This is a genomic window from Pseudoalteromonas ostreae (genome assembly GCF_018069805.1).
In the GTDB taxonomy this organism is placed as follows: Bacteria; Pseudomonadota; Gammaproteobacteria; order Enterobacterales; family Alteromonadaceae; genus Pseudoalteromonas; species Pseudoalteromonas ostreae.
This window is the reverse complement of the sequence record NZ_JAGPYN010000007.1, coordinates 1-115,343: the sequence shown is the minus strand read 5'-3', so window position 1 is coordinate 115,343 and position 115,343 is coordinate 1. Positions and strand designations below refer to the sequence as shown.

At 40.4% G+C, this 115,343-nt stretch carries 77 protein-coding genes, 1 pseudogene and 2 riboswitches (1 of these 80 running past the window's edge); of the genes and pseudogenes, 40 read left to right on the top strand and 38 right to left on the bottom strand.

Going from position 1 to position 115,343, the window contains the following annotated elements; translation table 11 throughout:
- Positions 1 to 1,201: the 3' portion of an ATP-binding protein gene (locus tag J7338_RS07450; protein ID WP_210796462.1), read on the top strand. It extends 140 nt beyond the left edge of the window; 1,201 of the gene's 1,341 nt are visible here — the last part of the coding sequence; the start codon falls outside the window, past its left edge; its stop codon occupies positions 1,199 to 1,201.
- Positions 1,188 to 1,625: a hypothetical protein gene (locus J7338_RS07445; RefSeq protein WP_210796461.1), complete on the top strand. Its 438-nt coding sequence runs from the start codon at positions 1,188 to 1,190 to the stop codon at positions 1,623 to 1,625. The genes J7338_RS07450 and J7338_RS07445 overlap by 14 nt, the downstream gene beginning before the upstream one ends.
- On the opposite strand, the gene J7338_RS07440 is transcribed toward J7338_RS07445, so the two are convergent.
- Positions 1,618 to 2,658, bottom strand: coding sequence for an AI-2E family transporter (locus J7338_RS07440; RefSeq protein ID WP_210796460.1), 1,041 nt, complete (start codon positions 2,656 to 2,658; stop codon positions 1,618 to 1,620). The two genes, J7338_RS07445 and J7338_RS07440, sit on opposite strands and share 8 nt — an antisense overlap.
- A gap of 134 nt (positions 2,659 to 2,792) precedes the next feature.
- On the opposite strand from J7338_RS07440, the gene J7338_RS07435 reads away from it, so the two are divergent.
- Positions 2,793 to 3,686 carry a TIGR01777 family oxidoreductase gene (locus tag J7338_RS07435; protein ID WP_210796459.1) on the top strand — a complete coding sequence of 298 codons (894 nt, stop codon included), beginning with the start codon at positions 2,793 to 2,795 and terminating at the stop codon, positions 3,684 to 3,686.
- Between the two features lie 98 nt (positions 3,687 to 3,784).
- Positions 3,785 to 4,957: a GGDEF domain-containing protein gene (locus J7338_RS07430; protein WP_210796458.1), complete on the top strand. Its 1,173-nt coding sequence runs from the start codon at positions 3,785 to 3,787 to the stop codon at positions 4,955 to 4,957.
- A gap of 52 nt (positions 4,958 to 5,009) precedes the next feature.
- On the opposite strand, the gene J7338_RS07425 is transcribed toward J7338_RS07430, so the two are convergent.
- On the bottom strand, positions 5,010 to 5,954 hold the full coding sequence (locus J7338_RS07425; RefSeq protein WP_210796457.1) for a LysR family transcriptional regulator: 945 nt from the start codon (positions 5,952 to 5,954) through the stop codon (positions 5,010 to 5,012).
- A gap of 130 nt (positions 5,955 to 6,084) precedes the next feature.
- Here J7338_RS07425 and J7338_RS07420 point away from each other — a divergent pair, with 130 nt between their 5' ends.
- A complete protein-coding gene (locus tag J7338_RS07420; RefSeq protein ID WP_210796456.1) occupies positions 6,085 to 7,032 on the top strand; it encodes a sodium-dependent bicarbonate transport family permease in 948 nt (315 codons plus the stop codon).
- Between the two features lie 45 nt (positions 7,033 to 7,077).
- Here the strand turns inward: J7338_RS07420 and J7338_RS07415 are convergent, their stop codons facing one another.
- On the bottom strand, positions 7,078 to 9,999 hold the full coding sequence (locus J7338_RS07415; protein ID WP_210796455.1) for a UvrD-helicase domain-containing protein: 2,922 nt from the start codon (positions 9,997 to 9,999) through the stop codon (positions 7,078 to 7,080).
- Between the two features lie 284 nt (positions 10,000 to 10,283).
- On the opposite strand from J7338_RS07415, the gene J7338_RS07410 reads away from it, so the two are divergent.
- From J7338_RS07410 to J7338_RS07385, 6 genes are all read left to right on the top strand, one after another.
- The gene (locus J7338_RS07410) at positions 10,284 to 10,445 is read left to right on the top strand and encodes a hypothetical protein (protein WP_210796454.1); all 162 of its coding nucleotides are present in this window, start codon (positions 10,284 to 10,286) and stop codon (positions 10,443 to 10,445) included.
- Between the two features lie 177 nt (positions 10,446 to 10,622).
- Entirely contained in the window at positions 10,623 to 11,600 is a 978-nt protein-coding gene (locus J7338_RS07405) for an MvdC/MvdD family ATP grasp protein (protein ID WP_210796453.1), read from the top strand.
- A complete protein-coding gene (locus J7338_RS07400) occupies positions 11,597 to 12,484 on the top strand; it encodes an SDH family Clp fold serine proteinase (protein WP_210796452.1) in 888 nt (295 codons plus the stop codon). Before J7338_RS07405 ends, J7338_RS07400 begins: the two co-directional genes overlap by 4 nt.
- 10 nt (positions 12,485 to 12,494) lie before the next feature.
- Positions 12,495 to 12,995 carry a MauE/DoxX family redox-associated membrane protein gene (locus J7338_RS07395; protein WP_210796451.1) on the top strand — a complete coding sequence of 167 codons (501 nt, stop codon included), beginning with the start codon at positions 12,495 to 12,497 and terminating at the stop codon, positions 12,993 to 12,995.
- 4 nt (positions 12,996 to 12,999) lie between these two features.
- A complete protein-coding gene (locus tag J7338_RS07390) occupies positions 13,000 to 13,542 on the top strand; it encodes a redoxin domain-containing protein (protein ID WP_210796450.1) in 543 nt (180 codons plus the stop codon).
- On the top strand, positions 13,539 to 15,176 hold the full coding sequence (locus J7338_RS07385; protein ID WP_210796449.1) for an ABC transporter ATP-binding protein: 1,638 nt from the start codon (positions 13,539 to 13,541) through the stop codon (positions 15,174 to 15,176). The genes J7338_RS07390 and J7338_RS07385 overlap by 4 nt, the downstream gene beginning before the upstream one ends.
- Before the next feature lie 77 nt (positions 15,177 to 15,253).
- On the opposite strand, the gene J7338_RS07380 is transcribed toward J7338_RS07385, so the two are convergent.
- The gene (locus tag J7338_RS07380; RefSeq protein ID WP_210796448.1) at positions 15,254 to 15,763 is read right to left on the bottom strand and encodes a M23 family metallopeptidase; all 510 of its coding nucleotides are present in this window, start codon (positions 15,761 to 15,763) and stop codon (positions 15,254 to 15,256) included.
- A 323-nt stretch (positions 15,764 to 16,086) separates the two neighbouring features.
- Between J7338_RS07380 and J7338_RS07375 the strand changes: the two genes are divergently transcribed.
- Complete coding sequence (locus J7338_RS07375) at positions 16,087 to 17,256, top strand: MFS transporter (protein WP_149980981.1); 1,170 nt, start codon at positions 16,087 to 16,089, stop codon at positions 17,254 to 17,256.
- A gap of 132 nt (positions 17,257 to 17,388) precedes the next feature.
- Here the strand turns inward: J7338_RS07375 and J7338_RS07370 are convergent, their stop codons facing one another.
- From J7338_RS07370 to J7338_RS07320, 11 genes are all read right to left on the bottom strand, one after another.
- Entirely contained in the window at positions 17,389 to 18,501 is a 1,113-nt protein-coding gene (locus tag J7338_RS07370; protein WP_210796447.1) for a prohibitin family protein, read from the bottom strand.
- On the bottom strand, positions 18,498 to 20,156 hold the full coding sequence (locus J7338_RS07365) for a cyclic peptide export ABC transporter (protein WP_210796446.1): 1,659 nt from the start codon (positions 20,154 to 20,156) through the stop codon (positions 18,498 to 18,500). The genes J7338_RS07370 and J7338_RS07365 overlap by 4 nt, the downstream gene beginning before the upstream one ends.
- Positions 20,157 to 20,307: 151 nt before the next feature.
- The gene (locus tag J7338_RS07360) at positions 20,308 to 20,481 is read right to left on the bottom strand and encodes a hypothetical protein (RefSeq protein WP_210796445.1); all 174 of its coding nucleotides are present in this window, start codon (positions 20,479 to 20,481) and stop codon (positions 20,308 to 20,310) included.
- A gap of 87 nt (positions 20,482 to 20,568) precedes the next feature.
- Positions 20,569 to 21,126, bottom strand: coding sequence for a YcjF family protein (locus J7338_RS07355; protein ID WP_210796444.1), 558 nt, complete (start codon positions 21,124 to 21,126; stop codon positions 20,569 to 20,571).
- Positions 21,127 to 21,396: 270 nt separating this feature from the next.
- Positions 21,397 to 22,764, bottom strand: coding sequence for a serine hydrolase domain-containing protein (locus tag J7338_RS07350; RefSeq protein ID WP_210796443.1), 1,368 nt, complete (start codon positions 22,762 to 22,764; stop codon positions 21,397 to 21,399).
- Between the two features lie 96 nt (positions 22,765 to 22,860).
- Positions 22,861 to 23,814 carry a TauD/TfdA family dioxygenase gene (locus tag J7338_RS07345; protein ID WP_210796442.1) on the bottom strand — a complete coding sequence of 318 codons (954 nt, stop codon included), beginning with the start codon at positions 23,812 to 23,814 and terminating at the stop codon, positions 22,861 to 22,863.
- Between the two features lie 58 nt (positions 23,815 to 23,872).
- Positions 23,873 to 36,031 (bottom strand): non-ribosomal peptide synthetase, encoded by a 12,159-nt coding sequence (locus J7338_RS07340; RefSeq protein ID WP_228732941.1) that lies wholly within the window; start codon positions 36,029 to 36,031, stop codon positions 23,873 to 23,875.
- Positions 36,031 to 46,008 (bottom strand): non-ribosomal peptide synthetase, encoded by a 9,978-nt coding sequence (locus tag J7338_RS07335; RefSeq protein WP_210796440.1) that lies wholly within the window; start codon positions 46,006 to 46,008, stop codon positions 36,031 to 36,033. The genes J7338_RS07340 and J7338_RS07335 overlap by 1 nt, the downstream gene beginning before the upstream one ends.
- Before the next feature lies 1 nt (position 46,009).
- On the bottom strand, positions 46,010 to 56,083 hold the full coding sequence (locus J7338_RS07330) for a non-ribosomal peptide synthetase/type I polyketide synthase (protein ID WP_210796439.1): 10,074 nt from the start codon (positions 56,081 to 56,083) through the stop codon (positions 46,010 to 46,012).
- A 679-nt stretch (positions 56,084 to 56,762) separates the two neighbouring features.
- The gene (locus tag J7338_RS07325) at positions 56,763 to 57,590 is read right to left on the bottom strand and encodes a phytanoyl-CoA dioxygenase family protein (RefSeq protein WP_210796438.1); all 828 of its coding nucleotides are present in this window, start codon (positions 57,588 to 57,590) and stop codon (positions 56,763 to 56,765) included.
- Positions 57,591 to 57,637: 47 nt separating this feature from the next.
- Positions 57,638 to 58,531 (bottom strand): LysR family transcriptional regulator, encoded by an 894-nt coding sequence (locus tag J7338_RS07320; RefSeq protein ID WP_210796437.1) that lies wholly within the window; start codon positions 58,529 to 58,531, stop codon positions 57,638 to 57,640.
- Between the two features lie 93 nt (positions 58,532 to 58,624).
- Here J7338_RS07320 and J7338_RS07315 point away from each other — a divergent pair, with 93 nt between their 5' ends.
- Together J7338_RS07315 and J7338_RS07310 are read left to right on the top strand one after the other, a co-directional pair.
- Complete coding sequence (locus J7338_RS07315) at positions 58,625 to 59,548, top strand: DMT family transporter (protein ID WP_210796436.1); 924 nt, start codon at positions 58,625 to 58,627, stop codon at positions 59,546 to 59,548.
- Between the two features lie 602 nt (positions 59,549 to 60,150).
- The gene (locus tag J7338_RS07310; protein WP_210796435.1) at positions 60,151 to 62,286 is read left to right on the top strand and encodes a pre-peptidase C-terminal domain-containing protein; all 2,136 of its coding nucleotides are present in this window, start codon (positions 60,151 to 60,153) and stop codon (positions 62,284 to 62,286) included.
- 82 nt (positions 62,287 to 62,368) lie between these two features.
- Here the strand turns inward: J7338_RS07310 and J7338_RS07305 are convergent, their stop codons facing one another.
- Together J7338_RS07305 and J7338_RS07300 are read right to left on the bottom strand one after the other, a co-directional pair.
- Positions 62,369 to 62,797, bottom strand: a complete 429-nt coding sequence (locus tag J7338_RS07305; RefSeq protein ID WP_210796434.1) for a hypothetical protein — start codon at positions 62,795 to 62,797, stop codon at positions 62,369 to 62,371.
- Positions 62,798 to 63,337: 540 nt separating this feature from the next.
- Positions 63,338 to 63,511, bottom strand: a complete 174-nt coding sequence (locus J7338_RS07300) for a hypothetical protein (RefSeq protein WP_210796433.1) — start codon at positions 63,509 to 63,511, stop codon at positions 63,338 to 63,340.
- Between the two features lie 699 nt (positions 63,512 to 64,210).
- Between J7338_RS07300 and sbcB the strand changes: the two genes are divergently transcribed.
- Positions 64,211 to 65,656 carry an exodeoxyribonuclease I gene (gene sbcB, locus J7338_RS07295; protein WP_210796432.1) on the top strand — a complete coding sequence of 482 codons (1,446 nt, stop codon included), beginning with the start codon at positions 64,211 to 64,213 and terminating at the stop codon, positions 65,654 to 65,656.
- A gap of 78 nt (positions 65,657 to 65,734) precedes the next feature.
- Here sbcB and J7338_RS07290 read toward each other — a convergent pair whose 3' ends face one another.
- Positions 65,735 to 66,616 carry an NAD(P)-dependent oxidoreductase gene (locus J7338_RS07290; RefSeq protein ID WP_210796431.1) on the bottom strand — a complete coding sequence of 294 codons (882 nt, stop codon included), beginning with the start codon at positions 66,614 to 66,616 and terminating at the stop codon, positions 65,735 to 65,737.
- A gap of 122 nt (positions 66,617 to 66,738) precedes the next feature.
- On the opposite strand from J7338_RS07290, the gene J7338_RS07285 reads away from it, so the two are divergent.
- The 3 genes from J7338_RS07285 (at position 66,739) to J7338_RS07275 (ending at position 69,349) form a co-directional block, all read left to right on the top strand.
- The gene (locus J7338_RS07285; RefSeq protein WP_210796430.1) at positions 66,739 to 67,260 is read left to right on the top strand and encodes a glutathione peroxidase; all 522 of its coding nucleotides are present in this window, start codon (positions 66,739 to 66,741) and stop codon (positions 67,258 to 67,260) included.
- On the top strand, positions 67,220 to 68,206 hold the full coding sequence (locus J7338_RS07280) for a 2-hydroxyacid dehydrogenase (protein ID WP_210796527.1): 987 nt from the start codon (positions 67,220 to 67,222) through the stop codon (positions 68,204 to 68,206). Before J7338_RS07285 ends, J7338_RS07280 begins: the two co-directional genes overlap by 41 nt.
- A 606-nt stretch (positions 68,207 to 68,812) precedes the next feature.
- Entirely contained in the window at positions 68,813 to 69,349 is a 537-nt protein-coding gene (locus J7338_RS07275) for an AAA family ATPase (RefSeq protein WP_210796429.1), read from the top strand.
- Between the two features lie 283 nt (positions 69,350 to 69,632).
- On the opposite strand, the gene J7338_RS07270 is transcribed toward J7338_RS07275, so the two are convergent.
- The 4 genes from J7338_RS07270 to J7338_RS07255 form a co-directional block, all read right to left on the bottom strand.
- Positions 69,633 to 70,607 (bottom strand): transposase, encoded by a 975-nt coding sequence (locus J7338_RS07270; protein ID WP_210796428.1) that lies wholly within the window; start codon positions 70,605 to 70,607, stop codon positions 69,633 to 69,635.
- A gap of 397 nt (positions 70,608 to 71,004) precedes the next feature.
- Positions 71,005 to 71,484, bottom strand: coding sequence for a zinc-ribbon domain containing protein (locus tag J7338_RS07265; RefSeq protein WP_210796427.1), 480 nt, complete (start codon positions 71,482 to 71,484; stop codon positions 71,005 to 71,007).
- Positions 71,485 to 71,489: 5 nt separating this feature from the next.
- On the bottom strand, positions 71,490 to 71,906 hold the full coding sequence (locus J7338_RS07260; RefSeq protein ID WP_210796426.1) for a biotin/lipoyl-containing protein: 417 nt from the start codon (positions 71,904 to 71,906) through the stop codon (positions 71,490 to 71,492).
- Positions 71,907 to 72,044: 138 nt separating this feature from the next.
- Positions 72,045 to 73,367: a sodium-dependent transporter gene (locus tag J7338_RS07255; RefSeq protein ID WP_210796425.1), complete on the bottom strand. Its 1,323-nt coding sequence runs from the start codon at positions 73,365 to 73,367 to the stop codon at positions 72,045 to 72,047.
- A gap of 215 nt (positions 73,368 to 73,582) precedes the next feature.
- Here J7338_RS07255 and J7338_RS07250 point away from each other — a divergent pair.
- A pseudogene (locus J7338_RS07250) lies at positions 73,583 to 73,846 on the top strand (4'-phosphopantetheinyl transferase family protein); the annotation flags it as partial.
- On the opposite strand, the gene lysC reads toward J7338_RS07250, so the two are convergent.
- Positions 73,831 to 75,234: a lysine-sensitive aspartokinase 3 gene (gene lysC, locus J7338_RS07245; protein ID WP_210796423.1), complete on the bottom strand. Its 1,404-nt coding sequence runs from the start codon at positions 75,232 to 75,234 to the stop codon at positions 73,831 to 73,833. The pseudogene J7338_RS07250 and the gene lysC overlap by 16 nt on opposite strands.
- Positions 75,235 to 75,311: 77 nt before the next feature.
- A riboswitch (Lysine riboswitch) is annotated at positions 75,312 to 75,483 on the bottom strand.
- A gap of 114 nt (positions 75,484 to 75,597) precedes the next feature.
- Positions 75,598 to 76,845 carry a sodium:proton antiporter NhaD gene (gene nhaD / locus J7338_RS07240; protein ID WP_210796422.1) on the bottom strand — a complete coding sequence of 416 codons (1,248 nt, stop codon included), beginning with the start codon at positions 76,843 to 76,845 and terminating at the stop codon, positions 75,598 to 75,600.
- Between the two features lie 178 nt (positions 76,846 to 77,023).
- On the opposite strand from nhaD, the gene J7338_RS07235 reads away from it, so the two are divergent.
- The 8 genes from J7338_RS07235 to J7338_RS07200 all read left to right on the top strand — a co-directional run bounded on the left by J7338_RS07235 (position 77,024) and on the right by J7338_RS07200 (position 84,752).
- The gene (locus tag J7338_RS07235) at positions 77,024 to 78,304 is read left to right on the top strand and encodes a hypothetical protein (protein WP_210796421.1); all 1,281 of its coding nucleotides are present in this window, start codon (positions 77,024 to 77,026) and stop codon (positions 78,302 to 78,304) included.
- 5 nt (positions 78,305 to 78,309) lie between these two features.
- On the top strand, positions 78,310 to 78,855 hold the full coding sequence (locus tag J7338_RS07230; protein ID WP_210796420.1) for a condensin complex protein MksE: 546 nt from the start codon (positions 78,310 to 78,312) through the stop codon (positions 78,853 to 78,855).
- Complete coding sequence (locus tag J7338_RS07225; protein ID WP_210796419.1) at positions 78,855 to 81,632, top strand: coiled-coil domain-containing protein; 2,778 nt, start codon at positions 78,855 to 78,857, stop codon at positions 81,630 to 81,632. The genes J7338_RS07230 and J7338_RS07225 overlap by 1 nt, the downstream gene beginning before the upstream one ends.
- A 169-nt stretch (positions 81,633 to 81,801) precedes the next feature.
- A complete protein-coding gene (locus J7338_RS07220; RefSeq protein WP_210796418.1) occupies positions 81,802 to 82,350 on the top strand; it encodes a DUF4136 domain-containing protein in 549 nt (182 codons plus the stop codon).
- A 178-nt stretch (positions 82,351 to 82,528) separates the two neighbouring features.
- Entirely contained in the window at positions 82,529 to 82,669 is a 141-nt protein-coding gene (locus J7338_RS07215) for a hypothetical protein (RefSeq protein WP_210796417.1), read from the top strand.
- Between the two features lie 249 nt (positions 82,670 to 82,918).
- Positions 82,919 to 83,560, top strand: a complete 642-nt coding sequence (locus J7338_RS07210; RefSeq protein WP_210796416.1) for a hypothetical protein — start codon at positions 82,919 to 82,921, stop codon at positions 83,558 to 83,560.
- Positions 83,561 to 83,579: 19 nt separating this feature from the next.
- Positions 83,580 to 84,446: a formylglycine-generating enzyme family protein gene (locus J7338_RS07205; protein WP_210796415.1), complete on the top strand. Its 867-nt coding sequence runs from the start codon at positions 83,580 to 83,582 to the stop codon at positions 84,444 to 84,446.
- A 9-nt stretch (positions 84,447 to 84,455) separates the two neighbouring features.
- Positions 84,456 to 84,752, top strand: coding sequence for a hypothetical protein (locus tag J7338_RS07200; protein WP_210796414.1), 297 nt, complete (start codon positions 84,456 to 84,458; stop codon positions 84,750 to 84,752).
- A 397-nt stretch (positions 84,753 to 85,149) separates the two neighbouring features.
- Here the strand turns inward: J7338_RS07200 and J7338_RS07195 are convergent, their stop codons facing one another.
- A complete protein-coding gene (locus J7338_RS07195; RefSeq protein WP_210796413.1) occupies positions 85,150 to 85,659 on the bottom strand; it encodes a peptide-methionine (S)-S-oxide reductase in 510 nt (169 codons plus the stop codon).
- Between the two features lie 142 nt (positions 85,660 to 85,801).
- On the opposite strand from J7338_RS07195, the gene J7338_RS07190 reads away from it, so the two are divergent.
- Positions 85,802 to 87,658: a TonB-dependent receptor plug domain-containing protein gene (locus J7338_RS07190; RefSeq protein ID WP_210796412.1), complete on the top strand. Its 1,857-nt coding sequence runs from the start codon at positions 85,802 to 85,804 to the stop codon at positions 87,656 to 87,658.
- Positions 87,659 to 87,703: 45 nt separating this feature from the next.
- On the opposite strand, the gene J7338_RS07185 is transcribed toward J7338_RS07190, so the two are convergent.
- The gene (locus tag J7338_RS07185) at positions 87,704 to 87,967 is read right to left on the bottom strand and encodes a YkgJ family cysteine cluster protein (RefSeq protein ID WP_210796411.1); all 264 of its coding nucleotides are present in this window, start codon (positions 87,965 to 87,967) and stop codon (positions 87,704 to 87,706) included.
- A gap of 126 nt (positions 87,968 to 88,093) precedes the next feature.
- Here J7338_RS07185 and J7338_RS07180 point away from each other — a divergent pair, with 126 nt between their 5' ends.
- The 3 genes from J7338_RS07180 to J7338_RS07170 all read left to right on the top strand — a co-directional run bounded on the left by J7338_RS07180 (position 88,094) and on the right by J7338_RS07170 (position 94,068).
- A complete protein-coding gene (locus J7338_RS07180; protein ID WP_210796410.1) occupies positions 88,094 to 89,266 on the top strand; it encodes an efflux RND transporter periplasmic adaptor subunit in 1,173 nt (390 codons plus the stop codon).
- A gap of 3 nt (positions 89,267 to 89,269) precedes the next feature.
- Complete coding sequence (locus J7338_RS07175; RefSeq protein WP_210796409.1) at positions 89,270 to 92,449, top strand: efflux RND transporter permease subunit; 3,180 nt, start codon at positions 89,270 to 89,272, stop codon at positions 92,447 to 92,449.
- Positions 92,450 to 92,622: 173 nt separating this feature from the next.
- Positions 92,623 to 94,068, top strand: a complete 1,446-nt coding sequence (locus J7338_RS07170) for a serine hydrolase domain-containing protein (RefSeq protein ID WP_210796408.1) — start codon at positions 92,623 to 92,625, stop codon at positions 94,066 to 94,068.
- A gap of 44 nt (positions 94,069 to 94,112) precedes the next feature.
- Here J7338_RS07170 and ribB read toward each other — a convergent pair whose 3' ends face one another.
- Positions 94,113 to 94,766 (bottom strand): 3,4-dihydroxy-2-butanone-4-phosphate synthase, encoded by a 654-nt coding sequence (ribB, locus tag J7338_RS07165; RefSeq protein WP_210796526.1) that lies wholly within the window; start codon positions 94,764 to 94,766, stop codon positions 94,113 to 94,115.
- Positions 94,767 to 94,864: 98 nt separating this feature from the next.
- Positions 94,865 to 95,009, bottom strand: a riboswitch (FMN riboswitch).
- 63 nt (positions 95,010 to 95,072) lie between these two features.
- Positions 95,073 to 96,011 carry a LysR family transcriptional regulator gene (locus J7338_RS07160; RefSeq protein ID WP_210796525.1) on the bottom strand — a complete coding sequence of 313 codons (939 nt, stop codon included), beginning with the start codon at positions 96,009 to 96,011 and terminating at the stop codon, positions 95,073 to 95,075.
- Between the two features lie 114 nt (positions 96,012 to 96,125).
- On the opposite strand from J7338_RS07160, the gene J7338_RS07155 reads away from it, so the two are divergent.
- Positions 96,126 to 96,782: an NAD(P)H-dependent oxidoreductase gene (locus tag J7338_RS07155; RefSeq protein WP_210796407.1), complete on the top strand. Its 657-nt coding sequence runs from the start codon at positions 96,126 to 96,128 to the stop codon at positions 96,780 to 96,782.
- 304 nt (positions 96,783 to 97,086) lie between these two features.
- Positions 97,087 to 98,286 (top strand): Nramp family divalent metal transporter, encoded by a 1,200-nt coding sequence (locus tag J7338_RS07150; protein ID WP_210796406.1) that lies wholly within the window; start codon positions 97,087 to 97,089, stop codon positions 98,284 to 98,286.
- A gap of 91 nt (positions 98,287 to 98,377) precedes the next feature.
- Here J7338_RS07150 and serS read toward each other — a convergent pair whose 3' ends face one another.
- The 6 genes from serS to lrp all read right to left on the bottom strand — a co-directional run bounded on the left by serS (position 98,378) and on the right by lrp (position 105,183).
- Entirely contained in the window at positions 98,378 to 99,676 is a 1,299-nt protein-coding gene (gene serS, locus J7338_RS07145; RefSeq protein WP_210796405.1) for a serine--tRNA ligase, read from the bottom strand.
- Between the two features lie 8 nt (positions 99,677 to 99,684).
- Positions 99,685 to 100,047, bottom strand: a complete 363-nt coding sequence (gene crcB / locus J7338_RS07140; protein WP_415837810.1) for a fluoride efflux transporter CrcB — start codon at positions 100,045 to 100,047, stop codon at positions 99,685 to 99,687.
- 10 nt (positions 100,048 to 100,057) lie between these two features.
- Positions 100,058 to 101,401 (bottom strand): replication-associated recombination protein A, encoded by a 1,344-nt coding sequence (locus tag J7338_RS07135; protein ID WP_210796403.1) that lies wholly within the window; start codon positions 101,399 to 101,401, stop codon positions 100,058 to 100,060.
- A gap of 5 nt (positions 101,402 to 101,406) precedes the next feature.
- The gene (gene lolA / locus J7338_RS07130; RefSeq protein WP_210796402.1) at positions 101,407 to 102,048 is read right to left on the bottom strand and encodes an outer membrane lipoprotein periplasmic chaperone LolA; all 642 of its coding nucleotides are present in this window, start codon (positions 102,046 to 102,048) and stop codon (positions 101,407 to 101,409) included.
- Positions 102,049 to 104,517: a DNA translocase FtsK gene (locus J7338_RS07125; RefSeq protein ID WP_210796401.1), complete on the bottom strand. Its 2,469-nt coding sequence runs from the start codon at positions 104,515 to 104,517 to the stop codon at positions 102,049 to 102,051.
- 186 nt (positions 104,518 to 104,703) lie between these two features.
- Positions 104,704 to 105,183, bottom strand: a complete 480-nt coding sequence (gene lrp, locus J7338_RS07120) for a leucine-responsive transcriptional regulator Lrp (RefSeq protein ID WP_210796400.1) — start codon at positions 105,181 to 105,183, stop codon at positions 104,704 to 104,706.
- A gap of 140 nt (positions 105,184 to 105,323) precedes the next feature.
- Between lrp and ald the strand changes: the two genes are divergently transcribed.
- A complete protein-coding gene (ald, locus tag J7338_RS07115; RefSeq protein WP_210796399.1) occupies positions 105,324 to 106,445 on the top strand; it encodes an alanine dehydrogenase in 1,122 nt (373 codons plus the stop codon).
- Positions 106,446 to 106,517: 72 nt separating this feature from the next.
- Here the strand turns inward: ald and J7338_RS07110 are convergent, their stop codons facing one another.
- Positions 106,518 to 107,315 (bottom strand): M48 family metallopeptidase, encoded by a 798-nt coding sequence (locus tag J7338_RS07110; protein WP_210796398.1) that lies wholly within the window; start codon positions 107,313 to 107,315, stop codon positions 106,518 to 106,520.
- A gap of 192 nt (positions 107,316 to 107,507) precedes the next feature.
- On the opposite strand from J7338_RS07110, the gene J7338_RS07105 reads away from it, so the two are divergent.
- Positions 107,508 to 108,707 (top strand): Bcr/CflA family efflux MFS transporter, encoded by a 1,200-nt coding sequence (locus J7338_RS07105; RefSeq protein WP_210796397.1) that lies wholly within the window; start codon positions 107,508 to 107,510, stop codon positions 108,705 to 108,707.
- A gap of 27 nt (positions 108,708 to 108,734) precedes the next feature.
- On the opposite strand, the gene grpE is transcribed toward J7338_RS07105, so the two are convergent.
- Positions 108,735 to 109,343, bottom strand: coding sequence for a nucleotide exchange factor GrpE (gene grpE, locus J7338_RS07100; RefSeq protein ID WP_210796396.1), 609 nt, complete (start codon positions 109,341 to 109,343; stop codon positions 108,735 to 108,737).
- Between the two features lie 58 nt (positions 109,344 to 109,401).
- Entirely contained in the window at positions 109,402 to 110,367 is a 966-nt protein-coding gene (locus J7338_RS07095; protein WP_145242204.1) for an HrcA family transcriptional regulator, read from the bottom strand.
- 100 nt (positions 110,368 to 110,467) lie between these two features.
- Between J7338_RS07095 and nadK the strand changes: the two genes are divergently transcribed.
- The 5 genes from nadK (at position 110,468) to J7338_RS07070 (ending at position 114,694) form a co-directional block, all read left to right on the top strand.
- Positions 110,468 to 111,352, top strand: coding sequence for an NAD(+) kinase (gene nadK / locus J7338_RS07090; protein ID WP_210796395.1), 885 nt, complete (start codon positions 110,468 to 110,470; stop codon positions 111,350 to 111,352).
- Between the two features lie 78 nt (positions 111,353 to 111,430).
- Positions 111,431 to 111,982, top strand: a complete 552-nt coding sequence (locus J7338_RS07085; protein ID WP_210796394.1) for a hypothetical protein — start codon at positions 111,431 to 111,433, stop codon at positions 111,980 to 111,982.
- Between the two features lie 80 nt (positions 111,983 to 112,062).
- Complete coding sequence (recN, locus tag J7338_RS07080; protein WP_210796393.1) at positions 112,063 to 113,736, top strand: DNA repair protein RecN; 1,674 nt, start codon at positions 112,063 to 112,065, stop codon at positions 113,734 to 113,736.
- Between the two features lie 109 nt (positions 113,737 to 113,845).
- Positions 113,846 to 114,271 (top strand): hypothetical protein, encoded by a 426-nt coding sequence (locus tag J7338_RS07075; protein WP_145242198.1) that lies wholly within the window; start codon positions 113,846 to 113,848, stop codon positions 114,269 to 114,271.
- Between the two features lie 102 nt (positions 114,272 to 114,373).
- Positions 114,374 to 114,694 carry a GRAM domain-containing protein gene (locus J7338_RS07070; protein ID WP_210796392.1) on the top strand — a complete coding sequence of 107 codons (321 nt, stop codon included), beginning with the start codon at positions 114,374 to 114,376 and terminating at the stop codon, positions 114,692 to 114,694.
- A gap of 17 nt (positions 114,695 to 114,711) precedes the next feature.
- Here the strand turns inward: J7338_RS07070 and J7338_RS07065 are convergent, their stop codons facing one another.
- Positions 114,712 to 114,930 carry a hypothetical protein gene (locus J7338_RS07065; protein ID WP_210796391.1) on the bottom strand — a complete coding sequence of 73 codons (219 nt, stop codon included), beginning with the start codon at positions 114,928 to 114,930 and terminating at the stop codon, positions 114,712 to 114,714.
- Positions 114,931 to 115,343 lie beyond the last annotated feature (413 nt).

Here is a 115,343-nt window from a genome sequence, read left to right as displayed (position 1 = left end):
CGAAGCCCATTTATATTCATTAATTTCAGAAGTCGATTTTACTGAACGCGGTATTATTATGCCAAGCACAATTTTAGCGCCAGAGCTAAACCGCTTAAATTCTGATACCTATGCAATGATTTATCGTGATGAGCAGCCTGTTTGGCATTCAGAGTCAGCGGTAAACGTTAACTTTGTGCCTGACGAACTAGAAACCAAAGCCGGCGCTGCCGATTTTCGTCGTGTGGAATATAAAAATACCGTGTACTGGCAATTAAGCCTCACTGTTATTTTAAATAACATTGACCAGTCAGAGCATGCCCGCTTTATTTTATTAAAACGCAACGATGCGCTGCTGCGCTTAATGGCTGGCTTTAAACAAACCCTTGTAAACTGGATGTATGTAATGGGTGTAGCCATTGCAGCTTTAATGGCAGTGGGTTTTGTGTGGAGCGCGCGGCCATTGCAGCGTCTGGATAAAGAAATAAAAGCCATTGAATCCGGTGATATTCAAGAAATTAAAGGACTTTACCCTGTTGAGCTACAAACCATAAAAGCCGATTTGAATTTATTGCTCGAAACTCAGCAACGCCAAAAAGAGCGCTACCGCGCCTCTTTAAGCGACTTAGCTCACGCACTTAAAACGCCACTTGCAGTACTAAAATCGAGCCCGCTTGCCAACGACACCGATGCCCAAGAGCAACTTGACCGTATAAATGTGATGATCGAACACCAATTAAAACGTGCCGCAACGGGCGCATCTGATACCTGGAAAAAACAAACAGCCATTAAACCGGTGCTCGATTCAATCCTCAATGCAATGAGTAAAGTTTACCGTGATAAAGATATTATTTTTACCCATGCGGTTAAAGACAAAGATTACTTTTTAGGTGACAAAACTGATTTACTCGAACTACTTGGTAACTTAATTGATAACGCCTGTAAAGCTTGTCGCTCACAGGTCGATATTCAAGTAATTCAGAAGAACCGTAACCTCACTATCGCCATCAGTGATGATGGACCCGGTGTCCCTATAGATAAACGCGAATCCTTACTTGCTCGAGGTACACGCTTAGACACCTACGAAAGTGGCCATGGCGTAGGAATGGCAATTGTGTCTGATTTAGTAAAGTCGTATCACGGTACTCTAACTATTTTAGATGCTAACATCTTGGGCGGCGCAAAATTTATTTTAGAGTTTAATTATAATGATAAAAAATAATCAGCTATCAATAAGTTGCACACTATTTTTACTATTTAGTGTGGCAACGCAAGCAACTGAACAATGTAGTTTAGTTGCTCAAGCAACTGAACAATGTAGTTTAGTTGCTCAAGCAACCCCTGATGAAGCAAAAAGCTATATTCAATGTTTAGATAAACAAATAGAGACCCTAACCCGTATTCAACAAACCTGGGTGAATAAAATCACCTTAGATTTAAACAATATTGAAGAAGAAACCGGCAACACACAGTTATTACCGATTTTTAAACGCAGCATGGCAAGTCAAAATAAATATTTAGAAGATAGCTGTAAGTGGCGTTATTTACAAAAGGTTCCCAACGGCACCCAAGCTGCAATTGTTTACAAACGTTGTGAAATACGTATTTTAGAACAACATATCACTGTATTGAAGCAGCCTATTTAGGCTGCTCCTCTAACTGCTCACCATTACCTAAAAGAGTCGCTAACCAACGCCCTTCATCACTGGTTTCTAGGGCTATTTTAACAATCATCGTCAGTGGCACCGATAACAACATACCTACCGTGCCAATCAGCCAGCCCCAAAAGATCAGTGATAAAAATACCACTAAGGTCGACAACCCTAATCCTTTGCCCATATATTTTGGCTCAACTATATTACCCATCACGGTATTAATAGTTAAATAACCTGCACCTACGATCCCTGCTACCAAGGGTCCTTGCGTGATCAACGCTAATAAAACAGCTGGGACAGCAGCAATAATAGAGCCAATATTAGGGATGTAATTAAACATAAATGCCATTACTCCCCATAACACAAAGTAATCTACGTTTAAGATCCACAGTAATAGCCCAGCTAATACACCTGTACCAACACTCACCACTGTTTTGATCGCTAAATAAGAGTTAATAGAATTTAAAAAACGGTCTATTTGCTGCATTTTCATATCAGGATCGTCTAATGCCATATGAATTTTATGACTGAGCATCGGCCCTTCAAAAAGCATAAATACCACTGTTAAAATAATTAAGAACAAATTTGCCATCACCCCACCTAAACCGGTCAGCATTCCGGTGGCAACATCAATCATTTTTCCTGGGTCGAACATTGATATGACTTGCTCTTTATTGAGCAAAATATTGTACTTGGCAGCAACATCAACCAACCAAATAAACTCATCCTGTAACTTACTTTTATATTCAGGTAAATGCTGTGAAAAGTCAGTTAATGATTGCCCGACTAAGCTGGCAAGGCTAATTCCTAAGCCAACTACCATCAGCATCACTAACATAATAGCGATGCCTTTAGGGATTTTGTAACGACCAAAAAAACTTAATAAAGGACTACAAATAATGGCAATAAATGCTGCAAGTACAAACGGAATGACAATTACACTTGCCGCTTTAATACCGGCTAAAGCAACCACCAACGCTGCAAAGATAACTAAACTTTTGTTTACCCCAGTTAAACTAGCCAAACTACAATCCTTTAAAATATAAACTGCAGCTAGTGTATGTGAAAAGTCTGTAAAATGAAATATTTGCAAAGTGATCAAAGCAGCCTACCCTACGTATAACCAATAAATAATTATTAAAAGAGTTTTATACTACTATGCATATCTTAATAACCGGCGCAACAGGCCTGATCGGTCGTCATTTGTGCCCTGAGCTGACCAAAGAACATCAATTGACGGTGCTCACCCGCAATCCTGCAAATGCGACAAAGCAGTTAGGTGAGAACATTCATGCTATCGACTCACTTACAGAAGTTGATTTTAACAATCTAGATTGCATTATCAATTTAGCTGGTGAACCCATCGTAAATAAACGCTGGAGTGACGAACAAAAACAGAGACTGCGAGACAGCCGTATTATGCTCACTCAACAAATTAGCGCTGCAATTTACCAATGCGATACACCGCCGCATACATTTATATCAGGCAGTGCGGTCGGATTTTACGGTCGCCAATCCACCAGCGTAATTGACGAAAGCTTTGTTGATGTGACCCCTGAATTTAGTCATCAACTATGCCATGATTGGGAACAAGCCGCCCTGCAAGCAGAATCTGTCAATACGCGAGTATGTTTATTACGTACTGGTATCGTTTTAGCTAACAATGGTGGTGTATTAGCCAAAATGTTACCGCCATTTAAATTAGCACTAGGAGGCCCTATTGCTGAAGGTCAACAAGGCATGTCATGGATACATATCGAGGATATGATTAACTTAATTGTGCATATCATCAATAATATGCACCTTCGTGGCGCAATTAATATGACAGCTCCAACACCTGTATCAAATAGCGAATTTAGTCAACGTTTAGGTAAAGTATTAAATCGACCAGCAAAAATAACTATGCCTGCATGGGTACTAAAATTAGTAATGGGTGAAATGGCAGATTTGCTGCTTTACGGACAATATGTACAACCAACTAAAGCACTTGATAGCAATTATTGCTTTCGTTATAAAAAATTAGACAGTGCACTTACAAACCTATTACAATAAACACAGTAATTTAATACTACCTTGCTATTTAAATACTAATACATAATAATTACAACAATAGTAACTAAAGCAGCTCGAGCAAATAAGGCAGATCCATAATGCTACATTTACCTACTGTGATGAGCATATCGTTACTTTTGAATGTCCTGATCGGTGGCTTTTTTTTTACCGTTTATAAGCATAAAAAACAACCTAGCTATTTATACTTAGGCGGGTCGTGTATGGTATTTGTGGCCGCGCAAATTTTAGCATGCCTGCGGATAGTCCTTGATAGCCCGTTTATTACGCACTATCTGGCTGATATGTGCATCATAATTAGTCCTATACTCGCTCTTATTGGTTTACAGAAAATAACAAGTCTTACTAAAAATACTAATCGGCACTTTTTAAGCTTAGTGATTGCCAGTGCAATTGTGTTACTACCAATCTATGCGATTACAGCAGGCCAATTAGTGACAAGCCTCGTTATTGCTACTCTCTTTATTTACGGCGCATACTTAGTTCATAAGATGAAATGCGTAGCACCAATGCAACAAAAAATCTTATTCGGTTGTTTTATTTGCCATTGTCTCATCATGTACATACAAGTATTTATGTTAGCGGCTCCTTTGGTTAGTAATTCTGTAACTGATTATAGTCTTTGGTTACAAGTAATTTTAGTAAGCCATATTATTCTAGCGACTGCTACAGCATTGGTATTGCCGTTTTTATTATTTGTAAATATTGAAGAAAATCTTCAGCGACTAGTCAATCACGATGTGCTCACCCGTCTCTTAAATCGGCGCGGTTTTTTTATGCAAGGTGAAAAACTCCTCAAACAAGGCGTTGCATACCAGCAATCATTTTCGGTAGTTATGATCGATATTGACTACTTCAAAAATGTTAATGATAAATATGGTCACAGCACAGGCGATACCGCTATTAAATGGATCGCGCAACATATCATGGCACAACTAAATGATAACGATATTGCTGCGCGAATTGGTGGTGAAGAGTTTGCTTTACTACTCCCAGATCAATCACTTAATCAAGCTCAAGTAACTGCACAAACCCTCTGTGATGCAATTAGAGGGCATAGCTTGCGGTTTAAAGGAAACACTATTGATTTATCAGTAAGCGTAGGAATTAGCAGTAGTTATGATGCCAATGTATCAATTAAAACATTGTTAGATCAAGCAGATAAACGCTTATATATTGCTAAAGCAAAAGGCCGTGATCAAGTGGTTATTTGTGATCAGCAAAACGACACTATTGCGAACAGTGTTATATAACCGAACTGTCGACTCAACGTCACGGTTAAATAACTTGTAGGTAATAACAATACTAACTTAGGTTAAGTACGTAGAGCTCATTGCGCACCCAATGAGCATCTAAATAGCGCTCTAAGTTGTACTCTGCAAATTGTAAAAAACTACGCGCAGCATGAGCAATATGCCGATCAGTGCGGATCACAAAGTACCAATGACTTGCTAAGCTTGCATCACTTACAGTTAATACTTTGAAGCCATGATCTCCAATTGGCAACACATGGCGAGACAGCACACCAATTCCCATTCCTGATGATACTGCAACGCGAATAGCCTCGTTACTTGCCATTTGCACGCTGTTACTCAGTACTAAACCGCGTCTTTGCAGTTCGCTCTCAAATAACATCCGGGTTGCAGAGCCAGGCTCCCTTAATAAGAAGCGGTATTTCACTAGCTCAGAAAGTTCTACGTGTTGTTGATTAGCTAATGGATGATCAGTAGGCACAATAAACTCAAGCGGGTTTTGTAAAAAACGCGCAGCTTTTGCGTGCTCTAGAGATGGTGGGTGACTAAATACATAAATATCATCTTCACCGCGTTCAAAGCGCGCTAACACCTCTGCTCTATTGCCAATCTCAAGAGGCAACTCAACATGCGGGTGCAAATTACTATAGGGCCCGAGTAATTTTGGCAAAATATATTGTGCGGTATTCACCATGGCGATTTTACATCGCCCGCGCTCGCCCCCTTTGAGTTCAGCTAAAAAATCGTTGTAATCATCAAAGTGGCCAAACACTCGTTGGCAAGTCCTAAATAACTCATGCCCGGCTTCTGTGACATGCAGTTTTTGTTGCTGCATAATCACCAGCGGCTCATCTACAGCCTCTTGTAAACGTTTAATTTGCAGCGACACCGTTGGCTGAGTTAAGTGTAAACGCCGTGCGGTTTCACTGATCGAGCCGGTTTTTACTACACTCATAAACACTTCAAGCAGCCGAAAAGAAATATGTCTTAAATCCATCGCTATCACATCCCCTCAGGTATTAATCAGCCCATAGATAATAACCTATAACTAACTATCAATCATTTTATTATTTACAATGCATGATTTTATCTACAATAGCGCGACTTTAAATTAATAGGAGAAAGGTGTGCCAGATATTGTTGTAATGTTTTTTGTTTTGGGTTTAGTCGCGGGGATTTTACGCTCTGATCTCGTTATTCCAAAGGCAACTTACGAGACCTTAAGTTTGCTGCTGATGCTGACCATAGGCTTAAAAGGCGGCATGGTATTACACGGCAATCTTAGTTGGCAATTATTGCCAGAAATGGGCTCGGTGATGCTGCTTGGCGCATTTATACCTTTAATGCTCTACCCTATTTTAAAATATGTCATAAAACTTTCGGTAGCGAACAGCGCAAGTATCGCCGCCCATTATGGCTCCGTAAGCGCGGGGACATTTGCAGTCGCCCTCGCTTATGCTGAATCGGCGCAGCTAGCAGTAGGTGCTGAAGTAACCCTGTATTTAGTGATGCTAGAGCTTCCCGCGATTATCGTCGGGCTGTTACTTTATCGACGACTTGATAAACAACATAGTGCCGGTAATACCTTATCGCTTAAAGCACTCTGGCATGAAACCTTAACGAATAAGAGTGTTATTCTCCTCGTAGGCGGTGTTGTTATTGGTATGATGTATGGCACACAGCAAGGCAGCCAAGTAACTGGATTATTAACCAATAGTTTTAAAGTCGTGCTTGCATTATTTTTACTCGAAATGGGTTTAACGGCAGCGCAAACATTACGCCCTATACCTTGGCATCACTGGAAACTGACACTATTTGCTATAATCAGTCCATTAATATTAGGCGCGATTGGGGTCAGTGTCGGCACCTTATTAGCGCTTGAGTTAGGCTCAATCGTTATCTTGGGGAGTTTAGTGGCCAGTGCATCTTATATTGCAGCACCTGCCGCTATAAAAGCCGCGATCCCCAAAGCCGATATAGGTTTGGCTATGCTCAGTTCACTAGGCATCACCTTCCCATTTAACGTACTTATCGGTATCGGTTTGTATCATCAACTTGCTGTTGCGATGCAATAAATTAAACAACAGATAAGGGCTATTTAGCCCTTATCTATCTATAGGTTAAGCAAGCTCGGGCCATTGAATTGACTTACTGTCTTTGCCATTTTTACAGCTAAGTGGATCATTACCTTTATAATTTTTGCATCCCCAAAACTGCCCTTTTGCGCTATTGCGTAATACCATTTCAGCACCGCATTTATCACACGTTGGCACTAGATGGTTACAGGCTGTATTTATACATAATTTAAACCCTGTATAGCGACTGCGAGTCATTGGGCTTTGGCACTGCTCGCACGATTTTTCTTTATGCTCACAACGCGGAAATAACGAACAGCCGTAGAATGGCCCAAAACGACCACTGTGTTTTTTTAATACCCCGCTATCACAGCGCATACAGTTTATATCTGCGATATGTAATTGATCAACATCACTAGTAAATTCATCCAGTTCTATGTCATGTTCAGCAATTAACTCCGAGACAAAACAACTGCTATTGGTCATATCAGCAATGATGTAGGCGCGGTGTTTTGCGCGCGTTAGTGCAACGTAAAATAACCGTCGCTCTTGTGCGTAAGCGAAGTTTTCTGGCGCTGGTAATAAAGCTTCGATAATTGCGGGCGCAACTTTTTCAGATGGAAAACCATGTTTACCCTTTTGTAATCCGATAATAATAACATGATCGGCTTCTTTACCTTTTGAGGCGTGAAAAGACTGCGACTGAATTTTTAACAACGGGTATTTAACACTCATGGTTTTAATATCCGTATTTGTTGGTAGCTGAAACCAAAATCGCGCTAAAAAATACACGGTTGTGGGTTTACATGCCTTGCTGTGTATTGTGCAGAGTATGTCATCAATCGCACCATTTAATAGTTCAGGAATGTCACTGTAATAACTATTTTTATAACCAATAGATGCATTACTACTGCGCCTTAATAACGACACACTTGGATGTGAAACCTGAGTTAAAGAAGTAATCGTTTTATCAAGCTGCGCGGGGTTTTTACTAATAAATGCTGAGGCAACTTCACCAATTTTATTATTGAAACGAAACGTAAGATCCAGCGCCGTTTGCGTAGTAAAGCCAAAATACGTTGCAAACTCAGTGGTCAACTTAATATCAGCGCCGCTGAATCGGTAAATTGCTTGCCAATCGTCACCCACTGCAAATACTGAACTACCTTTGTTGCTATCGCGAAGTGCTTTAACCAATCGTGCTCTTGGCTGTGATATATCTTGAAATTCATCAACCATAATATAACGCCAAGGCGATTTAAACTTGCCCGACTCAACATACTCGATTGCCTTGATAATCATATCATCAAAGTCTATTTCACCGCGCTGCTGCAAGTGAGCGTTGTAGTTAGATAAAATTGGTTTTAATAGCGCCAACGCTTGGGTTGTTTGTTTGGCGTCAAGGGAGCGTTTAATGACATCAACTTCATCAGCATCAGTTAAATAAGCCGCCTTATATAAACTCAGCAATTGACTAAATAACGCAGCTAATACGGTGATCCTGCCAGTTTCTTTTAAGCTTTCGAGCAGTGATTCTAAGGGCAATATCTGTGTTTTCACGCTCGCACTTAAAAGCGCTTGTTCAAGTTCGTTTAACAGCTTACCTTGTTTATGTTGCCCATAAGTCAAAGCTATACAGTGAGTGTTATTACTGGCATGAGTGGTATTTTTCCAATCAATTTCGCTATGGTATTGCGCTTTATCAATGTAAGGCGCAGTATTGCCAGCGTCATCGATGCCGTAATACTCAATGTAAATATCGTACTCAGGTAAATAAAAATCAGGCTTGTACTGTCTGCGTTCAATGGTTTTTACGTCAACTTTATAAGGCGCTTCGTATTGATAATCTATGCCATGATAAAACAGCCAATTAGCTATATATAACTCACCAAAGCTTTTTACCTTGTCGCCTTTTAGGCTACGGATATCGTTATCATTTAAGTAGCTGTAATAATCACCCAATGTTTTAAAATCAAATTCATTTTTTTCAACATAATAGTATTTACTAAAATAATCTAAAACCAGATGACGATACTCGGCACTGTTTTCAATCAATGATTCAAAGCACTGCTGCACCCATTTTGCTTTCGCTTTTTCGTCTTCTGCAAATACACTCATAGTCGGTTTAGCACGTTCAACTTGTGAGATAATCGCCAGTCCAACACTATGAAAAGTAGCGGCTTTTATTTTATCGGTGGCGAGCTTATTTTCGATCCGTTGATCCATTTCATCAGCAGCTTTGCGACCATAGGCCAGCAATAAAATATCACTGTAACTTGCCTGCTGGCTTTGCACTAAAAACCCAGCCCTGCCAATCATAACACTGGTTTTACCTGTGCCTGCGCCAGCCAATAACAAGTTATTATCGTCATCAATCACACAAGCACGTCTTTGACTTAGTGTTAATGGATTTGCTTCAACACGGTCAAAAAAAGCGTGGTGTAGGTTAAGTTGCTTAGTAACGTATTTTTGTTGTAGATACTGGGTAAGTGCAGCATCCCAGTTTGCATATTGCTCTAATACGTTTATTTTTTTATCCACTAAAACAAATGCGGGGCTGTTTTTTATCCACGGCAACCAACGTTCATGCTCTTGCTGTGCCAACCGCTGAATATGACTAACATAAGACTGGCGTAAATATCGCTGCTTGACCAGTTTTGTTATTTTATTAAGAAAAGTGTCAAGCTTAGCTTCATTAGCGTTCACCCAATAGCGTTCAAATTCAGCTTGAAATTTACGGTGAGCACCATATGCCAGCAGCGAAAATGTATGATTTTGTTGTGCCGTAACAAAAGAAATCGCTTGACCAAACAAGCCGAAAGCAAACGACGGCGGTGCCTCTAAATCACTCCAACTTATTTGTCTCGTTGAGTTACCTTGGAGAATAGTCAACATATGGTGATCAAACGCCAACATGGCTTTATTAGAAAACATCCTGCCAAACAGGCTAACTGCAATAGAATTCATTACTGCTGAATTCCTAAATCAAAAGAGTGAATTACCGGTATTTTAAGGGAATCAAGCCAATAAGTCCGATAAATTAAATTCACTTAAGTAATACGACATATTTATGAAACTATTCATTCGTAAAAGGGTAATTAGCACTGTTTACCGTAATATAGTAACAGCTCTAAAAACCCAATTAAATTCACAAAAAAAAACACTTAAATTACATATTGACCCATAACAGAAACACATGTAGTGTAGTATTTGACCACAAGGTCATAACATACAAACAAAAGGAAATTATTATGAAAAAGACTAAACCTTTCGCTTTTGCAGCTGCAAATAAAAATACAGTGAAACAAGATAAGAAATGGAAAGCGACAGACAAAGCAGCTACTGCAGGTTGTTCAGGTCCTTGGGCTCGAGCTGATACTCGCTGGGCTCGTGATAATGGTATTTGGTGTTAATATATTAGTACCAAAAGGCTGACAATTAGATATTTGTAGTTAATTGTCTCTTTATAATTAATCTCTGTAAAAGCTAAATACTATTCACTATTTACGACCTAGTAATGGAAAGTATGCACTTGTAATTATTAATAATTTTGAATGCATTGGGTATATAATCATTCACATGGAGAGAAAATGAAAACTGTACTTATCATAAGCCATTGTGAGGATTACCATGTAGAGAAAGCCTTACATCTTCTTAAACAAAAAAAAGCCAATTATTTTTTTTTAACATTAGATGAATTTCCCAAAAATTACAGCCTTAGTCAATCAATCAACAATAACTCTGCATCCGCAACCTTAGAAAATACGCTAACAAAACAAACAATAAAATTAAGTGAAATTGGCGCTGTTTGGTTAAGAAAATCAGCAAATTTTTCATATTTATCAAATGATATGGAAGAATCCACTAATACATTTGCAAATAATGAAACTGAACATGCTTTGTTTAGTGCTTTATACACTCTTGATTGCTTTTGGATGAGTCATCCTAAATTTTTGCGCGCAGCAATGTGGAAAGGCGAACAATTAAAAAGAGCAACAGAGTTCGGTTTTAATATACCTGATACATTAATTAGTAATAATCCTTGTGAAATAAGGGCTTTCTATATGAGACATTCAAAAATAGTTTTTAAAGTTATGTCTGATCCCATAATTTACAACGATGCAGATCAAAGTTTAGGAGTAGCTACCACATTAGTTGACAGCGACATGTTAGAAAATGCTGAATCATTACGTTTAATCCCAAATCAATTTCAAGCTTATATTGAGAAAGCGTACGAACTACGAGTTACGATTATTGGTAATGAAGTATTCACTGCAAAAATCGACTCTCAAGCTCATCCAGAAACAAAAATTGACTGTAGAAATTTAAATGTTCGCGTTCCAATGTCTATTTATGAATTACCAAAAAAAATAGAGGCTGCATGCTTAAAGTTAATAAAAAGTTATAGCTTGAACTATTCTGCACTCGATTTTATTGTGACCCCAAAAGGCGAATATGTTTTTTTAGAGAACAACCCATGTGGTCAATTCCACTATATTGAAGAGAACGTGCCTGAATTAAAAATAATCGAGTCATTAACTAATACTTTATTGAGAGCATGCATATGAATAAGTCTATATTTAATGAAAACATTAATAAAATATCGACTCCTACTATAAATAAACTACAAAAAGAACTAGACGATCACCCAATCATAGTTATTGCAGCTTCACACATTGATATGGCCATGCTAAGCGAGCTTTATAATCATTTAAATAACATTGGTTATCAAAACACTATTAATATTGTAATTTATACTCGAGGTGGTGATATAAATGCAGCAAGAAGAGTAGCACTACTAATAAGTGATTACTGTGATCATTTCAATATTATTGCACCTTATTATTGTCAGTCATCAGGAACATTGCTTGCTTTAGCTGCGAATACAATTTATTACTCTCCATTATCTATTTTTTCAGCGATTGATCCACATTTGCATGGTGGTCAAGAAGATAACTGCGCTGCTCTATCCGGTGCAGATATAAAATTATTCAGCAAAATGTCAAAGGAGTGGTTTGAAACAGAGATATCTCCTCAGAGTAACATGCTCGGCATGCTCTGCGAGCATATTTTCCCACCGACTTTAACCGCATTTTATCGGACAGTGCTTGAAGTTAAAGAAATAGCTCACGAACTGTTACAGCGCGCAGGTAAGCATAAAAAAAACTCACAAAATAATATCATAGAAGCATTAATGTTTAGCTTTCATAGTCACGATTATGCTGTAACTGGCCAACAACTTGAAGAATTAACACTGCCATGTATCAATAACAATCAAATCAACGCTATTACGTGGCCAATAATAGAGGCCTTTATAGATTTTATTGGTGGTGGAAACCGAGCAGACTTAGACTCCCCATGGTGTGACACGATAATAGTAAGTTCACATCGTCTTGCTAGTCGTTGGAAAGATACTTCCGGGTTAAACCCCAAATGGCAAATTAATAACTAAGGGAGTCTCTATGTTTTTGGTCAGTACATTCTGTGCAATGCTATTAATAGTAACTTTTATCTATGCAGGAATAAAAAAGCTAACTGTTTTTAAGGAGTTTACAGCTTCATTAGAACTGACTTTCAAAGTTTCTAGTAAGTTATCTAAAATAGTTTCTTTAATAATTATTCTTACTGAATTAACTATTTTACCAATACTACTTGCAGCAGAGAAATCACCTTTTATTTATATTATTTTAAACCTAGTAATGTTTATATTTGTTTACATTCCGGCTCATGCATTATTTTCAGGAAAAAAAATTCAGTGTTTATGTTTTGGAGAACAAAAAAATATAGGTTGGCAAGATTTAATAAGAAATATTATTTTACTGATTTCGAGTTTGGTTTTATCTATATGGAATACAGAATTTAAATTCGAACTATATACTGCTAGCTTAACGTTCCTTGCAATAGCCACATTAGCGATACTTATAAACATTAAACCTATTCACTCATTTATTTTGGCGAAATAATTAGATGTATATTAACACGATTTGGCAAGTAATTATTACTGCCTTAGCTTTTTTCACTTTATTAAGCCTCATTTTAAACATCATTATCATAAAAAAATTAATGGATGCAAAAAACCAACTCAGTGCGCCTACGTTTAATCTCAGTACTTTTCCAGCTATTTCCGCCATTTCACTTTTAGATCATTCATCAATTGAAACTAAAATACATACCCCAAGTGCGCTCATATTCCTAGCTACAAACTGCCCTAAATGTAAAAGTAAGATTGAAAAAATTGAAAAAATGACTTCTAGTGCACATAAACAAGGTGTTGCAGTAAAAATAATCATTCACAATCAAATGAGCGATATCGAGAGATTTTTTAATAGGTCCTCACTCATTAAAGATATTTGGCAACTAAGTTTCGATGATTATAGAACCATTAACCCGCTGGAAATCTCACCTGCATATCTATTTGTAAACGAAAAAAGTGAAATTGAAGGTCAAGGAATGGTTGATGATGAAAGTTGGCATTATTTTGAACAACAAATACTAGGAAATGAAAGTTGAAATATTCAGAACACAAGCAACGATTAGGCTTACTTTTTCCTTTCAAATATGATGTATGTATTGCATTAACTTTTATGTTGATCACAGCTGCAGCCCAGCTAATGTTACCGAAAATAGTAAATTATTATGTAGATGGCAACGCCCCGCCGTCATTATTTGATATATTTCACATCTTAGTGTTAATAGCGATAATTATATTTTCTATAATCAGTGCTGTTCGTTTTTATTTATTTGAAAAGTTAGGTATTAAAGTAATAACCAGACTTAGGCTGAAATTACATAAAACACTGTTGATAAAAACAGCTAGTTATTATGATAAAAATAATATCGCTGAACTCGCAGGCAGGATTCAATCTGATACTCAAACACTTAAAGATGTGCTAACAACAAGCGCGGCTTTAGCTCTACGTTCTGCAGTAGTTGCCATAGGTTGCATTATCATGATGTTTACCTTGTCAACAATGTTGTCTCTTATTTTATTATTTTGTATTCCTATTTTTATTTTGGCAACTAAAATGCTTAGCAAAAAAGTAGAGGCTCTATCAGAGTCTGAACAAAATGCATTAGCCAAAACAAATAAGATTGCATTTGATAACTTAAATTGTCATACACTGATTAAGCTTTATAATTGGTTTGGATCTAGCCAAAAAAGATATAGTAAAACTAATTCACATTATGCATTGTGTGCAAAAAAAACAGCATCAGCGATTGCTATATTTCAAGGATTTTTTAACTTTTTAATCTTTAGTATCCTCATTTTAATGCTCATCATTGGCAGCCATTTAATCCAACAAAAAAATTTAACTATTGGCGAATTAGCCTCTTATGTTTTATATTTAGGTATGACATTCACTAGCTTAAATATGCTCGCAGGCTTTTGGGCCGAATGGATGCATTCTCTGGGAGCAACCCGTTATTTGTTTGATCTTCTCAAAAGTGAAAGTGATATCGAGCCTCAACTTCCCCTAAAAAAAGTAGCGTTTGGCGATATTTACTTTGAAAATATCAGTTTTCATTACCCTGGCCATGCAACTCAACTCATTTTTGATAAACTCAATCTACATATTAAACATGGGCAAACAACTATAATTTCTGGTCCATCCGGAAACGGAAAATCAACGCTTGCAAAACTATTATTAGGCTATTATTTACCAACTGAGGGAAAGATCCGCATCGGCAATCTATACCTAACTAGCCAGAATATAAAGAGTTATAGAAACTCTATTGCTTATGTTGAACAAGATCCTATTTTATTTTCGTCTTCTGTCCTAGAAAACCTCATTCCTGAAGTTGGTTTAACTCCCACCAAGTTACAGATGGAAAAAGTAATAGCGGCTTGTAAAAAAGCAAATGCACATAGTTTTATTTCACAGTTACCGCAAGGTTATAATACTAAGATAGGCGATCGAGGAGGCCTACTATCAGGAGGTCAAAAACAGCGTATTGCTATCGCGAGGGCATTTTTGCAAGAACCAGAGCTAGTAATTTTAGATGAATTTACTAGTGCCCTAGATAAAGAGAACCAATACAGTATAGAACAAGCAATAAAAAACCTACTTATCGGAAAAACTGTAATCATTATTTCGCATAAACACTCACAAATAAATGGAGCTGAAAATTTAATACAGCTCTGATAATTTGCTCATAGAGTCAATTGTTTTTTCGTTAAAATCCACTTAGAAAAACTAGTTAGAAAATAACGGCAATTATTTTAGCGTAGTTTTTCATCTGGATTTAAAAAGAACATTTTCTTCCAGCCTTGGCTTTGCGCGGTCATTAACCATGGGTACGGCAGTAACGATAAAATAGAGTAATGTACGTGAGGTTGTTTACCTGCCGCATTCCCCGTGTCTCCTAAGCTACCAATCAGCTCACTGACTGCAACATAGTCTCCTGCACTTACCGAATAACTTTCTAAGTGGGCAAAATAATGCAGTCGCCACTTAGGCCCAAGTAATGCCACCACTTTACCACCGCGCTTTAGCTCACCTGAATACAGCACCACACCACTTACCGAAGCAACCACTGCCGTGTGTTTTTTGCCAAAAATATCTATCCCTTTGTGTACACCTGATTTACCCCAAGGGCCGCACCAAAAGGTATTATGATGCCAATCATTTGCTGTTGCACCTTTGACTGGGATCACTATTTTTTCAGGTATGAGCAGCCCAATAACAAGGACTGTCAAGAACGTTAGTCCCATGTACTTCATCACTTTCATTACAGCTTCCTTCAAACCCTTAACAGCGAAAAATAACGCTTTACTTTGTTTGGGTGCAGCATAACAAGTTATCACTTGGATAAGTAAAAAAACTACAAATTTTAAACAATTTCGCTAAAAAAATGATACCAAAATGACGTAAATAACCGGTTAATTTACCTAACTTAGCGTTCTAAATAAAATGTTGAGTAAATATTCAAATATAACTTTACTTGTGTTCAAAATCGGATTAAATTCGCCGCAAAATTAACCAACCAAAAATAATTGCCAGCTATTAAAACATTCCAACGCAATTATTTATGCCCTTTAAATCGGATTCTTTAATGGTTGAGCTCGCTGCCGGTCATAAACCAAATAACCCACTTGCGCCTGTTATTGGTTTGTCTTTTTTTGCTATTGCCTCAGGCTTTTTAATGAGCCTAATTCCTTTATCATTGAGCGCCTTTGGGCTTGATAATGAACTTGCCTCTTGGTTAGCTAGTGTCTTTTATCTTGGCTTATTAATTGGTGCTTTTTTTATTGAGCGTATTGTTGCAAGAGTAGGCCACCGTCATGCTTTTCTGGCATTTCTGGGGTTATTAATTTTCAGTGTTGCAGCACAGCTTATTTTACCTAATGCCAACGTGTGGCTTTTAGCCCGCTTTGTAGCTGGTATCGCCGTAGCTGGGGTATTTGTGGTGGTTGAATCTTGGTTACTAATGACTGACACTGCCAAAGCACGAGCTAAACGATTAGGCCTGTATATGACATCCCTGTACGGTGGCAGCGCCGTTGGCCAACTAGCTATCGATCCGCTTGGCACCAGTGGCCCACTCCCCTATTTGTTTGTTATTGCTCTATTATTTTTAGCGATGTTAGCACCGCTGCTGATTAAATCAGGGCAACCGCAAAGTCAGCACTCGCAAAAGCTACAATTAACTGAGTTAAAAAAGCTCAGTCGCCCAGCAATTTTAGGCTGTTTGGTATCAGGATTAGTACTTGGCCCAATATACGGTTTAATGCCAGTATATATCGCTGCCCAAAGTGAGCAGGCCGCTTTTACTGGCACCTTGATGGCGGTGATTATTTTAGGCGGTATGTTAGTACAGCCGTTGGTGAGCTATTTATCAACACGAATGGCAAAAAGCTTATTAATGGCATTATTTTGTTTATTTGGCGCGATGGGTGTAGTTGGTATTATGCAAGCTGTACACTTCAACGTATTGATGGCCAGTTACTTTATTTTAGGGGCTGCAAGTTTTGCACTCTACCCCATTGCCATCACCTTAGCCTGTGACGCATTGCCAATCGAAAAAATAGTCTCAGCAACGGAAATTATGTTATTGAGTTACAGCTTTGGCTCGGTCTTTGGGCCTTTGCTTGCTGCCAACCTATTTGCTTCAGCTAACGGCATTATGTTGTATTTAGGCGGTTGTTTATTCACCACCTGTATTTATATGCTGATCAAAAGCCTTAAAGGCATCTCCACTGACAATACCCCTGTGGCAGGATAAGCCATAGCCTAATAACGCAAAACCCCATACTTAGTTAACAGTATGGGGCTTTAATTCAAGTAATAAGGCCTAATTTATAAAGATAGGTATTCTTTAGTACGAGTAAGGTTATGCGATACCATTACGCTGTTATTACTGATAAAATGTTTTTTCTGGGCTGGAAGGCGTTTGCACGAATGGTAAAGCAGGATCGTTCGTTAGCGTTTTTTCAGCTGTGGTACTAGGTATTTCAGGGGTTGTCGCGACTGAGCCTTGCGTGGCCTCCGTGTTCAAAATCAATGGTAAACCATCTTTACCACCACCTATCACTACAACTTTACTATTGTTAGATTTAGACAACTCTACGGTAGCTTCAATCCCTCGCCAGCGTAAATAGGTTTCAGAAATGCCGCCACTGACTGTTTGCTGAAAATCTCGGATCCCTTCTGCTTCGGTCTTCTTACGCTGTGCTTCTTTTCTAGCAACAACTAAACGCATGTCGTATTCTTCGTTCAAATAATTTTGATTCACTTTCGCGATAATCGCATTATGTACCTTTTCTGGTATATTAACGCGCTTGATCAGCATATCATCCAAATTAACTAGCACTTGCCCTGTATTCGTGCTCTTTTCTTGCTGTAAAATTGTCTGCTCTTGCAATTGCAGTTCCTTTAAAACTTCATCTAGAAGCTCATTTTGCACTTGTAAACGCATATTACCGTACACTTGCTCTGCCGTATAACGCGATACAATCATGATCACCGCAGAGTTAACCTCAGGTAGTACGGTTTCTTTTAGGTAATCCGTGCCAACTAACTTATGTAGATAAGGTATTTGTGAAACCACTGGCCGATAACGCACAGTCACATCTAACGAAATTTGTAAGCCTTGGGAAGTAATAGCATGAATTGTTTCATCAGCAGTTTGAAACCGACTTGAATAAAGCGTGAGCGTATCCCAAGGCAGAACTAACACTGTTCCTTCATCAAACGGTTTTTCCAAATAGGTACCACCGCCTAAACGTTTCCACAAAACTCCGACTTGGCCTGAATCAATTTTAATAAACATCACTGGCACCAGTACCATAGCAAGAAACATAAAAACCAGTAATGTGATCCCAGCTCTAAAACGCCATGACAAAATACGTTTATGAAATTTAGGCTTATAACGTTTAATAAAACGCATACTGATATTAGTGATTATTAATGCAAGTAGTAAACCCGCAAGCACCAACAGAGTTAAATCGGGAGTAATGACAATATTCATGATGAGACCCCATTGCTTACAATATCGTTATTATCGGTTAACTGCCCTTCCACCATTTTTAAATGGGCATCAGCTAAATGAAAGTATGTATCATCATGGGTAATTGCAATCACTGTATTTCCTCTTGCTTTGAGTCGTGGTAATACTTGCTCGTAGAATTTACGCCTAAAAATAGGGTCTTGATCGGCAGCCCATTCATCAAAAATATATACAGGTCGATTTTCTAAAATTGTACTCAATAATGCTAAGCGCTTTCGCTGCCCTGACGATAAGTCAACAGTGCTAAATTGACCATCGACGATACTCACTTTGGTGTTCATTTCTAAAAACGCCAACCATTGATCAATTTCTTGTTGTTTTGTATCATGAATACCATACAGCTGTTTAAATAAATGAAAGTCAGAAAATACCGCTGTAAACAAGCTACGATAACCTTGCAGCGAAGTTTCATTGAGCTGTTGACCATCAAGGAGTATTTTTCCAGCCTGTAACTCATATAAACCTGTGAGCATACGAATAAAGGTCGTTTTTCCGCTCCCATTTCCCCCAGTAATAAAAGTAATTTTTCCTCGCTGCAGCTGAAAATCAATGGGACCAACTACAAAGGCATGTTCACCAGGGGCACGGTTATGCTGATAATATGCTCCCCTTAGTTGTATCTGCTCAAATGTTGCGATCTCAGCATGAGCCGATTTAGTATGTTGAGTTTTTTCCTGTTCACACTGTAACTCTTTTTCTAACGCTAACACATTTTGTCCAGCCTCACTGGCAGCGGTAAAAATAGGAATACCGCCGACAATACTGGTGATTGGGCCAATTAAAAACAGCGAAGCTGTGGTAACTTTAATAACCACATCGGTGTAGACATGCGATAACACCGGTACAATAAAAACCATAGCCCCAGTTGCCGCAAAAAAACTGATTTGCGACAAAATAAAATCGCTGGCAAACAAGGTTTGTGTTTTCGTCTTCGAGCGTTTAGCGCGTGCTGAGTCCATTGCAAACTCATATTCAAGCTCATCCGCTCTTGGAACACTTAGCTTTACTTCTTTAAAACCATCGAGTAAGTCAGACAAGCGTTGAATTAATTTGTTTTCGCTCTCAAATGACTGCTGCATATTCTTTTGTATTTCGTCTGCCCGAAGCCGATGAATACTACCTCCAAGCATAATCAATACGGCCAACACAATGAAAGCTACAAAGGAGTGATATGCAATATACATAGATGTAAAAAAAACTAAGCTAATTGACTGACCTATAATCACAAACAGTTGCGCAGACTGAGAAATAGTCTGTAATTCTTTGCTGAGCGTAGTAAAAATTTTCTCTTTACCAATCTTCTCTAAGGTCGCCAGTTCAGTATGACGAACACATTCAAATAACTCGACACGTAACCCATCTATGGCTTGTTCAACCATTTTTGCAGCTTTAGTCATTAATCTATGTTGGGTAAGACCATAAATAGCAATGGTTAACGAAAATAAAGCGAGATAATAAAGAATATGATTTTCGCGGTGAATATCAGCAATATTTTCCGCAACATTATTTATTAGCGCTAAAACGAGGGCATTGGCTAATCCAGAAATACAACCTAGCGCAGCAAACGTTCTTTTTTTAACTGTGATGTTTCGACTAATTAAATCGTATAATACCATTTTAAGATCTTTTATTGTTTTTGATGGTCTTTATCAACACTCATTAGCGTACAGCTGAATAATATTACCACTGCTTTTAAATCAGTGGTTTAACTAAGCTATTTAACTAATTGAGCGTTAAACGTTGTTATCCATGTCGCTGTATTAGTTGTTATGTATCTTGGCTATGTGTCGCATCTTTTTTGTGCGCAAAAATTAATATTAATAAACCGACAAAAGGTGTCAGCATCAGCGACAGCAAAAAAAAGCCTACTGGGCCTGCAAAAGTGTTTCGCCCCCAATAACCACACAATAAACATAATCCTAAATATAAAATGACGAGCATTATTAATTCCTTTTCAGTTAAGCTGTAATCAATTGATAAATAAACCAGCAATAACTGCTGGTTTATTTAGGGGTTAGCTCATTCTACTTACACTGCAGCTTGGCTTTGTTGAGCACTTGCATCACCTTTGTCTTTACGATACTTCGCTGCGATCTCAGAGATATCACCTTTAATACTCGCTAAATTAAGGTTTATCAATGTACCGCCATTTTCAAAGTGTCGAATAAACGTTGAACCGACTGCATGCGAAGACGCCGCCGAGATCACAGGCATAAATGTAATGGAACTGAGCGTTCCAATGATAGGGATTGCTTTAAGGAAACTACTCAAGCCGGCCCCGCCTAATGTCTGCGGAAAAGAGCCACCTATTACGGCACTAACAGTGCCTCGCAGCTTATTCTCACTATAGGATTGGCCATAAACCTTAGCAATCTCATCAATCATTTTTATTTGAATACCTGTCAAAGCTACCAAATCAACCACTGGAATTGGAATAAGTCCGCTACCAAATGACCATTTGCTATACTTATCGACAATTATCTGCGCTACAGCAACTCGATTTTCTGCTTCAACGAGATCTGCTGGTTGCTCAGAAACGGTGTCAGTATTCGCCTTTTCGTCCTTCGCTGTTTTTGCCGCTGTCATATTTTTTCCTCTATGAATTAAATTAACAGTTGTTGAATCCACCAAATTACTGCCCTAGTAAAACTTTAGTCAGTAACTTGCCCTTTTTCACTTTTCTTTTCATGAATATGAAAAAAAAGTAATACTTTGCATAAACATGCAAATAGTAATTGGACTACAACCACTCCTTGTTCAGGTTTGGTTCCAACTTTATTAGTACTTAGCTCACGGCCAATGCATGAGACTAATCAATTCAATTCTTTTGGCATTCACCAATTCATCGACACAACTTTACGCATCAATTAATATCGCTTGGCACTTATCTTCTCGGTGTTTATCACTGTAAAAAATTATATTTCTGATCTCACTTGCAATGCAGTCCGACTCGAATCCTGTTTTAACGTAATTACTAAAGACCATCACTGATTGATCCCGTTCCACTAAACGATTAAAGCTTGTCACCCATGAATAAGGGTAACTACCTGAGTACTGTAAAAATTTTTCATACTGTCGCAGGTTTGCATCAGCAGGATCAGAGGGACAATCGGCAACTTTGCCAAACTGTAAAGGGTCAATAAATGTAACAAACCAACCATAGCCATAGTATTCGCATTGCGTGCTGTTACCAGTATTAGAATAAGGTGCAAATGCCACTAATTTTTGTGCCTCATCTAAAATTTTACTTGTGTATAATGCTTGATCCCACTTATGCATATCAGTCACTGTTGAGTACATATCACCAGCAGAATAAAGTACCAATGGATTGCTATAAGGATTCTTTAAAATATTCTCGTATGGCGCAGGACCGCCGACTAATGGCGGTCTGCCATTGGCTAGTGGTAAATATGGATTTTGATTTGAGATATAGCCTGTGGTCATATTTTTATACACGCCAATAGCGCTAAATGAACCACTATCGTTCATATTAATGGGATCTAATATCTGTTCTTTAAGGAGGTTTTCGAACCAAAAGTTACGGTCAATATCACCTTGGCTACCCGCAGCTATTTGCTCAATAATATTGCCAACTAAATAATAATTACAATTACTATATTGATACTTAGAGCCTGGAGTAAATGTCGGTTTTTCATCTTGTTCTGTACAAGTACAAAAACGATTACTGAAATCTTCAGGCCCATTTAAATTTAGCGTTTGATCATAAAGAAACGGCCGCCAACCATAGTTATCATAAACATCTTCATTATCACTGTAATTATTAATGCCTGAAGACATAGTCAATAAATTGTGCAATGACACATCCGCACATTGATTTTTAGGAAACCAAGGTAAATAGTCACCTATAGTCTGCGTTCTTAAATCTTTTCCTTTGAGCATTTTCATTAATATGGTTGCCGCAAATGCTTTAGTGTTGGAGCCAATTCGGTATTTTGACTCGGTAGTATTTGCAATATCATATTGCATATTTTGCGGCCCACAATTTGCCTCGTATACAACCGCATCAGCAGAAGTAACATACACAGTGCCAAAAAAAACTAAAGTGTCACAATATTCTTGCACTGTTGTAGCAATCATTTCTATCTGAGCCGCTGTGATAGTGACATTTTTTGCCACACTCTTTTTTTGCAAACAAGACGCTAAAATCAAACTTAATAAGCAGACAACCATGATTTTAAACTTTACATGCATAAGCCATTTCATTATTTTTCTCCTGTAAATAGCCACATCTCTTTGCCAAAATCATCACTGCTAACAAAGTGAAAATAGTCTTAGTAAACTTCTCATAATAACAACCTGCTAAGCCATGCCCACCAGTACTTTTCGTGGGCCGGTATATGCTTCTCGTCCATGGGTGTACAGCATGTTATCAAGCAACAAAATATCATTACGCTGCCATTGATAAGAGAATGTAAGCCCACGATACACATCATTGATTGCTGCGATGTCTTGTGGGTCAATGTGTGTGCCGTCACCGTAATACGCATTACGGGGCAGATGTGCTTCACCGATACTACTTCGCATTGATTGCACCACGGCACTGTCCATACTCGAACAATGAAAAAGATGGGCTTGATTAAACCAGACTTTTTCACCACTTGAGGAGTGAGTGACAACCGCTGGGCGGCATTGGCGTGTTTGCAATTTATTACCACCGATCCATTCGAATTGTATATCGTTTGCATGACAATACTGTTCAACTTCACTTTCATTCTGTGTTTGAAACACTTCTTGCCAAGGTAAATCAATATCGCCGTAGTTTCGCACATACATGACACCTAACCGCTCAAACTTTTCTCTGATCCGCACGGGTATGTGGCTATACACCGCTCGACTATCGGCCAAGGGAGTATTGCCCCCAGTCGTCGCTGGCACCACACAGAAAAACCCCATTCTCTTAGGCCAACTATTCGAATACGCATTTTCGTTGTGTTGTAAAATCACCTGATCTGCATGGTATTCTGTGGTGGTATAAATATTATTCTTCAACGCAGTGCGTGGCGATGAACGATAAACATACTGCTTTAGAGGCTCACCAAAGATAGTTTCTAAAATAGTACTAAATTGATGGGTACTAACAATATTAAGCCCTCTTAGTAACGCTAAACCATCTTGATTTACCCAATCATTTATTAAGTCAGTATTGGCTTTAACCCATGCCAAACCACTTTGCTTTTGAGCGCTCATATCATGCACACGGCAATCGCTATTGTCAGCGCAAAAATCCATGTCTATTGCTAATAACTGATCCATTTCATTCCCATCCTTTTATAGGTAAGAGGTTTACTGTAGAACATTTTTCATTCAGTTGTTAATAAAGTCTATATTTACTTGCAATTTGTTCAACGATTGCACCAACGTACTGATGCTGTAAGATTGACAGATGATTACCTGTGATCTCTATTGCCGAAAGGTCAGGGGTAACTACTCGCCAGCCCATATCATCAGCAAGCAATTGGCCTGCAAACTCTTTGGTATCGTGTGCTTTTATGACCATAAGCGGCACCTCAAGTAACTCCCCTTTTATTTCTACCTTTGCTTGTAACTGCGCTTTATATACGCATTGCAGTGTTAGCAATTGACGAGCACTGAACTGGTAGCCCGCAGCTGCTAGATGCTTACTTAACCACTTTGTTTGTTGTTCATCAGCAAGCGTGCAATATAACTGCTGCTCATTGTCAGTTAAGTTCAATTGAAAAAATTCACTAAGGTTAGCTATTAGTAATGGGGCTATTTGCCTATCTTGCAGTTCTAACACAGCTGAATTAGGCATAGGTGTATCAATTACTAGCAGTGAGGCTGGGGCTTTATTGCGCTGTACTAATTGCTGCGCCATTTGATAAATAATAAAGCTTCCAAATGAATGACCAACCAAGTGAATATTAGTGTCTATCCCCTGTTCAATTAATGCATTGCAGTAATGGTGTGCGGTCAGTGATAATGAATTAATAATATCAGGTTCTAAAGCGATCAGATCTGGCTGCAAGCCATAAACAGGAATACGTTGGTCTAGTTGATTAACTAATGCTTGATAAATCATCAGTAACCCTCCCGCACCGGCGACTAAAATCACCGGCTGAAACCCTTGTTCACCGGCCTGTAAACAGACTAAAGTTGTAGGCTGAAAATCAGCAGCGTTGCTTTTTTGTAATTGCTCAATGGCCTCAGCTAAAGCGTTTACAGTACGGTGGCGAAATAACATATCAATAGATACCGTTAACTGCATCTGATAGCTCAATTGTGATACCAAGCGCATTGCCAGTAATGAATGACCACCCAGCATAAAGAAATCATCGTTGATCCCCACTTGCTTGCTGTTTAACAACTGACTAAATTGTTCAACCAATAATTTATGCAATGGCGTGATCGGCGCACTATATGAAAAGTCATTATGACTACTCAATTGTTGCGCTGTTTTACTAAGCTGTTTTCGATCAATTTTGCCATTATTTGTATAGGGTAAGCTGTCAACAAATTGAACATTTTGTGGCACCATATACTCGGGCAACACACCAACTAAAGCACGAATTAGTTGCTCACTGGCTCTCTCTAGCTCACCCATATCAACAAATGCAACTAGCTGCTCATTGCCACTTTTATCTTTACGAACCACTACAGCACAGGCGTTTATTTGTGGCAACGCAAGTAAATGACGTTCTATTTCGGGTAACTCAACACGATAGCCGCGAATTTTAACTTGTGCATCTAAACGCCCTAAGAACATTACTTCTTGGGTATTTGTACAACGCACTTTATCACCCGTTTTATATAACCTAACGCCGCTTTTTGGTTCAATAATAAATGCAGCAGCCGTTTTCTTTACATCGTTAAGGTAACCCCTTGCTAACCCTTTGCCACTGAGGTACAGCTGCCCACTAACATAATAGGGAACCGCTCTTAAATATTTATCTAGAATGTGTAATTGTAGCCCTGCCACTGGTTGGCCAATCGGTACTTCAGAACCTGTATAATCAGTTACCTCAATTAATGTTGCAGATATAGTTGCTTCTGTTGGTCCATAAGCATTGATCAAAATAATATTATCACTGTAATAAGCTTGCCATTGCTGCAACATTGCGGCTTGCATTTGCTCTCCGCCAATTGTGATAATGCGTAACTGATCGGCAAGTGTTACTGGTGCTGCAGCTAATTGATGCCAATAGGCTGTAGGTAAACTCATTAAGGTCAAGTGACTATATTGCGATAGTTTAGCTAAATACTGGGTATCGAGTAATTTTTGTTGATCGGCCATCACTAAAGTTGCACCGCTTAGCAAAGTACAAAAAACCTCCTCTGCAAATACATCAAAGCTGCAACTTGCAAACTGTAAGTAATTATCTTGCGAAGTGATCGCATAATTTTTTTGTAAGCACTGCACATAATTAATAACACTGTGTTGCTCAACCATAACGCCTTTTGGCACCCCTGTTGTACCTGAGGTATAGATCACATAGCATAAATCATGCGGTGTGTAAGTTACTGTTGGGCTGTAATTAGGTTGTAAAGCAAGTGCCGCAGCACAACTATGAAGATCGATGTTAAGTGTTGGCGGTAATGCGCCCTGCCAGTCTTGATCGCACGTTAACAATACTGCAAGCTCTGCATCAGCGGCTATAAACTGCCGCCTTTTTAATGGTAAACTAGGTGCAATCGGTACATAAGCCGCACCGATCTTTAAACTCGCTAAAATAGCGACAATCAAATCACAACCTGGGCTCAAACAGATCCCTATGGTCAAAGCTCTGTCAGAGCCTAGCGTATGTGTGAGTAAGTAATTAGCCAGTCTGTTAGCGGCTGCATCCAACTCATTATAACTCATTGTTTTAAATGGTAGGTTATTGTCATCATTATAATATTTCAACGCTGTTGACTCACCATAACTTGCTACAATTTGTGTAAATCGTTGCTGTAATGTTGTTGCTATATCCCAGCTTACATCTGCCACTTGATTAGCTGATAAACTAAACTCAGTTACCTTATCGATACCTGTTGTAAATCGATGATCTACTAAATCAATTGATAAGCTAGACAATGGTTGCTCAGGTGCCATTACAAACGCTTGTAATAACTGCTGCAACATAGCCAAGCAATGACTGGCAAGCGGGTCATTAAATAGTGCGCTTTGATAACTCAAGGTCAATGAGAGTTGCTCAGCTTGGCCAACAACTAAAGTCATTGGATAATGAGTGAGATCTTTACTGTCATTCGCTAACACCTTAAATGGCATATTTGCAATTTCAGCCAATGGGTCTGTCGGGAAATTTTCAAATACATACAAAGCATCAAACAATGGACTGCCATTAGCAATATTACTGTAGTTATGTACTTGGGTTAATGGAGTATGTGCATAATCAGATACCGCTAATAAGCTTTGCTTAACTGACTTTAAATACGCTAACACCGACTGCTCACCCGATGTGGTTAACAACACAGCTTGGGTATTAATGTATAAACCAACCCGTTGCTCAACGTTAGTAAGTTGGCTTGGTCGCCCAGATACTGTTTGCCCAAATAAGGCGTAATCTGAATTGCAACAAACACTCAGCCAGTAACCCCATGCACCTTGCAGTAAATGATTAACTGTTAAACCCTGTTGACGAGCAAACTCAACCAATTGTGAACACAATTCAGGCTCAAGCACTAAGGTTTGCTCAGACACCGTGTTGATATCATCGCCTTGCTTGCGCTGCGCAATATGCTCAACCAATAATGTTGCCTGATCTATATTGGCTAAATAACCTTGCCAAAATTGTTGCTCGGTTGTTTTATCTTGTTGCTGTAGATACTTAATATAGTCGCTATAGTTATCTTTTTTTAGAGATAAACCATGCCCTGCAAGGCGAGCCTGATAATGCTGTAATAACTCTGAAAACAAAACAGGTAATGACCAGCCATCCATGATCAAATGATGGTATGTCCAAATAAATGCCATTTTTGTATCACTCAGTGCAAGCAAACGTAATCGCATACAAGGTGCCGCAGCTAAGTCAATACCTTGTTGGTATTCCTGCTCTGCAATAGCAGTAATATGGGCTTGCTCATCAAGTAGTGATTGTTGTTGCTGCCTAATTGCTTCAGTTAGCAAGTCAACCTGCAATGGTACATGGTATTTATCAACCACGATTTGCACCGGTCCCACTGGGCTTGCTACGAACGCAGTGCGTAATATACTATGTGTATCAAGTAGCTGGTGCCATGCATACTCGAAAGCTTCGATGTCAAATGCCCCCTCAAGTAACAGTGTCGTTTGTTCATAATAAGCACTATGTTGTGATACTTCACCAGTTCGTTGACTATGAAACCACATGCCTTCTTGCAGTGCACTCAGCGGGTAAATATCAACAATGGCTGATTGCTTAAAAGGGGCTAATAAATGCTGTAACTGATGATTTGCCATCGTTGGCAAGAGTGGAAAATCACTTACCGTATGGCGCTTAATGTCGTCTTGTATGCAATGTTCAAGCACCGTCATAATACTTGCTTGATAATGCGTCATAAACGAAGCGACATCGGCTTCAGCTATGCGGGCAGCATCATACTCCACATGCATCGATAATTGCTCATTGACTATTGCTGCTGTTAATTGCAGACCATAGTAGGCGTGATTATGTTGGCTATGCAAACTGCCTGCGGATTCTGGCGCATCATCTAATAAACCATTATGTTGCAGCGCACTATCTAGCTGGCCTAAATAATTAAAAAATAGATGATCCTGCGTCGTAATAGTCAACGATTGGCGGGTCTCCTCATCAGGATGATAATAACGTAAGGCTCCATATCGGCTAGCTTTAGTCGATAGACTGGCTAATTGCTCTTTCATGTCACAGATCAAATCGGCAATATTTTGCGTATTGCTAAATAATCGAAATGGATACATAGCAGTAAGCCAGCCAAGCGTTCGAGTACTATCAAGTTGATTATTAAGTAACTCTCGGCCATGTCCTTCAAGGATAATAAGATGATCGTCCAAGTCATAATGCCTAACTGCAGACCATTGTAACGCGGCCAACAGTAGCGTTTGGATACTGGTATTATAAGGTCTATTTGCTGTCGTCAAGAGTTGCTGCGTAACTTCACATGGGAGCGTTAATGTATGCTGTTGCAGTTGTTTTTTGATTGGCTCTTGCTGCGTTACAAAACGAAAAAAACTGGGCTTACTCGCCACAGTAACCAATGCTTGCCAGTGTTTTAAATCATATTCATCTTTACCTTGTGCAATTAAAAATTGACTAATGTCATATAAATTAGCAGTACGAGAAGCAAAACAAATATTCTGCTGTAATTTTGCTGCTGACAACGCTTGGTTAATATCTTCAAGCAAAATGCGCCAAGATACACCATCAATTAATAAGTGATGAGCGATGATCAGCAAGCGGTTATCACTTTGCTGAGCTGGGGTTTTTATATGGCAGATTTGCAACAATGCAGTGCCATCAAAGCGAAAAGCTCCTTGTTGCACTTCACACACTTTCTCTAATGCGTGAGACCAATCATCATTGTGCTCAGCTAAATCAATAAAATGGCAAACGTGATCTACACTAAGGTTTTGTTTTATAAACAATTTCGGTTGCAGGCTTTTATCATCAACGACTAACCGCAAACTATCATGGTGCGCTAATAAAGTGCGTGTTAACTCTTTAATATGTTGCACAGTCACTGTTTTATCAACACTGAGTAAGAGTGACTGGTTCCAATGATCAGCTGCTACAAATTGTTGTTCAAAAAACCAATGTTGAATGGGAAGTAATGGCAATGCGCCTGAAAAGCTTTGCTGTGGCTCAACCTGTTTCCGTTGTGGCTGTTTGTGTACCAATTGCTCAGCTAGCGCTGCAACGGTACTAAAGTTAAAAATATCAGCTACTGACAAACTAATATTTTGCGCTCTTGCCCGACTGGTAATTTGAATACTGAGGATTGAGTCCCCTCCCGCCGCAAAAAAATCATCATCAACTTGCAGCATCGGCTGATTTAATACTTGTCGATACAAAGTGAGTAGTAAGCTGCTTAATCCGCTTCCTTGTTGTGCTGCAGGTACTTGATTTAATTGCTGTGTAACAATTTGTTCGCTTGGTGTGCGTAGGTGTTTATGTAATTGCAGATGATCTATTTTGCCATGTGTCGTCAGGGGAATTTCATCTACGTGAATAAGCTCACTCGGTATCATGTGATCCGGTAACTTAACTTTAAGACTTGCTATACTTTGGCGCTTAAATTGCGCTTGGAGCGGATCACTTAACTGTGGCGTGACAATAAAAGCCAACAGCTGCTTATGGCCTTCAGCCAATTCACTCACGCTAACAACACAATCCGTTACGCCAGCAATAGCACGTAAGTGATACTCAATTTCAGACAGTTCAATACGGTAACCGCGTAATTTAACTTGTGCATCATTGCGGCCAATGTAGGCAATACGACCGTTATTTAATTGCCTAACTAAATCACCCGTTTTATAGGCTCGTAGTTGTTGTTCAGCAACTGTCGTTAAGTAAATAAAACGCTGTGCTGTAAGCTCTGGACGGTTCAAATAGCCTCGCGCTAATCCTGCACCAGCTATATATAATTCACCAATCATGCCAGGCACAACCGGCTGCCCCTGCTGATCAAAAATTAATAACTCTACATTATCAATCGCATAGCCTATATCTGGAGCCATGCCCAGCTCTTCCGTTGTTTTACCAACCTCAGCCGAGGTGGCAACAACTGAGGTCTCTGTAGGGCCATAATTATTAATAATACAATACGATTTTGCAGCTGAGGGGCATGTTTTTAACTTGTCGCCGCCAACCAGTAAATAACGCAAACTAACAGGCGTAAAAGCGTGATCTGCCAGCATTATTTCAGCAATTGGGGTGGCTAAAAAGCAATGACTCACATGATGTTCATCAAGTAGTTGCGCTAATTTTTGCGGGTTATCTAAACTTTCTCGCGGCACAATTACCAGCTTTGCTCCGGCGCTTAAATAAGGCCAGATCTCCCAGCTTGCAGCGTCAAACGCGATATTTGCTGTTTGACTGGCAATACTTGATTTATCAACAGCAAATGCGCGTTGATGCCAACGGCATAAATTGCTCAGCCCTTGGTGGGGGATCATTACCCCTTTAGGGTTACCCGTTGTGCCTGAGGTATAAATGACATACGCTAATTGCGCCGCCTCTATTTTGGGTAATTGCACTTGACTTAGTGTATTACATGCAAGGTTTAAAGTGTGCTTAAATTGCTCATCGTCAAGGTAAATAAGCTGGCTGTTCGCACCACAATTATCTTCTAACAGCGCTGCAAATACAGTGTGAGTGATAAGCCACTGCGCACCACAATCATTAATAATATAAGCAATTCTAGATACTGGATAATTCGGATCAACAGGAACATAACAGCCACCCGCTTTCATAATCGCTAGCAATGAAACTATTAAGTCAATGCCGCTTTGCATGCTTACAACAACAGGCTGTTCAGCTTGTAAGCCTTGCTGTATCAAGTATTTTGCCAATAATTCACTACGCTGATGAATTTGCTGATAACTCGCAAATTGCCCTGAGGCTGCCTCAATAATGCCAGTGTCAGTTTTAGCATGCTGTTCGGCTACAGCAGTAAATGCATCTATGGCGGTTGCAACTGGCTTATTTAGCCGTTGCTCACCTTTGAGCACGCAGTTATGCAGCTGTTTATCTGTCAACATTGTAGCTGACTGTATAGCAACCTGCGGATCGGCTGTGAATGACCTAATTAAAGTGCATAATGCCGTAGCCATGGTGTGAATTGTTTGTGGGGTAAATAACGCCGTGTTATAAGCCCAGCTAAAGCGTAACTCATCGTCATCTTCGCTGCATGCCAGCTCAATATCAAATTTTACTTGCGGTGGCTGATCATCAATCGCTGTAACCTGTATATTAGGTAATTTAAACTGTGCATTTAACCTTGGGTTTAACGAAAATGTAAGCTGAAAAACACTCTGTTGACTCATGTCACGCGGTAACTGCAAAGCATCAACAATTTTTTCAAATGGCATGGCTTGATGCTGACCAACGCCAACAATTAATTGTTTTTGCTGTGCGAGTAGCCCTTCAAAACACATATCTTCGCGCAATTGACAACGGATCGGCAGTGTATTAATAAAGAATCCAATTAAGGGAGTTAGTTGCGTTTGTGAACGCCCTGAAAATGGCGCACCAATCACAACATCATCACACTGACTATACCTAGCTACAAATGCCGCATAAGCACTATGCAGCCACATAAATAAGCTCACATCAAACTGCTGGCATTGCCTGTGGATCGCCGAAACCGTGGTTTTATCTAGCTGTATTTGATAGCTCGCACCGGCGGACGTAAGCTGTTTAGGACGTATTTTATCCAGCGGTATTTGATGTATCGGTGGGGCATCTTGTAACTGTTGTAACCAAAATGCTTGGTGTTTATCTAACTGCTGCTGGTGTAACTGACTACGCTGCCAATGAGCATAATCCCCGTATTGAATTGATAAAGGTTGCGCAAGCTGTTCAGGCAACCGAGTTTGACTCGTAAAGCTTTGATAAAACGCTTCAAATTCACTCGCTAATATTGCTAAAGAATGTGCATCAGAGGCAATATGATGCATATTTACCCGTAACTTCCAATGCTTTGCATGCAGCTTAACTAAAATAATACGCAGCGGTAACTGGCACCTTAAATCAAAGGCTGTTTGGCTGTCATCGCGCAGCGTTTTTAACCACAGTCGTTGCTGTTGCTCATCGTTAAGTTCACTGGCATCTATGATCTTTAACACCGATGGAAATGTGTCTTGGATCACTTGCTGAGGTAAGTTTGCTTTACCGACTGTGATAAACGTACGCAACACTTCATGACGCTGCACGATAGCGTCACACACGCGTTGAAATGTATCAACATCAAGTAAACCATGCAGTTCAAAATTAGCTGGCATATGATATTGCACGTTTCCCGGCTGCAATTGATCTATGGTCCATAATCGTTGTTGAGCAAAAGATACCGGTAATTGCGTTACTGATTGCACTTTCGGGATAACTGCTGATGCTACAGTGTAATTGGCAGATTTATTGCGCGCAGCCGCTAACGCGAGTGTGTGGACCTGCGGCGCGTAAAACAGATCAGCTAAAGTAATCGACAACTGAGCGTGTTGCGCTAAGTGACTGACTAATTGGCTAGCTAATAATGAGTGCCCACCCAATTCAAAAAAGTGCCCTTGCCTACCCACGTTTGAAACCTTTAATATCGCCTCAAATGCCGCAGCGATTGCTTGTTCGTCATCCGATCCTGGAGGCTCATCTGCAGTTGCTTTAAGCTGTAATTGATCCAGCGCTAAGAGTGCTTTTTTATCAATTTTACCGTTCACCGTTAATGGCATCTGCGCCACGGCAATAACATTCGTTGGCAGCATAAATTCGGGTAATGTGGTGCGTAAAAACTGTTGTACTTCGCTTGTGAGTGCAGCAAATACGGCATCACTTTTGACGATAACAAATGCTGTGATCCGTGGATTAGTCGGCTGTTGAGTATTCAGTAACACTGTTGCGCTACTCAGCTTAGGGTGGCCACGTAACTGGTTTTCTATTTCACCCAGTTCAATACGGTAACCGCGTACTTTAACTTGGTCGTCAATACGGCCCATATAACTCAATTCGCCAGTTGCTAACTGACGTACTAAATCACCCGTTTTATATAGTTTTTTAGCTGCGTTAGCTGAAGAAAATGTATCTGCCACAAAGCGCTCAACGTTGAGCTCATCACGGCGCCAATATCCCCTGCAAACCCCATCCCCACCTACATATAACTCACCAACTGCGCCAACAGGTAGTAACTGACGATACTTATCCAAAACGTAGCAACTGGTCGTTGGTATTGGCCGACCAATATTGTTTGCACCAGATACCAGATCTGCGTCATGTAAACGCTTGAAAGTCACATGAACCGTTGTTTCAGTAATGCCATACATATTGATCAGTTGGCAGTCGCTAAAGCGTTTTGCCCAAGGGGCTAACTTAACGGGCTGTAATGCTTCGCCACCAAAAATGACGTATCTAATTTTGCTCTGCTGTATACGCTGCGAAGGCTTGGTTAACATTGCTGTTTGTAGCGCATAAAAAGCACTGGGGGTTTGATTTAGCACGCTGACGTGTTGATCTAGTAATAAATTTGCAAATGCATCACTGTCTTTTGCGGTATCTGCATCCACAATAACTAAGCGTCCACCAAAAAGTAACGCGCCGTACATTTCCCACACCGAAAAATCAAAACAAAATGAATGAAACAGAGTCCATACATCATGCTCATTAAAATCAAATAAACTCGGCTGTACACACAATAATCGGATCACTTGGCGGTGTTCAATTTGCACGCCTTTAGGCCGTCCAGTAGTGCCAGAGGTGTAAATCATATACGCTAAGTGGGATGGACAAATAGCTAACTCGAGGTTTTGTGTATCACTAATCTGATTAATAGCGGTGTAGATCGCGCAATCATCAATATTTATGCACGTTAAGTTATGCTGCGAAAACAACCCGAGACTACTGTTATCACACAACACTAAGTTACTCTGGACATCATCTACAATGTAGCTGATCCGATCGCGAGGATAATTGGGGTCAATAGGCACATAAGCAGCGCCAGCTTTTAGCACCGCTAATAACGTCACCACCAGATTAACATTGCGGGTTACGCTCACTGGCAACATATCTTGCGCTTCAACACCCTGACTTAATAATACTCTGGCGAGGAGATTTGCCCGTTCATTAAGCTGTTTATAAGTGAGTGCTTCGTGCTCATCGACTAGCGCCAACTGGTCAGCAAACCTGTTTGCTTGTTGTTCAAATACACTCACTATACTGGCGCTTTGATCCCAACTTGTACTATCCGCTTGCTGCGATGTGGCAGCGTCAGTTAATGCCTGTAGCTGCTGTTCATCAAGCAATGCCAATTTTGATATTTGGCTATCCGGTGCAGCAACAATGTTTGCTAATAATACGGCAAAACTATCTGCCCAGTGAGTAATTGTCGCAAGCTCATAAAGTGCGTCATCAAACTTCCAAGTAACTGTTAAACCTTGGTTGTCGATAACTGCATTAAGCTCCAAATCACATTTTACTGCGCTGTGGTGCTCTCGCGCTTCACTGCGAGCCTCAGCTATTTCAACACCCGGTAACTGAAAGGTTAGTTGCTCATCAACAGTTAAAGTGAATAAAATTTGTACTAAAGGATGATGACTTAAATCGCGTTGACAATTGAGCCCTTCAACCAGTTTATCAAATGGTATATTGCGATATTCAAACGACTGTAAAATACGTTCTTTTTGTTGCTGCAACCATGCATTAAAAGTTAATTCATCCGACAATACGGCATGCATCACTAAGGTATTAACAAATAAACCGATTAAATCGTTTAGCTGCGGATGCTCACGGCCTTGAGTTGGCGTGCCGATCAGTACCTGCTCTGTTTGTTTAATACGGCCAATAAATAACATAAAACTACTTAACAACCACATAAATGGTGTGACTGATTGACTCGCCGCATGTTGTTGTATTTTTTCAACTAACGAGCGACTTAACCGTTGCCGATAAACTAAACCAGACTGCTTTTGAACGCTCGATCTAACTTTATCCGTTGGTAGTGATTGCAACGGTTCAAGATCGCCAAGTGTTGTACGCCAATAATTAATTGCTGCTGTAAAGTACTCTGCTGTTAAGGTATTTCGTTGCCACGCAGCGTAATCAGCATATTGAATTGGTAACGAGTCTAATTCGACATTACCTTGCAGTAGTTGCGTATAAATGGTTTGTAATTCTTGAGCAAATATTTGCATTGACGCGCCATCACTAACAATATGGTGCATATTAAATGCTAAATAATGTTGCTCATTATCGGATACCAATAGCACTCGTATTAATACATCTCGACTCAAATCAAATGGCTGAGCTTGATGTTGTATCAGCGCCGCTGTTATTTGGCTTTGTCGCTGTGTAACTGGGAATGTTGACGCATCCAGCCACTGAAAAGGCGTCACAAAGGTGTCTGTTACTTGCACATACGGTATACCTTGCGGATCAGTTATAAACTGACTGCGTAATATTTCATGGCGACCAACAATGTGTTTGATTGCCGCGCGTAACAACGGCACATCTATATGGCCTTTTAGAGTAAACTCAGCAGGCATATAATATTGTTGGCTGCCTTGTAACTGCTCAATAAACCATAAGCCTTGTTGAGCAAAGCTCAAAGGCAAACATCTATCTCGCTCAGCGATGGCAATTGCGTCCATATTACTTTGCAACGTAACCACTGACTGTTGTTGCTGAAAATAGCGGATAATCGCCGCTTTATGCTCAATGATCCGAGCTTTAAGTTCACTTGGAAAACCGTTACTTTGTTTAAATGCTAAAGCACCTTGTTTTTCATACAAAGTAACACCTGCTCGTAAAGCATCTGCGATTAACTCTTCAATTTCTAGCAGTTGATTTTCCATCACAAAAACATCTCTTCTGAGTTATCATTTTCACTCATGGCGTTATTAGCGGCTTGATGAATGGCGTACCAGCTAGCAATAGCCGCAATTGTCGGCCTTTCAAACAGAACTCTCACTGGAATATCAGCCTGTAACCGCGCCTTGAGCAACGCCATACATTGAGTTGCCAATAATGAATGCCCTCCGAGCGCAAAAAAGTTATCGGTAATGCCAACAGAGTCAACTTGTAACTGCTCTGCAAAGATATCGACCAAGGCTGCCTCAAAGTCATTACGCGGCGGCACATTTTCAGTTGCTACTGCGACTGATTGTCCCCATTGAAGCAGTTGTTTACTGTCAACTTTTGCGTTAGATGTCAGGGGAATAGCACTTATCGCATGCCATTTTGTTGGCATCATATAAGCAGGTAAATAGTTCGTAAGGTAGTTGCTAAGCATAGCCTGTTGCTGTGCGCCTAAGAGTGTTATTTGCTGCTCTTGCCCAAACGCTTTAATCAATGAGTTATTTGGTGTAAGCACTAAGTAAGCCTCAAGGTTTTCAGTGTCTTTATTTAATATTACACATGCCTCACTAATCTCTTTATGCTGGACTAACTGTGCTGTAATTTCGCCCGGCTCAATGCGATAACCGCGCAACTTAATTTGTTCATCGACTCGTGCACAAAATAGCAGGTGTTCTGGTTGGCCATGTTTATCAAGCAACCAACGCACTTTATCCCCAGTACGATAAAATCGCTGCACAGTTTGCTGGTGCCCAAAAGGTAACCACACAAAACGTTGCGCCGTTAAACTCGCTTGATTTAAATACCCTTGAGCAACATTGTCACCGGCAATATAAAGCTCGCCAATGGCACCCATTGCGGTTAATTGCTGATGTTCATCTAATATCACCAACTGACTATCTGCAATCGCCCGACCAATTGGCACCTGGGCCATTTTACGCCGTTCAAGCTCGCTAATTTGCTTTTGCTTGCAATGATAAACACTGCAACCTACCGTCGCTTCAGTTGGGCCGTACTCATTCACCCACTGGCAATTAGGCAAATACTGAGTTAACGATTTGAGCAACTGAGTGGGTAATGCTTCACCACCAATGACAACCACATGTGCAGTTGCTACTGCAGCAGCTGGAGCAAACGCAAGTAAGCCTTGTAAATGTGCAGGAGTAACTTTAAATAAGCAGGCTTGAGAGCTGAATATCTGCTTTGCAAGCTGCTCAAGCATCTGCTCATCATCAGCAAGTAGTGTAATATTGATACCCATTAGTAATGGTGCCCACAACGAAGTGACCGTAGCATCAAATGCCAATGGCGTACTCACCACACTGGTTGTTAACGCAGCTGATAGATACTCATACTGCGCATGTGCTAAGTAACAAGCTAAATTACCATGGCTGATCATCACCCCTTTTGGAGTGCCTGTGGTTCCTGATGTATAAATAATATATGCAAGATCATCCGCCGAATATGACGCAGGCAGTACGTTTTTTGAACCATTGAGTGAGCCACACTGCCAACTGTTTGGCTCATCAAGCAATACACATAATGGCGCAATAATACTCCCGGGCTCATCCGTTAAATGCTGTTTAGCAAACGCTGACTGTGTGATCAAACACTGTGCTTTACTGTCATCGATAATAAATTGCACTCTGGCTGCTGGTAATTTTGGATCAATCGGCACATAGGCACTGCCGGTTTTTAAAATCGCTAACATGGCGACCAGCATTTGTGCCGTTGCGCTAACACATAAAGCAACTTTACTTCCGGCGGTTATCCCTTGTTCTTGTAAATAATTGGCTAACAGCTGTGACTGAGTCTGTAATTCAACATAACTCAACACTTCACCATCAGGGCCTGCGACCGCATTACGTGTTGGATATTGTTCAGCTTGACGTGCGATTTGCGTGACAAGGTTAAGTGGCTGAGTGTGCCTTGCATAGGGTGGCGAAGATAAATTAAGCAGCACATTTTCTTTGGTTGCTGACACTACAGGTAATAGCTGCAACTTCATAAGAGGGTCACTTAGTATCGCATCAATCAATACCTCGAATGCTGCTGCATATTCAGTAATACTACTGGCATTAAATAATGTCTCACTAAAATTCCACTGCAGCTCAATGCCATCGCCTTGCTCAATTGCATTGACCTCTAAATCAAATTTCATTTTTGGTGCTGCGTGTGGCTGCATTTCAATATGTAAACCTGGCAGTGAAAAATCACTCGTTTCATTGTTTTGCAGTGCAAATAAAATTTGAAATAATGGATGATGTGCTAAGTTTCGCTCAGGCTGCAGTACTTCAACTAATTGTTCAAATGGCACTTGTTGATGTTTAAAAGCATCTAAAATCACCTGTTTTTGCTGTATTAATAACTGCGTGAAGTTTTGCTGTCCTTCACTGCGGGTGCGGATCACTAAGGTATTAACAAAAAAACCAATTAGATTAGCTATTTGTGGCTGTTCACGACCAGCAACTGGAGAGCCAACTAAAATATCCGTCGCTTCACTCAATCGCATCATTAACAAGGAAAAGGCTGTGTGTAACCACATATATAAAGTAACACCGTGTGTGGCACATTGTTGGTGGATAGCTTTAGTCGTTGCGGCGGACAAATGCTGGTTAAAACATTGCCCTTGCAACTGCTGTTGGATTGCTCGAGGCTGCTCTATCGGTAATTGATGAACAAAAGGGGCACCTGTTAACTGAGTACGCCAATAAGAAAGTGATTCATGCAAGGCACTTTCACTGCATACTAAACGCTGCCAATAAGCGAAATCGGCATATTGGATAGCTAATGGTTGCTGTAATAATGCAGGTAAAACAAATCGCGGTTCAGCACTTGCAGCTCGGTAAAAAGCAATAAACTCGCGAACTAAAATTGCCATTGACCAGCCATCGCTTGCAATATGATGCATATTAAAATGTACAAAACTTTGCTCATTGCTAATTTTAGCAACCACCACACGCAGTAAAACGTCGCTTGCCAAATCAAACGCTTTACTACTTGCATGTGACGACAGTGATTGCCATTGGTGATCTTGCTGTTCACGATTAAGCATACTTAAATCGTGCAGCTCAAGTGGGATCTCAAAGTGTTCATTAATACATTGCTCAGGCGCTGAGCCTTGGTCGCGTGTAATAATAACGGTACGCAGCACTTCATGGCGTTCAATAAGTGCATATAACGCGCCCGACATCGCAGTCAGCTCCAACTTCCCCGTAAACACAAAGCTAGCTGGCATATGATATTGCACACTTTCATTATGTACTTGATCAATAAGCCATAATCGTTGCTGTGCATAGGAAAGAGGTAGCGCTTGCTGACGAGATATTTTCACAATCTCTTGGTGTGGCTGAATTTTTTCACAGTTTTGTAATGCTTGCGCTAACGTTGCAATCGTTGGGGTTTTAAATAATTGTGGTAATGTTATGTCGAGCTGCTTACCTTCACGAATCTTACCAATCAAGCGGATCGCTAATAACGAGTGCCCCCCTAAATCAAAAAAGTTATCGTCTAAACCAATATGTGTAGTGAGTAAAATCTCACTAAACAGCTGTAACAAATATTGCTGTAATGGTGTTTGCGCGTGCTTGCTGTGTGTTGTGCTAGTTGGCTGTAAACAACTAAGTGCGTCTGCTATCAATGTTGCTTTATCAATCTTGCCGTTTTTCGTCAGTGGCATCACAGTAATAGCATAACAGTGTGCGGGGATCATATACGGCGCTAAGTAATGCGATAAATGCGCTTTAATGGTGTTAACGGCTAATGGCTTGTCATGTTGATGGTAAACAATATGTGCCGCTAACGTTTGCTGCTCGCTATCAACCGTCACCGCACAATCAGCCACTTCAGGGAGTTCCTGGATCAGCTGCTCAATCGCGGCTAAATCAACTCGAAAACCGCGCAGCTTGATCTGTTGATCCTTACGTCCACAGTATCTTAAATAACAAGCAGCACCTGTTTCATCAGCTTGCCATAACGCTATGTCGCCTGTTCTATAAAAACGCTTGGTCACTTTTCCACCCTGTTGGCTAGGCAGCTGCAAAGTAATAAAGCTAGTATTATTAAGCTCAGTCTGATTAATGTAACCTGGGCTGACAACAGGTCCTGCTATAAGTAATTCACCACGCATATTCACTGCTGCTGGCTGACCAAATTGGTCAACCACTAACAGCGTTACATTATCGTTAGCTAAACCAATTGGGACATCATTATGACGCAGTAAAACCTCATCACTGGTACTGTGATCAATTACAAAAGTACTTGAACCGACTGTAGTTTCTGTTGGTCCATATTCGTTAATCCAACGACACAGTGGTAACTTGGCACGGATTGCTAACAACAATTCAGTTGTGAGTGCTTCACCACCGATCACCAATGTATGGGTAACATTGCTTGCACAATAGTGCTGCGATAATGCCAATATGGCACGTAAATGAGCTGGCGTGAGCTTAAACAGTTTAGCGTCTGTTGCTGTAAAGAGTAGTTCCGTAAGCTGGGTTAACTGTTCACCCCCTTGCGCAATAATTTCAACCACGCCACCTTGCATCAAGGCTGGATATAACGCCGTGACCGTTGCATCAAACGCCAAAGGCGTACTCAATACGCTGCTACAAAGGGCTGAATTATCGGGCATATAATGCGCAACCGCATGCTGTAAATAAGCCGCTAAATTGGCATGGTTTATCATCACCCCTTTCGGCCGTCCGGTCGAACCTGAAGTATAAATAATGTAACTCAAATCATCATCTTTGAGATTGAGGCTGAGTTGTTCATCTGGCTGCTCCACCGGGTAGCCGTCGAAGTTAGAATTGTCATCAAGAAGATCATCAACGAGCAAAAAATCTGCGCCACTGTTGATCAGCGTGTCGGCATTCTCACTCAATGCTAAAATCATCATCAACTCAGCATCTTCAACAATATAACTTAACGTTTTTATTGGTGTATCTTGGTGTATCGGCACGTATACATGACGTGCCTTTAAAATAGCGAGTATCGCCACCACCATAGCGGCACCTGATGGCAGCAAAATGGCAATTCGACTTTGCGCAGCAAAATCCATTTCGAGTAAACAATGCGCAAGCTGATTAGCACGTTGTTCAAGCGCGAGGTAACTATAGGTTTGGCCATTACATCTTACTGCGGGGTGTTGCGGGTGCTGCTTTGCAAAATGCGAAAAACACACATGTAAAGGCGATGGTTGGGTATTTTGTATATCAATTGAATCACTATGAGATAATGCCGCTGCGTGCTGGCTCGGGCTCCACAGCATTAACTCTGCGAGCTTGACGCTTTGATCAGCCAAGCATTGCTGCAACACATAACTAAATTGAGCAAAGAATGTCTCTATATTCGCTTGATGCCATAGTGCGGTATCGTATAACCACTCAATTTCTAGCACGTCACCGGTATCTATAACTGAGACTTCTAAGTCAAGTTTAGCGCTACGCACCTCGCTCTGTGAGGCTGTAATTGATAACCCTGCTAGCTGTAAATTTTCATTTATCGTATTATTTACTCTAAAGATGACTTGTACTAACGGGGGAATTGCTAAACTGCGTTCAGTGGCTAATTCATCCACTAAGAGATCAAATGGGATCTGTTGATGAAGCAGTGCTTCACTCAACGTTGCTTTTACATCAGCTAATGCTTGGTTAAAGCATGTATCCGCTGACACCGTATTACGTAACACCAGCGTGTTAACAAAGTTGCCAATAATAGGTTCAAGCTCTGCGGCAACTCGCCCTGCAACTGGCGTACCTAGCACACAATCTGATTGCCCAGAAACTCGACTAAACCACAAAGTAAATACAGTTTGTAAGGTTACAAACAAAGTGTCACCTTGGTTTGCAATAAACAATCTTAATTGTTCAGTTAATGCAGGCGACAACACGGTTTTATATAAACCGCCGCCGCTGAGCACATCGTTACCTCGCTGGTACTGTGTAGGTAACTCATGCACTGTAGGTAATTGCGCTAACTGTTGACGCCAGTAGTCAATACTTATTTGCCACTGAGGATCAGCTTGCATACTATGCTGATAATGTACAAAATCAATATAATTATGCTCTAGAGTTTGCAAATCAGTGGCGCTTGTCATACCAATATGCTGATTATAATTGCTAGCGAGTTCACAGCATATCAAGCCAATAGACCAGCCATCGGCAACAATATGATGAACAGTAACAAGTAACTGATAATGGTGATCGGCTATTTTAATCAAGCTTGCCCGTAACATCAGCTGTGAGGTTAAATCAAATGACTGATTATAATCTTCCACTATCATCTTCTGTAACAGCTGCTGTTGATCTGCTTGTGTGCAAAGGTCTACCTGTTGCAATGAAAAGGCTAAATGGCCGTTAAAATATTGGCATGGCTGCGCATCAGCTGTACTTTTATAGTTATAACTTAGGATCGTATGGCGCTTAATAATATCTTTAAATGCCTGCTGCAATGCCACCACATCAACATCACCGCGCAGCGTAAACACCCCCTGTAAATTATATTGACGGCTGTGTCCTTGCAGTTGATCAACAAACCAAATACGCCGCTGAGAAAATGACAACGGGTGTTCCCCAGCTAAATCAATATGTGTTAATTGCACCTTTGAGCTAGCTTGTTCACTACAGTTTAAATACTGGGCTAATTCCTCAACGGTTGCATGATTGAAGATGTCTTTAAGTGACAATGAAACGCCAAACTGCTGACGAATTTGGTTAAGTAATCTAATTGCTAGTAAGGAATGCCCACCGATTGCAAAAAAGTCATCTTCAAGACCCACCCTAGCAAAGCCTGTTAACTGTGCAAATAACGCCGCTACTTGCTGCTGCATTCGCGTTTTTGGCGCTACAAAAGTATCGCTGCTGCGTACCATTTGTTGTTGTAAGAATTTACGATCAACTTTGCCATTTTCAAGATAAGGTAATTGCTCTTTCAGCACAAAGAAACTGGGGATCATAGGCTCTGGTAATACACACTTTAACTCCGTTTTGATCCGTTGTTGTAAGGCCTCAGCAGTTAATTGCTGGCATTCATTAGATGCCACATAGTACGCAACTAGAGTATCTGCAGAGGCAATTTCGCGACAAATCACAGCACTATTTTTAACCACAGATAAAGCCGTTAACTTTGCCTCAATATCAACTAAGTCAACTCTAAAGCCTCTGATCTTAGGTTGCTTATCTAAACGCCCTAAATATTCCAGCGTACCGTCTTTGCGCAAACGTACATTATCACCAGAGCAATAATAGCGTTGTTGTCCCTTGGTCGTGTTGATCACAACAAAACTTTTCGCAGTCTGATCCGTTGCACGAATATAGCCTGTTGCTAAACTCTCACCACCAATATAAAGCTGTCCAGGCATGCCCATGGCAACGGGCTCGTGGTGTGCATCTAGTATGGCAAGTTCAACATGCGCAAGCGCGCTACCAATAGGATAACTCATCTGCTCAGCAGTTTGATGATCCTCAATTTCATAGGTAGCCACCCCAATGCAGGTTTCTGTCGGCCCATAATGATTGATTAATTTAGCGCTTGGATAAAGCGCCCGAATTTGCGCTACTAATTGCGCTGTTAATGATTCCCCCCCTAACACCCACTGTTGAAGAGGTGCGCGAGGTGCTTGACTCGCAGCAATAGTGGCTAATAGTTCAGCAGCAAAGCTGGGAGTGATCTTTAAAAAGTTAATTGCTTGCTCACTAAACGTATCTACAATCGCAACAGGATCACTTTTTACATGTGGCGAAATTAATACCACAGTGCCACCACTCGCCCATACCGGGTATATCCCAGTTAAACAAAGATCGGTCGCAAGCCCTGTAACCACAGCTGACTTGGTATCATTATTCAGTTCAAGTCGCTTAGTAATACTTTGCACATAGTGCGCTAATGCAGCATGATTAATTTCAACCCCTTTTGGCGCGCCTGTTGAACCGGAGGTAAATATCACGTACGCGCTGTCATTAAGGTTTAAATTGGGTAAGTCAGTTAAATTAACCGCCGCTTTTGACAGCTGCGCAAAAGGCCATAATGTAATATGTTGCTCATTTAATACCGTAACTGCTTGCTTTTTGAGCGCTGTATCATCAAATGTTACTAAATATTCACAGCCTGCCTGCTGTAAAATTTCCGCAATACGCGCCACTGGAGTTCCTTGCTCAATTGGTAAGTAAGCACGGCCTGTTTGCAATAGTGCAAACATCGTTAATAAGGCATCGATTGAGCGAGATACCAATAATGCAATGGGTGCTGCAGTTGTTTGTTGATGATGAGTTTGCAAAGCTAAAATATGGCTGGCGAGTGCTGCGCTTTGTTGCACTAATTGTCGATAACTCAAACTTCGTGCGGGTTTTCCATGTTGGTCAGCTTCAATACAGGCTGTTTTTTCAGCACTAAGCTCAGCCTGCTTTATCACCTGTACAGGTAATGCAATCACATCACTGCTGACTTTCTCATGATCTTTTTTACGCCCTAACAACTGGCTGGCATAACACGCAGAGGGTAACTCAACGGTTGCAATAGTTTGTGCTGCGTTATTGCCAAGAGATATAACTAATTCATTAAAATCATTGCTCATTTGCTGAATAACATGGTCATCAAATAGCGCACTGCAATAATCAAAACTAATAGCTAAGCCCTGCTCTGATTCACTTACATTCAGGGTTAAATCAAATTTTGCAGTACCGTTATCTAATGGCAATAATTTAGCCGACAATGTTGCGGTTTCCACAGTACCGGTATCTACACCGTTATAATTAAACAGTATTTGAAACAATGCTGAATGTGCTGACGATTTAGCTAAGCCAAGTGTTTCAATAATATCTTCAACTGCCACACTTTGATTTGCTAGCCCTTGCGCCACTAACACTTTAGTTTGCGCTATTAATTGTGCAAAAGAGCTCTGCGGTGACACCATTTGTCGCATAGGTAAGGTATTGATAAAACACCCTATAACATTCTCAAATTCGGGCTGTTCACGATTCAATACAGGCACCGCAACCGTAATATCCTGTTTTTGGCTATAGCGCTGTAATAGTACATAAAACACACTTAATAACCCGACAAACCGAGTAGCACTTAATTGCTGACAGCAACTGTCAAACTCACTAACCAGCCGTGTATCGATAACACAGTGCTGGCTCTTGCCTTGATAGGTTTTTTGTTTATCACGAGGATAACTCGTTGGCAGCTCAAATAACTCCATCCCTGTTAGCGCTTGTTGCCAATAACTTAGCTGCTGTTGATATATAGGTGATTGTTTAAACTGACCTTGCCAATGTACATAATCTAAATACTGTAAAGGTTTACATGCAGCCGCATTATTAACGGTATTATTATTATTTGTCAGTATCGCCAATAATTCTTGCACCAAAAGCCGCACAGACCAACCATCGGCAATAATATGATGCATCGCAATGTATAACCATTTACCCTCACCTGAGTGGCCAATTAACGTTGCACGTATCAGTAAATCATTTTCCAGATCAAAGCGGTAACTTAATTCATCGTGTAATTTTTCAACTATTTGTGTGGGTGTTTCATGCCATGCTATCTCAAGTGTATTCAATGCGAAACGCAACTGGCTATTAACTCGCTGCACAACACCTTGATCAGTGTTAAAAAATTGCGTTGTTAATATTTGATGACGAGCCAACAATGTGTCAAATGCCCGCTGTAGTTCATTTATTGTCAATGAATCTGACAGCTGCAACAGACCACACATATTGTATGCAGTTGACTGTTGTTCATATTGATCAATAAACCAAATACGTTGTTGCGCACTTGATAAATCACCTTGTTGCTGATGATGACGTTGCATATAGGCAATCAGCTCATTCTTACATGCTTTGATCTTTGCCAGTTCTGGCGCTGGGACTGTGATTAACTTACTTCGTAACTTTAACCGCCCACCTTGCAAATAAACGTAGATACCTTGTGCGTCCAATTCGGCCAGTAAAGTTTTAATTGCTACATTATCCATGTTACAAGTCCATTTCTGTCATGCTGCTATCATCAAGGGCTTTACTAATATCACGGCCGCTCACTATATCGCTCACAACAGTAACCTGAGGCTGACTTTGCTCTGTACTTGCTGCTCGCGCTGATAATAAATCGTCAATTCGCAGCGCTAATTGCGCCACGCTAGGGTAGTCAAAAATATCGCCTACCGTCACCCGTACTTTAAATTGCAGATTAATTCGTGACACAAGCTGCATAGCGAGTACAGAGTTACCACCACAATCAAAGAAACTTTCTTGGGTACCTAACACTGCAACCTTAAGTAATGCTAAATAATGTTGCAGTAAGCTCGTTTCAGTCGCGCAGCTGGGGGCAATACGTACTATTGCCGATTGCATAGCCGCAGTCGGAAGCGGTAATGCTTTCGTGTCTAATTTTCCATTTGGTGTGGTTGGCCACTGCGTTAACCAACAGATTGATTCTGGCACCATATAACTTGGTAATGATTGTGATAGCACACGGCGTAATTCACTCACACTCCAAACACTTTCTAAACCGTCGTCCTCAAGGCTATAAGCACATAAACTCGGCTGGTCGTGATTGTTTGGTTTGATAAAAACACGTACATCTTGGTTCGCAAATAACAAGCGCAGGTGGTGTTCAATTTCACTTAATTCAATACGATGCCCGTTTAGTTTAACTTGTTGATCTAACCGCCCTTGTAGTTCAATACGGCCATCGAGTAAACGCCTTGCACGGTCGCCAGTTTTATACAAACGCTGATGCGATTGACCATTAAAAACATGACTAACAAAACGTTCAGCTGTGAGTGCTGGCTGCTGTAAGTAGCCAGTCGCTAACCCTAAACCACCGATCCATAACTCCCCCCACACGCCAATAGGTAGAGGTAAACATGGACTTTGTGCATCCTCAGCCATAACATACAAGCTCGTATTAGCAATTGCTGAACCTATCGTAATATCATCACTGTGCTGAATATGGCTAATTGCAGACCAAATGGTGGTTTCGGTTGGACCATACATATTCCATAAATCCCCCTGCTGCGACAGCACCGCCTGAGCAAGTGCTGGATCAAGCGGTTCGCCACCACACAAGACCTTGATACCAGCTAAACAATCAGGTGCTGCATTTATTATTAATCGCCATAACGTCGGAGTCGCTTGCATAATAGACACTGGGAAATGTGCTATTAGATCGGTAATTGCATATGGGTCACTGCATGTTTGCTCACTCGCAAGCAGTACATTAGCCCCAACAATTAAGGGCGAAAACAGCTCTAACATCGCGATATCAAATGCAATAGTGGTAACTGCTAACAAGCAATCGGTTGGCTCTATTCCTGGCTGTACCGTCACAGCGAGCAACAGGTTTTGTAGCCCTTGGTGATTAATTTCCACACCTTTAGGTTGCCCCGTTGAGCCCGATGTATAAATAACATAAGCGGTTGATAAAGGATCAATAACACGATCTGGATTACTGCTTTGCAAGCCTGTAAGCACTACAGTATCAATATCTAATACGGGCAATTTATTGCTCGCGATAATTGGGCTACTATCACTAAAACTGTCACACAACAGTAAATCAGCTTGTGCATCAGCCAGAATATATTCAATGCGTGCTTGCGGAAAAGTAATATCGAGTGGCAAAAATGCAGCCCCCGTTTTTAATACCGCTAATAAGCTAATAATCAGCTCCGCACGCCTTGGTAGTGCAATTGCGACTAAGCTGCCGACCCCAATACCTTGCTCAATAAGATAATGGGCAAAGGTATTTACTCGTTGATTTAACTGTGAATAGTTAAGGCTTTCGCCATCACAGGTAATAGCAATATTGTCAGGGTATTGAGTCGCAGCATATTCAAATGAAACGATACAAGAATCGACACAAAGTTGTTTATCAACACGCTCACATTGTTCATTAACCAGTGTCGCTATTTGTACATCATCTAACAATGAACAGTTCGCACTGTTTAGTTCGTCTGTCCCAACAGCGTTGCTAAACAACCCAATTAACCCTGATAACCAATGATTTACCTGTTCATATGTAAATTTATCTTGTTGATATTCAAGGGTGAGTGACCAACTGTTAGCAAACTGAGTTAAGTTACAACTTAATTGGAATTGGCTATAACAGGTATTGCTTGGCATGGTATTTAATTGCAATTCAGTAAATACCGGTAAAGCAGTAACTTTATCTAAATTAAATAAAGTATTAGGTAAATTAAGCGATTCATTTGCTAACGCTGAATAAGGGAAATGTTGATGTTCAAATGCAGTTAATAATTCAGATTGCACTGTTTTGATTAACTCTCGAACACTACTGATATTTGTAATATCAATGCAAATTGGTAAAATATTCGTGCAATAACCGACTAATTCGCTATCGGAAGATTCTGCGCTATTAGCTTGAGGGAGTAATTGTCGATCAGAGCAAGGAATGCCAACGGTGATCATTGATTGCTGGCTAAGCTTACTTAACCACGCTATATATAACCCCAATAAAGTGGCAAATTGACCGCAGCCCTGCTGTTTAGCCAGATCAGCAATATTTCTTTTGGTGTGCTCATTAAGCTCAACAGTCAATACCGATACTGCATAGTTCGTTGTCGTTGCAATCGCAGTGTTTGTTGGTAGTTGCAACGGCATACTTGGCGCTAGTTGTGCCAACCAAAATGCCTTATCTTGCTGGTAATTAGCAGACTCTTTATAGTGGTCAAGTGCTTTAACATATGCACTAAAGTCTAGCGGTGCTGCCAACGCCTCTGTTGTGTTTTTATAGTGCTGGGTGTTGGTATAGTGCTGGGCAACTTTACTCAAAATAATCTGCAACGATACGCCATCACACAGTAAATGATGCGTAACCACAGTTAAGTAAGCAGTATTATCATTTTCTCTTAGTAGTGCAAAGCGACATGCAACTTCATTATTAAAATCAAAAGCATGGTAACGTAACTCCTGCAACTGAGTTGCTACAGCGATATTATTATCTGAGTGTTGTAGATTAATAACTAACAATTGAGGACGATGCTCAGCCACTAACCTATGGCAAAGCGTATCGCTATCAATTGCATACTGTAAAATAGTGCACTCGCGTACTGTTTTATCAACTGCGGTAACTAATCGACTTATATCTAACTGACCTGTTAATTTAAGTACGGCTTGTAAGTGATACGCAAAAGCCCCCTCAGGTGACTTTGACGCTAAGGCAAGTAATTGCTGCTGCGCCTCGGTCAATGGAAATGTCGTCGCTGAGGTGGCAAAGCGCATCTTATCATCACGGTCACTACCAAAATAACCTGCCGCCTTTAAGCTCAAGGCACTGTCTTTAACTGCGGTAATAATGATCTCTATATCTGCATCTGTATGTGCTGCTGATAAAAAGCAGTTACGTCCTTCCCAAATAAAGATGCCACGATTAAGCATTTCATAAAAAAACATATCTAGATTTTGGCTAAATCTAAAACGAAATAAAGAGCTAAAAGCTTCAATTTGAATTGGGATCATTGCATCAGCAAAAAAGCGATTAAGGGTTGTTTTCAGATAACTGGTTTTATCACTTAGCCTTTGTTGTAACTGTGGTCCTTGGCGTTTAATTTCGCTTAAAACCGCTTTTGCACTGGCCATTGCCATCGGGTGTTTACAAAATGTTCCAGCAAAAAAAGTCGTATCAGCTTGTGGATAAGACTGATCACCATATTGCCATACACCACCATCAATACCGTCTAAGTAATCGGCACTGCCGGCAACAACTCCAATTGGTAACCCTCCACCAACAATTTTGCCATAGGTTGCCATATCAGCTTGGATCCCCAGCAACTTCTGTATACCACCAGGGTGAGCACGAAAGCCAGTGATTATCTCATCAAAGATCAGTGCTATCCCATGCTCTGCGGTTATTGCTCTGAGCTCTTTTAAAAATTCCCACGGTTGTACTTCTGGGTATCTGCTTTGAACCGGTTCAACTAATACCGCAGCAATTGTATGTGCATTTGCACGAATAATTTCCAGCGCCTGCGCGCTACCGTAATCTAATACTAAGTTGTCATTAACTGCGCCTTGGCGAACACCTGCGCACATAGGCTCTATGTCTCCTCGGCCCACAGAGTGCGCCAAAGTACCATCATAATGACCATGGTATGCCCCACTAAACTGCACAATTTTGTCACGTTTTGTATAATTGCGTGCTAAGCGCAGTGCGGTCATGACCGCCTCGGTGCCTGAATTACAAAACGTCACACGCGCCAAACCAGTTAATTCGCTGATCAAAGCAGCCACTTCACACGCTAAAGGACTTGCTAAGCCTAATTGAATACCTTGATCTACTTGTTGCGCTAAGGCATCCGTCACAAATTCGGCTTTATGGCCAAATAAATTAACTCCAAAATCCATTGTAATATCAATGTATTCATTGCCGTCTATATCCCATAATCTGGCTTGCTTGCAGTGATCTGCATAAATCGGATAAAGCATTTCCTTGCTTGATAACCTAAACCCCGCTGAGGCTCTGCAATCAGCTAAGTTGCCACGATGTTGAGCAACCAGCTTTTTAGATGCGCTGGTTTTTGCGCAGTAATCAGCTTTTAGTTGTTCAAAATGCTGCTGCATAGCGGGTGACTGATGCTGCATGTGTAATTGTCTACTTTGCGATGCAGGAAGTTCTGTGGCGCGTTTATTTACGGGCATTGCAACTGTTTTTACTTGCAGCTGAAGCATCTTGTCTGGCGTTACACTTGCCGTGGAGGTTATAGCACTGCCCTGAAAAAAACGTAATTGTTGCGCTGTCACTGCGGCAATGCTTTGACGGCCAAAATCATTAGTTACACTCGCAGCAGCTTGCAGCTGCTGCTGGCAAATTGCCATGATAGCCTGTTGATCGAACCCCATATTGGCTGAAGAAATTGTAGGATCAGAGTACGAAGGGGTCTTTTGCTCTACAATTGCAATATCCGAGGTTAACTGGGCATCTTCAGTGTGTGGGTAAAAGTCACTATGTTGCGCAATATAATCCAATAAACTATCCACTGTGCTTAGTTCTTCGTAAAACTGGCGTACACTAAACTCTAAGCCAAATTCTCTTTCGTAGGCGCGTACGGCTTGCATTATCATTAATGAATCAACCCCCATTTCAAGTAAGGGAACATTCGTTTTTATAGCATCAACTGGTAATGATAATAAATTTGCAAGATTAGAGAGTACGATGTCACGAATAAGCTCAGTTCGTGCAACAACTTGGTTTATGTTTGTTACCGATTTATTGGCCTGCATATTTTCCTGCATTACAGTACTTTTTAGCGCTGGTTGCTTTGCTGTTGGCACTATCCAATGTGCATTTTTTACAAACGGATAAGCGGGTAATGGCTGTTTTTGAATATTTATTTGTGGATAAATATGCGCCCAATTTAGCTCAATGCCTAGTTCAAAAATACGCCCTAAACTGGTTACTAAACGTGTTTGATCAGCACCTTGATTGTGCAATATAGGTAAATATTCAGCATCTAAATGGGGCAAGTTTTCTTGCAATAACACCATCAAAACAGGTTTTGGTCCAACTTCTACCGCGCACAAATGCTCACGTTTATCTAACTCGCTCACGCATAAATCAATGCGAACAGGTTTAGTGATCTGCTCGATCCAGTATTGAGGTGTTGCTAAGGCGTCAGTTTCTAGCTGGCCAGTCACCGACGACAACAAGGGATAACAAGGCTTTCTATAGTTTACTTGCGCTGCTATAGCCGCAAAATCATCAAGCATCGGATCCATCAGTGGTGAATGAAAAGCACGCGCTGTGTTAAGCTGTTTAACCGTCAGATTTTGTTCTTTTAACAACTCAATGGCAATCTCAAGCGCTGAGTTTTCGCCTGAGAACACCACGCCAGAAGCACCATGATAGGCTGAAATTGCAATTTGAGTCTTGCCATTATCATGGCATTTTGTAATGACTTGCTGGGCAACTTGCTCACTACAACGCACTGCAAACATGCCCCCATTATCAGCAAGTTCATGCATGAGTTGGCCACGCGCAGCTATCAATAAAATAGCATCAGCTAACGAAAACACCTGAGCGATGCATGCCGCTGCATACTCCCCAACACTGTGACCTAATAACAGCTTAGGAGTGGCGCCAAAGTGGATCATTAATTTGGCCGTAGCATACTCAACCGCAAATAAGCCGACTTGAGTCCAGTTAGTTTGTTCTAAAAACTGTTTATGGCTTTGCTGATAGAGAACCGTTAGCAATGACTCGCCGAGTCTATCGCCAAGTAAATTATCACATTCATCAATCGCGTTTTTAAATACAATTTGCGTATCATACAATTGTTTTGCCATTGCAGGATATTGCGAGCCCTGACCAGTAAATAGCATTACTAACTCATAATTTGTCGCAGCTTTATCATTTTCAGCCGCACTTAAATGCGAGGTTATATTTAAGCCTCGCATCGCACGTAATAAACCTGCACGATCTTCGCCGCATACGGCACGTTTTGCTTCTTTAAACTTAGTCAGGTGTGCTGCTGTGTAGATCAGCGCATCAAATTCATTATCAGATAAACTCTTTAATCTCGTTTCATAACGTGTCAGTAAATTGGCTAACGCATCGGGAGTTTTAGCTGATAACGGTAACAAGTAAAATCCCGTTTGCGAGGCTAAATCAATGGTATTGACCGCACGTTGAGGTGCACTCGCACAGATAATATGTGCATTGGTGCCACCAAAACCAAACGAGCTAACACCAGCAATACAACCATTGTCTGAACTAACAGGCCACGGTTGTAAATCACGGTTAATTTTTAATGCAATTTTATGCCAAGCAATGTGTTTGTTAAGCTCTTTAGCATGAGCTTGGCCGGGTATTTTTTTATGCTGCATGCATAACATGGTTTTGATCACACCAGCAATGCCTGCCCCCGATTCCAAATGGCCAATATTCGCTTTCACAGCCCCCACAGTAAGTGGCTCAGCTAAGCTTGTTTGCGGCCTATATACTTTACTCAGCGCCGATACTTCGATTGGATCACCCAGCTCTGTACCAGTGCCATGGGCTTCAACATAATGCACATCATCTGCTGCAATTTGTGCATTAGCTAACGCTGACTTAATAACACTTTGCTGTGACAAGCCATTAGGTGCTGTAATGCCATTACTGCGGCCATCTTGATTAACTGCACTGCCTTTTAGTACCCCGTAAATAGGGTCGTTATCCTGTACTGCCTGCGCTAACGACTTTAATAATAAGCATCCCACCCCTTCACTTCGTACATAGCCATCTGCGGAGTCTGAAAACGTTTTACAACGGCCATCTTTTGCAAGCATTTGCGCGCTTTCACAGGCGTTTGTTACCTCATCACTGAGGATCAAATTCACCCCGCCTACCAAAGCTTGGGCTATTTCACCACTGTGAATACTTTGCATGGCTAAATGCAATGCAACTAACGAAGATGAGCATGCTGTATCAACTGCAACACTTGGCCCGCAGAAGTTGTAATAATACGATAACCGATTAGCCGCAATACTCAGCGCAGTACCAGTACCTAAATAAGCATTTTTCTTTTCATATTGCTGAGAAAGTAAAAAGTAATCATTTTGCGAGATACCAATATAAACCCCTACTTTTTCACCCGATAATTGCATCGGCGCATAACCCGCGGCTTCAATGGCATGGTAGCTGGTTTCTAGCAACAATCGATGCTGAGGATCTATATGCTTAGCTTCGGTTGGAGAAATACCAAATAAATTTGCATCAAATTGTTCAATGTCACTGATGTAACCACCTAAACGGGTATTATCCAAATGTGGGCATAACATGCCGCGAATTTCGTTTGGCAGTCCAATTGCATCTTGTTGGTTACATAATAGCTGCCAAAACGCCTCTATACTTTCAGCTTCAGGGTAACGACATGCCATGCCTATAATGGCAATGTCTTTGCCCGTGGAGTCCCTTAGAGGCTGAGCAGCTTCATTTAGTGTGGGTATAGCTGCGGGCATAGTGACTGTATTTGATGAGATAGCAGCGGTTCGGATCGCAGCAAATTGCCATAAATAATTAGCAAGCTGTGAAATAGATGGATAGTCATATAAAACTGTCGGCTCTAACTCAATATCATGCAATTCCATTAACTCACCCGAAATACGCACCGCCTTCATTGAATCAACCCCTAAAGATTGAAATGAAGCATCAACAGCAAGTGATTGCGGATCCATATCAACTTCCTGTGCAACGACGCTTTGCAACAAGTTAAGTAAATTTGCATGTTGCTCATTTTCAAGTACAGAGTGGCTGCTGAATATAGTTGCTGATTGTGGCTCAAACGTTTCGCTCTCAAAAGAACCACGCAATTGATAAAGTGGCGTTAGCTGCTGCGCTAAGTAATGACGTTTGTTTTCTTGACGTTGAATTTTTCCGCTAGATGTTTTTAATACTCGCCCAGGTTTTATCAGTACAACATCATAGGGCGTAATACCATGATGCTCTGTAATCGCTTGGATCACATCTTTACATATCGCTTCAGGATCAAGTTTACGAACCGCAGTACGTTTTACTTGTTGCACAATGACGAGCCGCTCTTGCTGCTCATACATTATTGAAAATGCCGCACCACCGTTATTATCAAGTGCAGCATTTGCGTTACTTACCGTCAATTCAATATCTTGTGGATAATAATTTTTACCGCGAAAAATTAATACATCTTTAGAACGCCCAGTGACGAACAACTCATCGCGATATACAAAGCCTAAGTCGCCAGTGCGTACGTATGGGCCATCGTTATCATCAACATAGGCCTGAAATATTTCTTTTGTTAATGCGGCTTTTCCCCAATAACCTTGTGCAACACTTGCACCTTTGATCCAAATTTCGCCGGTTTCGCCATCAGCACAGCGTTTATTAGTGTCAGTATTAACAATAGCCATTGTATGGTTGTGCCACGTAATCCCACACGACACCGCATAATAAGGCGAGTTATCAGATGATGTGTGTAAATCACAAAACGAATCATCATCGCCATGCGCTACGTTTGTTAGTTTACCTGCTTGTAATTCGGCAGTGACAAGGCGTAACACAGTTGGTGGCTGTGATAACTTCCCCCCGCTTGCAAATAAAGTTGTTTCCGCCATGCCATAACAAGGAGAAATACTGTCACGGCGAAAACCACCGGCTTTAAATTTCTCGACAAAGCGCTCCAACGTAGTCGCTCGAACGGGCTCCGCACCATTTAATGCAGAGCGCCAATGCGATAAATCGAGATTTTTTAAATCAGCATCTTTAACTGTATCGACACATAAATCATAAGCAAAGTTAGGCGCACTGGAGGTTACAGCTTTAGTATCACTTAACAGTTTGAGCCAGCGATACGGCTTTTGTAAAAAGTAAGTCGGATTCATCAAAGCCGCTGGGGCACCAATATAGATCGGATGCAAAATACCAAAAATAAGACCCATATCATGAAAGTGCGGTAACCAACTGACAATACCGGTGCTGTGATCATGACCAAAGGCTCGCTTCATCATTTCTTGGTTATCGAGAATATTGGCTTGGCTAACCATTACCCCTTTTGGCTCACCCGTTGAGCCAGATGTGTATTGCAGAAAGGCTAATTCGTCAGCTGCTACTTCGCAGTGCTGAAAATCTATAGTGTCAATTTGATAAGTGGGTTCAGCGTCAGTGGTAAAAATAGCTAAATCAGCCAATAAAGGTTCAGCTTCAAATAATGGACGTGCTATTTCATTAATTTTTTCTGTGGTCAGTGCACCTTTCGCACCGGCATCAACAACAATACTTCTTAAACGGTCAATATTTTGATTTTTTTTAGGAGGATAAACAGGAACAGCAACAATACCAACGTACAGACACGCAAAGAATGCCTCCACAAATTCAAAACCAGAATTAAATAATAATAATGCCCTATCCCCTTGCGAAAAATGCTCCTGCAAATGCCGAGCAATTTGCTTCGCACGTTCATCCAACTGCGCATAAGTGAGTGTTTTACAAGGTTGCAGATCGTCATAAAAATATTGATATGCAGTATCACTACCACGCGTGTTAGCTAATTTAACTAACCTAGCCGCTAAATTTATATTCATTCCATGGCCTATTTTGGTTTGCGGCTCACTGCAACACCAAAGCCAAAATAAAGCTCTGCACTTCTATAGCTTGGTTGCCTCAGTGTAAACCACTAAAATTGAAATATAATCAATTACATAGATTCATAACATTATTTAACGATTGCACATATTGTGATCCGCACAATATAAATAACGTATTGAAACTTAAAGGTAAACTAACCGCTAAAACCACCAGCTGCGCTAATCAACTGCACCTTAATTTTGCAATAACTTTCATTTAAAACTTGGTATATAAATACCAATAAATAAAGTTACTGTGATAAAAATAATTAATACTACGACAAAGAGAGTAGTACAAAAAAACCAGACCAACAAAAGCAACACAAAAAAAATATCCTAAAGACGTATTTATTGATCTACCTCAAGATTAACCCTATGTTACCTGTTCAATAAACACAAAAATATTACATACAATTAAAAAATAACTAACCAACCTTGATGAATGAGTTAAAGCAACAATTAGCTTTCTATCTATCTAGTAAATTAACATAACCGACCTATCCGTTATTTTCACCTTTCTTGCATGCGTATTATTAGGTTCTTTGACATACGTGGCTAAATATGACGTAAAAATCTATCAGATATCGAAACGCTAAACTCTTCTGTTGAACACCATGAGTTACCTTTGGTGATACAGTTAACTGGCAAAGTCAATACAATATTCTGCTGATTCTATTTGTACTTGAGTTGCATAAAAATCATTGGGTAACTGTAAATTATTTGGTATGTGGTCTGAATTAAGCGCGTTTAGATGAGCCATCAATGCTTGGCGCTTTTCAATCCACTCACTGGGAAAGCCCAAATTATCCATAAAATGTGACACAGCTCTGAACTCAAAGTAGATCGTTCTTCGTATCGCAGACCCTTCTTGTCTACCCGATGCATGAACTGTGTTTATATGATGAATTACCACGTCACCAGCATTGGCCGTAACATCCACACTCTTTAATTGATCATTAGATAATTGGCGCTTTAAATCACACACACTTGCTTGACTACAATGAGATTGCGGGATCACGGCTAATGCCCCTTGCTGCGCTATTGCATCATCTAAATATACCCCAACGGTAACAATAGGCTCTTGAGTTCTCACCGCCATATCGCGGTGCCAATCAAACCCGCGTTCATCTAAAGAGTTTTTAATCACAAGTGACTCATAGCTAGGTAATATAGCTTCGCCGATAATCGCTTCGACGTAACTCATTAATTCGCTTTGCGCTAACAAATAAGCAAATTGCGGCTGAAACTGAAAAAGTTTATTAATACGATAAACAAAGGGCTCATCTGCAGCTTGCATAACAGCAATATTATCAAATGGTGAACCGGCTAGATATTGTGACTTTGCATAAGCAACCAACTCATCACAAGAGTGCTGCAGCTTTACTAGTGTACTTGGTTTAAGCACCCGTTTAATTAATACAAACCCTTGCTGATCAAACTGTTCAACCACTAAATTGGTTTGCATATTTAATATCCCTTTTGAATATCTCTTTTTAATAAATACACAGCGACTTAAATTTGCTCAAATCGGTCGACCACATATTCGATGAATAACCTGACACGCAATGGTAAATGGTCACGATCCCGATATAACATAAATAAAGTGCGTGCCTTGCTTTGCCAATCAGGCAAAACATGCTGAAGCTCACCTTGAGCTATCATTGGTAATGCATAATAATCAGGAATATAACCAATCCCCAAGCCTTTTTTAACCGCGTGTGTGAGCATTTGTATTTCATCAAGCTCTAAACGAATGCCCTTACTGGGTTGAAAATCATAAGCGTCATCATTTTGTTTATTTACTAACTGCCAAATAGACATCGGCTGGCAAATCACAGCGCTTTTTGCACATAAATCAGTGGGATGCTTAACACTGGCGGCCACCGTCTGCGAATGACTGCACAAAATAAAATGAATATCTTTGAGTGGCCTCGCAATCCAATTATCAACCACCGTATTACCCACCCTAAACACCACATCCATTGCTTGCGCTTCAATATCAATTAAAGTATTCGAGAGCCTAATATCTAGTTGGATCTCAGGATATTGCAGTAAAAAATTATAAAAAATATCACTTAAAAATTGCGATCCAGCATTAATCGGTGCACTTATTATGATCTTGCCTTTAGGTTGATTCTTCTCGATATGGAGATCATCATTAATGCTATCTAACTCAGCAAACAATGCACTCGAACGTTGGTAATACAGCTCACCCATATGAGTCAGCGATACACGATGAGCATCGCGGTTTAGCAATCTAAGCTGTAGATCATCTTCAAGTTGTCGAATACGACGGCTCAATGTTGATAGTGGTACAGATAAAGCCAGTGCAGCGTCTTTAAAACTTTTTAAATGGGCAACAATACAAAAATAACGTAAATCATCTAGTGAATATCTATATTTCATTTTTGAAATCTACTCTCTTATTTTTGCTTGTTTATCCACATTATGGAAAGTAATACACTTGCCGCAACTTTTCAACATCTCTGGATATTGCTGATGAACTTCTCGGCCAACACAAAAGCTATTTTACTGCTGTTATTATGTGCATTTTTTTGGGGAAGTTGTTTTCCTATTGGTAAACATGCATTAAATCAAGTACACGCACTTACTTTAGTATTTTGGCGTTTTAGTATTGCCGCAATCTGCTTGGCTATCTACTTAAAAATAATTAACAGTGCAAAACCGACTTTAACGTTCAAGCAATGGGCTTGGGTGATTATTGTTAGTGCTGTTGGCGTAGGTGGCTTAAACCTCGGTTTATTTACTGGGCTGGAACATACCAGTGCCGCAAATGGCTCGTTAATAATGGCGCTGAGTCCACTTGCAACCTCATTAATAAGCTCAGTTGCAAAGCGCTCAATGCCTAGTGCAGCGCAATGTTTTAGCTTAATCGTTAGCCTATCAGGTGTATTATTAGTTATCACCAATGGCGACTTAGCCCTGCTTTTGAATATGCAAATCAATGACGGCGACAAAATGATCTTTTTAGGTATGTTAGCTTGGAGTTCATACACTTACTTTAGTCAAGGGATCAACCAGTACATGCCTGTGTTGCCTTATACGTTTGTTAGTATGTTAAGTGGTGCAACAATCATTGGCTTAATGTGTTTAATGACCGCCAATGTACACCCATTCAGCGAACTCATTAATAGCTCAATGATAGGTATTATCGATGTTATTTATATTGGCTTGTTTGGAACTGTTGCCGGCTACCTGCTGTGGCTTAATGGCATACGCCAACTTGGCTCAGCAAATGCATCGTTATTTTTTAACTTTGTACCTGTATTTGCCATGTTAACAGCATTTTTGATGGGCCAACCAATTACCGAACTACAATTAATTGGCATTTTTGTTGTGATCATCGGCTTATTACTGCCACGAATAGTTACCCTAAAACGCATTCCTGAACCTTGTAAATAACGAGTAATGTAGCACCAGCCATTATAGCGATGAGTTAACTGCAACGCTATCGCTATTAACCGCGTATTATTTTAGGATAAACAGCTAAGTGTGGCAGTTACTCTTTAAATAAAAAGAGTTACAATAATGCATTAGCAGCACACATATTTAAAACTACCGCCACCTTAATTTTTAAGCAGCTTTATCAACACCCGCCAATTTAGCCCCAAAAGCTATTATAATAAACGCACCCGCGCAGCCAATACTATAAAAATAACACTCACTAAACATGTTTCAAACACATAAAACTGCACACTTACATTTACATTTAATTCACAAAATAAAAACAATTAAAGTACAGATATAACTAACTCATTCATTGTTAGTTATCATTTTTTATTTTCATATTGATAACAATAAACTCAACTTTATCCTCATTATTGCATCAAATGGAAGGGCTATATATTTTACGCAATTTATTGGCATTGTTCGAAATTCACTCTAAATTTTGCTGTAGCAATCAGGTAGTTGATTATTTGCCAAGATTTTTATGAATCAAACATGCAATTAATCATTAGCTTTACATCACACCGTTGATAAATTAACTATAATAGGAAATAAAAATGAAAAAATGTAAATATGCAGCATTAATTGCCATTGCCATCTATGGCCAATACGGTATTGCTGAAGTCGATGAACTGACTATTATGCAACATGCCAACCAAGCAGCAAAAAAAACTACAATTGGTGCACAAGCCGATACTCATTTAAAGCTCTCTAAGCAATTTTTAAATATTCAAAACCAAGTAATCAGCCATACGATCAATCATCCCGGTGCTGATTATATAAAGGTACATTTTAGCCAAGTGCAACTCCGTGGTAACGCAAAACTAGTCGTCAGAAACCAAGATAACACTGAACGCTACGAATACAGTATTGGCAACATGAATGCAGCAACAATTGATGACGTTAAAGGTGATGACGGGGTACATTCGTTTTCAGCTATGTCGATCTCCAATGACAGCGTTATCATTGAATACTTCCCCGAGCCTACATTCAGTAAACAACAAAACCAGTTTGGCGTTATTGATAGTTATTTTTATGGCACCGAAAATGCTATAAATGCGAATACAGAGTTAAATAATGGCGATGAACCAGCACCATTATCAACCTGTGGCGTTAACGAACGAAAAGATGTGCAATGCTGGGCTGACTCCCATCCAACAGAGTTTGACCGAAGCCGGCCTGTTGCGCGCTTAGTGATCGGTGGGCGCAGTTTATGTACGGGCTGGCGCGTAGGCAGTGATAATAAATTATTTACTAATAATCATTGTATTGAGACCGCATCAGAACTTAGCTCAACGGAAGTATGGTTTAATTATCAAAATAAAAGCTGTAATGGCACAACTAGAGAAACCGTCGTAAAAGTCACTGGTAATGAGTTTTTTAAAACCGATTACACACTCGATTATACTTTGTTTAGTGTTAATGACTTTGCCACTATCGAGCAGTTTGGTTATTTAGGACTAGATGTACGAAACGCGCAACAAAGTGAGCACATATATATTCCACAACATGGTTCCGGCAATCCCAAAGAACTAGCAATAGAATCAGATCAAGACAATGATGGTTTATGCCAAATTAACGCACCTTCAACGAATGGCCGTGGCAGTAATACCGATATAGGATATTATTGCGACACCATTGGTGGCTCATCGGGTTCACCCGTTGTAGCTGCATCAAGCAATCGTGTTATTGCATTGCATCACTTAGGGGGCTGCTACAACAAGGGAGCTAAAATAAGTAAAATTTGGCCTCAAGTGGCCAGTTATTTTGATGGTACTGTGCCTATTGGCGATAATGATGGTAATAACCCTCCTCCACCTACAGCCCGTTTTGAATACAATTGTGAGCAATTGCAATGTAACTTTGATGCTACAAGTTCTAGCTCTTCGGGCACAATCACTAATTACAGCTGGAACTTTGGCGATGATCAAATAGACAGCGGAGCAACGGTACAGCATACCTTTATTTCTGCTGGAAACTACGACGTATCTGTCACCGTTCATGATAGTAATAACAACACCAATACACTAACTCAACTAGTCAATGTATCTGATGGTACGTCAACTGACATTGAGCTAAATAAAGGCCAAGTATTATCAGGTCTAAATGCAGCAAAAAACCAAGAAAGCATCTATTTTATTGATGTGCCAGCTGCTGCCAGTAATATTACCATGACCATATCAGGTGGTAATGGCGATGCAGATCTATACGTTAAGAAAGGTGCTAAACCCACCACTTCCGACTATGATTGCCGCCCATTTAAATTCGGTAACGAAGAAAGCTGTAGCGTAAACCAAGGAGAAGGACGCTATTACATTATGCTTAAAGCCTATAGCAGTTACAATGATGTCACTATCATAGCTGATTATGAAAGCAGCACACCACCTGCGGGAGACAACACAATTATTACCTCTCGCGCCTATGGATTTCCTGATTCTTGGCAAAGATACAGCTACGTGGTTCCTACAGGAAAAACATCTGTAACACTAAGCACCACTGGCACCCAAGGAGATATCAGCCTATATGTAAAAACAGATGGCGCGGTAACGCAAACGCAATATGATTGCCAGTCAAACAAAAGCGGCAGCAACGAAAGCTGTACCTTAGCCGTTAGCGCTGGTCTATCGTTACAAATCGGCTTACTTGGGATCATCAGTTATGACTGGGTTAAACTCGTCGCTACTGCAAAGTAAACAGCATCATTTTATTTGTAAAAACCACGTTAGCTTTGCCTAACGTGGTTTGTGTTCTTCAATTGCTAATTTTACGACAACATTAACATGACTGAGTCAGCTCGCTGCAATATTTATGCTCTTTAGCACGCATCAGGTTATGAGAAACCATTGAGCTTTCAGCAATTTGTGCCGCTTCGTATAAATCAGAAAGACCAGCTGCATCATTGTTTGCCATCATACGTGACACACCACGGTTGCTTAATGCAAATGACGTTAGTTCACGCACTTTCATACGTGGGCCATTACTTTGCTTTAGCAATGCAATTGCTTTTGTACAAATTTCATCTGCTTGCGCATAATTTTTTGATTTAACATTCAACGCGCAGCTGTTAAACGACAGCTCAAGTGGTTGTGGTGCCGTAGTCGTTTCAATAACCATTAATTTATAATCACTGCCACCAGCCATAGCAGCTGCTGAGCAAGTTAGTAATGAGCCAAGTGCAATAGTTTTGATGAGTGATAGTTTCATGATTATATTCCTATTTGCCTATTTGGTTTGAGTCGTGTCATGTCGTCTGCGTTGCCGACAACTGAACATTAGAGTGTTGGCTCAATGTCGACAAACGATAAAACTAAACCCGATAGGTGAAGAAAATTAACCTATAAACTTTAGTCTAATCACTTTGTCATAGTCTTACGTAGCCCGCGCTGTAAACAACTTTAAAATTGCCCTGTTTGAAGCCAAAGCAAGGAGCTGTATGCAAGCGAGCAAAACGACGCTGATAATGACCTACTTGTGCTGAAGAACCGCAACAAAACCATGATGGATGAAGTGATCATTTTATTCTTTTTTGGGTTGCTTGTTGTGTGTCACTTTACCCCCGCTATGCAACCTTAGATGCACAAAGGTTGGCAGGTCATGGGCTATAACGGCGCGCCCTGGTACTTTGAATTTGTGATTGTAGGTATTGTCGTTTCAACGCTTGAGTTAATGCGATTGTTTAGAGCGTTTTGGGAGAACAAGGGAAAAGGTAATAAAAGCGCTAGTTAGGAGCTAGCGCCTATAGCTTTAATTTTGTGATTTATCAATTTTTGAAATTAATGTATCAAGTACCATTAAGTCATTAGCTTTTTCCATATATTCATCACTATCTTCATCAAGTAATTTTAGCTCTGCTGTTTCTTTTTCAATCTGATTCTTGAGGGTACTTTTTATTAATCTAAGTTCTAATTGTGAAAACATAATTATCCTACTTCTTGATTTGGTACACCGATAAAACAAGGAATAGCCATCGAATCTAACTGATCAGTTCATTGTTAGCAATGTAATTATAAAGGGCTAAAGAAATTTAGCCCTTACATCTCGTACCTTAATATGACTTTTTTTTCCGAGACTAATGTATTAACCTTAGTTCTAACAATTTATAAAAAAACCGAAGGACAGGTATTGATTTCATAGATAAAGAATGGGGCTTCGAAGTCTCGAAAGAGACGTGTAAGTAATTACATTCGTGGCTAAAGCACACTCCTACTTATAGGGCCAAAAAGCTCAACAACAATTTAAATGTTGCTTTTAATTTAGAGCACTGATTTATAAAAATTTTAACGCTGATACTCACCCTTATTTTCTCGACCAAAAAACGCGCCAGCAAGCTTAACGCCTACGATAATGCTCTTGTAGCTCGCAGTAAAACTTTTCGGGCTAAAACTCAACCTACAATTGAATGCATTCATAGTTATGAGTTTTTAAGCAGGCTTTTCTTTAAATGATTAATTAGGTTTCGCAACACTCAAGCCAAGCTACCTGCGAGAGTATGATTACCATCATTTCATCATCCAAACCTATAAACTCCTGCGCCCATATGCCATAATCTAAATAATTCATGAATTTAGTAACTTGGCGGTATTGCAACCGTTTCAAGCTAACTTAAAGGGTTTTTAAATGGCTTATCAAGAGCAAAATCAAGCAACTATTTTTTGGCACGATTATGAGACCTGGGGGGCGAGTCCGCAAAAGGATAAGCCGAGCCAGTTCGCGGGTGTTCGGACCGATCTTGATTTAAATATTATTGGTGAGCCGCTGATTGAATATTGCAAACCTGTGGCTGATTATTTACCGCATCCTGAGGCATGTTTGATCACCGGTATTACTCCACAAGTGGCGATGCAAAAAGGTTTAGTTGAGGCTGACTTTATTGCTAAAATTCATGCTGAATTTAGTGTGCCTAATACCTGCGTGGCTGGTTATAACAGCATTCGTTTTGATGACGAAGTAAGTCGTTATAGCTTTTATCGTAACTTTTATGACCCGTACGAACATGAATACAAAAACAACAATAGCCGCTGGGATATTATTGATTTAGTGCGAGCGTGTTATGCACTGCGCCCTGAAGGCATTGAATGGCCGTTAAAAGAGGACAATAGCCCAAGTTTTAAACTTGAGCATTTAACCGTTGCCAATGGCATTGAACACGCTGCGGCTCATGATGCGTTATCTGATGTAACCGCAACAATTGCTTTGGCTAAACTAATAAAAGAAAAACAGCCTAAACTGTATAACTTCTTTTTTAGTTTGCGCGGTAAAAAAGCCTTAGCTGAGTTAGTTGATGTATTTAACATGACGCCGCTAGTGCATACTTCATCACGTATTCCTGCTACCCAAGGCTGTACCAGTTGGATTGCCCCGATGAGCTTTCATCCAACTAATAAAAATGCAGTAGTGTGTTTTAACTTAACCGAAGATCCACAGGTATTACTCGATTTATCAATTGAAGAGTTGCGCACCCGCCTTTATACCAAGCGCAGTGAGCTTGCCGATGATGAACTTCCGGTTGGCTTAAAACTGGTACATTTAAATAAATGCCCTATTTTAGCGCCTGCTAAAACCTTATTACCTGAAAACGCCGCGCGTTTAGGCATTGACCGTGAACAATGCTTAAAGAACTTAGCAATATTAAAAGCCAACCCAAGCCTTCGCGATAAAGTAACCGAGGTATTTAACGACAATCCCGACTATGGCAAAACCACCAATACTGATTACATGCTCTATGATGGTTTTACCAGCAACGCAGATAAAGCTAAATTTGCCATTATCCGTGATGCCAGCCCTGAGCAATTAGCGGGAATGCAGCTTGATTTTGAAGATAAAAAGTTTGATAACTTATTGTTTAAATACCGTGCCCGTAACTGGCCACAATCACTTACTCAAGATGAACTTGATCAGTGGCGTCAATATTGCCAAAACAAATTAATGCATGGTGAAGATCAACCCTCGATCAGCGCACAAGATTTTATGATCACCCTTGAAAACCTTGCCCATGAACACGATGATAACGAAAAGAATTTAACGATTTTAAAAGCGCTTTATAACTACGCGCAAAGTATGTAAAACGTGAAGCTGTAAGCTGCTTAATAAACGAAGCGCCTTAGTCAATATGATTAAAGGCGCCTAGTAACAATTTTAACATTACTTTTTATGCAGTGCTTCGATACGGGCGAGCAGGCTTGATGTGTCAAAACGCCCACCACCAAGTGCTTGTACGTCAGCGTAGTACTGATCGACCGTCGCGGTCATTGGTAAAGTGGCACCATTATTTTTTGCTTCATCTAACGCAATACCTAAATCTTTACGCATCCAATCAACAGCAAAACCAAATTCGTACTCACCTGCCCACATGGTTTTGTAACGGTTTTCCATTTGCCATGAACCAGCCGCACCTTTTGCAATCGTCTCAATGACTTTTTCGCCATCAAGGCCTGCTTGTTTGGCAAAATGTAAGCCCTCGGCCAAGCCTTGCACAACGCCCGCGATACAAATTTGATTAACCATCTTACACAACTGCCCAGAGCCAACTTCGCCAAGTAACTGGCTAAAACGGCTAAATGCCGCCATAACTGGTTGTACTTTTGCAAACACTGCTGCGTCGCCACCAGCCATGACTGTTAATACACCATTTTCAGCGCCAGCTTGACCACCCGATACTGGCGCATCAATAAACGTAATATCTTTTAGTGCCGCATTAGCGGATACTTCGCGCGCAACTTCGGCTGAAGTCGTAGTGTGATCGACTAAAATAGTGCCTGCTTGCATACCTTTAATCACCCCGTCAGCACCATAAACGACTGAGCGTAAATCATCATCGTTACCTACACACATAAATACGATATCTGCATGTTCTGCGGCTTTTGCTGGCGTTAATGCCACCTGACCTGCGTATTTCTCTGCCCATTGCTGAGCTTTTGCTGTGGTACGGTTATACACGGTTACTTGATGACCGGCAGTTGCTAAATGACCCGCCATTGGATAACCCATTACACCTAAACCGATAAATGCGACTTTCATTGACATAAAATTGACCTATTTCAGTGGTAACTTAAAAAGATAATTTGATTATCTCAACCGAACAGTAAAAAAGCGAATGAAAAAGTCTTCATTAAATTTCTTCATGGACGACATTAAGTAGGTAACCTATGGATAGCATATATCAATTCAGTGCTCCGCTTTATAACGGCGAAAATTTTGCCTTAAGTCAGTTACAAGGCAAAACGATTTTAATCGTCAATACCGCCAGTAAGTGTAACTTTTCAGTGCAGTTAAGCGCACTCGAAAAACTATATCAACAATATAAAGCGAATGGTTTTACTGTGCTGGCATTTCCGTGTAATCAATTTGATTACAATGAGCCAATAGACAACATTGATATTAAAGACTTTTATCAACAACAGTTTAATGTTAGTTTTCCTGTGTTTAGTAAAGTAATGGTCAACGGCCCTGATGCTCACCCGTTATTTAACTATTTAAAAGCACATACCCGAGGAATTGCACAAAATCGTGCTATAAAATGGAATTTCACCAAGTTTCTAATAAACTCTGAGGGACAATTGGCGGTACGTTATGCACCGCGCACTAAACCCGACACCTTGAAACAGGTCATAGAGAGTAATATTAATGATGCAACTAACGGTAGCGCTTTTCAGTTCGCAAAAATATGAACATGCATCTTTTGATGCCTGTTTAAACAATCAAACACGCATCAAATTAACCCATTTTGAGCAATCTCTTGATGCGAAAAGTGCCATACTCAGCCAAGGCTTTGATGCTGTATGCGTATTTGTAAACGATATCGTTGATAAAACGGTTATTGATCAGCTTGCTCAATTCGGCGTGAAATGTATTTTATTACGCTGCGCTGGCTTTAATAACGTTGACCTAGCTGCGGCACATGCCCATAACATCAAAGTATGCCGAGTACCCGCTTACAGTCCTGAGGCAGTTGCAGAGCACTGTGTGGCATTAATGCTTACCCTCAATCGCAAAACTCACAAAGCCTATAACCGTATCCGTGAAGATAATTTTGATTTAAATGGCTTGCTTGGCTTTAACTTATTCAAGAAAACCATTGGTATCATTGGCTGTGGAAAAATTGGCTTGGCTTTAGTAAATATACTCAATGGCTTTGGTGCAAATGTATTGGTTTGCGACCCATATGCAGTACCAGGCAATTATACAATTTGTGATCTAGACACTTTATTAAGTCAAAGCGATGTGATCTCTTTACACTGCCCGTTAACCGAGCAAACTCATCACATGATCAACGAACACGCTTTTGCCAAAATGAAGCAAAGGGTGATGCTTATAAACACTTCCCGCGGCGCATTAGTTGATAGCAAAGCCTGTATTGGCGCACTTAAAACTAAAAAATTGGGTTTTTTAGGGCTGGATGTGTACGAACAAGAGTCAGAACTATTCTTTAAAGACCGCAGTGATGAAATTATGCAAGACGATGTGTTTTCGCGTTTGGTAAGTTTTCCAAACGTACTGGTCACCGGCCACCAAGGCTTTTTTACCAAAGAAGCATTGAGTGAAATTGCGCAAATCACCGTAAATAATGCACTTGAGTTCGCTAATAACCAACCACTAAGTAATGAAGTTAAATAAGAGGTTGATTTAGGTGCTAGGTAAAAGTTTAAAAACTAAGGCAGAAAAAATCAACCAAGTTAGCTTGGCTTAAGCCTGTTAAGTTGCATAAGCTGAAGTAACAAATATCTGTTCTAACACTTTTAACCAAAAAACATAGGGGTCAGGTTCGTTGCTTCAAAAAAACATAGGGGTCAGAAAACATAGGGGTCAGGTTCGTTGCTTCAAAGAAAACATAGGGGTCAGGTTCGTTGCTTCATAATACTACTCAACACTACTCATATACCAATACCTGAACAATCATGACAAAGTATTATAAAGTAAGTGATCTTACCCCTATTTTTTATGCCTCATATGATGTTTTTGTTCATCAGCTCCCACTTACTTTTATAAAGAATGCTAGCGACTTCCTCCAAACTATCTCTCGCGATTTAGCCCTTGCCATTTGCGAGTGTCTATCGTTTAATAACAGCATGTTATTTAAGCGGTGATCTTCCTACAGAGGACTTTCACCTCATAAGTCAATACCCATGTCGGGCGTACACAAAGCGCTGCACGCGGATAAATTACTCGCTTCGCTCCTAAAAATTCTGGTGAGTGGGCCGTTAGCCGTCTATGGAGTTCTATTTGAACAATCGAATTATTTTTACAGGTGGACCTGGCTCAGGTAAGACCTCAGTTATCGAGCTGTTATGTCATATGGGGTACCAAAGTGCACCAGAAGTTGGGCGTAAAGTTATTCAAGCCCAAGTAAAATCGGAAGGTAGTGCATTGCCTTGGTTGGATAAGACAGCATTCCGAGATGAAATGGTTCTTGAAGAAATCAACAATTACGAGAACTTTGGTGATGCTGAAATTACGTTTTACGACCGGAGCATAATCGATTCGTATGGGTACAGTAAACTTGAATGCCTAACTATTTCGGAACTTTTGTTGGTTAAATGTCGTGAATTGGGTTATTGCCGTAAAGTTTTCATTTTCCCTCCTTGGGAAGAAATCTATGAAAATGATGCTGAGCGAAAGCAAGATTTTGATGAAGCCCTTGCGACATATCATGAAATGATGAATGCCTATACAAAGTTCGGGTATGACTTAATTGAAGTTCCAAAGGCATCAATTAAAGAAAGAGTACAGTTCATCGTTGGTCAATTAATCGACGGCTAATCGGGTAGCCAGAGGTCTCTAACCTCCAGCCCCCACACCACCCATCATGAACCGAACTAAAAACTAACGCACAACTAACGCACAACTAACGCAGACAGCCACTCTTATTGAACAAGCAAAACTGTGTCACTAAATTTACTCTTTTAGGCTAAAATATATCTTTTGCTACTTGGTTACTTTCACCTCATCCATTAAATGGGTCATTGTCACTATTAAACCTAAATTACATGCATGACAATTACTGCATGATGCAGTTTTAAATTTTTACTGAGTAGTTTGATCCTCATGCAAGTAACTTTTCACAGTTACTCATATTCGCTCTTCGTTTCCTTCCTAAATTATCACAATAGCTTTCATGTGACGAAGGTCTTCCAACAGCGCCATGGAACACGCGGGTAAATTGCGTTGTGAGTTTTAACCAGTTCTCTGGGCTAATATTGACTCGCTCTAATAAAGGAAGGGATGTGTTTTCAATGTATCCTCGCTTATCTTCTCGCATTACACAGCCCGTTAATTCAACAAGTTCAAGGTACGATTTAAGCTCAAACGGGAGTCCTTTTGGCATTCTTTGACGTGGCATCCCTGCAAAACGTAATAGCTTTTTAGGTTGCTTGCCTGTTGATGCGCTTTCAATACGTTTTTGTACGCTGGTATAGATTGATTCTTCTGGCGTGTTGGCTATTTTTGCTCTTATTGGGTTTAAATCAACATAGGCCATACAGGCTGCAAGTGCAGCTTCATCTAGTAGAGCTTGTGATTTAAAGCGACCTTCCCAGAATCGGCCTGTGCAGTTATCTTCTTTATTGGCTCTGCGGGCAATATCTTCATTTAACAACCGCATAAACCAGCTAATACTGGATAACCGCTCTCGATATTGCTCAACCGTTTGATTAAAAAAGATGAGCTCTGATTTACTTAATTTTTCACCTTGCAGATACTTTTTCGTCAATAACGTACCTTTACACAGCTTATGCCAGCGAATAACAATCGCTTTATCATTAAGTCTATTGGCTTTTTTATCATCAACATACAGTACTAAATGCGTGTGGTTACTCATCACTGCATACGCACACACATCAATGCAAAACACCTTAGCCAAGGCGAGTAGTTTATCTTCTACCCAGCCTCTGCGGTGCTCATAGGACTGACCTGTAAAACGGTCTTCACCGCATAAAAAAGCACGGCGTACACAGCGTGAAATACAATGATAGTACTTTGTATCAATCAAACTTACTTGACGCTTTCTTGCAATTGCCATGGAACACCCTATTTGTTTTTCATACTAACTTAAAGCTAGTAAAAAATAGGGGAAATACAAACTTTAGGATGGGTGTCATCTTTGTTCTTTCATTTGTTTTTCATACTAACTTAAAGCTAGTAAAAAACAGGGGAAATACAAACTTTAGGATGGGTGTCATCTTTGTTCTTTCATCTTTTTTCATCTTTGTTCTTTACATCTTGACTTCAGACTTACTGCCTTAACGCTCATAGCACATCTGTAACAGTCAGACTTGGTTGTAATGGGGCAGAAACGAGTTACGCCTGAAGGTCTGATTTTGGCACATCTGTGACAGCCAGACTTGATTGAGTCCTATTTATCGGTTCTGACAAATCAAGTTAAGACGTAATCACATAGGTCCCTTAAATACGTCTACTTACATTTTACGGATAGCATTTATTTTATTAATCTTCTTAATAACTCCTGACTCAAAAAGTTGCTGCGCGCTGGACTTGAGCAATTGAGTTTCCTCAAGCGTTATATGCTCTTTAATGATTAAGTTTGCATAGGTAGTTTGCAGCCGGTTTATTGCACGGGTTTTCTTTCTGCATTCAAAGCACTTTGTCGCATGTGCATCAATCCAAAACTTTAATTCTTCAAACCAATATTGCTGCTCTTTAGCAAAAAATATAAACGCTCTATGGCAATCGACACATTGCTCTTCTATATCAACATAGAGTTGCCTTGGATATAAACTGTCACATTGCTTTTCGATAACTGCGGGGATTGCCGTCTCAGGAAAGTAGCGAACACTTTTATACCACCAAAAGGCATTATCGATTTCTTGCTTTGTATAACGATTACCAGAGAGGATTGGCTCGCTGCCATATCTTGGGTGGTTTATATAATTGGTCATCTTAGCTATTGACCCAGCACAAAAAGGATGGCTAAAGCGCCGAGTGCTAGAGCAATAATTAAACCTATATTTAGTTTACTAAATAATGGTGAAGCAATAGCGTCTTCTTCTGCTGAGCCGCTTACTGACGGTTTACTGTCATGGGTTTGATCTACTGTTGGTCTTGCTGGCAGTTCGCTGTCTGCAAGCTGCTGTAAAGTCATTACAACCTGTTCAACATTAACATGGTCGCCATTTGCAATCGTTATATTCTCAATAATGCCACTGCAGTCGGCCATTATTTCTAAAACAACCTTTTCAGTTTCAACATCAAATAACACATCACCGGCATAAACGAGTTGGCCTTCACTAACATAAAGTTTAGCGATATCTGCTGTGTGTATTGAGTCTGGAAGCGTGGGTACTTTAACATCTATGTTCATAATTCCTCCTTGGATATAATACCAATCGACTTAAGTATTTAACCATTCTAGCGAGCGAGCTAAATGGTCAGTAACTTAAAACGATTGGTATAACACTATGTATTAACAATTAAAACTAAAAAACTGACAGCTAAATTATCAACCAAACGCGACATTAGCGAACACGGCGCTCATCAGTATCGGACACACATAACGTATGTACTGAGCAAACCAATAACGCATGCCACTTGCAGCCTCATTTAATTGATTACCACGGCGCCACAACCACCCTACAGTGATAAAGTAAAATAAGCCCATAAGCGGTAATTGATACTGAGTCAGTACCATGATCACTAAACCAAATAGCCAATCAAAATTGAAAATAATCAACGATGACGCGGCTAAAACCGTTAAGCTCACTAAAAACGTCGCTTTTTTACGCTCTACTTGATGGTTTTCAACTAAAAAAGCCACTGGAATTTCAGTTGATGAAATAGTCGATGTGAGTGATGCAATCGACATAAGTACAAAAAACAGTAAACCAACCAATAAGCCAATTTCGCCCATAGTATTAAATAACTGCGGTAGAATTGCGAAAATTAGTTGCCCTTCTCCCACTAATTTTCCACCACTAAATACTTGCACGCCATTGTGCTGCGCCACGTAAATTGCAGGAATAATTAATAAACCCGCTAAAAAGGCAACCCCTGTATCAAGTAACGCTACCGACGCGGTTAACCGCGGCAAATTAGCATCAGGCTGCAAGTACGAGCCATAAATCATCATACAACCGACACCCAGTGACAGTGAAAAGAACGCCTGCCCCATTGCCGCAATAATTAAGCCTGGATCGAGTATTTGGCTAAAGTCTGGCACTAAATACGCAGCAAAGCCTTCACTTGCGCCATCAAGCGTGGCTATATAAGCAATTAGCACAACGAGTAACACCAATAGCATCGGCATTAACCGTCGCGACCATGTTTCTATGCCAGATTTAACACCTTTGAGAATAATACTCGCAGTGAGGATCAGCATCAGTGGTGTAAATACAAAATTACGTGCCATCGAATCCGTGTGTAAAAACGTACTGACGGTGGTAAATCCAAAAAAGCTAGTAATGGGTTCAAAGGCATAAGCAAGCATCCAACCTGCGACAATTGAGTAAAAACTCAGCATTACAATCGCACCGGCTAAACCTAAATAACCAGCAGCAGCGCCTACTTGCGGTGCTTGCTCTTGCCATGCTTGTCTAAGTGCTTTAACCGGATTAGCTTGCGCTTTATGACCTAAGTACAACTCAGTGTATAAAGCTGGCAAGGCTAAAAAAAAGATAACTATAAAATAGACTAGTAAAAACGCGCCGCCGCCATGATTTGCCGCTTGCGTGGGAAATCCCCAAATATTACCTAATCCAACTGCAGCGCCAGAAGCTGCTAAAACAAAGCCAAGGCGGCTTTGAAAACCATCACGCAATTGTGCCATACATCTACAAATCTGTTATTATTTTCATTATTGTGAATTAAACCATATTTAACTCTCACAGAGTAATAAATTTGCCTTGGCTTAATTAACCAGCGCACAACCGCACAAAATATAAACATATTTGTTCTTTTATCACTTTAATTGTGGATTTTATGCCTGCGTTATTTTTTCAACAGCAACTCGTTATCACCAAACACAGCGTGCAGCCGTTCAAATTGCATAGTTGTTTATCCCACTCTAATGGTTTTGTGGGTGCTGCATTAAATGTAGAACGAATTGAATTTGGTTTTGATATTGAAAAAATAAACCTGAAGCGCCCATTTGCAAAGCTCGCTAAGCATTTTTATCATCTTGATGAGGTAAATTTAACAGCGCTGAGTTGTCAATATCATGAGTTTGATATCAGTGTGGTAAGTGACAAGAGCACTGACTGGCAGTGCTCTGTGGTAAATTCACCGCCCAATTACGCGGCGTTTTGAACTTCTAATAAACGGCTGTGGATCGCTTGCACAACAAAGTCTGACTCGCTCTGCTCCACTAAAAAGCACAGGTTATGTTTACTTGCGCCATGACAAATTAAGCGAATATTAAAATCGCTTAATACATTCATTAAGTTAATTTCTTGCTGACGTAATTGAATTTGTGAACCAATTAATGCCACTAAGGTTAAATTGTTCTCAACCGACACGTGGCAAAACTCCGCTAACTTATCAAGGCATTCTTGATCAAGCTCAGGACGCGAGGCATTTGGTGCATTATCTAAAGTAATTGCAACACTTATCTCTGAGGTAGTTACCAAATCAACCGAGATATTAAACTCACTTAAAATTGTAAACACGTGGGCTAAAAAGCCACTAGCTAAAAGCATTTCGGGGCTTTTTAAGGTTAACAATATTTGATTTTTACGCTGCGTGACAGCACGAATTCCGGGGATTTGTGATTTCTCACGTTCGATCCAAGTACCACCACGTTCAGGCTCACGGCTAGAACCAACAAACACACTAATATGGCTGCGGCTCGCAGGTAAGATAGTTGCCGGATGTAATACTTTCGCCCCAAAGGTAGCCATTTCGGCCGCTTCATCAAAACTTAAACGCTCAATCGGCGTAGCCTTAGCACATAAGCGCGGATCGGTGCTAAAAATGCCCACGACATCAGTCCAAATGTGCACGCTTTTAGCGTTTATAGCTTCGGCCAGTAATGCCGCACTGTAATCTGAACCACCACGACCAAGTGTGGTAGTTTGACCATGTGCGTCGCTGCCTATAAAGCCTTGAGTTACAATAACCTGTTCAGCTAATAACGGAATTAAATGCTCTTTTGCGGCCATTGCTGTTGCAGTTACATCTGGGGTTGCTTTAGAAAACTGGCTATCAGTTTTAAGCACTTGGCGTACATCAAAACGCACCGCATTTAAGCCATTTAAACGCAGTACCTGAGTAAATAAATAGGATGATAAACGCTCACCAAAGCTCAATAACTCATCATGTTGTTGCTTTGATTTTAGTGGCTCACTGGCAAGTGATTTAAAAGCTTTAATGGTTTCATCAAAGCCATGAGCTAAATCAGCATCCAACGACAGTTCATTTAAAATAGCGTCTTGAATAGCAATAACGCCAGCAATGTTCTCATTGCGCTCATCTGCTGATAAATCTTTTTTACATAAGGTCACAAGGTGATTAGTCACTCCTGCGCTGGCACTGACGGCCACTACTCGTACGTTGTTATCGGCTACAATAATTTCACTGCAACGGCTCATCGCTTCAAAGTTAGCCACACTGGTGCCACCGAACTTTGCGACTACGTAGTCTGATTTTTGATTTTGTGCTGACTGTTGCAAGTTAGTTGCAGCTAATTGGGTATTCATGTCGTCTCCTTTTGTGGCATTCATACCACGATAAAACAAGAAGAACTTGGCAAGGGGGTGCTCAATAAGAAAAGTCCACTGCCAGAAGCTCTCCACCTAATTGGTGACAGTTTTGAGGATTCAGCCCCATAAACCGAAAAACCACTGTGACGTCCAGTTGCTTTCCTCGGCGAGTACTTCCCTCTTTAATGATCACAGGCATACGTCGCCTCACATTAAGTACCTAAGTACCGCACCTCTTCTGAATGTTAGATTAATTACGTAAATTATTAGCAATTAAATAACAAAACCCGCTATTAAGCGGGCTTTGAAAGTTATCGTTTAGACGTCTAGCTGTCAAGTTGTTTTAAATAATAAAAGCAATTAAATAAAGCTACCTGCTAAATACGATCCCATATAACCGACTGTATAAGCGATTAATAAATACACCGACATACGTAAATAACTCATAAAGGTAAGCGCTTTTACTTTACTCATAGCGATAATACCGGCAGCCGAGCCAATAATAAGCATGGACCCCCCCACCCCAGTTGCATACGTAAACGACAACCATTGTTGTGGACTCATAACTATTTCAGCTTTAAGTAACGCAGCCGTTAGCGGTACGTTGTCAACCGCAGCTGATAATATACCCATTAAATAATTAGCGTATTGTGCTGGCATTAACTCGTAAAGATGAGTGAACTTAGTGAGCATACCGACTTCTTTCAGGGCGCCTACAAGTAATAATACGCCAACGAAGAACAGCAAAGTGTCGTATTCTATTTCGCGAATGTAATCGATGATTTTTTTATTCACATCTTTTTTGCGCATTAAAAATTGCGCGACTAAAAACATCAACGACAAACCAAATAAGAAAGTTAACAAAGGCGGCACATGATAAAGCACGCTTAACGTTAATGTCCCAACAATCGTTGATAAGAAAATCACTGCAATAGTGATATCTGTTTTCTCAATGCGGCGGTCCTCTTGTTTGGTAAACTCAACTTGGCCGTTGAGTCCAAATGACAGCATAATGGCCAATAGCGCCACGCTAAATAACGCAGGCACAACCAACAATAGCAAGTGACCAATGGTAACTTTGTCATCAAGGAAAATCATCAAGGTAGTAACATCACCGGTAATTAACGACACTCCGCCCGAGTTCACACTAAAGATGATAAGCGTAGCGTATTTAATTAGCTTTTTCGGATCGAGTTTTAACGACATCACCACCGCAAGGGAAATTAATGTGGCTGTGATATTGTCTGAAATCGACGAAAATAAGAAGGAGAACCCGCCAATCAAAAACATCAGTTTGCGTTCGCTAATAGCACTGGGCATTATCTTATGCACAATATTTTGGATAAAACCTTTGGAGTTCAAATAGGCTACAAAGGTCATTGCAGCCATTAAAAACAACCAGAGTGTGGCAATCTCTAAAATATTGTGGTCAAGTTGATGTTGTACGTTTTCGGGGCTTTGCCCGTGAAGCGGCGAGATAAATAAGATAATCCAGCATAAAGTACCAAAGAAAAGCGTAGTTTTGGCCTTGTTTACATGGATAATATCCTCTATAACGATGAGCACGAATGCTAGCGTTATCAGGGTTAGGATAATTGCAGATACCATGGTGTTTGAACAACCTTTATAAAAATGTAAAAATTGTATGTTATGAGCCGCAGGACGACACGGCGCGCAGTCTAGCACCAAAGACTGTATAAAACTATTGCAAATTCATCTTTATAAGACAAATCGCTGATAGTCTGTACCTAGGCTATACAGTATTAATTAGAGTTACTGGAGCTTTATGATCCCAGCTAAAAAGTTACTAAATACCCTCACAGAGCATTGGGGAATGTTAGAACTGCTATTTAAACGTTTTAAGATGGCTGATTTCAGCTTAAAAGACGTACAAAATGCGATCAAACAAAAACAGCCAACGTGGTCCAATGAGCGCATTTACAAAGAAACCAACCGCCTTTTAAACCAAGATATTATTATTCCCTTGGCTAAATCGTCACAACTTGAAATTAACCGTGCAATTGCAGATTTTGCCACTTTTTTATTGCAGGAAGAACATTTAGGCTTGGCGCAAGAAATTAGCGTGCTGGTTGAAGATTTAGCCCGTTTGGGTAACCGTTTAGACAATGCCGGTAGTATTGAAGACTACGACGAGATGCGCCGTTTTAGCCGCATTATGGATGATCGGGTGCGTAAAATAATGAAACTATTTGCCCACAACGAAAATGCCATTTTAAATATTGTTGAACAAGCAAAAGCTAATAATGCGGTGCAATCATTACAAAAGCGTTATCAAGCGGTGATTGAAGCGTTTGATGAATACATTGAACCAATGCTTGAAATGGTCGATATTCGTGGCGATTTTCATGCTTGTTTTAATACCATCGAAACACAAATCAGTACGCAAATCGAATATATTGAACGCAGCGGTAAAGCTTATCAAGATAAACGCATGCTTGAACGATTACGTACCCGAATTTTAGAAATGCATTTAGTTGGTCGCGAAAGCCTGCGTAAAAGTGCCGATATGCTAATGCCACTGCGTGAAGAGTTGCGCCGTAATAATATGATCACTCGTCAAGCAGCTAAAGTACTTGGTTTAGTACGTAAAAATGGCGTTGATAATATGCTCAGCGCCGTACAACCACATTTTGTCTCCGACACGCAGCGGTTCTCATTGGGGCAACAGCGCCATATGGTCGCTTATATGGCTGCACTTGTTGAGTTTGAACACAGTGAATACGAACTTCCAGATCAACAAGATGTGCCTGCTTTTGTTACGCCCAATATTCCAGATTACAATAATGTTAAAGCAAACTTTAAAAAACGCTTCAATGCTAAACGTAAAAAGCCACAACCATTATTGACCTTTTTAGAGCAAAGCTACCCCGACCTTGAAGCCGACGAAATGCTGTTTTTATATCAAAAGCTGGTAAGTGACACCGATATTGAAATCAATCAAAGTGATGAAAAAATGCGCGTAAAAATTGCCGGGCAACATTTTTCTCTTTTCCCTTTTAATTCTAAGCCTATTGACTCTCAGCAAACACCTACAGTGGATGAGTAACCGTTATGACACAGATAAATTTAGATGAACTTAGTCATCTACAAGCAATTAATAAAAAATTAGTCACCGGCTATCACATTAGCGAACAAGATACCGTAATGTGGCAAGAGCTTGACCAACAAATTGATTATTACCGCGCATTATTCAACGCCCTTGGCCACGATTTACAACATGACAGCCGTGGTTTTTATTACTTTGCCAGCGATGAAAGTACACCCAATATGGGGAAAATTTCCCGCGCGATTGCCTTAACCATTTATATCTTAATTGAGCACTATGCAAACTCAGGTAAAGACCCAATGCGTGCCCTATTTGATGAAGTGAATGATTTAGAACTGATGCAAACTTTAGTGCAAATGAACAAGCACTTATTTGATCAACTCGAAATTTTTTCAGGATCAGACCTACGTAAAGACGTGTACTTACGCATGATACGACTTGGCCTTGCCCGTGAAGTAGAAGGCGGCTTTATGCTGCAAGCACCTATCTACCGTTATATTGATGCCTTAATGGAAGTAAACGAAGAAACCTATATTGGAGAGGACGAATAATGAAAAACCTATACGGCCTCAGTAAGCTGGCATTATTAAACACCGCCGGTTATGCCAAATGTGTGATCCCGCTTGATAAAAGCAGCTCAATTTGTGCACCAAATAACACCGGTAAAAGCTCGGTGATCAATGCTCTACAATTTCCGCTTATTAATGATTTACGCCTAACAGAATGGGACGGTCATGATTTAGACGAAACCCGTAAATTTTATTTTTCGTCAGATCAATCCTATATTTTACTCGAAGCCGACCTACCCCATGGCCCGGTGGTGATTGGTGTAGCTGGGCTTGGTAAAATTGCCGGTTACGCACATCAGTTTTTTTGTTACCAAGGCAAGCTTGATCTTGAGCAGTATACTCAAGGTAAAACCATCATTAAGTTCACTAAACTGTTTAATCATTTAAAAGAGCAAGGCTTTAACCCTATCGAGCTTAAAGCGCAAGAGCTCAACGCGCTATTAACGGGTGGTGCCACGCCATTTGACGGCGACATTAACTTAAAGATGATCCCGCTTAACAACGTGCAAGATTCGGCAATTTATAAAGAAATTTTCCGCCGTATTTTGAACCTGCATAAATTAGGCGCTGCCGACGTAAAGCGCTTTATGTTACGCGTATTTGAACGCCACATGTCAAACTCAAAGGTCGATTTTTATGAAGTATGGCGTCGCTCCTTTGATAAAGTAAACCGCGCAAAACGTGAGCTAAAAGCACTCGAGTCGATGCAAGAACCTATCAGCGCCCTTGAATCTATGCTTGAAAACCAAACCGTACTCAAAGGTAAATTAGCCGCATACGCCCCCAAAATTGACCAAGCATTAATCGATTTTGATAGCTACCAAGAGGCGCAATTGAGCGAGCTTAATGTTGCCCTTGAAGACATTGAACACGAAAAGCACGAGTTTGAACAAAAACAACAACTTTATGTACAACAATCGCGCGATATTGAACGCAGGCAAACACAAATAGAGCAATGGTTTTTAGACTTTGGTGCTCTAAAATCTGAATTTGAATTGGTTAACATGGCAACCTTAAAAGTAAGCCTTGGTCAATTAAAGCAAGATTACGAGTCACTATCGCATTCTATCAACAGTGCGCAAGGGCAAAGCCTGCATACTCTTGATTACCGTATTAGTGAAACACAAAAGCAGATCAAAAGCTTAAAGCTGCAGCTTAAAAATCTTGAGTTTAATTTATTTACCCGTATGCGCGAGGATTTATCACTTAAAGAAGTTGAAGAGATCTCGCGTATTCTAAACCCTGACATTCTGTCATTTGCCACCACCAGTAATGGTGATATAGATATCACTGATGAAGATGCCTTTGGTACATTTTTAGAGCAATTATCAGATAACGTGAAAGGCGGCGTGCTTACCCTGCCAGGCGCGACCATCAAGCTGAAAAAACTGTCACCGGTACAGATGCAAAGCGGTGAAAATAAAGAGCAACTTACTGCGCAACTCAGCGCCCTTGAACAGTCACTCAATGAATTTAAGCAACAGCGTGATGTGGCCGCAAATGTGGCCGACAAACAAAAAGAAAAAGATGCCTTATACGATGAACTCATGGCAGCAGAAAGCGCACTTAAACGCTTTGAACAATTCCAGGTTATGCTGCAATCTATTGATGCACAAACACTCTTAAAAGAGCAATTATTGGCTGAACGCGAGCAAGTTGATAGCTACTTACAAGATATTCAAAATAACAGCGGTTCAATTAGTGATCGACGCTCGATTATTAAATCGAAAAAAGATTTAATTTCACGCCAAGCAGAGCGCCTACGCCAAGTGAAATCTGAACGAATTGACCACACGCTGGATTTATATAGCGGTAAAGTCACCCCGTATATGATTGATGTGCAAATTGACTTTGATAACCTCAGTGACTTAGTTCATCACTTTAATAAAGATTGCCAAGAGCTGCGTAATTTTGATATCAACGTTCGTAATACCTATTTGCATATTTACAATGCTGGTATTACCAAATTTGATAACGAAAACGACGAGTTTAGTAAATACCAGAAATTGATTGGCGCGTTCCATAATATTGATAACGAACGTGATGCGGTTGAACGCCAAGCCCGGGTTGCACTCACAGAAGTAGCCGCGACGATTAAGGGACTGCGTGAAGATTTAGACAGACTGCGCCGTGAAATGAACAGCTTCAATAAAGGCATTAGTCAGCATCGTATTTCAAACTTACAAGCATTTAAAATTAACGTGATACCACGCAAAATGTTGGTTGATAGTATTGATACCATCATCAGTACCTCAAATCAGTTTGAACAAGGTGATACGCTGGATTTACTCAGCCAAGAACCCTACAGTGAAAGTGCTATCAACGAAGCAAAAGATCACTTAATTAAACTTGCCTCTGATAAAGCCGGTTTAACCCTTACTGACTTATTTGATATTCGCTTTGAAGTAGTAAACCGTGCAGGCGAAACCGAGCATTTTGAAAAGATTGATTCGGCTGGCTCAAACGGTACGCGTATCACCATAAAATTATTATGCGGCATGTTGTTTATCCGCTACTTATTAAGCGACCAAGAGCAAAACTTATACCGCATCCCAATTTATATTGATGAAGCGGCCGATATCGATCCGCAAAATCAAAAAGCAATTATAGAAACCGCACTCAGCTTTGGTTTTGTGCCTATTTTTGCCTCGGTGAAACCACAAATTAGCTGTGATTATATTGTGCCAATTCGCTCCGTTAAAGACGGCGCACAAAACTGGGTAGATGAAAAGGATTGGATAGAAGTAGAGCATGAATAAGACAATAGCCACGTTTGTGTAAATTAATACATCATTCAGTCAAGGACGACTAAACTAACCAGTACTTATCATGTATACAAATTACAGTTAAAAAATAACATTTCCTTGAATTAATTCTATGTTATGTTATCAAACGAAAAGTAATTAAATTTGCCAAGGAGCAAACTCCATGAAAAATATACTAATTGCAGCTGCTGTATTACTACTAGCAGCGTGTGCAAAAACGCCTGATATTGACTACGACAAATCTGTGGACTTTGGTAACTACAAAACATTTGCTTGGTTTCCACAAGCGACCTTGGCTGACGCTGGTAACTATCAAATCAGCCCATTGATGGAAAAACGTGTGCGTGAAGCGGTAAATGCACAATTACAAGCAAACGGTATGACACCTGCCGATGAAGCATCAGCAGATGTATTAATTAACTATCATGCCTCTGTTGATACTAAAGTTGACGTTGATACATTTAATGTAGGTTACGGTGCACGTTGGAACTACTGGGGCATGGGTTATAACACGCAAACAACAACTCATGAGTATGATGTGGGCACTTTAGTCATTGATGTTGTTGATCGTGCCTCTAACCAGCTTGTTTGGCGTGGTGCACGCGAAGGCCGTTTACAGAAGAAGCAATCTCCTGAACAGCGTAACGAAGCAGTAAGAGAAGCTGTTGCGACTATTCTTTCTGGCTTCCCGCCTGAAAAACTAGCACAATAATCTGCTATAAATAATTTTTTAAAAGCTCATTTTTAGTGAGCTTTTTTGTTAGTAAATCAGTCTAATATTGTTTTTAAATAACATTTAATAATTCCAAAACCTCAATTCAAAACAAAAGAAATTTAAATAACAAATAAAATATGTTAGATTATCGGAAATATTTAAAGGAATAAATAATATGTCATTAGATCCTACTTTCGTACTTAAAATTCAAAAACTATTCCCAAAAGATATACTTCGAGAAATGTACGCTTCCCTTGACTCAGATCCAGAGTTTAGACACGCAGGTGTAATTTTTGAAGCTGAGAAAGAAAGATAGTATTGCTAAACTTTCAGTAAACCCAGGTAGTTTACTTTTGAATCCAAACAGCCACTACAATAGTAAAGTGCTCCGAGCAAGCTGTAGAGCAGACAGAAAAACATTTATATCCGCGAATTTGTATTCCCTAAACAAATGAAGGTCGAACAAAGAATAGATAAGATTAATTCTTCGTTATAGGATGAAACTACAACCATGGGTATTTCATGCGTTGGCGCAACTTCTGGTTGGGTTTTAGTTTTCGCCGAAATGGGTGGCGGAGCTGCAAGTCTTGGCGCTACATGGGCTGCAATTCCATTAACTTTAACCTCAACTACCGCTGCAACTTTTCAATGTGGTGTGGGTGCTGGGCGTGTATTTAACCATTTAAGTGGTAATGCAGAATACAACCAATGGCTTGATGCATCTCCTACTTTTTCAACTTTGATGGTTACTTTAGATGTCATTCAAGTTGCCGATTTAACTAAAGCAGGATTAGAAGCTGGTTCATTGTTAGTTAAGTTTAGTCAAAATAAAGCGTTAGGGCAGAATAAAGCGTTAGGGCAGAATAAATTATTAAAAATGTACAAAGGAATGACTCGTGAAAACCGTAAAAAGCTTGCTGTTGAAATTTTAAAGCTTAACAACAAAAAGTTAATTAATAATCAAAAACTCCTAAAACAAGTTCTGAGAGGTCAAACTCTTTTAGATGATGGTACTAAAGCAACAAAAGTTTACACCCAAGCACAAGTCCAACGATTGATAAGAAGTTCTTTTTATAAAGCTTTTTTAACTCGATCATCAATGGCAACTGGTGTTGGAACTGCTGCTACAATATATGGAAGTGCCCGCACCTTGCCTGAGAATACTAAAAAATCAGCAAGTTTTGTTATTGGTATTACCACTTCCTAAATTTATTAATGAGTAAAACATGTTAGCTAAATTGAAAATTAAATATTTTTTTGTATCTATAATTTTGGTGGGAGTATTCGTTGGTTTTTTTGATATTAGTTGGTCTAGTTTAAAACTCACTAACCATAAGGTTGTTTATATTCAAGACAAACTAACCAATGGTGAAAAATCTCCAAAAATGGTAATAATTCCTGCTGGGGTTGGCACTATTGGCGGAGAAAATTTCCGCTCATTTCAAAATGAAGCACCTATATTTAAAGCAAAAATAGAGTCTCCTTATGCATTAAGTGAAACTGAAGTAACGTTTGAGCAATATGATAAATTTTGTAAAACCGGAATACGTTCGTGCCCTAGCGATGAAGGCTGGGGAAGAGGTCAACAACCTGTAGTAAATATTTCGTGGTTCGATGCAATCGCGTATACAAAGTGGCTAAGCAATGAGACTGGCAATATTTATCGCTTACCTAGCGAAGTTGAATGGGAATACGCGGCTCGAGCTGGAACAAATAGTAAATTTTGGTGGGGTAATGAATACAAGCAAGGCATAGATCATTGCGATAGAGATCTAGGAGGCTGCCCAAAAGGCACTGACAAAGGACATCCTTGGCAAGTGGGTATTTTAAAGCCAAACCCTTTTGGCTTATATGACGTTACTTCTAATGTTTACGAGTGGGTACAGGACTGTTATGTAGATAATCATAACAATGCAACAAAGACGATTGCTCCTATTAAAATAATTAACTGTAAAAATAAAACGGTTAAAGGGGCTAGTTGGACCATGCCACAGCCACATGTACATCACTCACTTAGAATGGGTTTTACTATAAATTCGAGAGCTAATTCTATTGGTTTTAGGGTATTAAGAGAAATTAAAAAGGTTAAATAAAGGATTAAAATGAAACCTACATGCCCAAGTTGTCAGAATAAAATTAATAGTACAGATATAAAAAACACTATAAAAAAAGGGATGTTTTTTGAAGTAGAGTACCCATATTGTCAAACATGGATACGTTTGAATAAAACACTAGAAGTTTTAAAAAAACTTGGAGTATCACTTTTATTAATAACTAGCTTGCTAAATATTTTCAGTATTAAAAGTGAATATAGTTTAGTTTTCTCAACCGTAGGCTTTGTTGGAATTATTATAGCTATAATTATTACTTTTTTTGGTAAGCATGAAACGGTCAAATAATAAAAAAACAAAAAAGAAGCAAAAAATAAAACACGCTAATATTAGTAATACTAGAATGCTGTTGAACCAAGTAGCATTCACTTTGTTTTCTTTTTCTTTAGGGTTATTACTTATAATAATCGCAGTAAAATCTATATACGACGGTTATGTTCATACACCAACAGATTATCGAGTTGAATCTGAGGTTTATTTTTTTTCAGCGTCGCCGTTTACTTATCTTTTTTATCTTCTTTTTTATTTTGGAACTGGGATCTACTTTTTAGCTGTGCCCTACCTTTTTAGAGATATGTTCCCACGAAAGAAGAAAAACGCTAGAAAATCTAGAAAGGAGAGTAAATACGACAAATTTTAACTCTCACCTTATAAGCCATTAGCACTTTTTTATTTAAATACACTATTATTTATTTTGCTGTTTCTTATACTTATGTAATAACTCTAGTGGTATATGGCAGTAATCATCAGGGTGATTGGTTAAGCGGTCTTGGTGCTCGGGATCGCTTGCTAGGTAATTTGTTAACGGCAGTACTTCAACTACGATTTTAGCTGCATCATCGCGTTGGCTGATATAATCACGGGCTATGTATAGATGCGCTGTCTGTTTACTGTAAATGGCCGTACGGTATTTGGGCCCTACGTCACCACCTTGCTTGTTAATACTGTAGGGATCAATAATTTCAAAGAAATAACTGATCAAGGTGTTCAACTCCACTTTATCGGTATCAAAAACCACCTGCACACATTCTGCATAACCATCATACTCACTCGCGGTATTGCTGCTAGTGCCATTGGCACGCCCTGCTTCTGTGCTTACTACTCCTGGTAAATGCTTGATAAACTCTTGTACACCCCACAAGCAACCGCCAGCAAAATAAACACAGTCTAAATTGGTGTTATGTAATGTGTTCATATATTAAACCTATGTGAATAAACATGAATGATTATCAAATGCAATTTTCTCTCATTAAGATACAATAGCACCCTATTTAAAACGCGTACTAACAACGTGTTTGCTCATGCAGCAATATATAAAAGCGTAAAGAGATTTTAAAGTGATAAAAACAGTACAACTAGTCCTACCTGCTATTTTTTGCAGTTTATCAACCACAGCAATCGCCACTAATGAGAAAAATAACACTGACAACGTAGAAAAAATAACAGTAAAAGTGTCAGCAACCGCAAATAATGAACCAGTTGGTACCTTTGCCGCTCCCATCTCAAATTTAGAATACGATCCACGTGTTGATCTGCAATCGCGAAATATGGCTGAAGCGCAAGCGGATGTCACTATCCGCGGTGGCATTTTTGAAAACACCGGTTTTCGGGTTGGCAGTGCCACCTTATTCGATCCTCAATCAGGTCATTACTTTGCTGAAATTCCAATTGCACCACAGATGCTTGATACCGCAGATATTTTTACTGGCGTTGATAATGCTTTGTATGGTGTTAATAGCTCGGTTGGTACAGTATCGTTTGGTTGGACGCCGATAAATACCGGCGGCAGTGTGTCATTAGGTACGGGTAATCACGACTTTAATTTACAAAGCATCAATGCTGGAGTCAGTGCGCCCCTTGCAGGCAAGCCTGATTGGCAGTTAGGTTTTCAAGGTGACTACGCTCACTCACAAAGTGACGGCACCATAGACAATGGCGATCATGACTTTACCCGGGCATCTGGCCGCGTGCAATTAACTGGTCCGCAATCGCAAACAGATTTATTTTACGGCTCGCAGCAAAAGTTTTTTGGTTGGCCAAACTTGTACACGCCATTTGGGGTAAACGAAACCGAAGATCTAGATACGCAATTATTAATGCTTAACCATAAACAAGGCTATACAAAAAACAGCTCTTTTGAAGTATCCGCTTATTATCGTAAAAATAACGACCATTATATTTACTCGCGTGAAAACCCCAGTGCATTTGAAGCGTTTCATGAAACAGAAGTCAAAGCACTCGCGCTTTCAGGGCGCCATAGTAATACTGACTCGTTTGCAATAAACTACTCAGCGCAATACATGGAAGATGCAATTGAATCTACCACCCTTGAGAATAACTTTACCTCACGCAATTATTATAAGCTCAGCGTGTTGCCAGAATACAAAACTGCGATTGATACTAACCAATTGCTGACAGTACGCTTAGGCGCCGCTTTTGACGATACCAACAGAGACGACTCGCAACTCTCGCTGCTTGGCGACTTAGCTTGGCATACGCTCAATAATGATGGCACAGAGCGCACAGTGTACTTATCGTTTGCACAGGCAAGCCAAGTTGCCGGATACACAGCCATCGGCGGCAGTGAATCAGGTGGTTTATTTAGAAGTAACTATGATCTTGAACGCGAAACCACCCAGAACCTAGAGCTGGGTTTATTGCTTGAAGAATCTACTTGGCGCTTAGATTCAGCGATTTTTTACCGCCAAGATGAAGATCTCACTGATTGGACTTACAGCTACAGCTCTACTTCTGCCCGCGCCGCTAACCCCGTTGATATAGACACCGCGGGAATTGAGTTTTTAGCAACTAAACATTTTGATACTGTTGAACTTATCAGCAGTTACACGTATCTACATAAGTCAGAAAGTTATGGCGCAACAGATATCGATGCCAGTTTTTATGCATTGAATTTTCCTGATCACCGCGTCACGCTCGGTGCAGTTTGGCAACCCATGGATGTGCTTGAATTTAGAATTGACAACGAATGGCGTAAGCAGCACGAAAACTCATTAAGAAATGGCGATGATGAAGCGTTATTTACCCACTTAACATTAAAAATAACCCCATCAGCACTTGATAACTTATTTATCACGCTCGCAGCTGATAACTTATGGGGCGAATCATTTGAAGAGATCCCCGGCACACCTGGGCGCGGTGAACAATACACTTTGAGTGCAACTTATAGCTGGTAAATAAAAAATATGTATAAAAACCGCATTTTATAAGATGCGGTTTTTTTATGTCATCTGTTCAAGCTCAGTGATCAACTGCAATGCTTGTGCGTTGCTGGTACCACATACATCGATTGTTGCACTAAAATCACTGCATACTTTTGGCCGGCTTTCATCACCAAACAATTTACATAAGTTGTTGTTATCTAATTGAATGCAGCGCTCTCCCGCTTTTTTACCATGCGGCATACCTGGGATCGGAGAGCTAATGCTTGGTGCAATACAACATGCACCACAGCCAAGCCGACATGCCATTGTTGATGTGTTCATACTCTGCCTTTTTGTGAACTATTTCATTAATATGTTAATAGTGTAATGACTTGTTACATCTTCATACGCCTTGTAAACACTTTCTTCATTATAATGACAGCGTCACCTAATTATGAGGAAAGCCCTGTGGCTACAAAAAAACAAATCATTCTGCCTATTGCCGTGTTAGTCGCGGGTGTAGCGCTAGCGGTTGGATTTTCAGCAATGAAACAACCGCCGGAAGAAAAACCAGCACAAGATACCCGCCCTTTGGTCTCTGTTAACCCAGTTCACCTTGATGCAATTACCCTAGACGTTAAATCGTATGGTGTTGTTAAAGCAAAAGATCACACTCCACTGGTTGCGCAAGTAAGTGGCCAAGTGGTGTTTGTATCTGAGCAATTTGTGCAAGGTGGTTTTGTTAAGCAAGGCGATATTCTAGCACGAATAGATCCAAATGATTATGAAGCGGCTTTAATTGAAGCTCAAGCTGGGTTGGCGCAAGCAAGCTCTGACCTAGAAATTGAACGCGCACAAGCACATGTGGCACAAGCTGAATGGGACCGTATAAAAGACGATTCAAACCAAGTGATCCCATCACAACTCTATTTGCGCAAGCCGCAATTGGCAGAAAAACTAGCACGCTATCGTGCAGCGCAAGCAGCTGAAAAACGCGCTACCCGTAATTTAGAACGTACGTATATTAAAGCGCCTTATGATGCGATTATTTCTGAACGCGTAATTAGTTTGGGTAGCGTGGTTAACCCGGGCAGCCAGTTTGGCGCTCTCAGCTCGACTTTAGTCGCTGAAATTCGCCTGCCAGTGGCTGATAAAGAATTACAATATCTGACTAACAGCGGTATCGGCGCTAACGTTACGCTCAGTGCTGACTTTGCTGGCAAGCCTACGACGTGGCAGGCTAAGATTGTCCGCAGTGAAGGTGTTATCGATCAAAAAAGTCGTATGAGCTATTTAGTTGCGCAAGTGAATACCCCTTATGCCAGTGAACAACCACTGCGTTATGGCTCTTATATCAATGCCACTATTGCTGGCCGTGAATTGGATAATGCGATTATCGTTCCGCATCATTTAGTGAAAAACGGTAAAATAGTAGTAATGAATGACGATTTAACACTGTCATTTAAACCTCTCAATATCGTTAGAGAGCAAAATGGTATGGTCATCGCGTCACAAGGCTTAAATGATGGTGAGCAATTGATCACATCAGCTTTAGATTTTCCAACCGAAGGCATGCAAGTCAAACTCAATAACACTGATAAACCTACTGGTGCAACGCAACTTGCGCTAAAAGAGGAATAAATCATGAGCATTGAGAATGAAAAAGGCTTAATTGCTTGGTTTGCGCGTAACCCAGTTGCGGCAAACTTGATTATGATTTTTATACTGGTGGGTGGCCTGCTAACAGCCTTGACCATTCGCAAGCAAGCGTTTCCACAATTTGAAAGTAATTGGGTAAGTGTACAAGCAGTCTACCCAGGTGCAGCTCCACAAGAAGTGGAAGAAGGCATAACCATCAAAATTGAAGAAAACCTCGAAGGTACTGAAGGTATAAAACGCCTGATCACCTATTCTAACCGTGGTTATTCTCAAGCTTGGATCGAAATTGAAGAAAAGTACGACCTTCAAGAAGCCCTAGACGAAATAAAAGCCCAAGTAGACTCAATTAACTCGTTCCCTGCAGGTATGGAGCGGCCAATTATTCAGCGCGAAAAGTTTCAACAAGAAGTGATGGTACTTGCGCTTTATGGCGATATGACCTATGCACAATTAAAGGAACTAGGTACCAATTTAGAGGATGAATTACTGGCTTTACCTAGCGTCAATTTAGTCGATTTTTTCAGCGGCTTAAATTACGAAATAGGCATTGAGATTAGCCCAGATAAACTGCGTGAATACGGCCTTACTTTTAGAGATGTCTCTAACGCGGTGAGAAGCTTTTCGACCAATATGTCAGCAGGTCAAATACGTTCAGAAAATGGCTATATTTCGATGCGTGTTGAAAAACAAGCCTACCGCGGTAATGAGTTTGAAAAGCTGCCTTTAATTACCCTAGCTGACGGCGCACAAATCTACTTGGGCGATGTCGCCACTATTAACGATGGCTTTGAAGAGGGCCTGCTCTACTCTAAATATAATGGTAAAAACTCGCTAATTTATGAAATTAACGCATCTAAAGATCAGGATATAACAGACGTTGCCAAAGTGCTGAAACAGTACTTAGCTGATAAAGCAGACCAACTGCCTGCAGGTGTCAAACTCACCCCTATGGTTGATCTAACTTACTACCTACAAGGTCGACTCGATATGATGGTCGACAACATGGTTTGGGGTGGTATTTTGGTCATGATTGTATTGGCACTATTCTTACCACTAAGATTAGCGTTTTGGGTAATGATGGGCTTACCTGTATCGTTCTTAGGTGCATTTTTGTTTATGCCAATTGGCTTTTTAGACATCACCATTAATATGGTGTCGCTATTCGCCTTTATTATTGTACTGGGTATTGTGGTGGACGATGCCATTGTAGTGGGCGAATCAGCCAGTGCAGAAATTGAAAAACACGGACACTCTCTCAATAATGTTATCCGTGGTGTAAAACGCGTTGCTATGCCTGCGACATTTGGCGTGTTAACGACGATTGCCGCATTCTTGCCACAAGCGATGGCCTCTGGTCCCGGCGCAGCGTTATCAAAAGCGATTGGTGTCGTTATTATATTATGTTTAATTTTCTCGTTGATTGAATCAAAACTTATTTTGCCTGCTCACATTGCAGCAATGAATCCACGTAAAGCTAATCCTAAAAATCCATTACACAAACTACGCATGATTGTTGATAATGGCCTAAAATCGTTTGTTGAGAATTATTACACACCATTTATAGGTCACTGTATTCATTACCGTTATACTGTGATTATTGGTTTTTTATGTATTTTAATTGTCAGTGCTGGTATGTTTGCTGGTGGCTTGGTTAAGTTTGTACCAAACCCTAAAATACCACACGACTTCCCCCGTATTGTTGTAGAAATGAACCTTGAATCGTCTGAGCAAGCAACACTCGAAACCGCTAAAAAAATTGAAGCGGTACTACTTAGTGTCGATGAAGAGCTTGAAGCCCAATACGGACAAAAAATGATTCGAGACCTTTCAGTTAGCCTTCGCGGCCGAACCAGAGCTCAATTAATGGCAGTTCTTATTGAACCTGACAAACGCCCTATTGATACCTTTACACTCAGTACCTTATGGCGTGAAAAAATGCCGCCACTGCCAGGTGTTAAAACCCTTACTATTCAAGATAACCTGTTTGGCGGTGGCCGCGATGACGGTGATGTTAGCTTTAGGCTTGAAGGTAAAAATGCCGATGAATTAAAAGAAGTAGCTACAAAACTAAAAGCAAAACTACAAAGTATGGAAGGTGTCGGCGATGTGAACGATTCCTTGCAAAGTGCCACTGACGAAGTGCAACTTAATTTAAAACCACTTGCCTACAGCATGGGCTTAACGCTTGCTGATGTTGCATCACAGGTTAGTTTTAGCTACTACGGGTTAGAAGCACAACGTATTTTACGTGAAGGCGAAGAGATCAAAGTGATGATTCGTTACCCAGAAGACGAGCGTAACTCAATCAGTAATATACATAGTACGCGGATTATTACGCCATCAGGCGCTGAAGTTCCGCTTAGCGAAGTAGCAGAAATCAACTTGGTAGATGGTGTTAACAGCATCCGCCGTGAAAACTCAAACAGAACGGTCAATGTATGGGCCGCTATCAATACCGACAAAGTTGAGCCATTTGCTATCGCACAAGAAATTCGTGACGGATATTTGCCGTCGCTGCTAAAAAATTATCCTGGTGTTAAAAGTAACGTTGCTGGTCGAGTACAAGAAGAGATGGAAAGTGCTGATGAGCAATTGCGTGACTTTGCTATTTCACTGATGATTATCTTTGCTTTATTAGCCATACCGCTTCGCTCATACTCGCAACCACTGATTATTATGTCGGTGATCCCATTTGGTGTTGTCGGTGCAATGTATGGCCACATGGTATTAGGTATGACAATGAGCGGCCTATCAATGTTTGGCATCATTGCCGTAGCCGGTATTGTTGTTAATGATTCACTAGTCATGGTTGATTTTGTAAATAAAGCGCGCGCTGAAGGCGTAGCAATAAAAGACGCGGTTATGCAAGCAGGTGCTCGTCGCTTTAGAGCAATATTACTGACCTCGGTAACCACCTTTATCGGTGTATTACCCATCATTATGGAAACCAGCTTACAGGCACAAATTGTAATTCCGATGGCTGTGTCACTCGCCTTTGGGGTGTTATTTGCCACGGTGATCACGCTGATCCTGATCCCATGTCAATATGTCGCACTAGAAGATGCTAAACGATTAATTCGTAAATGGCGTGGAAAAGAAGCGCTGGTAGATGGTGAGTCAATTCATAGCAAAGTGAATACTATAATAAACCACTCACCTTTATAAAATTTGATATCCCAACCAACTAGCCCGAGCTGTATACAGTTCGGGCTTTTTTATGCTTATAATAACAATGAAATGTAATTTATTCACATAAAATCAATACGATAATAATTTACTTTGTATTTTATCCACGGTAAAAGTAGTACCTAAAACAAACTAAAAAATCAAGGAAGCTCATGAAACTCACCTCGAATATGTTTTACCACACTATTTTTATCACAGCTCTACTACTGCTCTCACACACTGCAATTGCAGGCGAACACGCGAAAGAAATGGATGCATTTATTGAACAATTTCATAGTTTCAAACAATTCAATGGCAACGTACTGGTCGCCAAGCAAGGTAAGATTATTTTTGAAAAAAGTTATGGCTACGCCAATTTTGAATGGGACATCAAAAATACTGCCGAGACTAAATTTCGAATAGGCTCAATTACCAAGCAATTCACTGCGTTGCTTATTTTACAGTTAGCGCAGCAGAATAAAATACAGCTTGATGCTTCCCTTGCTACTTACCTACCCGACTATCGCCAAGATATAGGAAATAAAATCACCATTAGGCAGATACTTAATCATACATCCGGACTTAGCAATTATACTCAAACGAAGACATTCAGAAATGATTACAGTCGCAACCCTTACAGTGTAGATGAGTTTATAAAATTATTATGCAGTGACGATTTACTCTTTGAACCTGGCACACAATTTAGCTATAGCAATTCAGGCTACTTTATTTTGGGTGCCGTGATTGAAAAAGTCACGGAACGTCGTTACCAAGATGTGCTGCAAGAAAATATTTTTAAACCACTCAATATGCATAACACCGGTTACGATTCACATGCAAAAATAATCAATCAACGTGCATCTGGTTATAGCAAGAACTTAGACGGTTACACTAATGCTGATTATCTAGATATGTCGATCCCTTATGCTGCGGGGTCAATATACTCAACCGCACGCGATCTCGTTAAGTGGGACCAAGCGCTGCATACAAATAAGCTAATAAATAAAGAACTAAAAAAACAAATGTACACCGTATCTGAACAGCGTAATTACGCACTTGGCTGGGAAGTTAATCAGCTAGATGCTGATAAATATGGTAAACCACTGACACAAGTACAACATGGCGGTGGTATCGAAGGGTTTAATGCATTTATTAGCCGTATTATTGAAGATCAGCTACTGGTGATAATTTTAAATAACACGGGCGGTGCACCAATGACACCTATGACTAAAGGATTAACCAATATTTTTTATGCTAAGCCCTATGACGGTGCAACTGAAAATGTGGATAGCCAACTTTATCATGCCTTGCAAAATGGCGGTATTGCACAGCTTAAAAGCAAATATAATCAATTGGATGAGCAAAAAGTTCCGCTGCGAGAAAGAAGCATCAATTACTTTGGTTATGAATTAATAGCAATGAAAAAACTCGATGCCGCAATCGCAGTATTTGAACTAAATACTGCTAAATACCCCGATTCTGCTAATACTCACGATAGTCTGGGTGAAGCGTATTTAACTGCTAATAAACCCGTTCTTGCATTAAAAAGTTACCAGCGCGCCCTTGAATTAAACCCCGACAGTGAAAGCGCAAAGCAAGCAATTATAAAACTACAATAATCCTAAGTAAAAAGCCACGATCGTGGCTTTTTACTAAAACCTTTCTAACAAGCGTATTGTTGATTTATATGTATATACTGCACTAAATCTTCAATTGAAACCACCACCATGCCATGCTTTAAAGCAAATTCACTCACCTGCGGTAAACGAGCCATAGAGCCATCAACATTATTTAATTCGCAAATAACGCCAAAAGGTTTTAAGCCTGCTAATTGCATCAAATCTACCGATGCTTCGGTGTGACCACGACGTACAAGTACACCACCAGTTTGTGCGCGCAGGCCAAAGACATGACCAGGTCGAGATAAATCCTCCGGCTTGGCATTATCTGCCGTAGCAGCTTTGATTGTCGTGACTCGATCAGCTGCTGAAACACCCGTTGTAACACCTTTTCGAGCCTCAATCGTAACCGTATAAGCAGTTTGATTTTGGCTGGTGTTGTGCACAACCATTTGCGGTAAGTCGAGTTGTTTAACTCGCTCATCACCCATGCATAAACACACAATACCACTGCCTTCACGGATCATCATCGCCATTTGCTCAGTGGTTAAGTGCTGTGCTGAAAACACAAAGTCACCTTCATTTTCACGGTTTTCATCATCTACCACAAGCACACCTTCACCTTGCTGTAATGCAACAATAGCACGTTCAACGCGCTCGAGTGGTTCGCCAAATTGGCTAAGTAAAGAAGACTGAATCATCATTTTTAATACCTATTTAAATATGAAAAGATTCAGGACATTGAAAGGCACAGCAAAAAGACCACCCGCAGGTGTCAATACTGTTTATAGATTAACTATATTCTCTTTCATCCGGACTATGACCGTCGGCTCTGGCCTCTCACCAGATCTGCTGACCTTTAATTTGCATTAAAGCGCTCGCGGGCTCACTTTGCTAAGCATACCGCCGGTGGGGAATTTCACCCCGCCCTGAGAATTTACTAATACAGCTAGCCTGTAATAGCGGGGTTATTTTATACCTAAATATGTATTAAATACGAGTAATTAATCTTCAAGTACAGTATGTTCAAGTACGCCTTTATCAATTAATTGGCTGATTATTGCACGTGCTTTTTCTCTGCACGCGTCACGCAATAAACGTACTGCTGGGGTTATTGATTGACGACTTGGGCAAATTAACCAAAGCTCTGCACTAATATGGGCGAAGCTAGGCATCAGGGTAATAACTCGGTCATTTAGTACATCATCAGCAATATCTAATGCTGATTTTACGGCAAGCCCTTTACCAGCAACACACCAGCGCCTAACTAGATCACCATCATTTGAGGCACGCTTGCCCTGCATTTTTACTTTGTATTTATTTTCCCCGTCGGTGAACTCCCATACGTTATTGATAATATCTTGTAATTGATAAAATAACCCTTGATGCTGTGTTAAATCATCTGGGTGCACCGGCTCGCCATGGCATTTTATATAATCAGGGCTGGCGCATAACAATCGTGGGATATTACAAATTTTAAACCCGTAAACATTGGCATCATTTGGCGAACCATAACGCAGCGCTATATCTACAGAATCGCGGTAAAAATCTACGTTGCTGTCACTAATATGCGTGCGTAGGCTGACTTTAGGGTAATTATCCATAATTTCATCAATCCAAGGGATCACTAAATTACGGCCAAGATCAGAAGATAAAGCCACTCTTAGCTCCCCTTCAATCTCATCATGTTCACCTTTCAGGTTTTGCCGAGCTTGCTCAAGTATTGCTATTGCTTGCTCGCACTGAGGAATGTAACGCTCGCCAGCTGCAGATAGCCTAAGATGACGTGTTGTTCGTACAAATAAGTCAACACCTAAAGTCGCTTCTACACGTTTGATAGCAGCACTGGCGGTTGCGGTACGCATATCCAATTTTGCTGCTGCAAGGGTAATACTTTTAAATTCCGCAACTTTTAAAATAAGTTTTAAATCGTCAATCTGCATATTATCTAAATATATTTGATAATGATTCAATAATTATGCTGTTTATCAAAAGTAATGCAAGCGCTATCATCCGCTTCATTCAACAGCTTTAATTATTCGCTACAGGAACCAATTATGACACACCCAATTATTACTGACTTAGAAGCTCGTTACACAGCAAAAAAATATGATGCAACTAAACGTGTATCGGCAGAAGATTTAGCTGTTATCTGCCAAGCTATGCGTTTATCTCCGTCATCAATTAATTCGCAGCCATGGAAATTCATTGTAATTGAGTCTGATCAAGCAAAACAACGAATGCATGATACTTTTGCTAACAAGTTTCAATTTAATCAGCCGCATATTAAAACTGCATCACACATTATTTTGTTTACTTACAACCCGAAATATACAAGGGAAGATTATGCAAAAGTGATTGACACTGATATCGCTAATGGCCGTACGCCAGCAAAAAATCGCGAGCAAGCCTTTGGCGCATATGCATTTGTTGACTTAAATACTGACGCATCTGGCAATAATGCCGCATGGACCAAAACACAAACCTATCTTGCACTTGGTAATACTATGCATGCTGTTGCGCGCTTAGGTATTGATTCAACACCAATGGAAGGCGTAGATAGCGAGCTAATTAGTGAACTTTTTGCGGATGAGTTAGATGGCTATATTTGTGAAGTAGCACTGGTGATCGGTTATCACGAAACACAAACCGACTATAATGCTAAACTGCCAAAATCACGTTTGAGTCAAGATCAAATTATTCAAGTGGTTTAAAAAATTGCAGGGCTCTTCATTGAGCCCATTGTTGAATTAGTTAAATTTAACAACCCATCCGCTATTATACAAATAGTCAAAAGTACGTTTTGCGTTATATCAATACTAAATATAATGAATACTCGTGACTAACATTTCTTAATTATCTACAAACAGCCAGTACCTTTACTACGTGATCAACAGAGCTTAATTGTTATAGTGCTTTTAACAGCATTAATTAACTTGTATGCTCTTACTGATAAATTAATATCAAACCAAGTGACTAAATACAGTTACAAACGTTACACAAACTCGAAGGTTACTTATGCGATTAGGACCAGGCCTACTTGTTACTGCTGCCTTTATTGGCCCAGGGACTATAACCACGGCCAGTATAGCGGGTGCCAATTTTGGCTTTACGTTGATTTGGACATTACTATTTTCAGTGATAGCGACCATATTATTGCAATCAATGGCTGCCCGCCTTGGTGTAGTAACAGGCCAAGATCTTGCCCAAGCACTGCGCACACATATACAGCACCCATTATTTAAACCCCTCGCCGCCTTTTTAGTGATCAGTGCCATTGGCGTTGGTAGCGCAGCTTATGAAGCCGGAAATTTAAGCGGCGCCACGATGGGATTAATTGAAATTTTTCCTCAAGTGCAAGCACAAGTTTGGACACCCTTAATCGCTATTTTCAGCGCCCTATTGCTTTATAGCGGCAAACATAAAGTGGTAGAAACCGCACTTATCTTTTTAGTGCTGTTGATGAGTTTAGTGTTTATCTCTACCTTGGTCATGGCCGCTCCACCTATGGCTCAAATATTTGCAGGCTTTATACCAAGTATACCTGAAGGCTCTATAACTACGGTATTAGCCTTAGTGGGTACCACCATTGTGCCTTACAACTTATTTTTACACTCAGGTATACTCGCCGCAAAACACGACAAGCAAATTGATCAACGTAAGCTCATCAAACACACTAATTTAGATACCGGTATCTCAATCACGCTGGGCGGGGTGATAACACTTGCAATTTTATCCACTGCATCGGTCGCTTTTTACGGCTCTGAGGTCGGTAAAGTCAGCGCAGCAAATATGGCGATGCAGTTAGAGCCATTACTAGGCAATGCTGCACATTACTTTTTTGCGATTGGCTTATTTGCCGCAGGGCTAACCAGCGCTATCACTGCTCCACTTGCTGGTGCATACGCCGTATGTGGCATGCTTGGTTGGTCTAATGATATGAACAATAACCGTTTTAAACTTGTCGCTATTGTTATTTTAGTATTTGGGGCTGCGGTTGCCTCACTTGGCTTAGACCCTGTTGCCGTGATCATCTTTGCTCAAGCCGCCAATGGCATATTACTGCCGATTGTGACCACTTACCTTGTATGGTTGGTTAATCAAAAATATGTAATGGGCGATTACACCAATTCAATGCTTGTCAACCTGCTGATCCTACCCGTGCTATTACTCATTTTCGGCCTAAGTAGCTATAAGCTGATTAGCTTGATTTTTTAGCTAGCCACTTTAAAAATAAAAAAGCCGCTGCTCATTACAAACAGCGGCTTATTTTCTTATAACTTACGGCTTAAAACTTAAAGCTATTACTTTATTTAATTACTTCAAGGCCGTTCATATACGGGCGTAGCACTTCTGGCACGATCACTGAACCATCGGCTTGTTGATAGTTTTCCAGAATAGCGACTAGGGTACGACCAACGGCTAAACCTGAGCCATTGAGTGTATGCAGTAACTCTGGCTTTTTCTCACCGGCACGACGAAAACGCGCTTGCATACGGCGCGCTTGGAAATCATGCATGTTTGAACATGATGAGATTTCACGGTAGGTATCTTGCGCTGGTAACCATACTTCTAAATCGTAGGTTTTTGCTGAGCCAAAGCCCATGTCACCCATACATAAAATTACTTTACGGTATGGTAGCTCTAGCGCTTGTAAGATTTGCTCTGCGTGACCTGTTAGCTCTTCCAATGCTTGCATTGAATCTTCTGGTTTTACCAGCTGTACTAGCTCAACTTTATCGAACTGGTGCTGACGGATAAGGCCTCGGGTATCACGACCATAGCTGCCTGCTTCACTTCTAAAGCACGGAGTGTGAGCTGTTAAACGAATTGGTAAATCTTTTTCGTCATAGATTTCATCACGGGCGCTGTTAGTAAGCGGTACTTCTGCTGTTGGAATTAAGCTAAAGCCTTCTTGTTCTTCACCGTCATCATTTACAAGACCTTTAGTGTGGAATAAGTCTTCTGCAAACTTAGGTAATTGGCCTGTACCGTATAAACTGTCGCGGTTTACTAAATACGGTACGTACATTTCTGTATAACCATTTTTATCTGTATGCGTGTCTAGCATAAATTGCACTAGTGCACGGTGCATGCGGGCCATTGCGCCGCGCATTACAGTAAAGCGTGAACCGGTAATTTTAACGCCCATTTCAAAATCAAGGCCGTTTAGATCTTGTCCTAAGTCGACATGATCTTTTACTGCAAAATCGTACTTTTTAGGCTCGCCCCAGGTTGAAATCTCAACGTTGTCAGATTCATCATCGCCCGCTGGTACTGATCCATCAGGTAAATTTGGGATAGCTAAAGAAATTTGCTTAAGCTCTTCTAAAATAGCGTCTTGCTCAGCTTTGACACTATCAAGTTGCGCGCCTAAGTTACTTACTGCATCTAACAATGGTTGTGCATCTTCGCCTTTAGCTTTAGCTTGGCCAATCGCTTTGGAGCTACTGTTACGCTCACTTTGTAATTCTTGTGTTTTTACTTGTAATGTTTTGCGTTTTTCTTCAAGTGCGCTGACAGTCGCAGTATCTAGCTCGTAACCACGTGCTGCTAGACGCGCAGCTGTTTGCTCGAGATCTTGACGTAATAATTTAGAATCTAACATGTTAGTTTTTAACCTTTTTGCATTACCAGCTGAAGGCCCAGCCAAGCCATAAAAATACACACCACCACATTTAAGGTGATATTGAGGGCCATTTTAAAAAAGTGACCTTGTTGTAATAACAACAACGAATCCATTGAAAATGTCGAGAAGGTGGTCAAAGCACCTAAAAAGCCAATCCCTATAAGGGTTTTAGCGGGGCTGGCGGTGATAATTTCACGCTCTATCAAACCGTACAAAATGCCCATCAACAATGAACCAAGAATATTAACTGCCAACGTGCCAAAAGGGAATCCCCTACCAAGTAGTTTTAGCATGGTTTCACTAATAAAAAACCGTAAACAGGCACCTGAGGCTCCTCCTGCAGCAATCATGAGATATATTTTAAGGCTTGTCATAACGTTTTATGTCACTGTGATGATCACGCTCTTTTAAATAGTCGAGCTTTTGCTTTATTTTTTGTTCTAAGCCACGATCCGTTGGAAAGTAATATTGCTTATCGGCTATCTGCTCTGGAAAGTACTTTTCTCCTGCAGCATAGCCGCCTTCTTCATTGTGCGCATAGCGATACTGCGCACCATACCCTAAGTCTTTCATTAAGTTAGTTGGTGCATTACGTAAATGCTCTGGCACTGGGTAACTTGGCTCGTTTTGCGCATCCGCTTTGGCTTGATTAAACGCCGCGTACACCGCATTACTCTTTGGTGCGCTAGCGAGGTAAATCGTAGCTTGTGCAATTGCACGCTCGCCTTCACTTGGTCCAACTCGCTGAAATATATCCCATGCATTGAGGGCCACTTCCATGGCACGCGGATCAGCATTACCAATATCTTCAGTGGCGATGGCGAGTAACCGCCTTGCAACATACAGCGGATCCCCGCCACCGGCTAAAATACGACAATACCAATACAAAGCACCATCTGGAGAGCTGCCTCGTACTGACTTATGAAAGGCTGAGATCAAATCGTAAAATTCATCACCCCCTTTGTCATACTTGGCTAAATGCGTTGGCAATACTTGACTGAGTACATGCTCATCAACTAAGTATTGGCCATTTTGCTCTACGGTTAAATCAATCGCCTGCTCAAGTAAATTAAGCACTTTACGAGCATCGCCATCACTGGCTTGGCACAACGCTTGTTTAGCATTTTGAGCAAGTAGCACGGTTTTATTTTTCAGTTCATCATCGTTTGCAAGCGCTCGCTCAATAACAAGATGTAAATCAGTATCTTGCAGCGATTTTAGGACATATACTCGTGCTCGCGATAAAATCGCGTTGTTTAGTGCAAACGAGGGATTCTCGGTGGTGGCACCAACAAAAATAAAGGTGCCATCCTCTATGTGTGGTAAAAACGCATCTTGCTGGGATTTATTAAAACGATGTACTTCGTCAACAAACAGTAAGGTACGTTGGCCACGACCTTCAAGGTTATTACGCGCTTCACTCACCGCATCACGAATGTCTTTAATGCCTGCCGTTACCGCCGACATTTGAATAAGCGCCGCATCGGCATGGTTGGCAATAATTTGCGCTAAAGTAGTTTTACCAACGCCTGGCGGCCCCCACAAAATAAGACTGTGGCAACGCCCAGCTAAAATAGCTTGATAAAGTGGTTTTTCTTGGCTTAATAAATGTTGCTGGCCAATATACTGATCTAAACTGGTTGGTCGCATGCGCGCCGCAAGCGGGCGCACATCGGGGCCAAAATTAAAGCCTAAATTACTCACCTACACTACTCACCTTGACTTTGATCGTCTATTTCAACGCCTTCAGGAATACTAAACTCAAAGGTTGAAGTCGCAAGGCTTTGATTTACTTTAGTGTCGCTAAAAGTAAATGTAGATGATTGTCCTGAGCTATCTTTAATCAATAATGACGCTAAGCCGACTTTATCTGCTGCAAACACAATATCCAGCTGTTCAACTTGGCTTTCAACGTCTTTATTAGGTATAACACTGAACCCTGTATCCGTGGCGTGTACTTGGTACTTTTGCCATTGCGCCGGATCTTTGGAGGTGAGTAATACAAACGGCGTTGAATCAATCAAACTGTGAGTATTCATAATCGTTACTTGCTCAGCAAAGCTGTCGAAGTAATAGGTTTTATCGCCATTTGATACAAATAACGTGTCATCAGGGCTGGCTTGTTGCCAACGGATCATCATTGGCTGTTGTAAGGCGATAGTACCTTCACCTTGCATAATTGGTTGGCCTTGGTCGTCATTAACTTGCTGCGCAAATTGCGCTTGAAAACTCTTTAAACCGGCCAGTTTATCTTGTAATGCTTGGCTGTCATCCGTTGCACTGTCATTTGCAAATACTGATGCAGATAAAAAACAGCTAATTGCTAAGGCTAAATATTTAATTTGTTTCATTTAATTTGCTCCACCATTGGGCACTAATACATCTCGGGCACCGTTATGACCTGGTGCACTTACAATACCCGATGTTTCCATTTGTTCAACCAAACGTGCGGCACGGTTGTAACCAACACGTAATTTTCGCTGCACACTTGAAACTGACACTTTGCCTGTTTCAACAACAAATGACACGGCTTCATCATAAAGCGGATCTGATTCTTCATCCGCGTTTTCACTGGCTTCACCTGGAAGTAGAATATCTTCGGTAGCGTCACCATTTAAAATTTCGTCTATATAATTTGGTTTTGCACGTGCTTTCCAGTCATTCACCACCGCATGTACTTCATGATCATCAACAAACGCGCCATGTACACGCACCGGCACACTAGTACCTGGCGGTAAATACAGCATGTCACCCATACCTAGCAGATTTTCTGCGCCTTGTTGATCTAAGATGGTACGCGAGTCAATTTTACTTGATACCTGAAACGCCATTCGCGTTGGGATATTCGCTTTAATTAAACCAGTAATTACATCAACCGATGGCCGCTGTGTTGCTAGTATTAAATGAATACCTGCCGCTCGGGCTTTTTGCGCAATACGGGCAATTAGCTCTTCAACTTTTTTACCAACAATCATCATCATGTCAGCAAATTCGTCAATCACCACCACGATACTCGGTAACTTACCTAACTCGTCTGGTCCTTCTTTCATACCATCAGTATCTTTAAATAATGGATCGAGAATCGGGTAACCCGCCTCTTTCGCATCCAATACCTTTTGGTTGTAACCTTTTAAGTTACGAACACCTAGCGCCGACATTAACTTATAACGACGTTCCATCTCACCTACACACCAACGCAGCGCATTGGCAGCTTCTTTCATATCGGTGACCACTTCACACAGTAAATGTGGGATACCTTCGTAAACAGAAAGTTCCAACATTTTCGGGTCAATCATGATCATACGTACATCATCAGGGCCTGATTTGTACAGTAAGCTTAATATCATTACATTAACGCCCACTGACTTACCTGAACCTGTGGTACCTGCCACCAGTAAATGCGGCATTTTACCCAAATCAGCACAGATTGGCTCACCGGCAATATCTTTACCTAAGACCATAGTCAGTGGCGATGGATTTTGCTCAAATTTTGGCGCGTCGATTACTTCTGATAACCGCACTATTTCTCGGTGTTTATTAGGTAATTCAATCCCTACATAGGTTTTACCCGGAATAACTTCAACCACTCGGACACTGACCGCTGATAGCGAGCGGGCTAAATCTTTAGCAAGACCAGTAATTTTAGAAACTTTAATACCCGGTGCTAAATCAAGCTCAAAACGGGTTACAACAGGTCCAGGGTATACGGCAACAACCGTAGCTTGAACGTTAAAATCAAGGAGTTTAGTTTCAACTAACCTCGATACCGCTTCAAGCTCTTCTGGTGAAATTGGGTTTTTGGCTTTATCTGGTCTATCTAACAAATCAAGCGTAGGCAATGGCGTACTTGGCGGCTTTTCTTCGAGTAGCTGCTCAAACTTTTCTTTTGCGGTAGGTGGAGGCTGATAGGTACTCTTTGGTTTTGGCATTGGTCTTGCTGGCGAAACCACAGTAGTCACTGGTTTTTCAGGCTCAGTAACATGGCTTTGATCAAGCGCATTTAAGGCAGCCGCAGTGTCCATTGGTTCATCATCAATGGCGCTAAAATTAATTTCTTGATCCAAAATGTCATCCAAATCATCAAATGCAGGATGAGACTCTTGATTTGACACCGCACTATCACTATCCACTTTTGGTTCTGAAAAGCGAATGGCGGGTGTTTCTTTACGTGTTTGTTGCTCATTAACAGGGTCTTGTTCAATTACAACTTCAGTATTTGCAGTACGTTCACGTTGTAACCATGCTTTTAAGTGATGGGCAATAAAACGATAACCTCGCATGATCAAATCGCCAATAAAATCGACACATTGCACCCACGACACGCCTGTTAATAATGTTAATCCAGCAAAAAAGAAACATAATAATAAAATCGAGGTACCGGTAAAGTTAAATGCAGGCATCATCGCTGAAGCTATCACATCACCGACTACCCCACCGGATGAAAAATTATAAATATCATCAAAATTAATACTACTGATAGCCGTTGCTGAAGTGATAAATAATGCAAAACCAATCACTCTAAGCGATAACGTTGTATAGTCGAGTTGAAATATTCTATGAGGTTGCTTAAATAATAAGTAGCCAAATATTTGCAGTGCAGCTGGCACAAAATAAGCTAACCAGCCAAATGTCAGCAATAAAATATCGGCGATCCACGCACCTGCAGCTCCAGTTATGTTTCTTACATTGTCATAACCTGTTTGCGACCAACTTGGATCTGCAGGATCAAAACTGACCAGCGCACACAATATAAATATTGCAGCAAAGGTGCTAATTATTAAACCGGTTTCTAATAGTCTTTGTACACCGTTTAGGCGCATAACTCGCTATTCCTCATTTTTCTTTGTACTTCTTTGTACTCATTCTTAGCAATGGAATACCTTAGCAGGAAATACTTTTTGTTGCACTTTATCTTAACCATGATGGCCTGATTATGAACAGGTTTTTATTAATCGCGCATGTAGCAATAATACAACTTAAGTAGTTACTAAAAAATGGTGCATAGATCAGCTAATATATGGGCGAATAATCACCCCTTGCTCGCCTTTTACTTCTTCCATAACAACATAGGTACGGCTTTCACTAACGTTCGGTAGCTTGAGCAGAATATCCCCTAATACGCCACGATATTCAGACATATCATTTACGCGGGTTTTTAGTAAAAAGTCAAAGTTACCCGAGACTAAATGACATTCGATAATTTCATCATGCTTTTTAACTGCAGCACTAAATTCATCAAACACATCAGGTGATGTTTTAGTGATTGTCACTTCGACGTACACCGATAAACCTTGCCCAAGTTTAGCAGGGTCAACCACGGCTTTATAACCGACAATGTAACCTTCGCGTTCGAGCTTTTTTACACGCTCTAAACAAGGCGTTGCACTAAGCCCCACACGTCGAGCTAATTCAACATTTGACACTCGGCCATCGTGCTGCAGCTCTATTAAAATCTTACGGTCAATACGGTCTAATAACTCATGCATAATAACAACTAGTTTTTTATACTGTTTAAAATCTGTTTTTAGATTATATCACTAGAGTGGCGATAAAAAAAGGTGAGACACACTGGCAGTACATGAATATAATAGTGAAAAATTTTATCCCGTTCTATTAAGGCAATATTATGATTATCGGTGTACCTAAAGAAATAAAAAACCATGAATACCGTGTAGGTATGGTTCCTGCGAGTGTTCGTGAGTTAGTAAATCACGGCCACCAAGTTTTTGTTGAAACTGATGCAGGTATGGGCATTGGCTTCACTAACGAAGATTACACACTGGCAGGTGCAGAAATCCTAGCAACTGCTGCTGAGGTTTTCGCAACAGCAGAGATGATTATAAAAGTAAAAGAGCCACAAGCCGTTGAACGTGCAATGCTGCGTGAAGACCAAATTCTTTTCACTTACTTACACCTTGCACCAGATTTTCCACAAACTGAAGACCTAATCAAAAGCAAAGCAATTTGTATCGCGTACGAAACAGTAACTGATTCACGCGGTGGTTTGCCACTACTTGCACCTATGAGTGAAGTTGCTGGCCGTATGTCTATTCAAGCTGGTGCACAAGCGCTTGAAAAATCAAACCATGGTCGTGGCATGCTACTTGGCGGCGTACCGGGTGTTGAGCCTGCTAAAGTTGTTGTTATTGGCGGCGGCATGGTTGGTCGTAGCGCAGCACAAATGGCTGTTGGCCTTGGTGCTGATGTTGTGGTACTTGATCGTAACATTGACGTACTACGTGCACTTGACGCTCAGTTTGGTAATAAAGTTAAAGCGATTTACTCAACAGCTGATGCACTTGAAAAGCATGTACTTGAAGCTGACCTAGTAATTGGTGGCGTACTTATCCCAGGTGCTGCTGCACCTAAACTAGTTACTGCTGAGCACATTAAAGCGATGAAGCCTGGCTCTGCTATTGTTGACGTAGCAATCGACCAAGGTGGTTGTATCGCAACGTCTAAAGCAACCACACACGCTGATCCGACCTTCATCGTTGATGACGTAGTTCACTACTGTGTTGCTAACATGCCAGGTGCTGTACCACGTACATCTACTTTCGCACTTAACAATGCAACCTTACCTTTCATCATTAACCTTGCAAACAAAGGTTATAAGAAAGCATTACTTGATGATGCTAACTTCCTTAAAGGTCTTAACGTGATCAAAGGCCAAGTAACTTATAAAGAAGTTGCTGAAGCCTTCAACATGCCATACGTAGATCCACGTACTGCTGTTGAAAACGCATAACTAGCGTTTAAAATAATAAAAAGCCTATGAACATCAGTTCACAGGCTTTTTTTATATCACTAAAAAAATGTATTACAGCTTACATTGTGGATTTTTACCCACCGATTTTGCTGCTTTTTGCTTATTTAATGCTTGTGGCAATTTTGCTTGTAGCTCTTTAATGCGGTTAGCAGGTGCTGGGTGAGTAGACATAAATTCAGGTGTATTACCACTGCCTGCTTTACTCATATTCTGCCAAAGTGTTACGGATTCTTTTGGATTAAATCCGGCTTTTGCCATTAAATCTAAACCCACTTGGTCAGCCTCAGATTCATGAGAGCGACTAAATGGTAAAATAACGCCGTACTGCGCACCTAAACCAAGACCTTGCAGAATTTCGTTACGATATTGTACATTGCCCATTTCAAGTGCAGCACTGCCCACTTGCATACCGGTTTGTAGCAAGGAACTTTGTGATACACGTTCATTAGAGTGCTCAGCAATGACATGCCCTACTTCGTGCCCGATAACGGTTGCTAGCTGATCTTGATTTTCAGCCACTTTTAACAACCCTGTGTACACACCAATATAGCCACCGGGTAATGCAAACGCGTTAGCTGAATCGTCTTCAAATACCACCACTTCCCACGCCTGAGTTGCGTACTGTTGCGGTAATACTGCAATCACATCGTCAGCAATACACTTTACATACGCATTTACTTGAGGATTATTATTAATTTTTTGATTCTTTTTCATATCAGCAAAGCTTTGCTGACCCATCTGACTCATTTGTTGATCAGAATAAAGCGCAATTTGCGTGCGCCCTGTTGGTGATGTTTTACAACCCGCTAATACAGCGGTGGCAAGCACAGCCAAAACTAATTTTTTCATTGTATTCTCTTAACTAACAATTTAACTGTTCTTAGAATAGCAAACCAGCCTGCAATTGAATATATCGACTGCCACTAAAAACATCTGTTGCGTTCTATTGCTGTTAAAGACGATAGTTAGCATGCAAACTAAGTACCCAAGACTAATTGTCGCTGTTACAATAGCAGCCTCTTTTTGTTTAATGGGTTAGTCATGCAGGACTCGGTTTCTTTAAATAAACGCATTCTATTACCTTTACTCGCCAGTATTGTTGCAATTACGCCATTGGCAATCGATATGTATCTACCGGCCATGTTAGTGATTGCTAACGACCTTAATACTACAATGCCTAATGTACAAATATCATTAAGCATATATTTAGCCGGCTATGCGCTGGGAATGCTATTTTTTGGCCCAATCGCAGATCAAATTGGTCGTCGCGTGTTAACAAAGGTCGGCTTAGCATTGTTTGGCTTAAGCTCTGTCGCGTTAGCCTTTTGTAATGACATTCATCTATTTTGGGCTTTGCGGGGAGTACAAGCATTCACAGGTGCTGCTGCAACCGTTGTGGTGCCAGGGATAATTCGTCATATTTATAAACAAGATACTGCTAAAGGAATGTCGTATGTATCGATGATCATGATGGTCGCGCCCTTAGTCGCACCAACGGTTGGATCAATGATCATGGGCTTATCTCACTGGCAAACAATCTTTTTAGTACTGGCCAGTTACAGCTTTGTTATTTTAGCCTTGGTACAAATATACTTAATCGATATCCCTATTTTCAAAAGCCCGATGAAAGGTTTTGCACTATTTTTCGATAGCTATAAAACCGTATTTAAAAATAAAGATACCCGAGCAGATATAGCCAGCTCAATGTTTGTCTCATTCGGCTTTTTTTGCTTTTTAACCGCTGTGCCCTTTGTATACCTTGATTACTTTAAAGTATCAGAACAATTATTTGGTGTTTTATTTGCTTTCAATGTCATGGCGCTCATGTTTGGTAACTTTTTAAATACCCGCCTAGTACCACGTATTGGTTCACGAAAAATGCTGTATTATGGATTAGCGGTCGGCTTTGTAGCTGGCAGTGCCCTACTCACATTTAGCATATTACACCTATCGCTGTATTTTATTGTTGCAGCTATTGCTCCTCTAATGATGAGTTTAGGGATTACCGCTAGTAATGCTGATGCATTGATCTTAATGCAGTTTGAAGAGCGTTCTGGCACCGCTACGGCGGTTATTGGTACATTACGCTTTGGCAGTGGTGCGTTAGTCGGTCCAATTTTAGCCTTAATGCATGCACAAAGTGCGGTACCATTTTCAAGCTTAATGTTCAGCGCATTAGTATTAACACTAATAGCCCAGCTTTGGCACCGAGCTAGAAATAAAAAAAATGCCCGTAGTTAACGGGCATTTTTTTACTAAGCGACTTATTTATTCAGCTGCTTTAGATACCATCACCATTGCAGGGCGTAATAAACGACCATTTAATGTATACCCTTTTTGCATCACTGCTAATACAGTGTTAGGTGTTACATCATTGCTTGGTTGAATCGACATTGCTTGGTGGAATTCAGGATTAAACTGCTCACCTTGTGGGTTAACAATTTCAACACCAAATTTTGCAACCGCATCGTTAAAGCTCTTAACTGTCATATCAATCCCTTCAAGCAATGGCTTTAAGGTTTCGTTTTCTTTGTCTGAGAACTCAATAGCACGTTCTAGATTATCAATAACAGGTAATAATTCGTTAGCGAACTTTTCAAGTGCAAATTTATGCGCTTTTTCTACATCTTGTGCAGCACGGCGACGAATATTATCAACGTCTGCAGCGGCACGTACTACGCTATCTTTTTGGTTTGCGATCGTTTGTTTCGCATCTTCAAGCTCAGCATAAAGCATAGCAATTTCAGCTTCAGGGCTAACTTCTTCGCTTTCGTGCGTGTCAGCCGCTTCTACAGCCGCTTCAACGTCTGCTTGCATTTGCTCTAGTTCTTCGTTTAATTCAACTTCTTGCTCTGGTGATTTTGTCTGCTCAGACATAATTTAAATGCTCCAATACTTTTCAATTGCGGTAATTATGGGGATTGAATCAAAAGATTCAAGAGCCAGATGACTCGATTAATTTAAATTCTTGAATGATTGCTTCAATTTGCGCCGATTTAGGACAAATTACACAAAAACGACTTTGATATTCTTGATTTTGAAAATACGGCACGCTGATCACCATCAATTCGTCGCAATCAGTAAATGGCAATTGTGACGTATTTAAAACCGACACACCATTTTTAAAAGCTAACTTATCTTCTACAAAGTTCAAAAATGAGACACCAATATTTAAGCTTTGTTCACAATCAATTTGCCGATATAGATAATTTTCGCCGACCACGATACTGTTATCTGAGCCTAATTTATGGCTCAGCTCACGGGTCCATTGATTTAACGAATCATGACAATTTCGTGGTGCTGTATTTGCCATTGCTTGCATACGGTACAAGCCTTCCATTAAAGTTTGCTGACTGAATACAGTATTAAGCCAAGTAGCGAATTGATAACGTACGGTGTCAGACGCATCATCTGGCTTATGAATACAAATGTTATGGCTTTGCCCTGCTCTATCTAACAGTAAAATAAGCCAATCGTTACTATCAAAATCCAACACTTCAACTCTAAAAACGTGTTGAGAACTTACTTGCGGCAGACCAACGCAGCAACACACTTGATAACGTTGGCTTATACCATGCGCCATCTCGACTAATTGCGCTTGGGCAGGCTGCCAATATTGCGCAATCTGCGACAGTGGGAAAAATTCACTTAGCCAATAATCAAACCCAGCATTGGTAGGCACCCGGCCAGCGGAGGTATGCGGTGAATACAGCAGGCCTATTTTTTCTAGGCGCGACATCGCATTTCTAACTGTTGCAGAGCACACGGCCATACCTTTTTGTTTAGCTATACGGCTAGACGCAACAGGTTGACCTTCACCATTACAGTACAGGCTCATTACGGCGGAAAATATTTGCTGATCTCGGGGGTTTAAATTCATAGTATCTACATCTTGCTGCATAGTAGGGATATCGGGGCGTAGTGAGTTTATTTCAAGGTTATTTTCAAACTTGTCACTTTTGGGTTACTCTACTGATATTAATACTATTGATGTGTTTATCATGGAATCACCGTTTAAAACCATAGGTTTAATTGGCAAACCCAATCACAGTAATGCAGCTGCAACTTTACAGCGCTTATACACTTTTTTAAATGCGTTAGGATTTAACGTGTTATTAGAGCAGAGAACCGGTCATCAATTAACCAATGTCCCCAAAGAAGAATTAGTCAAACTGGTTGAGCTTGGCGAACGTGCCGATCTCGCTATTGTGGTCGGTGGTGATGGTAATATGCTGGGAGCAGCAAGGGTATTAGCCCGATTTGACGTTGCTGTTATAGGCGTCAACAGAGGCAATTTAGGTTTCCTAACAGATTTAAACCCTGAAGGCTTTGAAGCTAGTTTAGAACAAGTATTAAGCGGTCAATATCTTGAAGAAAAACGCTTTTTACTAGAAGTAGCAGTGTATCGTCATGGCGAGTTAAAAAGTGCTAACTCAGCAGTGAATGAAGCCGTTTTACACGCCGATAAAGTCGCTCATATGATTGAATTTGAAGCCTTCGTTAATAACGATTTTGTTTTCTCGCAGCGCTCTGATGGTTTAATTGTCTCAACTCCTACTGGTTCAACAGCCTATTCACTGTCGGGAGGTGGACCCATTTTGACTCCAGAGCTAAATGCCATCTCATTAGTGCCGATGTTTCCGCATACATTATCAAGCCGACCATTAGTGGTTGATGCCGATAACGAAGTACGTTTAAAACTTAGTTTAGAGAATACCGACAGCTTACAAGTCAGTTGCGATAGTCATGTGGTGCTTGCCGTATTACCTGGCGATGAAGTGATAATTAAAAAAGCAGATAAGAAACTGCGGCTGATCCACCCCAAAGATTACTCTTACTATCATGTACTTCGCACTAAGCTCAACTGGGGTAGTCGTTTATATTAATTTTATTGCGCTCATTCAGACTTTAGAGCAAAATGAGCTGAATTCATTTATTACCTTTTCAAGGGAAATCAAACCGAAATGACGTATGTAGTTTTCTTTGCTTTATTATTATTAATAACGCTGCTTGGCAGTTATTTAGTAATTGAAAATAATCGCCGAAAAGCGCTTGAAGCGCAAAAAAAGCTATTTAATAACCGCGTTAAAGAAGTAACTCATCAGTTAAAAATTAAATTAAATGAGTACTGCGACGCAAAAATAATTCGTCCTAAATACATCCCAAGAATACAAGTAATCGCCAGTAATTTTTTTGTTGTACAACCCCATACTGACGAAAACTTATTGTATCTTGAACGCATAAACGAGTCATTGATCAGCACAATTAGCAGTGAGTTGGCGAAAACTTATGTCACAGGTGAACGAGATGCACTAGCTGAACGCTTAGATTTTTTTGTGGCTGAATTACCCATAGCCGGCGTTGCTTACAATAAAACGTTTTACCATGAACTTTTACCATCCATGATTAAAGTTTTATGCACTGATAGTTTATCTGCGAATCCAGAAGATTATGCCAAACCTGTTGATCCTGAAAATAATTTTGAGATATCAACCAGTGAGTTAGTAATAAACTAGACAGCGACATTAAAAATTAATTTGCAAAAAACCAAAACACTGTATAAATTAACAGTTAATTGACTGGATGGATGAACAGTATGTTAACTGGGTTAGAGATTAAAAATTTTGCAATTGTAAGCAATTTAAGCACCGAGTGGCAAAGCGGTATGACAGCCATTACGGGTGAAACAGGTGCCGGTAAATCTATTGCTATTGATGCCTTATCTTTATGTTTGGGTGAACGTGCCGAAGCCTCAGCTGTTCGCCCAGGCTCTGAGCGCGCTGAAATATGCGCCACCTTCGATTTAACCAACCTCCCCTTAGCTAAGCAGTTTTTAGAACAGCATTTGCTATCGAATGATGAGCAAGAGTGCTTACTTCGTCGTGTGGTGTGTAAAAATGGCCGCAGCAAAAGTTATATTAATGGCACCCCAGTCACTGCAGCCCAACTAAAAGAAATCGGTCAGTACTTGATCTCTATTCATGGTCAACATGCTCACCAATATTTGCTTAAAAGCGAACATCAACTCCAGCTATTAGACGCTTATGCAGGTCATCAACCTCTGGTTGAAGCAGTGCGCCAGCATTATCGTAATTGCCAAAACTTACAAAAAGAATTTACCGCGCTCGAACAAGCCCAGTTGCAACAAGCAGCGCAAAAGCAATTATTAGAGTACCAAGTAGCTGAGCTTGATGAGTTTGCTTTACAACCAGATGAATTTTCGCAAATTGAAGCCGAGCATTATAAGCTCAGCCACAGCCAAACTATTATTGAAGCATGCCAACGTGAGTTACAAAGCTTATACGAAAATGACGAGCAAAATGCCTGTTCCCTATTACAACATAGCGCGCAGCAATTTGCTGAGCTTGCCGGGTTTGATGAAAGCCTAGCTGGCGTGGCTGCATTACTCGAAGAAGCGGCTGTGCAAGTTGAGGAAGCGAGTCGTGAAATTCGTAATTATGCAGAGCAAGCTGAACTTGATCCGAGCAGACTCATTGACGTTGAAACACGATTAAGTGGTGCGATGGATTTATCACGTAAACACCATATTAAACCAGAAGACTTAGTTGAGTTTCACCAAAGTATCACACAAGAACTTGAGTCGATTAGTAATAACTCGACCCGTTTAACGCAACTTGAAGGTGAAATTAACCAAGCATTAGCAACTTATCAGCAAGCTGCGCAAACCCTAAGCGAAAGCCGTCATGAGGCCGCGCAGACATTAAATACATTGATCAGTGCAAGCATGGCGCATTTATCAATGGAAAATGGTGTGTTTGAAATCGCCCTTACACCACAACCTGAAAAAGCACCAAACAGCCTAGGTTTTGATAATGTAGCGTTTTTAGTATCAACCAACCCCGGGCAGCCATTACAACCACTGTCTAAAGTCGCCTCTGGCGGTGAGCTGTCGCGTATAAGTTTAGCGATACAAGTTATTATTGCGCAAAAAGTCACGACTCCTACGCTTATTTTTGATGAAGTGGATGTAGGTATTTCTGGACCAACTGCAGCAGCTGTAGGCAAGCTTTTACGTCAATTAGGTAAATCAACTCAGGTTATTTGTGTAACCCATTTACCACAAGTGGCCAGCTCGGGGCATCAGCAGTTTTTTGTGGCCAAAGAAATTGCCAATGGCGAAACCTTTACAAAAATGTTGCCACTCAGTAAACATGGCCGTATTGATGAAATTGCCCGTTTACTTGGTGGTGATAACATCAGTAAAACAGCCAAAGCTAACGCAAAAGAGTTAATTATGGCGCATGCTTAATTAAGCTAAAACAACACCTACGTTTAAACTATTTTTAAATACAACCACCCATTAAGCCTTACTGATATAAAGCAAGGCTTAATAACTAACAATAGAACACATATAAATCATGACGATAACAACATTGCCAATAAAATTAATTAGCCTTCTTTTTTGTTTTACACTTTTAACGGGTTGTAATGATTACTTTATAAATACCACGCAACTGACAAATAGCACATGGCAACCACTTTTAGTCATTGCATTTATTAGCCTATTTTTGATCCCATTAATTAGCTTAGCGCTGCTTATATTTAGTCAATGGAAGCACCTTCAGTTTAAAATAACTCTGCAACGTTATTTACATGGCTCACTTGTTTTAATGCTCGCCATAGCATGGTTTATCGAATTAAGCTTAGTGCAACGCGCTGATAACCGTATGGATTTGATGTTAACGCTGTGCGCGCTAGCCACTCAAATGGTATTAGTCGTGGCTGCTTTTGTACTTGTTAATAAACAACAAAAAATGCACCACCGCGCTAAAAACTTTCTGTAAAACACTGTTTGAAAAAACAATTTAAAACATTTATTTTACATAATTGACACATTTAATTTAGCAACATACACTCAATAAAATAAAAAATCGATGGAATGAATAATGAGCGCTACACAATCTAAAAACACCCAACTAAAACGTTGTTATGCAACATTACAACTGGGTGTTGCTAAAGCTGATGGCCGCCTTACTCTTACTGATAACCTGCTGCATTTTGAAGCCCTCAATAAACAACTTAACTTGGGTTGTTATGCCATCAAACTTAATAACATTTCCCATGTCGAAAAATGCGCAGCTAAAGCCGGCGGTTTAATCCCTATCACAACATCAGGGATTAAAATAACCACTAAAGAAAACCACCATCTGGAATTCATTTTGGCGGAACCTGATGAGTGGCTTAATTGCTTACAAGCGAGGCATTAAGCATTAAAAGAAAGGTACTAGGCGCTAGGCACCCCAACAAGTAACTCGGCGTTTAATTCACCACCGTAGGCTGGGTTGAGAGCAACGAAACCCAACGATGAATGATTAAAACTGAATGACGGCTTAGAGCGATAAGCGGTCATTGAGATTGGCTGAATATCGTCGTTAATTGATTGGTTAAACTGCTCTTTGCGCATATATTTATGAAAATGAGCGCTGCCCGCATATTGGTTCATTTAACTTTACCTAAAAAATTTAGAAAACTTAGTGATAGTAATGCCTTAGGTAATTTGTTAAAACTATATAAAGTAGATAAATGAGCGGGGAGTCGGCAGAAATATGCGCGATGAGCGCACTATTAAATTGTTAGGTTTCAAATCAAAAGGAGTTCACATGTTCAAGTTTTACGGATATTTCACATCGTGTTTGGGGACTATTGTTCTTATAATATTCTCTTTCTCATTCATTCTAGAGCAACGGATAGAAACTGGGTTGTTTGGACTATACGGTATACCTATAATTTGTGCTTTATATGCAACTTTGCGTTTTAAAAAGTTAATTATTAGTAAATCAGAGTTAGAGCAATTAAACCGAATAAAAGAGCTAGAGAGTGAAATAGAAAGAATGGAATTCACAAATAGTTAAAACC

Bases quoted from the DNA above. Each gene is read 5' to 3' on its own strand.
- J7338_RS07445 (WP_210796461.1), top strand. From the start codon at position 1,188: ATGATAAAAAATAATCAGCTATCAATAAGTTGCACACTATTTTTACTA.
- J7338_RS07435 (WP_210796459.1), top strand. From the start codon at position 2,793: ATGCATATCTTAATAACCGGCGCAACAGGCCTGATCGGTCGTCATTTG.
- J7338_RS07430 (WP_210796458.1), top strand. From the start codon at position 3,785: ATGCTACATTTACCTACTGTGATGAGCATATCGTTACTTTTGAATGTC.
- J7338_RS07425 (WP_210796457.1), bottom strand. From the start codon at position 5,954: ATGGATTTAAGACATATTTCTTTTCGGCTGCTTGAAGTGTTTATGAGT.
- J7338_RS07415 (WP_210796455.1), bottom strand. From the start codon at position 9,999: ATGAATTCTATTGCAGTTAGCCTGTTTGGCAGGATGTTTTCTAATAAA.
- J7338_RS07410 (WP_210796454.1), top strand. From the start codon at position 10,284: ATGAAAAAGACTAAACCTTTCGCTTTTGCAGCTGCAAATAAAAATACA.
- J7338_RS07405 (WP_210796453.1), top strand. From the start codon at position 10,623: ATGAAAACTGTACTTATCATAAGCCATTGTGAGGATTACCATGTAGAG.
- J7338_RS07400 (WP_210796452.1), top strand. From the start codon at position 11,597: ATGAATAAGTCTATATTTAATGAAAACATTAATAAAATATCGACTCCT.
- J7338_RS07395 (WP_210796451.1), top strand. From the start codon at position 12,495: ATGTTTTTGGTCAGTACATTCTGTGCAATGCTATTAATAGTAACTTTT.
- J7338_RS07390 (WP_210796450.1), top strand. From the start codon at position 13,000: ATGTATATTAACACGATTTGGCAAGTAATTATTACTGCCTTAGCTTTT.
- J7338_RS07380 (WP_210796448.1), bottom strand. From the start codon at position 15,763: ATGAAAGTGATGAAGTACATGGGACTAACGTTCTTGACAGTCCTTGTT.
- J7338_RS07375 (WP_149980981.1), top strand. From the start codon at position 16,087: ATGGTTGAGCTCGCTGCCGGTCATAAACCAAATAACCCACTTGCGCCT.
- J7338_RS07370 (WP_210796447.1), bottom strand. From the start codon at position 18,501: ATGAATATTGTCATTACTCCCGATTTAACTCTGTTGGTGCTTGCGGGT.
- J7338_RS07365 (WP_210796446.1), bottom strand. From the start codon at position 20,156: ATGGTATTATACGATTTAATTAGTCGAAACATCACAGTTAAAAAAAGA.
- J7338_RS07360 (WP_210796445.1), bottom strand. From the start codon at position 20,481: ATGCTCGTCATTTTATATTTAGGATTATGTTTATTGTGTGGTTATTGG.
- J7338_RS07355 (WP_210796444.1), bottom strand. From the start codon at position 21,126: ATGACAGCGGCAAAAACAGCGAAGGACGAAAAGGCGAATACTGACACC.
- J7338_RS07350 (WP_210796443.1), bottom strand. From the start codon at position 22,764: ATGAAATGGCTTATGCATGTAAAGTTTAAAATCATGGTTGTCTGCTTA.
- J7338_RS07345 (WP_210796442.1), bottom strand. From the start codon at position 23,814: ATGGATCAGTTATTAGCAATAGACATGGATTTTTGCGCTGACAATAGC.
- J7338_RS07340 (WP_228732941.1), bottom strand. From the start codon at position 36,031: ATGGAAAATCAACTGCTAGAAATTGAAGAGTTAATCGCAGATGCTTTA.
- J7338_RS07335 (WP_210796440.1), bottom strand. From the start codon at position 46,008: ATGGATAATGTAGCAATTAAAACTTTACTGGCCGAATTGGACGCACAA.
- J7338_RS07330 (WP_210796439.1), bottom strand. From the start codon at position 56,083: ATGAATATAAATTTAGCGGCTAGGTTAGTTAAATTAGCTAACACGCGT.
- J7338_RS07325 (WP_210796438.1), bottom strand. From the start codon at position 57,590: ATGCAAACCAATTTAGTGGTTGAACAGTTTGATCAGCAAGGGTTTGTA.
- J7338_RS07320 (WP_210796437.1), bottom strand. From the start codon at position 58,531: ATGAAATATAGATATTCACTAGATGATTTACGTTATTTTTGTATTGTT.
- J7338_RS07315 (WP_210796436.1), top strand. From the start codon at position 58,625: ATGAACTTCTCGGCCAACACAAAAGCTATTTTACTGCTGTTATTATGT.
- J7338_RS07310 (WP_210796435.1), top strand. From the start codon at position 60,151: ATGAAAAAATGTAAATATGCAGCATTAATTGCCATTGCCATCTATGGC.
- J7338_RS07305 (WP_210796434.1), bottom strand. From the start codon at position 62,797: ATGAAACTATCACTCATCAAAACTATTGCACTTGGCTCATTACTAACT.
- J7338_RS07300 (WP_210796433.1), bottom strand. From the start codon at position 63,511: ATGTTTTCACAATTAGAACTTAGATTAATAAAAAGTACCCTCAAGAAT.
- sbcB (WP_210796432.1), top strand. From the start codon at position 64,211: ATGGCTTATCAAGAGCAAAATCAAGCAACTATTTTTTGGCACGATTAT.
- J7338_RS07290 (WP_210796431.1), bottom strand. From the start codon at position 66,616: ATGTCAATGAAAGTCGCATTTATCGGTTTAGGTGTAATGGGTTATCCA.
- J7338_RS07285 (WP_210796430.1), top strand. From the start codon at position 66,739: ATGGATAGCATATATCAATTCAGTGCTCCGCTTTATAACGGCGAAAAT.
- J7338_RS07280 (WP_210796527.1), top strand. From the start codon at position 67,220: ATGCAACTAACGGTAGCGCTTTTCAGTTCGCAAAAATATGAACATGCA.
- J7338_RS07270 (WP_210796428.1), bottom strand. From the start codon at position 70,607: ATGGCAATTGCAAGAAAGCGTCAAGTAAGTTTGATTGATACAAAGTAC.
- J7338_RS07265 (WP_210796427.1), bottom strand. From the start codon at position 71,484: ATGACCAATTATATAAACCACCCAAGATATGGCAGCGAGCCAATCCTC.
- J7338_RS07260 (WP_210796426.1), bottom strand. From the start codon at position 71,906: ATGAACATAGATGTTAAAGTACCCACGCTTCCAGACTCAATACACACA.
- J7338_RS07255 (WP_210796425.1), bottom strand. From the start codon at position 73,367: ATGGCACAATTGCGTGATGGTTTTCAAAGCCGCCTTGGCTTTGTTTTA.
- lysC (WP_210796423.1), bottom strand. From the start codon at position 75,234: ATGAATACCCAATTAGCTGCAACTAACTTGCAACAGTCAGCACAAAAT.
- nhaD (WP_210796422.1), bottom strand. From the start codon at position 76,845: ATGGTATCTGCAATTATCCTAACCCTGATAACGCTAGCATTCGTGCTC.
- J7338_RS07235 (WP_210796421.1), top strand. From the start codon at position 77,024: ATGATCCCAGCTAAAAAGTTACTAAATACCCTCACAGAGCATTGGGGA.
- J7338_RS07230 (WP_210796420.1), top strand. From the start codon at position 78,310: ATGACACAGATAAATTTAGATGAACTTAGTCATCTACAAGCAATTAAT.
- J7338_RS07225 (WP_210796419.1), top strand. From the start codon at position 78,855: ATGAAAAACCTATACGGCCTCAGTAAGCTGGCATTATTAAACACCGCC.
- J7338_RS07220 (WP_210796418.1), top strand. From the start codon at position 81,802: ATGAAAAATATACTAATTGCAGCTGCTGTATTACTACTAGCAGCGTGT.
- J7338_RS07215 (WP_210796417.1), top strand. From the start codon at position 82,529: ATGTCATTAGATCCTACTTTCGTACTTAAAATTCAAAAACTATTCCCA.
- J7338_RS07210 (WP_210796416.1), top strand. From the start codon at position 82,919: ATGGGTGGCGGAGCTGCAAGTCTTGGCGCTACATGGGCTGCAATTCCA.
- J7338_RS07205 (WP_210796415.1), top strand. From the start codon at position 83,580: ATGTTAGCTAAATTGAAAATTAAATATTTTTTTGTATCTATAATTTTG.
- J7338_RS07200 (WP_210796414.1), top strand. From the start codon at position 84,456: ATGAAACCTACATGCCCAAGTTGTCAGAATAAAATTAATAGTACAGAT.
- J7338_RS07195 (WP_210796413.1), bottom strand. From the start codon at position 85,659: ATGAACACATTACATAACACCAATTTAGACTGTGTTTATTTTGCTGGC.
- J7338_RS07185 (WP_210796411.1), bottom strand. From the start codon at position 87,967: ATGAACACATCAACAATGGCATGTCGGCTTGGCTGTGGTGCATGTTGT.
- J7338_RS07175 (WP_210796409.1), top strand. From the start codon at position 89,270: ATGAGCATTGAGAATGAAAAAGGCTTAATTGCTTGGTTTGCGCGTAAC.
- J7338_RS07170 (WP_210796408.1), top strand. From the start codon at position 92,623: ATGAAACTCACCTCGAATATGTTTTACCACACTATTTTTATCACAGCT.
- J7338_RS07160 (WP_210796525.1), bottom strand. From the start codon at position 96,011: ATGCAGATTGACGATTTAAAACTTATTTTAAAAGTTGCGGAATTTAAA.
- J7338_RS07155 (WP_210796407.1), top strand. From the start codon at position 96,126: ATGACACACCCAATTATTACTGACTTAGAAGCTCGTTACACAGCAAAA.
- J7338_RS07150 (WP_210796406.1), top strand. From the start codon at position 97,087: ATGCGATTAGGACCAGGCCTACTTGTTACTGCTGCCTTTATTGGCCCA.
- serS (WP_210796405.1), bottom strand. From the start codon at position 99,676: ATGTTAGATTCTAAATTATTACGTCAAGATCTCGAGCAAACAGCTGCG.
- crcB (WP_415837810.1), bottom strand. From the start codon at position 100,047: ATGATTGCTGCAGGAGGAGCCTCAGGTGCCTGTTTACGGTTTTTTATT.
- lolA (WP_210796402.1), bottom strand. From the start codon at position 102,048: ATGAAACAAATTAAATATTTAGCCTTAGCAATTAGCTGTTTTTTATCT.
- J7338_RS07125 (WP_210796401.1), bottom strand. From the start codon at position 104,517: ATGCGCCTAAACGGTGTACAAAGACTATTAGAAACCGGTTTAATAATT.
- lrp (WP_210796400.1), bottom strand. From the start codon at position 105,183: ATGCATGAGTTATTAGACCGTATTGACCGTAAGATTTTAATAGAGCTG.
- ald (WP_210796399.1), top strand. From the start codon at position 105,324: ATGATTATCGGTGTACCTAAAGAAATAAAAAACCATGAATACCGTGTA.
- J7338_RS07110 (WP_210796398.1), bottom strand. From the start codon at position 107,315: ATGAAAAAATTAGTTTTGGCTGTGCTTGCCACCGCTGTATTAGCGGGT.
- J7338_RS07105 (WP_210796397.1), top strand. From the start codon at position 107,508: ATGCAGGACTCGGTTTCTTTAAATAAACGCATTCTATTACCTTTACTC.
- grpE (WP_210796396.1), bottom strand. From the start codon at position 109,343: ATGTCTGAGCAGACAAAATCACCAGAGCAAGAAGTTGAATTAAACGAA.
- J7338_RS07095 (WP_145242204.1), bottom strand. From the start codon at position 110,367: ATGCAGCAAGATGTAGATACTATGAATTTAAACCCCCGAGATCAGCAA.
- nadK (WP_210796395.1), top strand. From the start codon at position 110,468: ATGGAATCACCGTTTAAAACCATAGGTTTAATTGGCAAACCCAATCAC.
- J7338_RS07085 (WP_210796394.1), top strand. From the start codon at position 111,431: ATGACGTATGTAGTTTTCTTTGCTTTATTATTATTAATAACGCTGCTT.
- recN (WP_210796393.1), top strand. From the start codon at position 112,063: ATGTTAACTGGGTTAGAGATTAAAAATTTTGCAATTGTAAGCAATTTA.
- J7338_RS07075 (WP_145242198.1), top strand. From the start codon at position 113,846: ATGACGATAACAACATTGCCAATAAAATTAATTAGCCTTCTTTTTTGT.
- J7338_RS07070 (WP_210796392.1), top strand. From the start codon at position 114,374: ATGAGCGCTACACAATCTAAAAACACCCAACTAAAACGTTGTTATGCA.
- J7338_RS07065 (WP_210796391.1), bottom strand. From the start codon at position 114,930: ATGAACCAATATGCGGGCAGCGCTCATTTTCATAAATATATGCGCAAA.